A 113,937-nucleotide genomic window follows, 5' to 3' on the forward strand; every position below is an offset into this window, starting at 1 on the left:
GTACCCGGCGAGGGGGTCGCCGAGGGCGACGATCCGGGGCGGGGACAGCGCGTCGTCCTCCTCGTCCTCCTCGGCCAGCCATTCGCCGCGCCACCGCTCGGCGTCCCGGGCGATCCGGCCGGCGCGGGCGGCCCGGGTGGCGTCGTGGTACGGGCCGAGGAGGGCGGGGGCGTCGGCCGGGTCGACCAGCCGCAGGGGGCGCGGGTCGGGCTCCACGCGGAGGGCGAGGGGGCGCCCGGAGTCGATCTCGACGGAGAGGATCTCCATCGCGGGGCCGAAGCCGAAGCGGCCGTAGATGGCGTCCTCGGAGGCCCAGAGCGCGGCGAGCGGCCGGCCCTGCCGCGCGCCGCGGCGGAACAGCTCGGCGATCATCGCGGTGAGCACGCCGCGCCGGCGGTGGGTGGGCGCGACGGAGACGAACGTCAGCCCGGGGCAGGGCAGGTCGCCGCCGGGGACGGAGAGGGTGAAGCGGTGGGCGGCGAGGAACCCGACCAGGGTGTCGCCGTCGTACGCCCCGATGCGCTCGCACTGGAGCACCAGCTCCCGGTGGTGCTTGCGCCGCTCCTCCTCCGGCTTGTCGTGGAAGACCAGGTACACGAGTTCCATGGCCCGGTCCACATGGGCCTCGGGCACATCGCGGATGTCCATCCCTGGACTCTAGGGCGTGATAACGAACAGGTCACGGGGGTTTTCCGCCGCTTTGCCCCGGGGCCTTCCCCCGGCTGGGCGATCCGCGGGCCGGCGGGCGCTGCCGGCGGCCCGGGCCGGCGGCAGCGCTCGCCGGTGTGGTTCAGGCGACCGAGCCGATGCGGCCGGCCGGGGCGGCGTCGGGACCGTCGTGGTGGATCGGGGTGTGGGCGCCCGTCAGGGACGCCCCGCTGCCCCCGCGCCGGGCCGCGACGATCTCGGCGCCGATGGACAGCGCGGTCTCCTCGGGCGTACGGGCCCCGAGGTCGAGGCCGATCGGGGAGCGCAGCCGGGCCAGTTCCAGCTCGGTCACCCCGACGTCGCGGAGGCGCTTGTTGCGGTCCTGGTGGGTGCGGCGGGAGCCCATCGCGCCGATGTAGGCGACGGGAAGCTTGAGGGCCAGTTCGAGCAGGGGGACGTCGAACTTGGCGTCGTGGGTGAGGACGCACAGCACGGTGCGGCCGTCGACCTCGGTGCCCGCCAGGTACTCGTGCGGCCAGGCGACGACCACCTCGTCCGCCTCGGGGAAGCGGGCGGGCGTGGCGAACACCGGGCGGGCGTCGCAGACGGTGACGTGGTGACCGAGGAACTTCCCCACCCGGACGAGCGCGGCCGCGAAGTCGATCGCCCCGAAGACGATCATGCGCGGGGCGGGGACGCTGGACTCGACGAGCAGGGTGAGCGGCTGCCCGCAGCGGGAGCCGTCCTCGCCGATGGTGACGGTGCCGGTGCGCCCGGCGTCCAGCATGGCGCGGGCCTCGCCGGCGGCCGTCCGGTCGAGTTCGGGGTGGCCGCCGAGGCCGCCCTCGTACGTGCCGTCGGGGCGGACCAGGAGGGCGCGGCCCATGAGCCCGGACGGGCCGTCGGTGATCCGGGCCAGAGCCGCCGCCTCCCCTCCGGCGGCGGCTCGGAGCACGGCGGGGTAGACCCCGCCGCGGACCGGGGTGACGAGGATGTCGATGACGCCGCCGCAGGTCAGTCCGACCGCGAAGGCGTCCTCGTCGCTGTAGCCGAAGCGCTCGAGGACGGTTTCGCCGTCCTGGAGCGCCTGCCGGCAGAGTTCGTAGACCGCGCCCTCCACACATCCGCCGGAGACCGACCCGATCGCGTTGCCCTCGCCGTCGACGGCGAGCGCGGCGCCCGGTTGCCGGGGCGCGCTGCCGCCGACCGCCACCACGGTGGCGACGGCGACGTCACGTCCCTGCTCGACCCACCGGTGGAGCTCCTCGGCGATGTCCAGCATGTCGGCCTCCTTGGGAAGGTTCAGGTGTGTGGAGGGCCCGGCCCCGCGTCAGTGACCGGTACCCGTGGCGAAGTAGAAGATGAACACCGCCGAGAGGACCCACATCAGGATGCTCGGCTCGCGCCACTTGCCCTGGGCGGCCTTGATGGCGCAGTACGCGATGACACCCGCGCCGACACCGGTGGTGATGGTGTACGTGAACGGCATCAGCACGACCGTGAGGAACACCGGGACGGCGATGGACCAGTCGGTCCAGTCCACGTGCCGGGCGTTCTGGAGCATCATCGCGCCGATGACGACCAGGGCGGCGGAGGCCACCTGGCCCGGCACGAGCTGCGTCAGCGGCGTGAAGAACAGGCACGCGGCGAAGAACAGGCCGGTGACGGTGGCCGACAGGCCCGTACGGGCACCTTCGCCGACACCCGTGGCGGACTCGATGAAGACGGTCTGGCCGGAGGCTCCGGAGACACCGCCGATCGCACCGCCGGCGCCGTCGATGAACAGCGCCTTGCTCAGGCCCGGCATGCGGCCCTGGGCATCGGCCAGCTTGGCCTCCTGGCCGACGGCGATGATGGTCGCCATGGCGTCGAAGAAGCCGGCCAGCACCAGGGTGAAGACGATCATGCTGACGGTGGCGTAGCCGAGCTTCTCCCAGCCGCCGAACTCGACCATGCCCAAGAGCGAGAAGTCCGGCATCGAGACGACGCTGCCGTGCAGGACGGGGGCCTTGCCGCCCCACTCCGCCTCGCCGATGAGGCCGGTGGCGGTGCCGACGACGGAGATGATCGTGCCGGCGACGATGCCGAGGAGGATCGCCCCGGGCACCTTGCGGGCCTGGAGCATGAAGATCAGCAGCAGGGTGAAGGAGAACAGCACGACCGGCCAGCCGGTGAGCGATCCTCCGACGCCGAGGGTGACCGGGCCGCCGCCCTCGCCCTTGCCGACGAACCCGGCGTTGACGAAGCCGATCAGCGCGATGAAGAGGCCGATGCCCATCGTGATGCCGTGCTTCAGCGCCAGCGGTATGGCGTTCATGATGACTTCACGGACACCGGTGACCACCAGCAGGCAGATCACGGCGCCGTAGATGACACACATGCCCATGGCCTGCGGCCAGGTCATGTCCGGGGCGACCTGCGTGGAGATGACGCCCGCGACACTCAGTCCGGCCGCGAGGGCGAGCGGGACCTTGCCGATGAAACCCATCGCCAGAGTGGTGACCGCTGCTGCCAGGGCGGTCGCGGTGATCAGCGCGGGCTGGCTCAGCTTGTCGCCGAGCGAGTCCTCACCGCCGAGCAGCAAGGGGTTGAGCAGGAGGATGTAGGCCATCGCCATGAAGGTGGTGATGCCGCCGCGCACCTCTCGCGCGACCGTGGATCCTCTGTGGGTGATGTGAAAGTACCGGTCGAGCCAAGACCGTCCGGCGGGGACGCGGGAACCGGGTCCCGCGTCGTCGGCGACGGTCTTCGGCTCCACTGACGACTGGGTCATGGTGCCTACTCCCAAGGTTCAAAGGGGCACCCGCATGCCCGGGGGCAAAGACTGCGGGATTTGGGATGCTGCGTGGGCTGCACGACCCGGGGGACGGCCCGAGACGAACGGGGATGAGCGGTGCTGCGGGGATGTGGTGCGCGGGGGGTTGGTGCGTGGGGGTGAGCGGGGATCGGGGACGGGCGGGGACGGTGGGGGGATGCTCCGGGCGGTGCGGGCGGTGGAAGTGTGACGTTCCCGGGAGGCCGGCACCGCCCGGAGGGTCTACAGGGTGCCGGTGAGGTGCTCGGGGCGTACCGGCGTCTTGTTGAGCTCCAGACCCGTCGCGTTCCGGATCGCCGCGAGGACGGCCGGGGTGGACGAGAGGGTCGGGGCCTCGCCGATGCCGCGCAGGCCGTAGGGCGCGTGGTCGTCGGCGAGTTCGAGCACGTCGACCGGGATGGTCGGGGTGTCGAGGATGGTGGGGATCAGGTAGTCCGTGAAGGAGGGGTTGCGCACCTTCGCGGTCTTGGGGTCGACGATGATCTCCTCCATGACCGCCACGCCCAGGCCCTGGGTGGTGCCACCCTGGATCTGGCCGACGACGGACAGCGGGTTGAGCGCCTTGCCGACGTCCTGGGCGCAGGCCAGCTCGATGACCTTGACCAGGCCGAGCTCGGTGTCCACCTCGACGACCGCGCGGTGCGCGGCGAAGGAGTACTGGACGTGGCCGTTGCCCTGGCCGGTGCGGAGGTCGAAGGCCTCGGTGGGGCGGTGGCGCCACTCGGCCTCGATCTCGACGGCCTCGTCCTCCAGGACGTCCACCAGGTCGGCGAGGACCTCGCCGCCGTCGGTGACGACCTTGCCGCCTTCGAGCAGCAGCTCGGCGGTGGCCCAGGCGGGGTGGTAGGTGCCGAGCTTGCGGCGGCCGATCTCCAGGACCTTCTCGCGGACGAGCTCGCAGGAGTTCTTCACCGCGCCGCCGGTGACGTACGTCTGCCGGGAGGCGGAGGTGGAGCCGGCGGAGCCGACCTGGGTGTCGGCCGGGTTGATGGTCACCTGGGTGACGCCCAGCTCGGTGCGGGCGATCTGCGCGTGGACGGTGATGCCGCCCTGGCCGACCTCCGCCATCGCGGTGTGGACGGTGGCGACCGCCTCACCGTTGATGACCTCCATGCGCACCTTGGCGGTGGAGTAGTCGTCGAAGCCCTCGGAGAAGCCCACGTTCTTGATGCCGACCGCGTAGCCGACGCCCCGGACGACGCCCTCGCCGTGCGTGGTGTTGGACAGGCCGCCGGGCAGCGCGCGCACGTCGGCGCCCTCGGTGGACTCCCACTGGCGCTCCGGCGGCAGCGGGCGGGCCTTGACGCGGCGCAGCAACTCGGCGACCGGGGCGGGCGAGTCGACCGGCTGGCCGGTCGGCATCAGGGTGCCCTGCTCCATGGCGTTGAGCTGCCGGAATTCCACCGGGTCCATGCCCAGCTCCTTGGCGAGCTTGTCCATCTGGGCCTCGTACGCGAAGCACGCCTGGACCGCGCCGAAGCCGCGCATGGCGCCGCAGGGCGGGTTGTTGGTGTAGAGCGCGACGGCCTCGATGTCGACGTCGTCGATGACGTACGGGCCGACGGCGAGCGAGGAGGCGTTGCCGACGACGGCCGGGGAGGCCGAGGCGTAGGCGCCGCCGTCCAGCACGATCCGGCACTTCATGTGCGTGATCTTGCCGTCCTTGGTGGCGCCGTGCTCGTACCAGAGCTTCGCCGGGTGGCGGTGGACGTGGCCGAAGAAGGACTCGAACCGGTTGTAGACGATCTTGACCGGCTTGCCGGTGCGCAGCGCCAGCAGGCAGGCGTGGATCTGCATCGACAGGTCCTCGCGGCCGCCGAAGGCACCGCCGACGCCGGAGAGCGTCATCCGGACCTTGTCCTCGGGCAGGCCGAGGACCGGGGCGATCTGGCGGAGGTCGGAGTGCAGCCACTGGGTGGCGACGTACAGGTCGACGCCACCGTCCTCGGCCGGCACGGCCAGGCCGGACTCGGGGCCGAGGAAGGCCTGGTCCTGCATGCCGAAGACGTACTCGCCGGAGACGATCACGTCGGCCCTCTTGGCGGCCTCGTCGGCGTCGCCGCGGACGATCGGCTGGCGGTGCACGATGTTCGGGTGCGGTACGTGGCCGGCGTGGTGGTCGTCGCGGCCCGGGTGCAGCAGCGGCGCGCCGGGGGCGGTCGCGGAGGCCTCGTCGGTGACGACGGGCAGCTCCTTGTACTCGACCTTGATCTTGGCGGCCGCGCGGCGGGCGGTCTCCGGGTGGTCGGCGGCGACCAGGGCGACCGGCTCGCCGTGGTGGCGGACCCGGCCGTTGGCGAGGACCGGGGTGTCCTGGATCTCCAGGCCGTAGTTCTTGACCTCGGTGGGCAGGTCCTCGTAGGTGAGGACGGCGTAGACGCCGGCCTGGGCGAGGGCCTCGGAGGTGTCGATGGAGACGATCTCGGCGTGCGCGACCGTGGAGCGGAGGATCTGGCCCCACAGCATGTCCTCGTGCCACATGTCCGAGGAGTAGGCGAACTCGCCGGTGACCTTGAGGGTGCCGTCGGGGCGGAGCGTGGATTCGCCGATGCCGCCCTTCGTCCGGGAGCCCTGCGTGACCTTGGTGGGAGTGCCGGCGGGGGCGGCGGCGACTCGGGTGTGCTGCGACATGGTCAGACCGCGCCTTCCTGAAGCCCTTGACGCTCCTGGCGGGCGGCCGCGAGGCGGACGGCGTCCAGGATCTTCTCGTAACCGGTGCAGCGGCAGAGGTTGCCGGAGAGCGCCTCGCGGATGTCCTCGTCGGACGGGGAGGGGTTGCGCTCCAGCATCTCGTCGGCCGCGACGAGCAGGCCCGGGGTGCAGAAACCGCACTGCACGGCGCCCGCGTCGATGAAGGCCTGCTGGATCGGGGAGAGCTCGGTGCCCTCACCGGTCTGGGAGTCGGTTCCCTTGGCGGACCACTGCTGGGCGGCCTGGAGGGAGGTGCCGTCGCCGCACGCGCCGGTGCCGCACGCGCCGCTGTGCTCGGCACGCTGCTTGGCGAAGTCGGCGAGGCCCTCGACGGTGACGACCTCGCGGCCCTCGACCTGGCCGGCGGCCACGAGGCAGGAACAGACCGGGACGCCGTCCAGGCGGACCGTGCAGGAGCCGCACTCGCCCTGCTCGCAGGCGTTCTTGGAACCGGGCAGGCCCAGACGCTCACGAAGGACGTAGAGGAGGGACTCGCCCTCCCAGACGTCGTCGGCCTCCTGGGGGCGTCCGTTGACCGTGAAATTGACGCGCATCGTTATGCAGCTCCTTCAAGGGTGCGGCCGGTGCCGCGGTACTGCTCCCAGGTCCAGCCGAGCGTGCGGCGGGCCATGATGCCGACGGCGTGACGGCGGTACTTGGCCGTGCCCCGTACGTCGTCGATCGGGTTGCAGGCCCCGGAGGCGAGCTCCGCGAACTGCTTGGCGATCGAGGGAGTGATGATCTTGCCGCTCTCCCAGAAGCCCCCCTCCTCGAGCGCGGCGTTCAGGAATTCCTCGGCCTCCTTCGCCCGGACGGGTGTCGGGGCGGCCGAGCCGATGCCGGTCCGCACGGTCCGGCTCTCGGGGTGCAGGGCCAGACCGAACGCACACACCGCGATCACCATCGCGTTGCGGGTACCCACCTTGGAGTACTGCTGCGGCCCGTCGGCCTTTTTGATGTGGACGGTCTTGATGAGCTCGTCCGGCTGGAGCGCGTTGCGCTTCACGCCCGTGTAGAACGCGTCGATCGGGATGAAGCGGGAGCCGCGCACGGACTCCACCTCCACCTCGGCACCGGCCGCCAGCAGGGCGGGGTGCGCGTCGCCGGCCGGGGACGCCGTACCCAGGTTGCCGCCGACACCGCCGCGGTTGCGGATCTGCGGCGAGGCCACGGTGTGCGAGGCGAGCGCCAGGCCGGGCAGCTCGGCCCGCAGGTGCTCCATGATCTGGGTGTACGGAACGGAGGCGCCCAGCCGGACGTTCTCCTCGCCGACCTCCCACTCGCGGAGCAGCTCGATGCGGTTCAGGTCCAGCAGGTACTCGGGCCGCCGGTGGTCGAAGTTGATCTCGACCATGACATCGGTGCCACCCGCGATGGGTACAGCCGTGGGGTGCTCGGCCTTCGCGGCGAGCGCCTCCTCCCAGCTGGCGGGGCGAAGGAAGTCCATGAGTGGCTCTCTTCTACGTGATCCGGTGATCAGGGTCCGGCGGTCGTGATCCTGGCGATCGACGTGTCCGGTTCCGCGTGATCAAGTGGTTCGCTGGGACTCGGGGACGGCCGGCCCATGTCGTCGTCTGGTGTTCATGTGCTGTTGACGCGTTGTGGCTTCAGTACACCCAGCGGTGCTCCGCCCGGTGCAGTCACCGAAACCATGAAGGAGTTGGCTGGCCGCCCCGTTCGTCTTGTAGATTCGAACGAAAGGCGAGGAGCAGTAGCCTCTCCGTTTCCCCCTGGAAACGGTGGCCACGGGTCACCGGCAACAACGAGACACCCACGAGACAGATCGGCGGCGATCACATGCGGCTGCGCGCACTGCTGGAAACCGATGCGCTGGGGCTGCGGCTGCTCGGCGGCGAGGACGAGCTCGACCGCACGGTCCGCGGCGTGATGACGACGGACCTGCGGGACCCCAGCCGGTACCTCTCCGGCGGCGAACTGGTGCTCACCGGCCTGGCCTGGCGGCGGGACGCGGACGACTCCGAGCCCTTCGTCCGGATCCTCTCCGGCGCCGGTGTCGCGGGCCTGGCGGCCGGCGAGGCGGAACTGGGGGCGATTCCGGACGATCTGGTCCAGGCGTGTTTGCGCCACCGGCTCCCCCTGTTCGCGGTGAACGAATCCGTTGCGTTCGCAACCATTACCGAGCATGTTGTTCGACAGGTGTCGGGCGAGCGGGCCGGGGACCTCGCCGCTGTCGTCGATCGCCACAGAAGGTTGATGACGTCCGGGCCGGCGGGCGGCGGACCGGAGGTGGTCCTGGACCTGCTCGGCTCCGACCTGGACCTTCACGCCTGGGTGCTGTCGCCGACCGGGCGGCAGATCGCCGGCGCCGGAGCCCCGCTGCCGCCGGGGATCGGTGCCGCCCTGGCCGGTGAGCACCTGTCCGCCACGCGCACCGGGCGGCGCGGCCCGCACCGGGCGGTCGCGCGGGGAACGACGTACTCGCTCTTCCCGATCCGGAACACCGGGCGCGGTGCCGCCCCGGCGTCACGGGACGTGCGCGAGACCGTGCTCTCCGACTGGCTGTTGGCCGTCGAGGCGGACGCCGGCGACTGGCCGGCCGCCCGGCTGGACCTGTTGCAGGGCGTCACCCAGCTCATCGCCGTGGAGCGGGACCGGCGGGACGCGGCGCGTACGGTACGGCGCCGGCTGGCCCAGGAGGTCCTGGAGCTGGTGCAGACGGGCGCCGCCCCCGCCGAGATCGCCGCCCGGCTGCGGGTGGCCGCGCCGGTGCTGCTGCCGGGGCTCGGGGCCGCCCCGCACTGGCAGGTCGTGGTGGCCCGGGTCGAGTGGGGCGAGGAGGGCGCGGGGGCGCCGGGCATCGAGGGCGGACCGGTGGCCCAGTCGCTGCTGGAGGAGATCCTGGTGGACCCGGGGACGGCCGGCCCCGACTCGGCCGACCGCATCGCGGTGGCCCACACCGGGGACGAGGCCATCGCCCTGGTGCCGCTGCCGGCGGTGCCGGAGCCCGAGCCGGAGGCGGACGGCGATACCGCGCCGGAGGAGGAGGGGGCGGCCCCCGCCGACGGCACCGGCGGTGGACTGCACGCCGACGCCCTGCTCGCCGCGGTACGGGGCCCCCTCTCGGCGGGCCTGGCCGACGACGGGCGCCTCACCCTGGGCGTGAGCGCCGCCGTGCACTCGGCCGAGGGGCTGCGCGGCGCCCTGGAGGAGGCGCGGCACGCCCGGCGCGTGGCGGCGGCGCGGCCGGGGCGGGTGTGCGCGGCCGGGCACCACGAGCTGGCGTCGCACGTGCTGCTGCTGCCGTTCGTGCCGGACGACGTGCGGCGGGCTTTCACGGCCCGGCTGCTGGACCCGCTGCGCGACTACGACCGGCGCCACCGCGCGGAATTGATCCCCACGCTGGAGGCGTTCCTGGACTGCGACGGGTCGTGGACCCGCTGCGCCGGCCGGCTCCACCTGCACGTCAACACCCTCCGGTACCGGGTGGGCAGGATCGAGCAGCTCACGGGACGCGACCTGTCGCGGCTGGAGGACAAGCTGGACTTCTTCCTGGCGCTGCGCATGTCCTGACACCGCGCCACCATCCTTGCCCCCTTCCCCTCCCCCACCTCCTACGGAAAGCGGAACATCACGTGATGTCCGGACGATCGGACACCCGGGCGGACGCCGGCGCGGACACCCTGCGCGGCGACTGCGCCAACTGCTTCGGCCTGTGCTGCGTCGCCCTGCCCTTCGCGGCCTCGGCGGACTTCGCCGTCGACAAGCCCGCCGGCACGCCCTGCGCCAACCTGGCCGCCGACTTCCGGTGCGGCATCCACGAGCGGCTGCGCGACCGCGGGTTCACCGGCTGCACCGTGTACGACTGCTTCGGCGCGGGCCAGAAGGTCTCCATGATCACCTTCGGCGGCCGGGACTGGCGGCAGGACCCGGACACGGCCCGGCGGATGTTCGCCGCCTTCCCCGTCGTACGGCACCTGCACGAACTGCTGACGTACCTCACCGAGGCACTGACGGTGGAGCCCGCCCGGTCCCTGCACGGCGAGCTGCGCCGCGTGCTGGAGGAGACCGAGCGGCTGACGCTCCTGACCCCCGAGGAGCTCACCGCCCTCGACCTGGACGCACACCGCCGGATCGTCGGGGACCTGCTGCTGCGGGTGGGCGAGCTGGTGCGCGCGGGCGTCCCGGGCGCGAAGGGGAGGAAGAAAAACCGCCGGGGCGCCGACCTCATGGGCGCCCGCCTCACGGGGGCCGACCTGCGGGGCGCGAGCCTGCGCGGCGCCTACCTGATCGGGGCCGACCTCAGCGGCGCCGACCTGCGCCAGGCCGACCTCCTGGGCGCCGACCTGCGCGACGCGAAGCTGGCGGGCGCCGACCTCACCGGTGCGCTCTTCCTCACCCAGCCGCAGCTCAACGCGGCGCGCGGCGACGCCCGCACGGTGCTCCCGGCACGGCTCACCCGCCCCTCCCACTGGACTCCGGAGTCGTAGGCGCCGGGCGCGCGGGGCCCACCGCGAGCAGGCGGGCGAAGTAGCCGTCGGGCATCGGCTCCCCCACGGGCCGGCCGTCCGCCTCGACCCAGGCGTGGGCGTTGAAGGGCGGCACCACGCTCACCCCGGTGCACCACGTCGGCCAGCTCCCGGTGAGGCGGCACAGCAGCGCGGTGCCCAGCGAGCGGGGCAGGCACCCCTGCGGCCCGGCGCACCGCAGGCTCACCGCGCACACGGCGTCGCGGGCGGCCCGGGTCCGGGCGGCGGAGGCGGGCCGCGCCCCGCGCCGCACCACTTCCAGCACCGCGCGGATGCGGCGCGGCGGCAGCAGGGACAGCAGCACCGCGGGGACCAGCACCAGCCGGGCGGCCAGCCGTCGGGCGAAGGGCACCCCGACGGGGACCTCCAGGGCGCTCGGTGTGGTCATGCGACCAGCCCCGAGGCGCGCAGTTCGGCCACCAGCGCGGCGACGTCCTCGCGGGCCCCGGCCGGGTCGATGTCGTACGCCTCGGCCAGCGCGGCGGCGGCGGCCGCCTCGTCGCCGCCGTCCATCAGCACACGGACGATCAGCGTCCCGGTGGGGTTCAACTCCCAGTAGTGTCCGCTGCGTTGGTCCAGGAGGACGGTGCCGTACCCGGTTTCGGTGGTGGAGACGTCGGCTCCGAAGCGCAGTGCCATGGTGACTTCCCTTCCGTGGAGGGCCCCGTCCGGCGCGCCAGGGCGCGCAGCCAGACCTCGCAGGCGATCGTCGAGTAGAGGATGGCGTCGCGCAGCCCCGGCGCCGAGGGCCGCTCGGCGAGCCGGCGCAACGCCCCGCCGTCCACCAGGCCGAGGCGTTCGAGGTACGGGTCCTCCCACAGGGCCATCAGTTCGGCGCGGTGTTCGCGCAGGCCGTCGGCGGCGTCCATGGAGGCGGCCGCCTTGGTGGCGCGCCGCAGGCAGACCTCCGGCACGATGCCGCGCATGGCGGTGGTGAGGAGCGGCTTGTACGCCCAGGGAGTGACGCGTTCCTCGGGGCGGACCGTGAGGCACGCCTCGATCACCCGGTCGTCGAGGAACGGCGAGGCCATCGGCACCCCGGTCCCGGCCGCCATGCCGTCCCACTGCCGGATGACGCGGGTGCAGGAGCGGATCTGTGCCAGGTCGGCGTGCAGGCCCCGGTCCGGGTGCAGCGGGGTCGCTGTGCGGGCGGCCTCGTGCAGGGCCCGCCGCGCCGTGCGCACCGCGTCGGGGGTCACCCAGTCGAAGAGGCGTGGGGGCACGCCCCAGCCGAGGCCGGTGGTCACCGAGTCGGGCAGCGGGTCGTGCAGGTGGCCGGCCGTGTCGGCGAGCCAGGCGCGGTAGGGCCGGGAGTCGGCGAGGGCCCGCAGGGTGCCGCCGAGCGGCCACCGCCACAGCGCCTTGAACCCGCGCAGTTGCCGGAGGGCCAGCAGCGGGCGCCGGCGGGCGAGCCGGTGGTAGTAGGCCTCGGAGCACCAGGCCACGTGGTCCCCGCCGATGCCGGTCAGGTGCACCCGGCTGCCCCGCGCCGCCATGGCGGGCAGGTGGTGGAGCACCCGTGCGCGGTCCATGACGCCGATGGTGGGCTCGTCCAGTACGTCGTCGATGTCGAGCAGCCCGCTGTAGACGAGCGGGGAGTCCTCGGCGTCCCAGACGACGTGCTCGGCGCCGGGGAGGAACCGGGCGGCCCGTTCGGCCCACTGGAGGTCGGTGTCGGCGGGGTCGCGGCCGGGCCAGGTACTGGCCACCAGCCGGGCGGGCGAGCGGTCGGCGAGGAAGCAGACGGTGGTGGAGTCCAGTCCGCCGGAGAGGTCGCAGCTCACCACGCCGCCGCGGCGGGTGCGGGCGTCGACGGCCTCGGTGAGGGCTTCGCGGACCCGCGGCGCGCCGGCGGCGAGCGGCCGGACCGGCTCGGGCGGCCGCCACCAGCGCGAGTGGCGCACGGTGCGCCCGTCGGCGGCGACGACGAGGGCGTGCCCGGGCGGTACGGCGGTGACGCCGCGCCACATCGACGCCTCGCCGAGCGGGTGCGGGACGGGCCACAGCAGGCGGGCGGCGAGCTGCTCCTCGTCCGGGGCGAGGCCGAGCGCGGCGGCGAGCACGTCGGCCCGGGTGGCGGCCACGGGCACGCCGTCGATCCGGGCGTGGAAGAGCAGCCGGAGGCCGGACGCGGTGCCCTGGGCGCGGAGGCGTCCGTCCAGCGTGGCCAGCAGGTGGAAGCTGCCGGGAAGCGTACGGGCCGGTGCGTCGAGCTGGGTGAGGTCGCGCAGCCGGGTCGCGTGGCGGTGGAGTTCCTCCGGTCCGGCAGGGCAGCAGCCGATGAGGGCGACGGCGGCGGAGCCCGCCCGGGCGGTCACCATCTGCTCGTCGTGCCAGTGGCCGACGATCCAGGGGCGTCCCGAGGGGTGCGGCAGGCTGCGCGTGCCGGGGCGGGTGAAGAGCCGGGCCACGGCGGCCGCGGCGTCGTGGTCGGGAAAGACCACGACATGCGCGTCGCCGGGGCCCGGGCCCGCACTTTCGTGCGCTTCGGTCATGAGGCCGGTCGATCGCCGTCGGCCGTCAGTTCTTGCTCAGGATGAGCCGGTCGTTGCCCGAATGCCCCAGCAGTCCGGTCTTCCGTCGGAACGTTCCCAGCCGGACGAGCGTCGGCGCCTCGTAGGCCTTCTTCATGACGTCTCCTTCTGCTCGGTTCCCCACCCGCCCCGCAATGGCGGGTGGCCGTGCTTCGGAAGGTAGACGGGGGTCACGGGGACACCGCAACCGTTGATCGGTTGCTCATATCGTATGTTTTTACAGGCGTGTTGAGCCGATACGGAGCACCGCACTCCGCGGCTGGAATCCGCCTGTCGCCGCCCCGTCGGCCCGCCCGCTCCCAGGAGAATCGTTTCCATCTGCACGCTTCTTGGCGCGAGCGGCGGCCGTATCCCGTGGCAGCGCACGTCGGCGCCCGGCGCGGGAACCGGTGCCCGCGCGCCGTTCCCGTACCTCACCCTTCCACGGCGAGCGCCCTCCCCGACACCCCGTCACACCCGGCCGAAAGTGCACCGGTCGGCGGCCGCGGAGCCGTCCGGCCGTGTGCCGGACCACCGCGATGAGGTCGCCATTCACTCGTTCGGGTGGAGCGGCGGGCCCTTCCGGGAGGTGTCCGGAAGTACCTCCCGGGCGCCGTGCGACTGGCCGGCGCGGCGCCCGGGGATTGTGAATGAATTCACCTGACCCTCTTGGCCGGACGTCGGTTCCATGCTGAGATTCTCCGGACCCAACAGCTCAATGGCGCGCTCGGGGAGGGCAATGTGGCGCATACCGCCATGTCTGGTTCCGGAACGACCGCAAGCGACGATCCCCTCCAGACCGCGGTATGGCGGCTGCGCTCGCGCGGCTGTTGGACCGACGCGGCCGCCCTCCTCGCGCCCGGCGCGGACGACCCCGCCGTCGCCCTCCAGCGCGCCGCCCTGCTGATCGAGCGGTGCCTCTACACCGAGCAGGGATGGGCCGAGGCGGAGGACGCCCTGCGTGTCGCGGAGGCCATCGCACAGGACGACGAGGAGCGAGGCGCGGCCGCCTGCGAACGCGGCCATCTGGCCTACGCGTCGACCCTGCTGGGCGTACGGGACCGGGCCGACGAGGCACGGGCGGCGCTCGGCCGGGCGGCCGCGCTCATCGCCCCCTCCGCGCCCGGCCGCCCCCTGCTGGACTTCCGGCGCGGCCTGGTCGCCCAGAACCTCGGGGACTCGCCGCAGGCCGCCCGCGCCGCGTACCGGCGCGCCCACGCGGGCGCCACCACCCAGGGCGACGCCCTGCTGCTGTCCGCCACCTGGCGGCACCTGGCCGGACTGGCGCTGCGCGAGGGCGAGTTGGCGGAGGCCCGGCACGGGTTCGCCGAGTCGCTGCGGCTGCGCGAGGAGCTGGGTTACCTGGTCGGTACGGCGCCCGCGCTGGTGGCCCTGGCGGACGCCGAACCCGAACCCGAGGCGGCCCGGCTGCGCGCGGAGGCCCGGCGGCTGTTCCAGTTGCTCGGCGGCGTCCCGACCTGGCTGGCGGCGCGGCTGGCGCCGACCGCGGCCGCCTGACGACCGCGGCGCGCGGCACACCGGCACGCGGCACGCCGGCACGGCAGCCGGCGAACCGCCGCCGCCGAGGCGCCGGTCGGCGTGGGGCGTACGCCACGAACACCGGTCAGCGGTCAGCGGTCAGCGGTCAGCGTCGGGGCGCGAGGCACAGCAGCGCCTCGTCCATGCCGACGACCAGCGCGCAGTCCTCGCCGTCCGCGCCGTCCGCCGTGAGCGCCACCGCGCGGACAGGCGGCCCGGGTCGGAATTCCGCGCGCCGGCCATCCGGCCCGTACAGCTCCACCAGTCCGTCGCCCCAGGCGACCGCGAGCGCCGGTCCGCCGGGGGTGTCCGCCGCGTGCAGGGCGACGACCGGGCAGGGGCGTTCGGCGAGCGGCGCGGGCCGCGGGCCGGCGCCCGGGGTCCAGGACCGCACGGTGCCGTCCGCGCCGCCGCTGTACACCCGCGGTCCGGGCGACGCGACGGCGGCCACGGCCGTGACCCGGCCGCTGTGCGCCGCCGCCTGGTGGACGCCGGTCAGGCCGAACGCGTGGAGGGAGCCGACCCGGTCCCCGACGACCACCGTGCCGCCCGCCGCGGCGAGCGCGGTGCCCGGGTGGGCCGCCAGGGTCGCCGCGACGGCGTCGGCGAGCGGGTCCGGGCGCGGGACGTGCAGCCGCCCCCGCTCGTCCAGCAGCAGGAGGGTTCCGCCCGGGAGGCACGCGAGCGCCGTCGCTGGGCGCCCCCCGGGATGCGCCGGGGTCCCGGCGGGCGACCCGTCGGCGGTGTGCAGCGCCCGTACGGTGCCGGGGCGGACGGCGACCAGGAGTCGCCCGGGCTCCGGGGCGGCGCAGATCGCCAGGGCGGTGACCGGACCGGGCCACGGCGGGCTCACGTCGCCCCGGGCGCGGGTCCAGCGCACGCGCCAGGGCTCGGGGGCGGCGAGCCGTTCCAGGGCGGGCCGCAGCCGGGGGTCGGCGGCGTCGTCGAGGGCGGCCAGCAGGACGAGGGCGCGCCGGGACGGCGCCTGCTCGCGGCACAGCGACTGGCCGGCGCGCAGCCACGCGGGGCGCAGCCCGCCGTGATGGTCCCCGCCCGCGTCCCCGGCGCCGTAGCGCGCGGTGACCCGCCAGGGGTCGGCCGCGCAGACGGCACCCGGGTCGTCGGGGTCGAAGCCCCCGGCCACCCCTCCCCCTTCCGACGGGCGCCGGGCGCCGGGGGGCGGGGACGGGGACGGGGGCCGCTCGGGCCAGGAGGCCGGCGCCGCGTCCGGGCGGGCGCACAGCCGCACGTGGGCGGGCGAACCGTCGCCGACGCCGACCACCAGGTGGACGCCGTCCAGGTCGGCCAGCCACTCGATCAGGTCGGCCACCCGTTCCGGCTCGTGCGCGGCGTCCAGGTCCGGGAGGACGAGCACCACGCGCCGGATGCCGGCCGTCAGCACCTGGACCAGCTCGCCCGGGGTACGGGCCACCACGCCGAGCCGGTCGGCGATCGCCCACGCCGCACCGAGCGCGCTCCGCCCCGCCAGCGGCACCCGCACGCACCCGTCCGGCAGGGGCGTGGCCGGGCCGCCGCCGGTCACCAGCACCAACCGCGGCAGCCCCGGACCACCCGGCCCCACCGGTCCGCGCAGTTCCACGAGACCGCCGGGTCCCACGAAACCACCCGGGTCGCCCGGCCCCACCGGTCCGCCCGGACCCACCCGGCCACCCGGCCCCGCCGACCCGCCGGACCCCACGGAACCGCTCGGCCCCACCGGCCCGCCGGGGCCTTCGGGTCGCGCGGTTGCGGCGCCGGAGGGCCGACTGCCGGGTCGCGGCGTGCGGCCCGGGGAGGCGTCCGTCACCCGCGGGCGCCCGTGAAGTGCTCGCGCACCAGCGACTGGACGACGGCGAGGTCCTGGGCGACCAGGGCGTCCAGGAGCGCCGAGTGCTCGGCCGCGTCGGCGACCAGGTCGGCCCGCCGGGTCGCCGGGCCGGACACGAGGGGCCACTGGGAGCGGCGGTGCAGGTCCTCCGCGAGGGCGACGAGCTGCTGGTTCCCGGCCAGGGAGAGGACGGCGCGGTGGAAGGCGCGGTCGGACTCGGCGTAGTGGGCGCGGTCGCCGCGGGCCGCCGCGGCCGAGGTGGCCTCGGCGAGGGGCCGCAGCTCGCGCCAGCGCGCGGCCGGCACGGTGCGGGCCAGCCGCAGCATGACGGGCACCTCCAGCAGGGCGCGCACCTCGGCGAGTTCGGCCAGTTCGCGCGGGGAGCGCTCGGAGACGCGGAAGCCCCGGTTGGGCACGACCTCGACGGCGCCCTCGACGGCGAGCTGCTGCATGGCCTCGCGCACGGGGGTGGCCGAGACGCCGAGACGGGCCCCGAGGGCGGGGGCCGAGTACACCTCGCCGGGGACCAGCTCGCCGCCCACGAGGGCGGTCCGCAGGGCGTCGAGCACCTGCCCGCGCACGGAGTGGCGCTGGACGGGACGGGGGGCGGGGGGCTCGGCGTGGGTGTGTTCGCCACGGGTCTGCTCGGGTACCCGGACTGCGGCGTGCGGCTCCGGGCCCCGCGCCTGCTCCGGGGCCCGGTCCCGCGCCTGATCCGGCGCCGGGTGCGACGGCGCGGTGTCGCGCGTTCTGCCCTGCTCCACTCGGGTCCTCCTGGCGATGCGTACCGAAGCCCCGGCTCGCGGTGGACGGGGCCCCCGTGCACGATAGGCGCACCGGCTCACCGTTCACACATCGATCACATCGGGTAAGGTAAGGCTAACCTGCTAACGATCGCGATTCGGTGGTCCCCCGCATGTCCGCTCCCGCGCTTCTCTCCGCTCCTCCCGCCGCTCCGGCGTCGCCCGTCACGGCCGCGTACACCCGCCTGACGGAGGTCTTCCCCGGGCTGCGCGTGCACGAGCTGGCGGACGGCGAGGCGGTCCCCCGGGGCGGCGGCTGGGTGGGCGCGGACGAGCTGGCGGCCGGCGGCGCGGCCCTGGAGGCGTTCCTCGCCTGGGACAACGCGCAGGTGCTGCGGGACTACGGCCAGCAGGCCCGACCCGACGTCGTCGCCAGCTTCGGTCTCCACCGGTACGCCTGGCCGGCCTGCCTGCTCGTCACCGTGCCGTGGTTCCTGCACCGCCGGGTGCCCCGGCTGCCGGTCGGGGACGTGGCCTTCCAGCGGGCGCTCGGCCGGATGACGGTACGGGTGCGGGAGTTCGCCTGCCTGCCGGACGACCCGGCGGCCGCGCTGCCCGGGGCCCGGGTCGTACCGGACGAGGAGGCGCTGCGCGGCGAGGTGCGGGCCGCCGTCGCCGAGCACCTGGGGCCGGTGCTGGACGGATTCGGTCCGAGGATGCGGCGGGGCAAGCGCGCCCTGTGGGGCATGGCGACCGACGAGATCGTCGAGGGCCTGTGGTACATCGGGCACCTGCTGGGCGAGGAGTCCCGGGCCATGGCGGAACTGGGGCTGCTGCTGCCGGGGCCGGGCGGAGCCAAGCCGTACGTGGGGACCGCCGGCTTCCGGGAGCTGACGGGTCCGGACGGTACGCCGCTGCCGACCCGCGACCGGGCGAGCTGCTGCCTCTTCTACACCCTCCGCCCCGAGGACACCTGTGTCACCTGTCCGCGTACGTGTGACGCCGACCGTGTCGCCAGGTTGAGCGCATCCGCGTGACCTCCGGGCGGGTCCACGCCACCCGCCCGGGTGGCAATAATCGAACACAACTCCCTTCTCGCATAAGGCCGTTCGAGTAGATCGCACCTATTCGTATGCCCTGCGGCCCCAATGGCGTTCTCTTGCCCCGAAACCCCGTGTGGCTCCTCGGGCTTCGGCCACTATGGCGCCGAAACGCCCTACCGCGAGCGATGCAAGGGACACCGCATGAGACTGACCGACATATCGCAGGACTGGCTGCTTCCGGGCGGCGTGATGCTGGTGGGAGTCCTCGTGGCGGTGGCGGTGCTCACGCGCGGCAAGCGCGTCGGCGGCAAGGCCGTGGCCGAGGACTCCTGGGAGCGCAGCGAGGAGCGCCGCCGGCGCAAGGAAGCGGTCTACGGCACCGCCTCCTACCTGTTGCTCTTCTGCTGTGCGGCGGTCGCCGCCGCGCTCTCCTTCCACGGACTGGTCGGCTTCGGCCGGCAGAACCTCAACCTGTCGGGGGGCTGGGAGTACCTGGTCCCGTTCGGCCTCGACGGTGCCGCCATGTTCTGCTCGGTCCTCGCGGTGCGCGAGGCCAGCCACGGTGACGCGGCGCTCGGCTCCCGTCTGCTGGTGTGGACGTTCGCGGGCGCGGCGGCCTGGTTCAACTGGGTGCACGCGCCGCGCGGGCTGGGCCACGCGGGCGCCCCGCACTTCTTCGCGGGCATGTCGCTCTCGGCGGCCGTGCTCTTCGACCGGGCGCTGAAGCAGACCCGCCGCTCCGCGCTGCGGGAGCAGGGCCTGGTGCCCCGGCCGCTTCCGCAGATCCGCATCGTCCGGTGGCTGAGGGCACCCCGCGAGACGTTCGGCGCCTGGTCGCTGATGCTCCTGGAGGGCGTGCGTACCCTGGACGAGGCGGTCGACGAGGTGCGCGAGGACCGGCGCCAGAAGGAGCAGGCCCGGGAACGGCGGCGCGAGCAGCAGAAGTTGGAGCGCGCCCGCCTCAAGGCGTTCAACCGCCAGCACCGGGCCTGGGGAGCCGGGCGCGGCGGCCGCCAGGTCGACGCCCGGACGATGAGCGCCGCACAGGTCGACGTACCGGCCGTGAGCTCCGGGGGCGGCATGGGGGGCTCGGCCCCGGCCGCCGTGGGGGCGTCCGTCGCGGAGCCCGCCATATCCGACCGGGGACACCAGCCTCTTCGGTCCCGGCCCTCCCTCCAGGCCGTGAAGGGCGCTGATCCGCCCCGCACGGTCGACCTCACCGCGGAGGACGACACCCAGGCGCTGCCCCGGCTGGACTCGCTGGAGCGGAAGCTCAAGGACCTGGAGCAGCAGTTCGGCTGACGGCGGTGGCCGGACCGGTCGGCGCATCACGGGGCCCGCGTCTGACGCGGGCCCCTTCCGCTACGCCACGGCGGAGGCGGCGGGGCCGCCGGACAGCTCGAACCAGACGACCTTCCCCACGCCGTGGGTGAGCACCCCCCAGGCGTCGGCGAGCGCCTGCACCAGGACGAGGCCGCGGCCGTGTGTACCGTCGTCGCACGCGGTCGCGTACGGGGTGGGGAGGACGGCGGTGAAGTCCCGCACCTCCACCCGCAGCGTCCTCGGGGTCATGGTGGCCGTGACCACCGCGCCGTGCTCGGTGTGTATCAGCGCGTTGGTCACCAGCTCGCTGGTGAGCAGCTCCGCGACGTCCGACGCCCCCGATTCGCCCCAGTGCCGCAGCAGCCCGCGCAAGGCGCTCCGCACCTCGGGCACCGCCGCCAGGTCCGCACCCCCCACATGCCGGCGCCACCGCACGAGCTGTCCGTGCCGCTCGACCCCGGGAACCCGCCCGTCCGTTACGGGTCCGGCTCCTCCCTGACGTCCCATCATCTCCCCCACCCGCACGTCGTCGGCCCTTTCCCCTCGAACAGGTTCACGGGATGCATGCCCCCGCCTACACGCCGTCACGCCTGGGATTCGTTTGTGCGGGGGGCGCCAGGGGGGCGCATCGGGGTAAGTCCGCGGCGGGCCGTCCGGAGCGGGGACCGTCCGGCGTGCGGGCGGAGGCCGCCCGGCGGCGCGCGGCGACCGTCACCTGCCGGAAGGGCGCTTCGAACGACCCGTGCGCCAGTCCGTGCGCCCCGCGCGGCTCCGGCACCGGCCCGACCGCCCGCGCGGCACGGACCGCCCGCGCGGCACCGGCACCGGCACCGGCACCGGAACTCCGTCGGCCCGTCAGGGCCTGGGAACGTTGCGGAGGTTGGAGCGGGCCATCTGGAGCATCCGGCCCACTCCCCCGTCCAGGACGATCTTGCTCGCGGACAGGGCGAACCCGGTCACCATCTCCGCCTTGATCTTCGGCGGGATGGACAGCGCGTTGGGGTCGGTGACCACGTCGACGAGCGCCGGACCCTTGTGCCGGAAGGCGTCCTTCAGCGCGCCCGCCAGGTCCTTGGGCTTCTCCACCCGCACGCCGTACGCGCCGGCCGCGCGGGCGATCGCCGCGAAGTCGGGGTTGTGGTTGGCGGTGCCGTACGAGGGCAGGCCCGCCACCAGCATCTCCAGCTCGACCATGCCCAGGGAGGAGTTGTTGAACAGCACCACCTTCACCGGGAGGTCGTGCTGGACGAGGCTGAGGAAGTCCCCCATCAGCATGGAGAAGCCGCCGTCGCCGGACATGGAGACGACCTGCCGCCCCCGGTCGGTGAACTGCGCGCCGATCGCCTGCGGCAGGGCGTTGGCCATCGAGCCGTGGCTGAACGAACCGATGATCCGCCGGCGCCCGTTGGGGGTGAGGTACCGGGCGGCCCACACGTTGCACATGCCGGTGTCGACGGTGAACACGGCGTCGTCGTCGGCGATCTCGTCGAGGACGGACGCCACGTACTCGGGGTGGATCGGGGTGTGCTTCTCCACCTTGCGGGTGTACGCCTTGACGACCCCCTCCAGGGCGTCGGCGTGCTTCTTGAGCATCCTGTCGAGGAACCGGCGGTCCGTCTTGGCGCGCACGCGCGGGATCAGGCAGCGCAGCGTCTCGCGCACGTCGCCCCAGACGGCCAGGTCGAGCTTGGAGCGGCGGCCGAGGTGCTCGGGCCGCACGTCCACCTGGACGATCTTCACGTCGTCGGGCAGGAAGGCGCGGTAGGGGAAGTCGGTGCCGAGGAGGATCAGCAGGTCGCACTCGTGGGTGGCCTCGTAGGCGGCGCCGTACCCGAGGAGGCCGCTCATGCCGACGTCGTAGGGGTTGTCGAACTGGATCCATTCCTTGCCGCGCAGCGCGTGCCCCACCGGCGACTTGATCCGCTCGGCGAACTGCATGACCTCCGCATGCGCGCCCTTGGTGCCGCTGCCGCAGAAGAGCGTGACCCGGTCGGCCTCGTCGACGAGCCGCACCAGGGCGTCGATCTCCGCGTCGCCGGGGCGGACGGTGGGCCGCGAAGTGACGAGCGCCTGCTCCGCCGTCCTCTCCGGGGCCTGCTCGGAGGCGATGTCGCCGGGCAGGGACACCACGCTCACCCCGCCGCGGCCGACCGCGTGCTGGATGGCCGTCTGGAGGAGGCGGGGCATCTGCTTGGGGCTGGAGATCAGTTCGCTGTAGTGGCTGCACTCCTGGAACAGCCGGTCGGGGTGGGTCTCCTGGAAGTAGCCGAGCCCGATCTCGCTCGACGGGATGTGGGAGGCCAGGGCGAGGACCGGGGCCATCGAACGGTGGGCGTCGTAGAGACCGTTGATGAGGTGGAGGTTGCCCGGTCCGCAAGAACCGGCGCAGGCCGCCAGACTGCCGGTGATCTGCGCCTCGGCACCGGCCGCGAACGCGGCGGTCTCCTCGTGCCGGACCTGGATCCAGTCGATCCCGGGCGTACGGCGGATGGCGTCGACGACGGGGTTCAGGCTGTCCCCGACGACCCCGTAGAGCCGCCGCACACCGGCACGGACGAGGGTGTCGACGAACTGTTCTGCCACATTCTGTTTGGCCATGCCTCCATCCATTCACGGGGCGGACGGTTACGCCTCCCAGATGGCCACACTCGTACGGTCATCGGCGTACCCCTTCACCCGGAGCTGGGTGTCCGCCAGGAACTGTGCCAGCCCGGGCGGTTCGCCGGCCGCCCAGCGGGCGGCCAGCTCCCGTGCCAGGGCGGGCTCGTCGCGCAGCGGCTCGGCCAGTCCAGGACCGGCGAGCAGCAGGGTGTCGCCGGGCCGGGCCACCGAGGCGCGGAAGCGGAACGGCTCGGGCGGCGGGGCGGGGGGCTCGACGAGCGGGGACGGCGGGGTGGTGATCTGGAGGTCCATGGTCAGCCGGTCGCCCTCGGCCGTCTCGGCGGGCGGCGATCCGTAGCCGATGACGGGCTCGCCGGTGAGGGTGCCCGGTTCGGGCACGGCCGGTTCGATGTCCTGCCAGACGCCGTCGCGGAGGCGGAACAGCCCGCCGTCGCCGACGCCGAAGAACACCCGGGTGCGGCAGCCAGGGTCGGCGGTCAGGAGCAGGCAGCGCAGCCCGGCCGTGTACGCGCCGGGCGGCACGCCCAGGTCGGCGGCGCGGGCCCGGAGCCTGCCGTGGGACCGGTCGGTGAGGCGGTGCAGCCCGGACTTGAGGTCGCCGCGCCGGCCGGCCCGGATGTCCTGGGCGAGCCGGGCGTGGCTGCGCCCGACGGCCTCGCCGATCCAGCGGCAGGCGTCGGCGGCGGCGAGGTGCGCGGCGTCGGTGCCGCGGGCGCCGGTGGCGAGGGCGACCAGGACCAGTGCGGCCTCCCCGGTGCCGAAGCGGGCGGTGAGCAGCGCGTCGCGGCGCGGTTCGCCCCGGTAGCGCGCCGAGTCGCCGCGTACGGAGGCGGCGCGGAGGGTGTACGTCCCGTACCGGGCGCCGTCCAGCACGGTGTCGGCGACGAGCTCGCCCAGTCGGTCGGCGTGGGCCTCCGGCAGTGCGGTCGGCTCGGGTTCGTAGGTGGGCGGCCCGTCGCCGAGGTGCTCCACGCGGGGGCGCGGCAGCCGGGACGGGGGCGGGGTGTGGGCGAAGGTGCGGGGCGGGGTGCGGGGCGGGGTGAGGGGCCCGTCCGCCGGGTCCTGGGGCTCCCAGGGGGCGCGGTCCCGGCCCGGCGGTCCGGCGGTGGCGGGTCCGGTCGCGGTTCCGGGGCGGGTGTCCGTCCTCCCGCGCGGCCCCGCCGGTGCCGTGTCCGCCGCCGTGCCGTCGTACAGCTTGTCCCACCAGTCGTCCTCGCCGGTGGTGGGAGTCTCCCCCTGTGGGCTCATGCCCTTCATTGTCGACCGCGCGGGGCGTACGGAAACGGTCATCGGGAAAAGTGGTCCGCCGGGCGACCCCACCCCCCACGGGAAGGACGCCCGGCGGACCCGCGTGATCGACGCGCGGGATACGCGCGGACCACGGTCTGGGGTGGGGGCAGGTGTCGAGCGTAAATCGCTTTCGTCGAATCGTGAACGGTATGTCCACCTGGTGAGAGCGGCCGGTCCGTATCCCAGGTGGGAGCGGTCGGGGATGATGGGCGCGGCGGGCGACGAGGGGGTACCAGGGGTGCTGGCGGCGATAGGGCTGGACGAGCGGCAGGAGGCGGTGTACCGGGCGCTGGTGGCGCGGGGCGCGGCCGAGGCGGCGGACCTGGGGCACCGGCTGGGCCTGGCGGAGCCGGAGACTGAGCGGGCGCTGCGGCGGCTGGAGGCGTACGGACTGGCCGCCCGGTCGTCGGCGGGCACCGGGCGGTGGGTGGCGGCGCCGCCGGCGGTGGCGCTCGGGGCGCTGCTGACGCGGCAGCGGCAGGAGCTGGAGCGGGCCGAGCGGGCGGCGGAGCGGCTCGCGGAGGAGTACCGCGCGGAGGCGGCGGAGCCCGCGGGCGCGGACCTGGTGGAGGTGGTGACCGGGGCGAGCGCGGTACGGCACCGGCTGGAGCAGCTACGGACGGGCGCGGGCGGCGGGGTGTGTGCGCTGGTCACGGCCGGCCCGGGGGCGGCCCGGGAGGTGTCGGAGCTGGTCACGGGCGGTCCGGTTGCGGGGCACGGGCCCGGGTCGGGGTGTCGGGTGGTGGTGGAACGGGAGGTGCTGGCGCTGCCGGACGCGGTGGCCGGGCTGTCGGCACTGCCCGGCCCCGGCGTGCTGGTGCGGGTGGCCGACCGGGTGCCGGCGCGGCTGGTGGTCGCCGGCCGGTCGTCCGCGCTGGTTCCGCTGACGGGCCGGGGCCGGGAGCCGGGCCCGGAGCCGGTGGCGCTGGTGGTGCGGCCGAGCGGGCTGCTGGACTCGCTGGCCGCGCTGTTCGAGTCCGTGTGGCGTGACGCGCTGCCCCTGCGCCTGGGCGGCGGGGCCGGGGAGCCGGAGCCGGCGGGCCCGGACGCGACGGACCTGGAGATCCTGTCGCTGCTGCTGGCGGGCCTGACGGACGCGAGCGTCGCCAAGCAGCTTGACCTGGGGCACCGGACGGTGCAGCGCCGGGTGCGGGGCCTGATGGAACGCGCGGGCGTCACGACCCGGCTCCAGCTCGGCTGGCACGCCCATGAGCGGGGCTGGGTGACGCGCTCCTGAGTCGCTCCCGCCCCGGCCGCCGGCTCCCGGCCCGGGCCCCGCGGGCCCCCGTACCGCCGGGCTTCCCTGGCGCCGGGTCCCCTGACCTGCGGGGGCGGCGCGGGTCCGGCAGGCTGATCACATGGGTGCGTGGCAGCTCCTCCTGGCCGGGCTGGTGATGCTGCTCGGGCTGTTCGGCGTGCTCGTACCCGGCGTACCGGGCGCCTGGCTGGTGTGGGCGTCGGTGATGTGGTGGTCGCTGCACGTGCGGACCGGTGCCGCGTGGTGGCTGCTGGTGGCCTCCACCGCGCTGCTGCTGGTGACCCAGGTCGTCGTCTGGCAGCTCCCGGCCCGGCGGCTGCGGGGGGTGGGTGTGACCCGGCGGATGGTGGCGTACGCGGGTGTCGGCGCGCTGCTCGGGTTCATCCTGGTGCCGGTCGTGGGGGCGGTGCCGGGGTACGTCGGCGGGATCTACCTGTCCGAGCGGCTCCGGCTGGGCGGACACGGGCAGGCCATGACGTCCACCCGGACCGTCATGCGGGCGATCGGCACGAGCGTGCTGGTGGAGCTGTTCGGGTGCCTGCTGATCGTCGGCGCGTGGGTGGGGGCCGTGCTGGCCGGGTGACCGTGCGGTCAGGCGAGAAGGCGGGTGGCGTACGAGCGCCAGGGCCGCCACTCCTCCCGGTCCGCCTCGGCGCCGGGTGCCACGTCCGGGTCGCCGAGCGCCCGCATCCGGATGAGCGCGGCGGTCCGGGCGCCCACCCCCGGCACGGCGCGCAGCGCCCGCTCGGACTCGCCCCGGTCGGCGCCCGGGTCGAGCCGTACCCGGCCGGTCGCGAGGGCCTCGGCGAGCGGGCCGGCGACCGGGTGGTCCACCAGCTCCGCGGGCTCGGGGAACAGATGGGTGAGCCCGCCGCAGGGGGCGTCCAGCGGCGTGCCGTACTCCTCGACCAGCCGCGCCGCCTCCGCCGGACCCACCAGCGCCCTGACCGCGCATTCCTCGGGCTCGGCGGCGCCGGGCGAGCGCACCCCGGGCCGGGCGGCCACCAGCGGCCCGAGCACCGGGTCGGCGCCGAACCGTTCGGCCACCGCGTACGGGTCGGCGTCCAGGTCGAACAGGCGGCGCAGCCGCTGGACGGCCGTGCCGAGGTCCCGCAGGTCGGCCAGGTGGAGGCGGGCCTCCAGCCACCGGCCGGCGGACCGTTCGTCGACGGCGACGATCCCGGGGCCGTAGGGCAGCCGCAGCGTGCGGCGGTAGGTCCGGGCGCCGGACGCCCCGGTGACCTCCTCGATCCCGGCGACGGCCTCGCCCGCGAGGTGGTCGAAGACCTCGCGCCCCGCGTAGGGCCCCCGGTGGGCGAGCCGCAGCGGGATGCCCCCGGTGCCCGCGCCCGCGGGTCCCCGGGCCTCGGCGCGGAGGTCGCTGGGCGTGCGGGCGTAGACGTCCCGGACGGTGTCGTTGAACTGGCGTACGCTCGCGAACCCGGCCGCGAACGCGATCTCCGTCACGGGCAGCCGGGTGGTCTGCAACAGCACCCGGGCGGTGTGGGCGCGCCGGGCGCGGGCCAGGGCGACGGGCCCGGCGCCGAGTTCGGCGTTGAGCTGCCGCCGCACCTGCCGGGCGCTGTAGCCGAGCCGCCCCGCGAGCCCGGGGACGCCCTCGCGGTCCACCACCCCGTCGCCGATCATGCGCATGGCCCGGCCCACGACGTCGGCGCGCACGTTCCAGGCGGCGGAGCCGGGCACGGCGTCGGGCCGGCACCGCCGGCATGCCCGGAACCCGTGCCGCTGCGCGGCGGCCGCGGTCGGGAAGAACCTGACGTTGCGCCGCTTGGGCGTGACGGCCGGGCAACTGGGCCGGCAGTAGATGCCGGTGGTCGCCACGGCGAAGAAGAACTCGCCGTCGAACCGCGCGTCACGGCTGCTGACCGCCTGGTACCTGGTGTCCTCGTCCATCACGGGTCCAGTGTCGGACGGGGCGGTGGGCGCCGCTGGCGGTTTTCGGACACCGTGTCCGCCCCACACCCGCCACCGCGTCCGTCCCCACGCCCGACACCGCCCCGCCCGGCCGGGGGCGCCCCCGTCGGGGCGCCCCGGGGCCGCCGTCAGCGTCCGTCGCGGCCGCGCTTGGCGTACAGCGCCGCCCGTCCCGCCGCCGACTTGCGCTTCCAGTCCTTGAGGATCTCGGTGCGCAGCCGGGCGTCGGTCTTGGCGACGATCCGCTGGTTCTCACGCAGCAGCTTGCGGTAGCTCTCCAGGCGCCGCTCGGGCAGCGAGCCGTCCTCGATGGCGGCGAGCACCGCGCAGCCGGGCTCCGCCTGGTGGGCGCAGTCGTGGAAGCGGCAGCCCCCGGCCAGGTCCTCGATCTCGGAGAAGACCTGGCCGACCCCCGCCTCGGCGTCCCACAGCCCGACGCCCCGCAGCCCGGGGGTGTCGATCAGGACGCCCCCGCCCGGCAGGGCGAGGAGGTTGCGGGTGGTGGTGGTGTGCCGGCCCTTGCCGTCGACGTCACGGATGGCCTGGACGGCCATGACGTCGTCGCCCAGCAGGGCGTTGGCGAGGGTCGACTTGCCGGCTCCGGAGATGCCGAGCAGCACGCTGGTGCCGCTGCCGACGACGGCGGCGAGCACGTCGACGCCCTCCCCCGTCGCGGCGCTGACGGGCAGCACCTGCACGCCCGGCGCGACCGTTTCGACGTCCTCCACGAGGTAGGACAGGCCGACCGGGTCGGGCACCAGGTCCGCCTTGGTGAGGACGACGAGCGGCTGGGCGCCCGATTCCCAGGCGAGGGCCAGGAACCGTTCGATCCGGCCGAGGTCCAGCTCGACGGAGAGCGGGACGGCGATGATCGCGTGGTCGACGTTCGCGGCGAGGATCTGGCCCTCGGACCGCTGGGAGGAGGTGGAGCGCACGAACGCGGTGCGGCGCGGCAAGTACGTCCGTACGTAACGGGGGTGGCCGTCGGCCTCGACGGCGGCCCAGTCACCGGTGCAGATGACGCGCAGGGGGTCGTGCGGGGTCACGAAGGCGGTGTCGGCGCGGACGAGGCCGTCCGCGGTGACGATGTCGCACTGGCCGCGGTCGACCCGTACGACCCGCCCGGGGATCAGCCCCTGGTCGGCGTAGCGGATGAACTCGGCCTCCCAGCCGGCGTCCCAGCCGTACGGGGAGAGGGCGTGCGAGGAGGAGGAAGCGGAAGCGAGGGACAAGGGGGGAACCCTTCGAAGGGTGGCCCCGGGCGGCGCCCGCTGCGGGCGATGTGTCAGCCGGTGACCACGGAGGTGGAGTGGGGATGGGTCGTGATGTGGGCAGCGCCCGTCGCAATGACAGCCATCGGTCACACCTCCAGGTCGTGTTGGGCCCGCGGTCCCGCGGAACGCCCTCACTTTATCCGGGCCGCCGAGGAACGCGCCAAGTGTTTTTCCGGCCCGTACGGACGGGGTCCGCGCGGGCCCGGCCGGGGTGCTGCGCCGGAGGACCGGACGTGCGGGACGTGCCCGGCGGACGCGGCGGACGCGGCGGTTCCCCCGGCGGGCCCGGTGCCGCGGCCCGGCGGGCCGTCGCCGTGTCCGATCCGTTCAAGACCCGGTCGCGCCTGCCCGCCTAGCGTCGGGGCATGACCCACGCACCCCGTCTCGACGCCATCGGCCTGGTCGTCTCCGACATGGCCGCCTCGCTCGCCTTCTACCGCCTCCTCGGTCTGGACGTTCCGGCCGGGGCCGATTCCGCCCCGCACGTCGAGGTGACCCTGCCCGGGGGCCTGCGCGTGCTGTGGGACACCGAGGAGGTGATCCGCTCCTTCGACCCGGAGTGGACCCGCCCGCGCGGCGGCGACCGGCTGGGGCTCGCGTTCCGCTGCGCGGACCCCGCCGGGGTCGACGCGACCTACGGCGCCTTGGTGGCGGCCGGTCACCGGGGGCACCTGGAGCCCTGGGACGCGGTGTGGGGCCAGCGCTACGCGGTGGTGCTGGACCCGGACGGCTGCGGGGTCTCGCTGTTCGCCGACGCCACGGGCGCGGAGGCGGAGTAGGCGCCGAGGGTGGTGCCGGCCAGGGCCCGCACCTCCCGGGCGAGGTGCGCCTGGTCGGCGCAGCCCGCTTCGGCGGCGGCCCGCGCGTACGGCACGCCCGACCGTACGAGCGCGAGGGCGCGCTGGAGGCGCAGCACCCGGGCGAGCGTCTTGGGCCCGTACCCGAAGGAGTGCAGGGACCGGCGGTGGAGCTGCCGGGGGCCGAGCCCGACGGCCTCGGCGGCCCGGGCGACCGGCCACCCGGCGTTCAGCCCGGCGACGACCGCCCGCAGCAGGGGGTCGGGGCGCGGGGCGTCGGCGGCGTGCCGCAGGGCCAGGTCCTCCAGGGCGGCGGCCGGGTCGGCGGCCTCCCCGATCCGTTCGGCCAGCCGCCGCACCCGGCCGCCCGGCCACAGGGCGGCGAGGTCCACGCGCCGGTCGCGCAGTTCGTGGGCGGGCACGCCGAGCAGCGTCGGGGCGTCCCCGGGCGCGAAGCGGACGCCGGCGTAGGCGGCGGTGGGGTCGTCGGGGACGTACGCCCGGGTGTCGGGCCCCGCGACGTACAGCCGTCCCCCGCTCCACAGCAGGTCCATGCAGCCGTCGGGCAGCACGGAGAAGGGGGCGGCCGGGCCGGCGGTCCGGGTCCAGACGACGGCGCCGTCGAGGCGTGCGGGCCGTTCCTCGTACACGCGTCCCAGGTTAGGGGTGATCGCCCCGGCCGTGCTCCCCGTCCTGGCGGGGGTGGGGCCCGCCGTTGCGGCCGGTGTCCCGGCCGCGTTCGCCGTCCCGGTCCTTGGCGCGCTCCCGCTCCCGCTCGCGCTCCTTCTCCCTGGCCGAGTGCAGACGGGACTTCACGTCGTCCGGCGGCAGGAACCTGGACCAGCGCTCGGGGAACTCCGACGGCATGTCGGGGTCGTCGTCGTCCAGGCCCTCGACGGCCGCCTTGGCCCGCGCGACGAGGGCGGCGGCCTCGGCGGTGCGGGCGCGCTCGTTCTCGGCGCGCGCGGCGGCGGTGGCGACCGACGGCCAGACGCGGTCGATGGCCGCGTTGACCGCCGCGCCGACCAGCACCGCGAAGGCGGAGATGCCGATCCACAGCAGGACGGCGATGGGCGCGGCGAGCGAGCCGTAGATCGTCGGCCCCTCGACGGTGCTGGTCAGGTAGATGCGCAGCAGGAAGCTGCCCAGTACCCACATGGCGAGGGCCACCAGGGCACCGGGGACGTCCTCGATCCACGGGGACCGCACGGGGACGGACACGTGGTAGAGGGTCGTCAGGAAGGCGATGGACAGCAGGATGACGACCGGCCAGTACAGGATGGAGACGACCTCGGTGCCCCAGGGGACGAGCTCCACCACCCGGTCGGGGCCGACGACCGCGAGCGGCAGGACGACGGCGCCGATGAGCAGGGCGACGATGTAGAGCAGGAAGGCCAGCAGCCGGGTGGCGACGATGCCGCGGTGGCCGTCCAGGCCGTACATCACGGTGATGGTGTCGATGAAGACGTTCACCGCCCGCGAGCCGGACCAGAGCGCGATGGCGAAGCCGATCGAGATGAGGTCGGGGCGGCCGCCGTGGGTGACGTCGGCCAGCAGCGGTTTCGCGATGTCGTTGACGCCCCGGTCGGACAGGACCGTGCCGACCGCGCCGAGGATGTTGCGCTCGATGGAGGCGACGGTGGTGGTGTTGGTCCAGTCGTCGATGTAGCCGAGCAGGCCGATGAGGCCGAGCATCAGCGGCGGCAGCGACAGCAGGGTGAAGAAGGCCGCCTCGGCGGCGAGACCGAGGATCCGGTACTCGATGCACGAGTTGACGGTGTCCTTCAGGAGCAGCCAGGCCATCCTCCGCTTCGACACGTTGCGGTAGAGGGCCCGGGCCCGGTGGAGTCTGCCCTGGGACCGAGGAGGCCCCGGGGGTGTTTCATTTGCTGCCTGCACCTCCTTACCGTATCCGCATGGCGACCACCACCCACACAGTGACCAACCAGCCTCCGCCCCTGGTCGGGTACGACGTCTTCACCGCCGATCATGCGCTGACCGAGGCTGTGGAACGTCACCTTCCGCTCGAACTCCTCGACGAGGCGTCTCAGGAGCTCTCCTCGCTCGGCACCACCGCCGGGTCCGCCCAGGCGCAGGAGTGGGGGTTTCTCGCCAACGAGAACCCGCCGAAGCTGCGCACCCATGACCGGTACGGCCACCGGATCGACCACGTCGACTTCCATCCGGCCTGGCACCGGCTGCTCGGGCACGCGGTGACGAACGGCCTCACCGACGCCTGGGGCCGGCCGGGCGGCCACGTCCGGCGCGCCGCCGGGTTCCTGGTGTGGACGCAGGCCGAGGCCGGGCACGGCTGCCCGCTGTCGATGACGCACGCCGCCGTGCCCGCGCTGCGCGCGGACCCGTCGCTCGCGGCCGTGTGGGAGCCCAAGCTGACCTCGCGCATCTACGAGGGCGAGGAGCTGCGCCCGGCCGCCGAGAAGACCGGTGTGCTCTTCGGGATGGGCATGACGGAGAAGCAGGGCGGCAGTGACGTACGGGCGAACACGACGACCGCGACGCCGCTGGACGCGGCGGGCGAGTACGTCCTGACCGGCCACAAGTGGTTCTGCTCGGCGCCGATGAGCGACGCCTTCCTGGTGCTCGCGCAGGCGCCGGACGGTCTGACGTGCTTCCTGGTGCCGCGCGTCCTGGAGGACGGCACCCGGAACGTGTTCCGGATCCAGCGGCTGAAGGACAAGCTGGGCAACCGGTCGAACGCGTCGAGCGAGGTGGAGTTCGACGGGACGTGGGCGCGCCGGGTGGGTGAGGAGGGGCGCGGGGTGCGCACCATCATCGAGATGGTGGCGGCGACCCGACTGGACTGCGTGGTCGGCTCGGCGGCGCTGATGCGGCAGGCGGTGGCGCAGGCGGCGCACCACGCGGCGCACCGCAGCGCGTTCGGCGGCGTCCTGATCGAGAAGCCGCTGATGCGCAACGTCCTGGCCGACCTGGCGCTGGAGTCGGAGGCGGCGACGACGCTGGCGATGCGGCTGGCCGCCGCCTACGACACGGACAGCGAGCAGGAGCGGGCGTTCCTGCGGCTGGCGGTGCCGGCGGCCAAGTACTGGGTGACGAAGCGGTGTACGCCGGTGACGGCGGAGGCGCTGGAGTGCCTGGGCGGCAACGGGTACGTGGAGGAGTCCGGGATGCCCCGGCTGCTGCGGGAGTCGCCACTGAACTCCATCTGGGAGGGTTCGGGCAACGTCCAGGCGCTGGACGTGCTGCGGGCGCTCCAGCGGGAGCCGATGGCGCTGAACGCGTTCCTGGAGGAGGTCGGCAAGGCGCGGGGCGCGGACCACCGGCTGGACGCGGCGATCAAGGACCTGCTGGCGGAGCTGGCCGACCTGGAGGGTGTCGAGGCCCGGGCGCGGCGGCTGGTGGAGCGGATGGCGCTGGTGCTCCAGGGTTCACTGCTGGTGCGGTGGGCGCCGTCGGCGGTGGCGGACGCGTTCTGCGCCTCGCGGCTGGGCGGCGACTGGGGAGCGGCCTTCGGCACGCTGCCCCACACCCTGGACCTGGCGTCGGTGGTGGAGCGGGCGCGGCCGGAGGCCCAGTGAGGTGAAGGGGCGCCGACGGTGTCGAAAGGGAGAACGCGCGGAGGCCCCGAGGAACGAGGGGTCGAGCACGATCGACCGTCGACACCGGCCGAGGCGCCCCGGAACCGAACCGGGCCCGGGAAAGGGGAGTGGGCGCGGGCCGTGTGTCCATACGGCCCGCGCCCGGAGAGCGGCTGGGTTGGTGCTGCGCCGACACGGCACCAGCCCGTCGCCGTACCACTGTCGTACGGGGGCGGGGTGGTGCGCGAGAGTTGCAAAGGGTTGCAGGGTCGTGGGCGTACGGGGTGGTCCGCCGGCGGGCAGGGGAGGACGGGGTGACACGTACCAGCCACCAGGTGGGGCGGCAGCGGGGAGGACCGGCGCGTCAGGCCACCGTGGACATGGCGCGGCTCGCGGCCATGGACACGCGCGAGGCGGCGTTGCTGCTCAGGGGGGTGCGGGAGGCGACGCTGAGGGGTGGCCGCGCGCCGCTGGCGCCGCGTGCGGACATCGGCGAGTCGTGGAAGCGGATGCTGCGCAAGGGGGTGGATCCGGACAGGGACCATCGTTCGGGGCTGCTTCCGCGGGGGGAGCTGGAGCGCCGTCGGGCGGCTTCGCCGCTGGCGGAGGTGTTGCCGGTGCTGCGGGAGGGCCTGGTGTCCCGTCCGGACGCGTCGGACGTGGTGGGGCACATCATGGTCGTGGCGGACGCGGAGGGCCGGGTGCTGTGGCGCGAGGGGAGCGCGGCGGTGCTGCGTATGGCGGACGGGCACGGTTTCGAGCCGGGTGCGGACTGGGCGGAGTCGACGGTCGGGACGAACGGGGTGGGTACGGCGCTGGTGACCCGCCGCCCGGTGCAGGTGCACTCGGCGGAGCATTTCGTGTCGACGCACCATGCGTGGACGTGTGCGGGTGCGCCGATCACCGATCCGCGGGACGGGACGCTGTTGGGCGCGGTCGATGTGAGCGGGCCGCTGGCGACGATGCACCCGGCGACGCTGATGCTGGTGAGTTCGGTGGCGCGGCTGGCGGAGGCGGAGCTGCGCAACCGGCACTTCGCGGATCTGGCGCGGTTGCGGGCCGTGGCGGCGCCGGTGCTGTGCCGGGTGGGGGGCCGCGCGCTGGCGGTGGACGGGCATGGCTGGCTGGCGGGGGTGACGGGGATGCCGCCGGTGGACCGGCTGGCGCTGCCGGCGTCGTTCCGGGCGGGACGGGTGTGGTTGCCGTCGCTGGGGTTGTGCGAGGTGGAGCCGTTGCCGGGCGGGTGGCTGCTGCGGCTGGTGGACGACGGGGTGGGGGCGGCGGCGCCGAGCCGGGTGGTGCTGGACGTGAGCCGGCCGCGCCGCTGGTCGCTGGAGGTGTCGGGGGCGGCGGGGAGCTGGACGCAGGAGCTGAGTCCGCGCCATACGGAGTTGTTGTACGTGCTGGCCCTGCACCGGGAGGGGCGTACGGCGGCGGAGCTGGCGTACGACGTGTTCGGTGACGCCACGCGGACGGTGACGGTCCGGGCGGAGATGTCGCGGGTGCGCCGGACGCTGGCGGGGGTGCTGGAGCACCGCCCGTACCGCTTCCGTGAGGAGGTGGAGGTGGAGGTGGTCCGCCCGGAGGACCCGGCGGACCTGCTCCCCCATTCGACCGCTCCGGCGGTGCGGGCCGGCGGGGGCGGGGGGACGGCGGGGTAGCCGGTCGCCGGCAACCGGGCTCGTGGTTCGCTTGGCGTATGAGCATCACCGTGACCACCTGGTCCCTCGAGCAGACCTCACCCGACGACCTGCGGCCCGCGGCCGCGCCCTCCGGTGACGTGCGGATCGTCCGCGCGGAGGTGCCGTCGCCGGAGTTCAGCCGCTTCCTCTATACGGCGGTGGGCGGTGACATCCGCTGGACGGACCGGCTGGGGCTGACGTACGCCCAGTGGCGGGAGATCGTCGAGCGGCCGGGGGCGGAGACGTGGGTGGCGTACGACCGGGGGACGCCGGCGGGGTACGTGGAGCTGGACCCGCAGGAGGACGGGGTCGTGGAGATCGTCTATTTCGGGCTGGTGCCGGCGTTCCGGGGGCGGGGCATCGGGGGGCACCTGCTGGCGTACGGCACGGCGCGCGCCTGGGACCTGGCCGACCGCTGGCCGGGGCGGGCCCCGACGAAGCGGGTGTGGCTGCACACCTGCTCGCTGGACGGGGAGCACGCGATGGGGAACTATCAGCGGCGCGGCTTCAGGCTCTTCGACACCACGGTGGCCGAGGAGCCGGAGACGGCGAACCCGGGGCCGTGGCCGGGCGCGGACGCGTACTGAGTTCCGGGGGCCACCGCCCCTCCTGACGTGACCCACACCACAGTGTCCACGATGCGGGACACCTATGTCCATATCGCGGACGAACCTGGACTGGGTCCAAAGTCCCATGGCACGCTTCCGTCATGTCTCGAGCTGGAATTGCCTTGGTGAGTCGGCGGCACGTCGACCTCGGCCGCATGTCCAGCGCCATCTGTCCGGTGAGCTGACCAGCCCAGCACCACCGCGATCCCCGAAACTTCTGAATCCCCAGCGCACCGCCGCGCCATCCCCTGCTCAGCGCGCGAGTGTGCAGGTCAGAGCCGCCCTCCTGCTGTCCCGAAGGACGTATCGTCATGGCCGCCACCCCGGAAAAGCCCGCCTCCGCCACCGCCCGTCGCAAGACCGGGCGGCACCGTGGCGAAGGCCAGTGGGCCGTGGGCCACTTCACGCCCCTCAATGGCAACGAGCAGTTCAAGAAGGACGACGACGGTCTCAACGTACGGACACGTATTGAGACGATCTACTCCAAGGCCGGCTTCGACTCGATCGACCCCAACGACCTGCGCGGCCGGATGCGCTGGTGGGGGCTCTACACCCAGCGCAAGCCCGGGATCGACGGCGGCAAGACGGCGATCCTGGAGCCGGAGGAGCTGGACGACGAGTACTTCATGCTGCGGGTCCGCATCGACGGTGGCCGGCTGACCACCGAGCAGCTGCGGGTCATCGGGGAGATCTCGCAGGAGTTCGCGCGCGGCACCGCGGACATCACGGACCGGCAGAACGTCCAGTACCACTGGATCCGGATCGAGGACGTGCCCGAGATCTGGAACCGGCTGGAAGCCGTGGGGCTGTCCACGACCGAGGCGTGCGGCGACACCCCGCGCGTCATCCTCGGCTCCCCCGTCGCCGGGATCGCCGAGGACGAGATCATCGACGGCACCCCCGCCATCGACGAGATCCAGCGCAGGATCATCGGCAACAAGGACTTCTCCAACCTGCCCCGCAAGTTCAAGTCGGCGATCTCCGGCTCCCCGCTGCTCGACGTGGCGCACGAGATCAACGACATCGCGTTCGTCGGGGTGGAGCACCCCGAGCACGGCCCCGGCTTCGACCTGTGGGTCGGCGGCGGGCTGTCCACCAACCCCAAGCTCGGTGTGCGGCTGGGCGCGTGGGTCCCGCTGGACGAGGTCCCGGAGGTGTACGAGGGCGTCATCTCCATCTTCCGCGACTACGGCTACCGCCGGCTGCGCAACCGCGCCCGTCTGAAGTTCCTGGTCGCGGACTGGGGCCCGGAGAAGTTCCGTACGGTGCTGGAGGACGAGTACCTGAAGCGCCCGCTCCTGGACGGCCCGGCCCCCGCGCAGCCCGTCCAGCAGTGGCGCGACCACGTGGGCGTGCACCGGCAGAAGGACGGCCGGTACTACATCGGCTTCGCCCCGCGTGTCGGCCGGGTCGACGGCGCCACGCTCACCAAGATCGCCGAGGTGGCGGAGGCGCACGGCTCCGGCCGGCTGCGCACCACCGCCGAGCAGAAGATGCTCGTCCTGGACGTCGAGGAGGCGCAGGTCGAGTCGCTGGTGGCGGGGCTGGAGTCGCTGGACCTCCAGGTCAAGCCGTCCCCGTTCCGGCGCGGCACCATGGCCTGCACCGGTATCGAGTTCTGCAAGCTGGCCATCGTGGAGACCAAGGCGCGCGGCGCGTCGCTGATCGACGAACTGGAGCGCCGCATCCCCGACTTCGACGAGCCGATCACCATCAACATCAACGGCTGCCCCAACGCCTGCGCCCGCATCCAGGTGGCGGACATCGGTCTCAAGGGCCAGCTCATGCTCGACGACGAGGGCAACCAGGTGGAGGGCTACCAGGTCCACCTGGGCGGCGCGCTCGGCCTGGAGGCCGGCTTCGGCCGCAAGGTGCGCGGACTGAAGGTCACCGCCGCCGAACTGCCCGACTACGTCGAGCGGGTCCTCACGCGCTTCCAGGAGCAGCGCGAGGACGGCGAGCGCTTCGCCACCTGGACGGCCCGCGCCTCCGAGGAGGCGCTCTCATGAGTGAGCGTGCGGCACCGTTCCACTGCCCCTACTGCGGTGACGAGGACCTGCGCCCCGGTGAGCAGGGGCACGGAGCCTGGGAGTGCGGGGCGTGCAACCGGGCCTTCCAGCTCAAGTTCCTCGGGCTGCTGGCCCGGGGGCTCCGGCGCAACGACGGTGGAGGGGAAGCGATATGACCGCGGTCCAGAGCACGGAAGAACTGAAGGCGCTCGCCGAGCGGGCGGGCCGGGACCTCGAAGAGGCGTCGGCGCTGGAGATCCTGACGTGGGCCGCCGACACCTTCGGCCCGCGGTTCTGCGTCACCTCCTCCATGGAGGACGCGGTCGTCGCCCACCTCGCCTCGCGGGTCATGCCCGGCGTGGACGTCGTCTTCCTCGACACCGGCTACCACTTCCCCGAGACCATCGGCACCCGTGACGCGGTGGACGCGGTGATGGACGTCAACGTCATCACGCTCACCCCGCGGCAGACGGTGGCCGAGCAGGACGCCGAGTACGGGCCGAAGCTGCACGACCGCGACCCCGACCTGTGCTGCGCGCTGCGCAAGGTCAAGCCCCTGGAGGAGGGCCTGACCCGGTACGCCGCCTGGGCGACCGGGCTGCGCCGCGACGAGTCCCCGACCCGGGCGAACACCCCGGTGGTCGGCTGGGACGAGAAGCGCCGCAAGGTGAAGGTCTCGCCGATCGCCCGCTGGACGCAGGACGACGTCGACGCGTACGTCGCCGAGCACGGCGTGCTGACCAACCCGCTGCTGATGGACGGCTACGCCTCCGTCGGCTGCGCGCCCTGCACGCGCCGGGTGCTGGAGGGCGAGGACGCGCGGGCCGGACGCTGGGCGGGCCGGACGAAGACCGAGTGCGGGCTGCACGGCTGATGACGACTGTGGGAGAAGAGAACGTGACTGGGGCCACCATCTGGCTCACCGGGCTGCCGAGCGCCGGAAAGACCACCATCGCCTACGAGCTGGCGGACCGGCTGCGCGCCGGGGGCCGCCGGGTCGAGGTGCTCGACGGCGACGAGATCCGCGAGTTCCTGTCGGCGGGCCTCGGGTTCAGCCGCGAGGACCGGCACACCAACGTGCAGCGGATCGGCTTCGTCGCCGAGCTTCTGGCGTCCAACGGCGTGCACGTCCTGGTGCCGGTCATCGCCCCGTACGCGGACAGCCGTGAGGCCGTGCGCAAGCGCCACCAGCGGGAGGGCACCCCGTACGTCGAGGTGCACGTCGCCACTCCGGTGGAGGTGTGCTCCGTACGCGACGTGAAGGGGCTGTACGCCAAGCAGGCCGCGGGCGAGATCAGCGGCCTGACCGGTGTGGACGACCCGTACGAGGAGCCGGAGGACCCGGACCTGCGGATCGAGTCCCAGAACCAGACCGTGCAGGAGTCCGCCGCGGCGGTCCACGCCTTGCTCACCCAGAAGGGACTGGCATGACGACCACCGTCACCGACATCCACGACACCGACAGCCCGTTCGCGCTGTCGCACCTGGACTCCCTGGAGTCCGAGGCGGTGCACATCTTCCGTGAGGTGGCGGGCGAGTTCGAGCGGCCGGTGATCCTGTTCTCCGGCGGCAAGGACTCGATCGTCATGCTGCACCTGGCGCTGAAGGCCTTCGCGCCCGCCGCGGTCCCCTTCTCGCTGCTGCACGTCGACACCGGGCACAACTTCCCCGAGGTCATCGAGTACCGCGACCGTACGGTCGAGAAGTACGGTCTGCGGCTGCACGTCGCCTCCGTGCAGGACTACATCGACCGCGGGGTCCTCAAGGAGCGCCCGGACGGCACCCGCAACCCGTTGCAGACCGTGCCGCTGACCGAGGCCATCCAGGAGCACCGTTTCGACGCCGTGTTCGGCGGCGGGCGGCGCGACGAGGAGAAGGCCCGGGCCAAGGAGCGGGTGTTCTCGCTGCGGGACGAGTTCTCCCAGTGGGACCCGCGGCGGCAGCGGCCCGAGCTGTGGCAGCTTTACAACGGCCGGCACGCGCCCGGCGAGCACGTGCGGGTCTTCCCGCTGTCCAACTGGACCGAGCTCGACGTGTGGCAGTACATCGAGCGCGAGGGCATCGAGCTTCCGCAGATCTACTTCGCGCACGAGCGTGAGGTGTTCTCCCGCAACGGCATGTGGCTGACGGCCGGCGAGTGGGGCGGGCCGAAGGACACCGAGCCGGTGGAGAAGCGGCTGATCCGCTACCGCACGGTCGGTGACATGTCCTGCACCGGTGCCGTCGACTCCGACGCCACCACCCTGGAGGCCGTGATCGCCGAGATCGCCGCGTCCCGGCTCACCGAGCGGGGCGCCACCCGCGCCGACGACAAGCTGTCCGAGGCCGCGATGGAAGACCGCAAGCGCGAAGGGTATTTCTAGAGATGAGCACCACGAGCGAGCAGCTCGCCGACCTCTCGGCCACCACCCTGCTGCGTTTCGCGACCGCCGGTTCCGTCGACGACGGCAAGTCCACCCTGGTGGGCCGGCTCCTGCACGACTCCAAGTCGGTGCTGGCCGACCAGTTGGAGGCCGTCGAGGCCGCGTCCCTGAGCCGCGGCCAGGACGCCCCGGACCTGGCGCTGCTGACGGACGGTCTGCGGGCCGAGCGGGAGCAGGGCATCACCATCGACGTCGCCTACCGCTACTTCGCCACGCCGCGCCGCCGGTTCATCCTGGCCGACACGCCCGGCCATGTGCAGTACACCCGCAACATGGTGACCGGCGCCTCGACCGCGGAGCTGGCCGTGGTGCTGGTCGACGCCCGCAACGGGGTCGTCGAGCAGACCCGCCGGCACGCCGCGGTGGCCGCGCTGCTGCGCGTCCCGCACGTGGTGCTCGCCGTGAACAAGATGGACCTGGTGGACTACGCGGAGCCGGTGTTCGCGTCGATCGCCGAGGAGTTCACCACGTACGCCTCCGAGCTGGGCGTCCCGGAGATCACCGCGATCCCCATCTCGGCGCTGGCCGGCGACAACGTGGTGGAGCCGTCCGCGAACATGGACTGGTACGGCGGCCCGACGGTCCTGGAGCACCTGGAGACCGTCCCGGTCAGCCATGACCTGACCGCCTGCCACGCCCGCTTCCCGGTGCAGTACGTGATCCGTCCGCAGACCGCCGAGCACCCCGACTACCGGGGGTACGCCGGCCAGATCGCGGCCGGTGCCTTCCGGGTCGGCGAGCAGGTCACGGTGCTGCCGTCCGGGCGCACCAGCACCATCACGGCGATCGACGCGCTCGGGGAGAGCGTCGACATCGCGTGGGCCCCGCAGTCGGTGACGATCCGGCTCGCCGACGACATCGACATCTCGCGCGGCGACCTGATCGCCCCGGCCGGTGACGCCCCGGCGACCACGCAGGACGTCGTGGCGACCGTGTGCCACGTGGCGGACCAGCCGCTGGCCGTCGGGCAGCGGGTGCTGCTGAAGCACACCACCCGTACGGTCAAGGCGATCGTCAAGGACATCCCGTCCAGGCTGACGCTGGACGACCTGTCCCAGCACCCGGCGCCCGGGCGGCTGGTCGCCAACGACATCGGCCGGGTCGTGGTCCGCACCGCCGAGCCGCTGGCGCTGGACGCGTACGCCGACTCCCGCCGTACCGGCTCGTTCCTCCTGATCGACCCGGCCGACGGCACCACGCTCGCGGCCGGCATGGCGGGCGACGCGTTCGCCTCCGACGCCGGGCCCGCCGCCGCCGAGCAGGACGACGAGGGCTGGGACTTCTGACGATGACCGATGTCTACGCGACCTTCGCGAAGGAGGGCGGCCGGGTCGGCAGCGGCGCCCTCGGCGCGGGGACCGGGGGTGTGGCGCGATGTGCCGGCTGACGCCCGCGCACCCGGCGTGCGCCTCCACCCGGCGGTACCCGTTCCACGCGCACCACAGACGACGATTCCGAAGACCCTGAACCGAGGGGAAACACCTCCGTGCCTGCCTCCCGTACCACCTTGCGCCGCTCCCTCGCCGCCGCCGCGGCCCTGCCGCTGCTGATCGGCGCGCTGGCCTCCTGCGGCTACGGCTCCAAGGCCACGAACGACGAGAAGAAGGTGGCGGCCGAGGGCGAGAAGCTCTCCGCCGGCCAGGTGAGGCTGGGGTACTTCCCCAATCTCACCCACGCCACCGCCCTGGTGGGCGACCAGGAAGGCATCATCCAGAAGGAACTGGGCGGCACCGAGCTGAAGGTGTCGACCTTCAACGCCGGCCCGTCCGAGATCGAGGCGCTCAACGCCGACTCGATCGACATCGGCTTCATCGGCCCCTCCCCCGCCATCAACGGCTACGTCAAGTCCAAGGGGAAGAACCTGCGGATCGTCGGCGGCTCCGCCTCCGGTGGCGTGAAGCTGGTCGTGAACCCGGACAGGATCAAGACCCTGGACGACCTCAAGGGCAAGAGGATCGCCACCCCGCAGCACGGCAACACCCAGGACGTCGCGTTCCTCAACTGGATCAAGGAGCGCGGCTGGAAGGTCGACGCCCAGAGCGGCAAGGGTGACGTCTCGGTGGTCCGCACCGAGAACAAGGTCGCCCCGGACGCCTACAAGTCCGGTTCCATCGACGGGGCATGGGCCCCCGAGCCGACCGCGTCGAAGCTGGTCAGCGAGGGCGCCAAGGTGCTCCTGGACGAGTCGACCCTGTGGCCGGACAACAAGTTCGTGATCACGAACATCATCGTGTCGCAGAAGTTCCTGAAGGAGCACCCGGACGTCGTCGAGGCGGTGCTGCGCGGTTCGGTGAAGACCAACGCCTGGATCAACGCCAACCCGGAGAAGGCGAAGGACTCGGCCAACGCCAAGCTGAAGGCGCTGACCGGAAAGGCGCTGGGTGACAAGGTCATCGACCCGGCGTGGCCGTCGATCCGGTTCACCGACGACCCGCTGGCCGCGACGCTCCAGGCGCAGGCCGACCACGCCGTGGCCGCCGGCCTCCTGGAGGAGCCGGACCTGAAGGGCATCTACGACCTGGCGCCGCTCAACAAGGTCCTCAAGGCCGAGGGCAAGCCCGCGGTCGCCGACGCCGGTCTCGGCGTCAAGTAGCCCTCCCAGCAGCCCCGTTCCGTTCCCGTTCCCAGGAGGTGACGACCATGGCCACGACCTTCGCCAAGGCCGAGGACCGCGTCGCGGTGAGCCACGCGGCCCGGATCGAGCACGTCTCGAAGTCCTACCCCGGACCGACCGGACAGCAGCTCGTGCTCGACGACATCACGCTCGATGTCGCCCCCGGCGAGTTCGTCACCCTCCTGGGGGCCTCGGGGTGCGGCAAGTCCACGCTCCTCAATCTGGTCGCGGGGCTCGACCGGCCGACCGCGGGGTCCATCGAGACCCCCGGCGGCCGGCCGTCCCTGATGTTCCAGGAGCACGCCCTGTTCCCGTGGCTGACGGCGGGCAAGAACATCGAGCTGGCGCTGCGGCTGCGCGGCGTGCCCAAGACCGAGCGGCGCGGCGAGGCGGAGCGGCTGCTGGAGCTGGTCCGGCTCGGCGGCGCGTACGGCAAGCGGGTGCACGAGCTGTCCGGCGGCATGCGCCAGCGGGTGGCCCTGGCGCGGGCGCTGGCCCAGGACAGCGACCTGCTGCTGATGGACGAGCCGTTCGCGGCGCTGGACGCGATCACCCGTGACGTGCTGCACGACGAGCTGACGCGCATCTGGCGCGAGACGCGGCTGTCGGTGCTGTTCGTCACCCACAACGTGCGTGAGGCCGTGCGGCTGGCCGAGCGCGTGGTCCTGCTGTCCTCGCGGCCGGGGCGGATCGCCCGCGAGTGGCGCATCGACATCCCTCAGCCGCGCCGCATCGAGGACGCCGCGGTGGCGGAGCTGTCCCTCGAGATCACCGAAGAACTGCGTGGGGAGATCCGCCGTCATGGCCAGCACTGATACCGCGACCGGAGTCACCAAGACGGACGACCTGGCCGGTCTGGAGGCGGGTCTCGACGCGCTCGACGCGGTGCAGGTGCGCCGCACCCCGGTGCGCGAGGTCCTGGTCCGGAAGGTCCTGCCGCCGCTGGTCGCCGTCGCCCTGGTGCTGGCGGTGTGGCAGGTGCTGGTCTGGGCGAAGGTCACCGACGAGTACAAGCTCCCGCCGCCGGCCGCCGTGTGGGACAGCCTGTCCACCATGTGGCTGGAGGGCACGCTGCTGGACGTGCTGTGGACCAGTGTGTCCCGCGCGCTGCTCGGGTTCGTGATGGCGCTGGCCATCGGCACGCCGCTGGGTCTGCTGGTGGCCCGGGTGAAGTTCGTGCGGGCGGCGATCGGCCCGATCCTCTCCGGTCTCCAGTCGCTGCCGTCGGTGGCCTGGGTGGCGCCCGCCGTGCTGTGGCTGGGTCTCAACGACTCGATGATGTACGCGGTGATCCTGCTGGGCGCCGTGCCCTCGATCGCCAACGGGCTGGTGGCCGGCGTGGACCAGGTGCCGCCGCTGTTCCTCCGGGCCGGCCGTACGCTGGGCGCGACCGGGCTGCGGGGGGCCTGGCACGTCGTGATGCCGGCCGCGCTGCCGGGGTACCTGGCGGGCCTGAAGCAGGGGTGGGCCTTCTCGTGGCGCTCCCTGATGGCCGCCGAGATCATCGCCTCGTCGCCCGACCTGGGCCTGGGGCTCGGCCAGTTGCTGGAGAACGGCCGCAACAACATCGACATGCCCGGCATCTTCCTGGCGATCCTGCTGATCCTGATCGTCGGTATCGCCGTCGACCTGCTGGTCTTCAGCCCCCTGGAGCGGGCGGTGCTGCGCCGCCGCGGTCTCCTCGTCAAGAGCTGAGCGTCCCGTCATGAACCGTTCCGCCCTCCCGTCGCCCCCCACCGCCCTGGTGAGGAAGCGCGTGGCGCCCGTCCTGCTCGTCGTCGCCCACGGCAGCCGCGACCCGCGGCACGCCGCGACCGTGCACGCCCTGGTGCGGCGCGCGGGCTGCTTGCGGCCCGGCGTCCGGGTGGAGACGGCGTTCCTGGACTTCACCGTCCCCTCGGTGACGGGCGTCCTGGAGCGGCTGGCGGCGGAGGGCGTGCGTGACGTGGTGGCCCTGCCGCTGCTGCTGACCCGTGCCTTCCACGCCAAGGCGGACATCCCGGCCGTCCTGCGGGAGGCACCTCCGTCGCTGCGGATCCGGCAGGCGCCGGTCCTCGGCCCCTCGCCGCTGCTGATCGCGGCGCTGGAGCGGCGGCTGTACGAGGCGGGTCTGACGCCCGCCGACAAGGGCTCGACCGGGGTCGTCCTGGCCTCGGCGGGCTCCACCGACCCGGAGGCGATCGCAGTGATCGCTGAAATGGCGCGGGAGCTGCGGCACACCGGTTGGTGCGCCGTGCGGCCTGCGTTCGCCTCCGCATCCCTTCCCCGCACCGAGGACGCGGTGCGCGCCCTCCGGGAGGGCGGGGCGCGCCGGGTGGCGGTCGCGCCGTACGTGATCGCTCCCGGCCGGCTGCCGGACCGCATCGCGGCCGGTGCCGCCGGCGCGGACGTCCTCGCGGACGTGCTGGGCCCGTCGCCGGAGCTGGCGCGGCTGTTGCTGGAGCGGTACGACGAGGCGGGTGTCGCCCTGTCGGCGGCGGCCTGAGGCGTCCGCCCCGCGCCCGCTCAGTCGCGGGTCAGCTCCACCAGCTTGACGACCGTGTTCCAGTTGCGGGTGGTGGTGGTGACGCCCTTGAGCAGGGCGGGCCGGGCGAGTGCCTCGGCGAGCTTGGAGCGGCCCAGCCCCTCGGGGGCGTACAGGTACAGGGCCCGGTCGCCGAGCCGGAACTCCTCGGGGAGGAACGCCGCGTGGTCCAGGCCCGCGAACCGGTCGGCGGTGACGGGGCCGGAGAAGTAGGTGACGTGGAGCTGCCTGCCCTCCAGCTCGGCGGCGGGAAAGGGGCACTCCTCGGCGACGGCGCGCAGATAGGGGCCGCCGCGGACCAGGCAGTCGACGGTGAAGCCGAAGTGCTCCTCGAGCGCCGCCCCGAGTTCGGCGGCCAGGGTGTCCTCGTCGGCGCCGGACGCGCTGGTGAAGGCCGCGTTGCCGCTCTGGAGGTAGGTGGTGACGTCGGTGTGTCCCAGTCCGGCCAGCAGGGTGCGCAGCTCGGCCATGGGGACCTTCTTGTGGCCGCTGACATTGATCCCGCGCAGCAGGGCGGCGTACCTCGTCGTCATGGTGACAGGATAGGCGGCCGCCGTGCCCCGTGGGGGAGGGCACGGCGGCCGCCGGTCGGGTTGCCGGGGGCGGTTACTCCACTATCTTGAGCAGCTTGTTCGCGGTGCCCTGGGTGGCGTTGGAGATCTTGTCGGGCGTGGCGCCGTCGGTGAGGGCCTTGGCGACCTGCTCCGGGGTGGCGTCCTTGTGGCCCGCCAGGTAGACGGCGGCGGCGCCGACCACGTGGGGCGTCGCCATGGACGTGCCGGAGATGGTCTTGGTGCCCTCGTCGCTGTCGTTCCACGCCGAGGTGATGTCGGAGCCGGGGGCGTAGATGTCGACGACCGAGCCGAAGTTGGAGAAGTCGGACTGCTGGTCGTCCTTGGTGGAGGAGGCCACGGTGATGGCCTCCGGGACGCGTGCCGGGGAGCCCTGTCCGGCGTCGGCCGACTCGTTGCCGGCGGCGACACCGAAGGTGACGCCGGAGGCGATGGCCTTGCTGACGGCCTCGTCGAGGGCCGGGTCGGCGCCGCCGCCCAGGCTCATGTTGGCGACGGACGGGCCCTGGTGGTTCTTGGTGACCCAGTCGATGCCCGCGACGACCTGCTCGGTGGTGCCGGAGCCGTTGTCGTCGAGCACGCGGACGGCGACGATCTTCGCCTTCTTGGCGATGCCGTGCGAGGCGCCGGCGATGGTGCCGGCGACGTGGGTGCCGTGGCCGTTGCCGTCGTTGGCGTCGTTGTCGTTGTCGACGGCGTCGAACCCGGAGACGGCACGGCCCTCGAAGTCCTTGTGCCCGATACGTACGCCGGTGTCGATGACGTACGCGGTCACGCCCTCACCCGCGCCGTCGGGGTAGGTGTACTTGCTGTCGCCGGCGGTGTCGGCCTGGTCGACGCGGTCGAGACCCCAGGACGGCGGGTTCTCCTGGGTGGCGTTGACGCTGAACTTCTTGTTCTGGACGACCTTGGCGACGGCCGGGTCGGCCGCGAGGCGCTTGGCCTCGGTCTGGGTGAGGCCGCTGGCCGAGAAGCCGTTGACGGCCGAGCTGTAGCTGCGCTTGAGCGTGCCGCCGTACTCCTGGGCCAGCTTCGCCTTGTCCGCCTTCTCGTCCAGCAGCACGATGTAGCTGCCGGAGACGGCGCCTTCGGCGCCGAGGCCGTAGACGGTTCCCTCGGCGGGAGCGGGGGCGGCGGTGGTGCCCGCGTGGGCCGTGCCGAAGGCGGTGAGGCCGACGACGACGGCGGTGGCGGCGGCGATCCTGACTCCACGGGCGCGCTTGAGAGTTGCCATGAAGAGCGGACTCCTCGTCATCAAATTGTGTGGGGGGTTGGCCTCCGGACGGGAAGTCTTCCGGGGGCTGTTCGAAACCCTGGTCGATTGATGAGCGCAGATCAAGGCCTTCACATAGTCATGACTTACTCAACAAACTTCCTTAATAACAAATCACCCAGGCGGGAAGGATCACGGCAACCCGGCGTGGCACGACCCAAATGGCCATGCCCCGTGACGTTCCGCGGCGCGGGGAACCGGAGGGGTGAGGGGCGCCCTACCGCCTGGTCCGGTTCCCGGCCTGGAGCTCCGCCTCGATGAGATCGGCGGCCCGCCGCGCACCGCCCTCGGCCGCCATGCCCCGCCTGATCTCCTCGGCGCGCCGGGCCACTTCGGGGTCGTCCACGAGGTCCAGGACGGCCGCCCGCAGGGCGTCGGCGGTGGCGTCGGCCATGGGGAGGTGGCGGGCGACGCCGAGGGAGGCCAGCGTGTCGGCGTTGCCGAACTGGTCGACGGCCTGCGGGACGGCGACCATCGGCGTCCCGGTGGCGAGCCCCTCCTGGCTGCCGCCGGCGCCCGCGTGCGTGAGGAACGCGTCGGCCTGCCGGAGCACCGAGAGCTGCGGCACCCAGGGGTGGACCTCGATGTTGCCGGGCAGCGCGCCCAGTTCGGCGGGGTCGACGTGCGCGCCGATCTGGAGCACGACGTGCCAGCCGGGCAGACCCCCGAACGCCTGGACGCAACGGCGGTAGAACTCGGGCTGTTTGGTGAAGGCGGAGCCCAGCGAGACGAGCAGCACCTTCCCGGCGCCGGCCGGCCGCCGCCACTCCCCCTGCTCGGCGCGGGCGCCCTGGCAGGCACCGACGAAGGTGAAGACCGACTCGTCGACGCGGTCGGCATGGGGCTGGAGGACCCTGGGGATGAGGACGAGGGCCTTGCGGGGGCGGGCGACCAGCCGGTCGGGGTGGGTGTCGACGCCGTTCGCGGTCAGCCACTCCGTGAAGCGCGCGTAGTACGCCTTGCCGCGCTCGGACGCCTTGAGGCCGGCGAACATCGGCTCGGCGACCTCCTCCTCGTACCCCTCCCAGGGAACGAGGTTGGGCCACAGGGAGACGGCGGGGACGCCCCAGCGGTGGGCGAGGACGGGCGCCGGGTAGGCCGTGATGTCGTGGAGGACGAGGTCGGGCTCGTCGCCCTCGAACGCCCCGGCGAGCTGGGGCAGTGCCTGGACGGCGTCGTCCAGGAACGGTTCGAGGTTGTCGATCAGCTCCGTCCCCCATGCCTCCGGGTCCTCGTCGGTGGGCAGCGTGGAGGTGTAGACGACGGGCTTCGCGCCGGTGGCGGCGACCTGGTCCGCGAAGGAGGCGGGGATCGCGTAGCTGACGCGGTGGCCACGGGCGACCAGTTCACGGATCACTTCGAGACTCGGGTAGACGTGCCCGTGGGCGGCTATGGAGAACATGGCGATGTGGGCACGCTCGGTGGAGGTCATACCGGCGAGGATATGCGAGACGAGACGTCTCGTCCAGTCAAAAGGGAGGATCCCTTCTCAGCGCTGGTAGCGCGCCAGCACCAGGTTGCCGTCCCCGACCAGACGCTCCTTCAGTTCGGCGGCGTCGATGGCGCCGCTGTAGTACTCCTGGTAGGCAGGGGTGGCGACCTTGTCCTTCCACTCCGGGTAGCCCCGCACCGACTGGGCCGGCGCCGGGCGAAGGGCCCCGGCCAGCGCGGTCCCGGTCGCCCAGCCGTCCTCCGCGGTGCGCAGCGACGGGTCCTTCAGCGCCTCCGTGCCGGTCGGCAGCATCCAGTCGCCCCGCGCGAGGCGCACCATGTTGGGCGGCTGGAGGAGGAAGTCGATGAACCGGGCGGCTTCCTCCTTGTGCGGGCTGTCCTGGGCGATCGACAGGGTCTGCGGGCTCACCCCCTGGGCCAGGCCGCCGTCGCCCGCGGGCGCGGGCAGCACGGTCCACTCGAACCCCTCCGGCGCCTGCCGGGCGATCTGCTGACGGTAGGAGAAGCCGAGCGGGACCATCGCGTACATGCCGCCGAAGAACCCGGGGAGCGTGTCGGAGCCGCCCATGCCGAGCGTGCTGCGCGGCGCGCTGCGGTCGGTGTTGACCTGGGCGTGGACGATGCCGGGCACGACCGAGTCGGCGCCGGTGAAACGGACTTCGGCCCTGCCGTCCCCGCCCCGGTGGAAGAGCCGTCCGCCCGCGGACAGGCCGAGGTTCAGGGAGACGGAGACCGGTTCCTTCAGCGGCCAGGCGACGGCGTACCTCCCCTCCCCCATCGTCGCCGTCAGCTCCCGCGCGACCTGGCGGAACTCGGGCCAGGTCCACGGCTTCCGGGGGGTGGGGACGCGCACCCCGGAGGACCGGAGGATCTTCGCGTTGGCCATGATGACCCGCGGTTCCTGGAGGAACGGCACCCCGTAGACGCCCTCGCCGAAGGTGGTCGTCGCCCAGCTCGCCGCCGGGATGGCGGCCTTGAGCCGCTCGGGCAGCCAGGGGCGCAGGTCGGCGAGGTAGCCCCCGTACGCGAAGTCGGCGAGGTCGTCGGAGGCATCGTGGATGACGTCGGGCGCCTCACCGCCCTCGAAGGAGGTCAGAAGCTGGTCGTGGACGCTGTCCCAGCTTCCCTGGACGTACTCCACCCGGACGTCGGGGTGGGCGGCGTTCCACTCGGCGACGAGTTCCTTGTTGGCGTCGACCGACTCCTTCTGCCAGGCCAGGGACTGGAAGCGCAGCACGGTCCGCGCCCCGCCCCGGCCGTCGCCGTCGCCGGTGGAGCAGCCGGCCAGCAGCAGGGCGAGGGCGGCGGCCACGGCGGCGTACCGCCGTGCGACGCGCGCGCGGGTGAGCGCCCCGGAGGGAAACCGAGCCCCCGACAAGGCCCGCCGGGCCATCAGGACTTCACCGCCCCGGACAGCATGCCGCCGGTGATCCGCTTCTGGATCACCGCGAACACGACGAGGGAGGGCAGCGTGGCCAGGAACGCGGCGGCGGCGAGGGGGCCGAGGTCGGCGACGCCCTCGGCGCCGAGGAAGTGGGTGAGGACGACCGGCAAGGTCTGCTTCTCCGGGGTCTTGAGGAGGACGAGCGCGAAGAAGAACTCGTTCCACGCGGTGACGAAGGCGAACAGGCCGGTGGCGACGATGCCCGGCGCGAGCAGCGGCGCGGTGACGGAGACGAGCGTGCGGACCCGGCCCGCCCCGTCGACCGCGGCGGCCTCCTCCAGCTCCGCCGGCACGGCCCGTACGTACCCGGTCAGCATCCACAGCGCGAACGGCAGCGACCACACCACGTACACCAGGACCAAGCCGCCCAGGGTGTTGATCAGGTGCAGGTTCTTCAGGACCAGGAACAGCGGGATGATCACCAGGACGAACGGGAACGCCTGGCTGACGACGACCCAGCCCGTGGCGGCGGCCGCGAGCCGGCCGCGGTTGCGGGCCATCACGTAGGCCATGGGCGTGGCGACGGCGACGGCGATCAGGGCGGCGCCGAGCGCGGCCGCCAGGCTGTTGGCACCGGCCCGGAGGAGGGGCTGTTCGCCGAACGCCTGCCGGAAGTTGGCGAGGGTGGGGTCGTCGGGGAGCCAGGTGGGGTGCAGGGAGCCGAGCTCCCGGGCCGGTTTGAAGGCGGTGGAGACCAGCCACAGGAAGGGCAGCGCCAGGAAGACCAGGTACGCGAGGAGCGCGAGGTACTGGCCGGCCCGCGCGGGGCCACGGGTGCGGAGGCCGCTCGTTCCACCCCTGTCGGTGTTCATTCCTCCCCTTTCAGCCGGCTCACCAGATGGACGGCGAGGAGTACGGAGACGACGGCGACCAGGACGCAGCCCATCGCGGCGGCGTAGCCGAACTGCCCGTAGCGGAACGCCTCCTCGTACGCGAACAGCATCGGCAGGCGGGTACGGCCGCCGGGCCCGCCGCCCGTGAGCACGTACACCAGGGCGAAGGAGTTGAGGTTCCAGATCAGGTTGAGCGCCGTGATGGCGAGGGCGACCGGCTTGAGGGCGGGCCAGGTGACCGTACGGAACCGGCGCCAGGCGCCGGCGCCGTCCAGGGCCGCGGCCTCGTGGAGCTCCCGCGGGGTGTTCTGGAGCCCGGCGAGCAGCGCCACCGTGGTCTGGGGCATGCCGGCCCAGACGCCCACCAGGACCACGGCGGGCAGCGCGGTGGCCAGGCCGCTGAGCCAGTCCCGTCCGTCGCCGAGCCCCAGGTCGCGGAGGGTCTCGTTGAGGATGCCCGCGTCCGAGTGGTAGAAGAGCCGCCACATGATGCCGACGACCACCTCGGGCATCGCCCACGGAACGATCGCGAGGGCTCGCGCCAGCCGGCGGAACCGGAGGTTCTGGTCAAGCAGCAGGGCGAGCCCGAGCGCCAGCAGGAACTGGGGCACGGTGACGCCCACCGCCCACAGCAGACCGATCCGGAACGACTCCCAGAACAGGGTGTCGTACAGCAGGTCCTGGAAGTTGAGCGTGCCGACCCACTGGGTGGCCCGGGTGCGCCCGGACTGGGCGTCGGTGAAGGCCAGGACGAGTCCGTAGAGCAGCGGGCCGACACTGAGCAGCAGGATGGGGATCAGCGCGGGCAGGACGAGGAACCAGGCCCCGTGGTCCTTCGGCCGGGGCTCGGGCCGCCGTGCCGGTCCTCCGGCTCTCCCGCCGGGCCGCTCCGTCGCCCTCACCAGTGTCACGGACAGTCCCCTCGGTGGAGTCGGGCCGGCCTGGCCGTCATCGTCCTGACGGGCCGTCGGTTCGTCAAGGCGGCCCGCGCGGATGCGAGACTTGCCGCCGGATCGGCACGGGTACGGGAGGGACGGACGTGATGGACGAGGTGCGGGCGCGGGAGGTGCTGGCCGCCGCCGGGCTGGACGGCGGGGCGGAGTTGCTGGCGCTGGGCGAGAACGCCGTGTTCGCCGTCGGTGACCTGGTGGTGAAGATCGGCCGGGACGCGGAGTTGCTGGAGCGGGCCGGACGGGAGGTGGCCGTGGCCTCCTGGCTGGCCGGGGCCGGTGTGCCGGCGGTCCGGGCGGCCGAGCCGGAGGCCCGGCTGGTGGCGGGGCACCCGGTCACCCTCTGGCACCGGCTGCCCGCCGCCGTGCGCCCGCCGGAGCCCCGCGACCTCGCCCCGCTGCTGCGCCGGGTCCACGCGCTGGGCGCGCCGCCGTTCCCGCTGCCGCCCCGTGACCTGCTGGGCGGGGTGGAGCGCTGGCTGCGGCTCGCGGGTGACGCGATCGACCCGGAGGACGCCGCGTTCCTGCGCGAGCGCCGGGACGGGTTCGCCGGGGCGGCGGCCGCGCTGACGCCGCGTCTGGCCCCGGGCCCCATCCACGGCGACGCGCTGCCGCGCAATGTGCACATCGGCCCGGACGGTCCGGTCCTGGTCGACCTGGAGACCTTCTCGGCCGATCTGCGCGAGCACGACCTGGTGGTCCTCGCGCTGGCCCGGGACCGCTACGGCCTGGACCCGGCGGCCCATGACGCGTTCACCGAGGCGTACGGCTGGGACGTGCGCGACTGGGAGGGCTGCGGGGTGCTGCGGGGCGCCCGGGAGACGGCGAGCTGCGCCTGGGTGGCCCAGCACGCCCCGTCGAACCCCGGGGCCCTGGCCGAGTTCCGCCGCCGGGTGGCGTCGCTGCGCACCGGTGACACGGAGGTCCGCTGGTACCCGTTCTGACCCGCACGGCCCGGCACGCACGGGCTGGGTCTCCACTCCGGGCCCGGGCGCTGCCCCCGGCTCCTTCGCCGGGCCGGCCCGCCCGGCGCGCCGGTCGTCCCGCCGGACCCGGCCCGGGTCAGCCGGCCGCCGGGGCGAGCTCCCGCAGCGGCCAGGCCGGGTCTATGACGGCGTCGGGGGTGCCCTTGCGACGCAGGAAGGACTGGAAGTCCTCCGCCCACCGGGCGTACCACCCCACCTGCCGCTGGTGCAGCTCCACCGGGGTGAGCGCCGCCACCGAGGCGTGCCGCTCCGCTATCGCGCGGGCCACCAGGACGGCGGCCAGCGCGTCGGCGGCCGCCTGGTGGGCGCCGTCGAGCACCACGCCGTACTCGGCGCAGACCGCCTCCAGGTTCCGCTTGCCCCGGCGGTACCGGTCGACGGCGCGGTCGATGGTGTAGGGGTCGACGACGGGGCCGACCGGCGCGCCGCCCAGCCTCTCCCCGAGGTCCGGCAGTCCGTGCCGCCGCAACTCGGCGGTCAGCAGGGTGAGGTCGAACCCGGCGTTGTACGCCACGACCGGCACGCCGCGCCTCCAGTACCCGACGAGGGTGTCGGCGAGCTCGTCGGCGACCTCGCGGACCGGCCTGCCCTCCGCCACGGCCCGCTCGTTGGTGATGCCGTGGATGGCCGAGGCCTGGGCGGGGATCCTGATGCCGGGGTCGGCCAGCCACTCGCCGCGCGCCAGCGCCTCCCCGCCCCGCACCTCGACCACCGCGGCCGTCACGATGCGCGCTTCGAGCGGCTCCGTGCCGGTCGTCTCCAGATCGAAGCCGACGAGCGTCTCCCCGTGCCAGCCCATGCTGCTCCTCCTCGCGATGCCGTGGTGCGCCCCCCTGCGGTGCACTCCCCCTCGTGGGTCCTCACCCTCCCACGCGCCACTGACAACGCCGCTCGGCTCCCGCTCTCACGACACCGGACGGGAGTCGGCCCAGACCGACTCGAACTCCTCGCGGTAGGTCGCGAAGAGCCCGTGCTCGCTCTCCGCGCCGGACGTGACGACCGCTCGTCTGGCACCGCGCAGCACCAGCACCGGTGCCTCCATGCCGCGCGCCCGGCGCAGGTAGGACTGGACGACGCCCACCCCGTCCGGCCCGTCGCCGTCGACGAGGTAGGCGGTGAAGCGCGGCGTCTCGTCGAAGACCTGGATCTGGAAGGCGCCCGGGTCGCGCAGCCTGGAGCGCACCCGCCGCATGTGGAGGATGTTCATCTCCACCGAGCGGCTGAGCTCGCCCTTCTTGATGCCCAGTTCCCTCTCGCGCCGTTTCACGGCGCTGCTCGCCGGGTTGAGGAACAGCAGGCGTATGCGGCAGCCGGACTCGGCGAGCCGCACCAGCCGCCGTCCGGAGAAGTTCTGCACGAGGAGGTTCAGGCCTATGCCGATCGCGTCGAGGCGCCGCGCCCCGCCGAACAGGTCCTCGGCGGGCAGTTGCCGCTGGAGCCGCACGCGGTCGGGGTGGACGGAGACGACGTCCGCGTACCGGTCCCCGACGAGGTCCTCCACCGCGTCGACCGGCAGCCGGTGCGCGGACGGGGCGCCGGCGCCGCCGCCGAGGATCTCCAGCAGCCGGGCGGAGGCCCGCTCGGACTGGTCGAGCACGGTGCGCGACAGGGCCCGGTTGCGGGAGACGACGTTGCGGGTGACCTCCAGCTCGTCCAGGGCCAGCTCCACCTCGCGCCGATCGTCGAAGTACGGCTCGAAGCACGGCCAGTGCTGGACCATCAGCTCACGGAGCTGGGGCAGGGTGAGGAAGCTGAGCACGTTGTCGTCGGCCGGGTCCAGGAGGTAGCCCTTGCGGCGCGAGACCTCGCGGACGGCGACGGCGCGCTGCACCCACTCCTGGCCGGCGGGTCCGGCCGCCGCCACCACCCAGTCGTCGCCGTGGACCGGCTCGTAGACGGGCCGCAGTACGGCTGCCACCACGGCACGCAGCCGCTGTTCGACCAGATTCAGCCAGATATAGGCGCGTCCGGCGCGCTGGGCGCGGGTCCGCACCTCGCTCCAGGCCTCCGCGCCCCAGTCCAGTTCCGCTCCGATCTCCATCGGCCGGGCGAGTGAGACCGCGCCGGGCGGGACATCAGCGGGGTCTGCGGAGTTCCCCTCATGACCTGAGTCACCTGGGGGCAGCTCCAGCCCTCCCGAGCTCACCCGCGCACCGCCTTCTGCTCCTGGACACCCGTCTCCAACGATCAAGGAAGGGTACTCCGCGAGCGGGAGGCGGTGCAGCCCGATGCACGGGCTCCTTCGTCAACGGCCATGATTTTCGGGCGCGTTCCCCGGCCGGGGACGTCCCGGAGTGAGCGGATTCATAATGGTCGGACCGGCGCCCCCGGCCCGGTCGCCCGGCCGTGGGGGCCCTCGCCCCCACCGGGGCGGGCCCGCCCCGGTGGGGGCGACGCCGGGGAACGCCACGTTGACCCGGGGGCCGGGTGGCGCCGGCCCGGGCCGGGTGGTGTGCTGATCGGACGAATCCGGCCCAGGGGTCGATTTCCGGCCAGGTCGCCCGTTCCCTCCCCCGGTCACCCGGTAGGACCGGCCGAAGTCCTAGGACGTCGTCCCACTTTCGGGGAGGATTCTGGCTCAAGTGACCCCCATCAGCCGGATCAGAAGTGGAAGAGTCTTATCTATGCAGGTCTGGCCGGGACAGGCGTATCCCCTCGGCGCCACGTACGACGGCGCCGGTACCAACTTCGCGGTCTTCTCGGAGGCCGCCGACCGAATCGAGCTGTGTCTGCTCCACGACGACGGCTCGGAGACCGCGGTGGAGCTGCGCGAGACCGACGCGTTCGTCCGGCACGCGTACCTGCCCGGCGTGATGCCGGGCCAGCGGTACGGGTTCCGGGTCCACGGACCGTACGCGCCGGACCAGGGACAGCGCTGCAACTCCGCGAAGCTGCTGCTCGATCCGTACGCGCGGGCGGTCGCCGGCGCCGTCGACTGGGGCGAGGCGGTGTACGGCTACCACTTCGGCAAGCCGGACTCCCGCAACGACCTCGACTCGGCGCCGCACACGATGACGTCCGTCGTCGTCAACCCGTACTTCGACTGGGGCGACGACCGCCCGCCGCGCACCGACTACCACCGGACGGTGATCTACGAGGCGCATGTCAAGGGGCTGACCATGCTCCATCCGGCCCTGCCGGAGGAGCTGCGCGGCACGTACGCGGGACTCGCCCACCCCGCGGTGATCGAGCACCTGACCGAACTGGGGGTCACGGCGCTCGAATTGATGCCGGTGCACCAGTTCGTCAACGACCACCGGCTGGTGGACGCCGGGATGGCCAACTACTGGGGCTACAACACCATCGGGTTCTTCGCCCCGCACAACGCGTACGCCTCCTGGGGCGACCGCGGCCAGCAGGTGCTGGAGTTCAAGTCCGCGGTGCGCGCGCTGCACCAGGCGGGCATCGAGGTCATCCTGGACGTGGTCTACAACCACACGGCCGAGGGCAACCACCTGGGCCCGACGCTCTCCTTCCGGGGCCTGGACAACCCCTCGTACTACCGGCTCATGGAGGACGACCCCCGGTACTACATGGACACCACCGGCACCGGCAACTCGCTGCTGATGCGCTCGCCGCACGTCCTCCAGCTCATCATGGACTCACTGCGGTACTGGGTCACGGAGATGCACGTCGACGGGTTCCGGTTCGACCTGGCCGCCACCCTGGCACGCCAGTTCCACGAGGTGGACCGGCTGTCGTCGTTCTTCGACCTGGTGCAGCAGGACCCGGTGGTCAGCCAGGTCAAGCTGATCGCCGAGCCGTGGGACGTCGGCGAGGGCGGCTACCAGGTGGGCAACTTCCCGCCACTGTGGACGGAGTGGAACGGCAAGTACCGCGACACGGTCCGCGACCTGTGGCGCGGCGAGCCGCGCACGCTCGCCGAGTTCGCGTCCCGGCTGACCGGTTCCTCGGACCTGTACCAGGACGACGGCCGGCGGCCGCTGGCCTCCGTCAACTTCGTGACCTGCCACGACGGCTTCACGCTGCGCGACCTGGTGTCGTACAACGAGAAGCACAACGAGGCGAACGGCGAGGGCAACCGGGACGGCGAGAGCCACAACCGCTCCTGGAACTGCGGCGCCGAGGGTGAGACCGACGACGAGCCGATCGGGGAGCTGCGGCTGCGCCAGATGCGCAACTTCATCGCCACCCTGATGCTGTCGCAGGGCGTGCCGATGCTGAGCCACGGCGACGAGTTCGGCCGTACGCAGGGCGGCAACAACAACGCGTACTGCCAGGACAACGAGGTCGCGTGGGTGCACTGGCCGGACGAGGACTCCGAGGCGGCCCGGTCGCTGCTGGAGTTCACCCGTTCGATGGTCTGGCTGCGGCGTGACCACGCGGTCTTCCGACGGCGGCGCTTCTTCCACGGCCGTCCGGTGGAGGGCACCCACGACGAGCTCTCGGACATCAATTGGTTCACCCCCGAGGGTGAGGAGATGACCGCCCAGGACTGGCAGGTCGCGCACGCCAAGGCCCTGTCGGTGTTCCTGAACGGCAGCGCGATCTCCGAGCCCGGACCTCGCGGGGAGCGGATCGCGGACGACTCGTTCCTGCTGATGTTCAATGCCAGCGCCGAGGAGCTGGAGTTCGTGGTGCCGGTCAACCACGGCCGCCAGTGGCAGGTGGTGGTCGACACGGCCCTGCCGCAAGGGGTCGAGCCGGGGCAGGGCGCGAAGGTCGCCGCCGGTGACCGTCTCACCCTGATCGGACGCAGTCTGACCGTGCTGCGGCGCCCCGCCTGAGAGGGTGGTTCGCGGCCCGTCGGGGACGGGCCGCGAACCGGGCGGAACGTGGCGTCGGGCGTAAATCGCATCACCGGATGACACATGAGCCGCCCGAGCGGGTACGTACGTTCGCATGACGCCCAACTCGACCTACCGGCTCCAGATCCAGCCGGACTTCCCCTTCGCCGCCGCCGGGGAAGCGGTGCCGTACCTCGCCTCGCTCGGGGTCTCGCACCTGCACCTGTCGCCGGTCCTGGAGGCGGTCCCCGGCTCGACCCACGGGTACGACGTCACCGACCACGGCCGGGTGCGCGAGGAGCTGGGCGGCGAGGCCGGTCTGCGGGCCCTCGCCCGCACCGCCCGGGCGCACGGCCTGGGCCTGGTGGTGGACCTCGTTCCCAACCACATGGCGGCCTCCCCGCGCCACAACCGGGCCCTGTGGGAGGTGCTGCGGGAGGGCCCCTCCTCCCCGTACGCCCGCTGGTTCGACATCGACTGGGCCGCCGGCGGCGGGAAGCTGCTGCTGCCGGTGCTGCCGGGCCGGATCGGTGACGAGCTGGAGCGGCTGGAGGTCGCGGACGGCCGGCTGCGCCACGGCGAGCAGGAGTTCCCGCTGCGGCCCGGCACGGAGGGGCTGGCGCTGCCGGAGCTGCTGGACGCCCAGTGGTACCGGCTGGGCTGGTGGCGGCTGGCCCGTACGGAGCTGAACTACCGGCGGTTCTTCACCATCTCCGACCTGATCGGGGTGCGGGTGGAGGACCCGGAGGTGTTCGAGGCCACCCATGCCAAGATCGTCGAGCTGGTGCGGGACGGCGTGGTCGACGGGCTGCGCATCGACCACCCGGACGGGCTCGCGGACCCCGAGGCGTACCTCCACGAGCTCCGGCGGGCGACGGGCGGGGACTGCTGGATCGTGGTCGAGAAGATCCTCACCGGCGAGGAGCACCTGCCCGGCGGCTGGCCGGTCGCCGGCACGACCGGCTACGACGCCCTGCGGCGGGTCGACGGGCTCTTCGTGGACGAGGCGGGCGCGGCGGAGCTGGCGGAGCACTACCGGCGCTTCGCGAACCCCGCCGGGGACCGGGGCGGCCACTGGGAGGCGACCGAGCGCCGGGCTGCGTACAAGGTGGTGACGCACGAGCTGGCCTCGGAGGTCGCCCACCTCACCCGGACGGCGGCGGCCGTCTGCGCGACCGCTCCGGCGCTGCGGGACCACGCCCCGTGGGCGCTGCGCGCGGCGGTGCGGGAGCTGCTGATCCGGGTGCCGGTCTACCGGCCGTACGGGACGGACGCGGTGGACGTCCTGACCGAGGAGGCGGCCCGGGAGGCCCGGGAGACGTTCACGGTCCCCGAGGAGGCGGCGGCCGTCGACGTGGTCCGGGACCTGGCGCTGGGCCGGCTCGGGGACGGGCCGGAGCAGCGGGCGTTCCGGATCCGGTTCGCGCAGACGTCGTCGGCGCTGCGCGCCAAGTCCGTCGAGGACACGGCGTTCTACCGGTACACGCCGCTGGTCTCGGCGAACGAGGTGGGCGGCGACCCGGGCAGGCCGGCGGTGGGCCCAGCGGAGTTCCACGCGTACTGCGAGCGCCTGGCCCGGGACTGGCCGGCCACCGGGACGGTGCTGTCCACGCACGACACCAAGCGCAGCGCCGACGTGCGGGCCCGGATCGCGGTGCTGTCGGAGTGCCCGCAACGGTGGGTGAAGCTGCTGGACGACGTGGCGCGGACGCCCGCGCCGGACGGTCAGGTGGCGTGGGCGGCCTGGCAGACGGCGCTCGGCTTCGGGTACCCGTACGGGGACCGGCTGGCCCCCGCGCTGCTGAAGGCGGTACGGGAGGCGGGGCTGCACACAAGCTGGACGGAGCCGGACCCGGCCTACGAGCAGGCGGTGCTGGACTTCGTGGACGCGGGCCCCGCCGGGCCGGGCCTGTACACGGTGTCGCTGCTGGCCCGCGAACTGGACCCGCACGTCCGGGCGAACGTCCTGGGCGCGGCGCTGCTGCACCTCACCATGCCGGGCGTCCCGGACCTGTACCAGGAGACGGAGCGGGTGTACCTGGCGCTGGTCGACCCGGACAACCGGCGGCCGTTCCGGGAGGGGCCGCCGGACGAGAAGACCACCGTCACGCGCGCGGCGCTGCGGCTGCGGCAGCGCCACCCGGACGTGTTCGGGCCGTCGGGGACGTACCGGCCGCTGACGGCGAGCGGCCCGGCGGCCGGGCACTGCGTGGCCTTCGCCCGGTCGGACGAGGCGGTCACGGCGGTCACCCGGCTGTCGCTGCGCCTCGCGGAGGGCGGCGGCTGGGGGGACACGTCCCTGACGCTGCCGGAGGGGCGGTGGTTCGACGCGGTGGACACGGGGAGGGAGTTCCCCGGCGGCGGGCCGGTGCCCCTGGCGGACCTGTTCGCGACCCGGCCGGTGGCCCTGCTCTCGCGCCGCCCCGTGCCGGAGGACGGCGCCCGCGAGGACACGACCTAGGTCGTGTCCTGAAAGTCGGTCGATCGTTGGTTTGTTCGTGGTGCGTCGTCATGTACTGACCGATGAGTCGTGGGCAGTGATCGAGCCGTTGCTGACTCCGCCACGGATGGGCAGACCGGTGCCGGACCGCCGCCAGGTCGTCAACGGCATCCTGGGGAAGCTGTCCACCGGGGCGGCCTGGCTGGACCCGCCGGCACGGTACGGGCCCTGGAAGAGACGGTCTACGAACGCTTCCGCCGCTGGTCGGCCGACGGCAGCTGGGAACGGCTCCTGGCCCACGTCCAGCAGCACTGCGATGCCGTCGGCGCCGTCGACTGGACGATCGCTTCCGCGGCCACTTCTCCACCAAGACCCGCGCCTACTCCACCACCCTCGGCGCGCTCCGGGCCGCCTGGCACCGCCGCCACACCCCTCCAACCTCCCCGACCACCTCGTCGCCGCCCGCTGGGCCTACGACGGCACCGGTCTCACCCCCGACCTCGAACGCCTCGCCGCACTCATCGGTGGCGGCCCGACACGCGAACAGGAGGTAGCGACTCGTGCGTGACGACGAACTCCTCACCGTTCCCGAGGCCATGGCCCTCCTCAAGATCGGCCGCTCCGCCCTCTACGACCTGATGCGCACCCGCCGCCTGGCCTCGCTGACCATCGGCCGCGTCCCCGCCCACGCCCTCGCTGACTACGTCCAGCCCCACCTGGAAGAGGCCGCCCGATGACCGCTCCCAAGCGCAAGGAGGCCCGCGCCAACGGCGAAGGCACCCACTACAGCGCAAGGACGGCCGCTGGGAAGCCGCCGGCTACGTCCTCGCCGCCAATGGCACCCGCAAACGCGTCCGGGTCTACGACACCACCCGTAGGAACGCGGCCGACTAACTCGCCGAGAAGATCGCCGACAGCAACCGCGGCCTGCCCGCCGCCACCGCAGACAGCACCGTTGGCGAGTACCTCACCCATTGGCTGGGCAGCGTCGCCGTCCACCGGCTCCGCGAGAACACCCACACCCGATACGCCGCCTGCGTCCGCCTCCACCTCATCCCGGCCTCGGCCTCGGCCTCGGCCTCGGCACCAAGAAGATCGCTTGCCTCACGGCTAAGGACGTCCGCACCTTCCTCGACCGGCTCCGCACCACCTGCCGGTGCTGCACCCAGGGCCTGGACACCGAACGGAAGAAGTGCTGCGCGGTCGGCGAGTGCTGCAAGAAGCGGCTGTCCGCCTTGACCGTTACTTACGTGCACTCGGTACTCAAGTCGGCACTGGAACACGCCGTCCGCGAAGAGGAGCTGCCCCGCAACGTCGCCCGCAATGTCAAGACCACGACGCACCAGCCCAGACGCTTCCATCCGCTCACTGCGGCAGAGGCCCGTCAGTTCCTCGACGCGGCCCTCGCCGACCGGCTCCACGCCCTGTACGAACTCGCCCTGCGCACCGGACTGCGCAAGGGCGAACTCCTCGGCCTCCCTGGGAAGACCTCGACCTCAACGCCGGAACAGCCAGCATCCGCCGCTCGCTCCAGAGCACCCGCACCGGCGGCCTCACCCACCTGCCCACCAAGCCCCGGGCATCCGAACGCCGTATCGCGCTCCCAACCGAATGCCTCCCCTCCCTTAAGAAGCACCAGGAGCGCCAGGACAAGGAGCGAGAGACAGCAGGATCGGACTGGAGCGACAGCGGGCTCGTATTCACCACGCCCACAGGACGGCCTCTCGACCCGGCCAACCTCACCCGCCGCTTCCGCAACTTCCATCAAACCGGGCCGGACTTCGACGCATCCGCTTCCACGACCTCCGCCACTCGACCGCCTCCCTGCTCCTCGAACAGGGCGTCGACCTCGTCGTCATCAAAGACCTGTTGGTCACGCCCACATCGGCGTAACCGCCGGCGTTTACGCCCACGTGAGACTCCGACTCCAACGACAAGCCATCGACACCCTCGGCAACACCCTCAGCGGCCAGGACGAAGACCTCGACGACCCACCCGTCGCAGCTGTCGTCCACTGACGTTGCCGTCAGCGTTGCCGTCAAACCGCTGAGGAGCCCCACCGAATCCCGCGCCTCGGTGGGGCTCCTCGCATGCAGCCGACCCTCAGGTCGATATCGGCCAGCGGACTACGTAGATTCGCCTTCGCTGACGTAGCGCAGGACAGATCTCAAACTGTCGATTGCAGCCTGAGCCTCTTCCCTCTCGCCAGCGTCAACCCAGCTCCTCCAGAACCAGCCGTCTGCGGGCAATGTCACTTCCAGCGCCTGAATCGCAGACGAGGCGAGGGCGGGCATAATCGGCTTCGCCAGCCATTCCGTAATACTCGGGTATTCCTCGTTCCAGGCCAATGCGCGCCCGGCCGGAATATTGGCCGCAACCACAGTGGCAGCAGCCATGACTTCCTCAGGCAGCACAGAGGAATTGGACCCACCTCCTGCCCCGATGGCAGAGCGGAAGGTTTTCTCGACGACTGCCAGCCGCTGCGATACAGACTTTTCTTCCAGCTCATCGAGGTAGTCCTCGGCCGTGTCGCTGTCGAGCGGGCCTGATCCCCAGGTTCCCATCACAAACTCCAGTCGAGACTTACGGCAGGTACCCGCCGAATGGGACTTGAATCTCTGGATCTCTCCGGTTCAAGAGAGTCCAGCCTCTCTCCTTTACCCCTTCCATCATCGACTGTTCCATGCGGCGAATCGCAACCCCGTCTGTACCGCGCGGCAGAGTGAGGTATGTGACGTTGACCACGTCGTCTGCTGTATATCCGGCCTTGCGTACCGCATGCTTCGACCGCATCGATTTATTGACGCGCTCCCTGATGCTTGTGGTGGAGCTTCCTACGTACTTCGTCCCGTCATTCAGGTGAATGGTATAGATACCCGGCTCGGTCGGCACGTCGAATTTTGTTCCGGGCAGCGTCCCGGGCGCGCAATTCGCATTATGAACCAGGACCGGAGTCTCGCCCGCCAGCACATAGTACGTGTGCAGGTCATCGACGGTGAGGTTGTAGGTACGGGCGTGCCTGGTAAAGGTCTCGTTGCCGGTGACGATGACGGTGTCGCCGTCGTCGGTAAGCAGCGTCATCCCGGCACGGAGCTCCCCAGCTTCGACCCAGGCTCGTTCGGAGGGAGACCAGAAGGGGTGCTCGTGTGTGGCGGTGAGTTCCTCGATGCCGCCCTCAGTGGCGATGGAGAGCTTGTTGAACTGCTTGTCGTCCTCGGTGCGGATGAGGCGTGTGACTTTGCGGGGGCCTTGCTTGCCGGTCTCCGGATCGGTGGCGAGTACTTCGTCACCGAGTTCCACATCTTCGATGTCTCTGGTGGTGCCGTCGGCCATGAGGACGTCGGTGCCGGCCAAGAAGCACTTGCAGCCGCCCTTGGGGGCCTTGCCGGTCACACCTGGAGCGGCACCGGGAGCGGCACCAGGGCCTTCCGATCCATTGGCCATCACAACCTTGGTGTATTCGATGGACAGGTCTCTCAAGCTGTTCATGAACTTCGTGGGACACGATTTCATGGCCCAGCAGACGTTGAGCCCGTACCAACCGAGCCGCCCTTGTGCCGCGGAGTTTTCGATGTCGGAGTAGACCGGGTGTATTTGACCTTGGCTGTACTTGGATTCGTCGTCGAGATATGCCCAGAACCGCTTGGTGAATTCGCTGCTTCCGCTCCAGGCTGTCGGCACGATGACGCTTCCGTAAACGACCGACGACGTGCCGTTCGAAGTGGCACCGTTGCCGAGAGGACCACTGTTCTCGTGGCTACCCGTGCCGCCGTCCGACTTGACGTATTCGATGTCCTCTGGTGCACCACCGGTGGTGCCACCGACCGGATAGCCGATGCCGCAGACGTCAGCGAAGCAGAGGCCGGTCGGGTCGGAAGAGGTGGCAGGCCTGTTGCCGGCGTAGGCATAGCCGTTGAGGGTCTGGGAATCTGCCAGGTCCATGAGTGGGTCGACGCTGATGAACTGGCCGATACGGGGGTCATATTCCCGGGCGCCGATGTGGGTGAGCCCAGTGATGGAGTCAGTGGGCTTGCCCAGGAAGGCCTTGTCGTCGGGCCAATTGCCAGGGGCAACGCCGCGGGGGGCACCGAAGGGGGTGGTGTACCGCTTGGTGAGGGCCAGGGTGGTGGCGTCCAGGGCAAGGCTGCTGGTGCCGTGATGGTCGGGGGCCAGGAAGCTGAGTTTGGTGCCGGTAACACCTGTGGTTGCGGTACGGACCGCGATGGTCTGGCCTGCGGCGGTGTAGTAGCGGGTGCCGCTGAGGGTCTTGGTGGTGCCCTTGGTGGTGAGGCGAACTTCGTTGCCACCAAGGTAGAGGACGGTGTCACCATCGCCGGACGCGCGTCGGATCAGGAGTTCACCGGAGGCGTCGTACAAGTAGCTGGTGTTCAGTGCGGGCTTGGTGCCCACGGCAGGTTCGGTGGTGCCGACCAGCTTGCCCTCGGTGTTCCAGGTCAACGTTTGTTGAGCCTGGGTTCCGGGGCGGCTGGTGGTGTTGCCTGCTGCGTCGTATCCGTAGGTCGCAGCCTTCGCACCCGTGGTGTTGGCAAGCGGGTGAGGCTGGCCCTTGGGGGTGCCGTAGGTGTAGGTCGTGGCTTTCGCGCCCGAGGGGGTGTTCTCGGTCTCCGTGGCGCGCTGGCCGGCGGCGTTGTAGGTGTAGCTGGTCCAGTAGGGGGCGGCGCCGTCGAGGTTGGCGGTGGTGCGGCCGGTGGCGGCGCAGTCGGTGGTCCTGGGGGTCCAGGCTTCGGTCATGCGGCGGTGGCCGTCGTAGGTGAAGCACTGGTAGTCGGGCTTTGCGGTGCCGCCCTGGGTGGTGCCGTCGAAGATGGAGGTGACGTTTCCGGCTTGGTCCTGGGTGAACTTCAGCTCCTGCGGCATGTAGCCGTGAACGTCGTCGGTGACGTAGGAGCGGGTGAGCCGGCGGGTGCCGTCCTCGTAGTCGTAGCCGAGGTAGGTCTTCTTGGCGGTTGAACTGGTGCCAAGGGTCAGTTGGCGCAGGTCGCCCAGCGGGGAGTACTGGGCGTCCTGGAGGTACTGGGTGGTGCCGTGGGCAGTGAGCTGCTGGCCGAGGTCGCCGTAGGTGTGGGCGACGGTTTCCGCGGGCAGGCCGCCGAGGGCGGGGTTGCTGGCCTGTCGGACCGTTCCGTCGAGGTTGTAGGCGGCGGTGGCCGAGAGTGTCTGCGGGACGCCGGCGGTGACGAGCGGGTCGCTGGCGGGAAGGATCAGCTGGCTGCCGGTGGGCTGGTAGAGCGGGTCGTAGCTGGTGACTTTTTGTGTGTAGGCCTTGCTCGTGGTCTGGTTGATGCCGTTCTCGTAGCGGACGGCCGTGTCCTGTTGTCCCTTGGCGAGCGTATCGAAGGTCCAGGCCGCGAGTTTGCCGGCGTCGGTCTTGGTGGTGCCCTCCCACAAGCCCGTCCTGCGGCCGAGGATGTCGTACTCAGTGGTAAGTGTCTTGTTCTGGGTGACGTCGGTGGACGCAGTGGCCTGGTCGAGTTCGTTGTAGGTAGTGGTGGACTTCCCCTTGTCCGGGTCGGTCACGCTCGTCTTGCGGCCGAAGAGGTCATATTCGTAGAGCCACTTGGCCTTGTCGGGACCCTCGATGGTGGCCTGCTCGCCTGTCGGGGTGTAGGTGAAGGCGGTGGTGGTGTAGTCCTCACCAGTGGCCTGCGGGCCACCATAGGCACGGCGCTGTGTGGTCTGCCCGAGGGCATTGGTGACTACAGCCGTGGCCTGGCCGCCCGCTGGGGCGGTGGTGGTGACGGTGTCGCCGGTGTAGGTGGTTCCGGTCGTCCAGCGCAGGACGTTCTTCACCTTGGTCTCGGCCTTGATGGCGCGGCCGGCACCGTCGTAGGTGGTGTCGATCTGCATGGGCGCCTGGCCACCGTCCGTGGCCACGAGCTGGCCGGACGGAGCGCCGGTCTCGTCCCAGATGTCCGCGAGCGATGAGGAGGCGAGGCCTCGCTCGTCGTACAGCGTCTCCGCGATGAGGCGTCCGCCGTTGGGGGACGGTGCCTGGGTCTGGCGGGGACGCAGTAGGGAGTCGTAGATCTCGTAGGTGGTGTTGTAGCCGCTGGCGTTGCCCTTGAGCACGCTGGTGGCCACCCAGGAGGGTGCGGAGGAGGTGATGTTGTAGGTATAGGTGTAGTTGGGGGCTTGGGCCAGCGAGGTCAGCCGGTTCGGCAACCAGACCTTGGTGACGCGGCCGAGGCTGTCGTACTGGCTTTCGGTGATTTTGCCGTTCGGGTCGGTCACCTTGAGCGTGGCACCCGAGGTGAAGTCCAGGAGCCTCGTGGTCTTGTGCGCTTTGGCGTTGGTGGTGCTGGCCGCGGTGAGCGGCCCGTTCGCCGTGGGGGTGTAGGTCGTGGTGGCGGTGGTGGCCCCGCTCGTGTCCTGGACCGTCAGTGGCCGGCCAAGTACGTCGTAGGTGGTGGTGGCTACCTTCTGCCACACGGGCTGGTCGTCAGTTCCGTACGCCTTCGCGCGGCCAGCCCACTGCGCTTCGCCCTTGGTGGGCTTCTGGGCGGCAGTCCAGGTCAGCGTGTCGTAAGCGATGGCTGTGTCGGAGATGACGTCGCCGGGGCGGGTGGAGTCCGCGGGCAGGTCGAGGGCGGTGTCGAGGGTGGCGCATGGTTTGGCCGTTGTCCGGGTACGGGCGACAAGGTTGTTGATGCCGACGGCGTCGTTGCGGGCGTACCAGTTACGGGTGCACGTTTCGTCACCGGGAAGGGCGTCATCCCCCTTGTCCTCGACGGTCTGGGCCATGCCATAGGCGTCGTAGGTGGTCGCGGTCGAGCGGACGCGGTCCCGGGGCGGGCTGATGGTGGTGACGTTGGTGCGGGAGTGGTTGGCCGCGGTGCGGACGTAGTACGCCTCGGTGTCGGCGTAGGACTTGTGCTGGGTGGCGGTGCGCTTGGACCACGGGTCGTTGACCGTGCCGCCGACCTCGGGGCCGGTCACGCCGTTGTAGGTGACGGATTCGCGGGTGAAGCCGGCGTACTGGTCGGCGTCCGTTATCTCCGGGGCCTTGATGCCAGTGATGGTGGTGGTTTTGCGCTGGTCTGGGTGTGGGGTCTTGCCGTCTGTCCCGAGGACGCGGTCGCCGTTCATGCCGCGCAGGTAGACGGTGACGGTCTTGGACTGGGTCTTGCCGGCGAGGCCTGTGAGGTGGGTGACCTTTTCGAAGCCGCGCCAGATCGACCAGGTGCGTTCCTTCTCCTTGACCAGCGGGTCCTCGTTGTAGTGCCAGGCGCCGCCACCGGAGTAGGTGTAGGTGTGCTCGACGGCCTCGGAGCCGCCCTTGGCGTCGATGGTGGAGACGCCCTGTACGGGGTACTTGTGGAACCAGTCGAGGATGGGTTCCTTTTCGCCGTTGGGTGACCAGTAGACCGGGTAGCAGCGGCGGGTGTTGGTGTCGACCTTGGGCATGGTCTGGCCGGCGAGACAATCGGCCTGCATGTAGCTGACGATCGTCTGCGCGCCGGCCTCCGAGACGATGGTGCGCAGGCGCGGCTTTTCCAGGGAGAGGATGTCGTCGGTCGCGCCGTCAACCCGGTTGGGGCGGAACTCGTGGGTCAGCTTGACCGGGTCAAGGCTGAGGTCGGTGCCGCGCTTGCCGGTGTGCTTGATCTCTGAGAGCCACAGGGCCTGGTCGGTGGAGTCGCCGGTGTCGCCGGGGTCGAGGTACTGCTGGGTCAGGGCCCAGGCGTCCACCGAAGCGTAAGCGGGAGTGGTGGCCGCCGCGTCCCAGGCCTGAGTGGAGATGCCGGTCATGCGCTTACGGGTGTAGAAGCTAGGGCCGGTGTTGCCAGTGCATTTCACATCCGCCTTGCACTCCGCATCGAAGGGCACGTCGGGCCAGTTGTCGCGGGTGGCGTCGGTCAGGGAGCCGCAGTCGGTGCCGATGCAACGCTCGGCGTAGCCGAAGACGACCTTGTTCGAGGCAGCGGGAGTGGCGGAGAACAGAGCGCCGGCGCGCTGGCCATAGCGGATCTCGTTGAGGTGGCCGCCGCGGGTGTAGGGGGTGCCGTTGTTGTCGTCGCCGAGTTTGTCGTAGTGGTTGGTCTCGGCCGTGTACCAGTAGGACATGGCGTTGCCGTGGGTGTCCTCGACGTAGTCGAGGTTCCACCGCCAGGCCTGCTTCTTGTCACGGGTGGAAAAGGAGGAGCCGTCCGCGTAGCCCGGTTCGCCCGCGTCATCGCCGAAGACGGGTACGGTCCACACCGAGTTGGTGCGGTCGGTGGCACCGGCACCGGCGAGTTTGTTGAGGCCGAAGACGTACCTGGTTCCGTCGCCGGTGGTGATGGTCCAATGCTCGCCGTTGTCGTCGCCGTTCTCAGCACCGGTGGTCACGGTGACGATGGAGGCGTCGTCCTTCTTCAGCCGCCACTTGCCTGTGGTGTCGTCCTTGACGAGCTCGGAGGCCTTGCCATTGAGGACGAGGGAGGCGTTGTCGTACTTCCAGCACAGGTCGAACTTGTCGGTCTGGCCGTCATCGTCACAGGAGCCGTACTTGCGTTCGACGTAGGAGGAGGTGATGTCGAAGCCCTCGCCGATGACCGTGCTCTGGTTGTTGGTCGAGGCGGTGCGGCCGTCAACATCACCTGAGTTGTAGGAGATGCCTAGACTCGGCTTCGGGCCGGCCGCAGACGGCGGGACACTGAGCGGGTAGGACCAAGTGAAGCTGCCGGATGAGCTGCCGGCCTCCCAGGTGGAGGATGCTGACAGCGGCGTGGCCTTGTAGTCGCCGCTGCCCGACTTGGTGCCCGCCGCCAGGGCCAGGACCATCGTCTGGGTGGCGGCCGGTGCGGACGAGGCACGGGCGCCGGGCGTCAGTGCGGGTGCCTGAGCCGTCCGGAACGTCACCTCGGTGTTGAGCTGTTCGGTCGCGCGGTCGTTGGTGAACTCCAACGGGGTGCGTGTTCGACACTTGCTGCTGGCGGGGTCGTTCAGCGCACAGTCCGGCAGCCGCAGAACCTGTAGACGCCCTGCCCAGTCACCGCCGTAGGCTGCGGCGAAAGCGCTGTAGTCCAGGCCCAGGGCAGCGCCCCCGCCGGTGGCGGGTGCGGACACCGTGAGTACGACGCCTTTGACGCCGAGCTTGGCTGCCTGCGTCTGATCCAGGACGTTGACCGTCACCGGGCCGGCAGCCTTGACCGCCACGCGCGCCTTGGCCCGCTTCGGCGGCGCGACAGTGATCGGCAGCGTGCCGGGGGCGGCCTTCGCCGAGCCGGTGGCAGGAACGGTGATCGTGGCGGTCCCGGCCTTGGGCCAGACGGCCTTCTTGCCCTGGTCCGCCTTGGCCCGCGCCGCGTCCGCGCGGAGGGTCTCGGCGCCCTTCTTCATTATGGCCGCGCTCTGCTTGTTCACCCGCGCGGTGAACGGTGACACGTCAACCGACTGAGGGGCGGCCAGTTTCGGCTTGCCCAGCGGATCGACTTCGGCGGCGAAGGCCACCGGGGTGAGGAGGCCCGGAATCATGGAAAATCCGAGGACTGCCGCGATCGGGAGGTGTTTTCTGCTCCGGCTGCTTCGCAGGGCAGCCGGTATGGACCGGTTCATGCTTCTTCTTCCATCTGGCTGAAGCCGCGTGCCCCGCGGCGTGATCCGGTGGTCCGCAGCTCGCTGCTGCGGGGAAGTGACAGGGGTGCCTTGGCCCGGCGGCTTGGTGGGCTTGGAGGTGGCCGCCGGGCACATGACATGGCTATTCGGCGCCTGGGGTTCCCATGACCTTGGTCATGACCTGGTCTTCTGTCATGGCGCCGGCCCAGACCCGAAGCTCGTCCAGGGCGCCGGGGAGATAGTGGCCGTTGGCGCCGCCGGAGGGGCCCCGTCCGGCTGCGATGTCGCCACGGCCCTGCTGGCTTGCGTTGAAGGCTGAGTCGTCTACCGGCATTTGCTTGGTGGGGCCGACATAAAGGTGTGTGACTCCGTTGCCGGTGAGGGTTTCCTCGGTGGCGTCGAAGACGCCAGTGACCTGTACCCAGGTGTCCGTGTCCGCCGGCATCTCGGACGGGACGGACCCGCTGGCGATCACCCTGCCGGTGGCGTCGGTGGCCGTGCGACCGAAGCGCCACAGGTAGCCACTGGCGGACGATTTCTCCACCCACAGCGCCCAGGACGATTCCTTCCCATCAGGGGTGGCCTGTCCGAAGACGTGCGCGCGTGCTCCGATGGGCAGCGTCGCGAACTTCGCTCCGTCGAGCTTGACAGCGGCGGTCACCGTGAAGGAGCCGGTCTCGTCCAGCACCGGGCCGGCGGTGGACATGTAGCCCGTGGTGCCGTCCAAGCGCAGCTCGTGTTGTTCGGGGTCAGCGGTGGCACCGGTGGCCGAGATGGTCATCGGGCCGGCCGCGTAGGAGGTGAACTCGGTGACCTTGCCGTTCGCTGCCGAGGCGGCATCCCAGTAGGCGACGAGTTCGGTAGCAGGAATGCCATCTACCTCGAGCTTGGTGTCGAGACGTACCTCATCGCCGGTCAGTGCCCGCTGCCACAGGGTCATCTCATCGATTCGGCCCATGAAGTGCTCCCCGACCTTGGAGGCGCCCACCATGATGCCCGCCGACGAGGTCCAGGGGGTGTACGCGGAATTTGCGGTGGCGAGGGTGAGGGGTGTGCCTTGGGGGCGGCCGTTGACGTAGAGCTGGATGGTGTCGTTGGCCTTGTTGGTGTCGTTCTTCGTGTCGAAGACGCCCGCCAGGTGGGTCCACACGTTCAGCGGCGGGTTCGCGGCGTCTGCGACCGAGCTGACATAGGCGGGTGTGGCCGAGTCGGAGACGGCCCGGTTGAAGACCCACTTTTTGGAGGAGGCGGAGTAGAAGAGGTTGAAGGCGGCCGACGCGGCTGTGCCCGGCGCGGAAGCGACCACCCGCGTCTTTTCTCCGTCGCTGAGCAGGACCCAGGTGGAGATGGTGAAGGAATCCTTGGTGTTGACCGGAGCACTGCTGGTGGAGGCGTAGCCGAGCTGCTTGGCCGGATCGGCCACGTCGTCGTTCAGCCGCAGCGAGTGGTCGCTCGTGCCTCGTCGGCCCAGTGTCGACCAGGTGGCGGCGGTGCCGGCCTGCTGGTGCAGGGTGAGATCGTGCCGGAGGGTGCCCTCGGTAGTAGCACTGTCGGTAGCTGTGGTCACCGTCGAGCCTGGTGTGCCGTCATTGAAGTGCCACAGACCGGTCGGCCCCTGAGCGGGTGCGACCTTGAAGTGGAACTCCGCCGGGGTTCCGACGCGGTTGCGCACATCGATCGCTTCCACGATCAGCACTTGCGTCCCGGCGGTGGTGGGCACGGGCGCGACGGTGGCCAAGGGCCCGGTCGAGCGATGGGTGTCCGCGGCTCGCTCGGTCAGCAGGCGCCAGCGATAGGCGGTGATGTCCTTGTCCAGGGCGTTGGGGGCGATGGCGAACGATCCAGCAACCCCAGGACCGCCCTTGCCCTCGCAGAGGGTGGCCGTGCACTCGGCGTAAGGGCCCTTGGAGGTGACGGTCGGTGCCTTGGGCGCTGTGGAATCGATCTTGAAGTAGCACCAGCGCTTGAAGCCCGACGAGATGGCCGTGGTCACGCCCTCGTACGTCCAGAAAGTCTGCGTCAAAGACCTCACCCGGTACAGCGATCCGTCCACGCCGCCGGTCAGACGCAGCTTGGCGAGGGTGTCGTCCACGTAATAGCCGCTGGAAGGGACATTGGTGCGCGCTGCACTCCAGGTGCCATCGGGCATCTTCCGTTCGACCCAGAAGTGGGCGCGCAGTGAACCCTGCTCCTCATCGGTGGCCGGCTTGACCAGCGTCTGAACACGCGCCTGCATCAAGGGGTCCGGACGCGTGACAGTGATCGGGTCGGCAGCGTTGACGCTGCACTGCTCCACAGTGCCGTTGCCGGGAATGACCCCATCATTGGTCACAGCGCCGGGCTTGATGACGTACACGACCTTGAGTTCGGCGTTGTCGTCAAAGCGCTTCCACGCGTCCGCATTGCCCTCGTCCGCGGCCTGAAGCATCAAGGTAAGACGGGAGAACCTGCCGTCGGCAAAGTTGCGCACCGTTTTGGTGAGGTTCTCGTCCGCTTCACTGGCCGCATCGTTGAACTCAACCCACGCATCGGGCTGGTCGGGGTCACAGTACGTACCACGGCCGGCCGAGATCGTACGGTCGCCCATGAGATCGAGCTTCGCCGGGCCGGGCCAGCGGCTGCCCTCGGAAATATTGTCCGTACGCCACAGCTGCAGCGCATGGGGGCTGCAGGAAAACGACCACGTCTCGTAGGCGCGGAACGTCGCGTCGATCACGTGCCGTCCGGACAGTTTGGCCGGTGAGAATTCGAAGTACATCCGGTTGGTATGGTCGGCATCGCAGTAATACGGGCCCACCCGGTAGCAGCGGCCGACACCGAGGTCACCGTCGAAGTTCCAGAACCGGTCCCCATCCGAAGACAGAACGGTGCGCTCCGAGACGCCCAGACCCATGGTCGGGTCGATGTAGACGGGGTAGACCGTCTCCGCGCCGCGCAGCAGCTGCAGGTCTGGCTTGATCGAAATAGACCCCTCCGCGACCTGGACGGGCAGCTCCGCGGTTGCGTCCCCTCCGTCCGGAGAAGCGGCCTCCGGTGCTTCAGCCTCACCTGCGGCGACGCCGATGGGTGCGCTGTGAAGCAGCTGGGTCTGCGTGCCGCCGTCGCCGGCGGAGTCCCACATCAGACCGGCCGGACCCTTGAAAACAGTGTTGCCGTCCTCGTCGATGGCGCGAAGCCCGCCGCCATGCCCGGGAGCTATCGTCAACCCCTGACCGGTCGCAGACAGCTCCACCTGGTTCAGAGCCGGGTTCGCCGCCGCCTCAGCGGTCTTGACCACCAGGACTTCCCGGTATCCCTCTGCCGTTGCCGTCAATTGCAGGTCGACACCGGTGAGGACTTCGGGGTAGGTAGCCGTGGCACCCTCGAGAACGGGCTTGGGAAGTTGCTGCGGCCAGCCCAGCGTGACCGATCCCTGCCCGGTTGCCAGCCGGATCATGTCCTTGCCGCTGCCGCCACCGGAGAACGCCAGGTCCACCACAGAGGACTTCGGACCGACTGAGCCGTCGGCCCGCTGCTCCAGCGTGACATCCACATCTCGCCACGAGCCGTCTTTCCCCTTGACCCTCTGCGGTGTCGTTGACTGTCGCAGGGTGAAGGTGCCATCCGGGTTCGCTACGCTCGTGGAGTACTCCGTCCGTTCCGACACCACCTCGACCGGCTCACCTGTCTGCGCAGCAAGCGCCGAGGCGTCCACTGCCGTGGTCGGACCTGATTTCGGTACCTGCGCTACCGCAGTGCCTGTTAGCGGGCCGAGTACTGAAGCGATCACTGATACGGCCGCCAGCGCGCCCGTTCTGTGGCGTGCATGACGCCACCCCCTACCCCTCACGACCCCACCCCTGAGCTACATGTTTGCTACACAGATTCGCCACATCCTCAGGTTTCGCCATGCACCAGTCAAGGGCCCACCCTGATGCCGCACAGTCAGAAAGCCGCAGGCCAGAGCTGGTTAAGCTCCACTTGGCAAGGCCACATTCGGCCACTGGAAGTAGCATGGTCCGCCGGGTCCTATCCGCACCCACCTGGACCGTTACCCGCCGACTACGCCGCCCCATCAGCCCCATCCGGCCAGGCGCAGCAGCGACCCACCCCGGTCACCCCCCGTACCGCCGGCAGAACCTCCGCGAACAGCAATAGCGATCGTTGCCATTCCGATACCCCGGGCAGGCATGCAAGCTCTTCCCGGCCTGCTTGTGCGACGGGCCGCCCCCGATGTGCAGAGGCGGGCGTCATGCTCGACCTCCACATCTGACGGGGCGTGCATGGCTCGGAGCGACGGCGTTGAGGAGAGAGATCTCTTCGGCCCAGGCATCACCCAGACGGTCGACGGTCCCCTGAGCCCAAAGCGGTTCACTCAGCGACCGCTGCAGCTCAACGAGAGAGAGGGAGGTACTCAAACCATGCCCACAAGCATGGGTGCGCACCCCGACCCCACAGGGCGGGACATCGCTCAGGTCGCGTCCCGCGCCTACCTTCACACAACCATACGAACGACGTTTAGGGGCCGGCGAGCCGGAAGCTCATGCGGCCGAAGGCCACCAGGTCACCGGCCTGGACGACGACCGGGCCGGTGACGCGCTGCCCGTTGACGGCGGTGCCGTTGGTGGAGCCGAGGTCGCGCAGCACCCACAGGCCGTCCTGGAGCCGCAGTTCGGCGTGCAGGCGGGAGACCGTCTCATGGCTGAGCCGCAACCCGTTGGCGGGGTCCCGCCCTATGCGCAGGGGGTACGGTCCGGGCTCCGGCAGCAGCAGTTTGGGCAGCCGCTCCGCCTGCCACGCCCGGCGCAGCCGCAGCGTGAAGGCGGACATCCGCTCCACCGAGCCGAACAGCCGCCTGGACCAGCGCCCTTCGGTGCGCAGGTCGGCGGTGAGCACGGCCAGCTCGTCGGGGCGCCGGGCGACCAGAGCCAGTTTCATGCGCCGCAGGAACGTGTCGTGCGACAGCTTGCCCTGCGCGGCGCCTTCCCTCAGCAGTCCCAGCGCACGGTCCCGTTCGGCGTCGGAGAGCCGAGCGGGGTACGTGTGGGACTCGAAAGCGGACGTCACGGACGTGATTGTCCGTCCGAGCGGGCCGGGGTGTCCAGACGGACCGCGTTGTCGGACCCCGTTGGTACGGTCTTGGTACGTGATCAGCGGGGGGCGGGTCCGAGCGGCGACGCGTGCGGTCCGTTCGGCCAAGTGTCGTGCTTCCCGTTCTCGATCTTGCCAGGATTGGGGCGTTACGACGACGAGGGGATCACCAGTGCTGTTCGAGGTGTGGGCACCGCAGGCAGAGGACCGGGTCGAGCTCCAACTTGAGGGTTCGGCGCACCGGTTGGAGCGCGATCCGGAGCGGGACGGCTGGTGGGTGGCCGAGGTCGAGGCCGGTGACGGCGCGCGGTACGGGTACGCGCTGGACGGCGGCCCGGTGCTGCCGGACCCGCGGTCGCGGCGCCAGCCGGACGGGCCCGACGGCCCGAGCGCGGTCGTCGACCACGCCGCGTACGCCTGGCGGCACGGGTCCCCGGCGCGCGGGCTGCGCGGGGCAGTGCTGTACGAGATGCACATCGGCACGTACACGCCCGAGGGCACCCTGGACGCGGCGGCGGCCCGGCTGGACCACCTCGTGGACCTGGGCGTCACCCATGTGGAGCTGATGCCGCTGTGCCCCTTCCCCGGGACCAACGGGTGGGGGTACGAGGGCGTGTCCCTGTGGGCCGTCCATGAGCCGTACGGCGGCCCGGAGGCGCTGAAGCGGTTCGTCGACACGGCGCACGGCCTGGGCCTGGGCGTGGTGCTGGACGTGGTGCACAACCACCTGGGCCCGTCGGGCAACTACCTGCCGGCCTTCGGCCCGTACTTCACCGACACCCACCACACCCCGTGGGGCGCCGCCGTGAACCTGGACGCGCCGGGCTCGGACGAGGTCCGGGCGTTCCTGCTGGGCAGCGCGCTGGCCTGGCTGCGCGACTACCGCGTCGACGGGCTGCGGCTGGACGCCGTGCACGCGCTGGCCGACACCCGGGCCCTGACGTTCCTGGAGGAGCTGACGGCGGCCGTGGACGAGCTGGGCGCCGAGCAGGGCAGGGAGCTGTTCCTCATCGCCGAGTCGGACCTGGCCGACCCGCGCACCACGGCCCCGCGCGAGGAGCGCGGCCTCGGCCTGCACGCCCAGTGGAACGACGACTTCCACCACGCCCTGCACACCGCGCTGACCGGCGAGTCCCAGGGCTACTACGGGGACTTCGCCCGTGCGCCGCTCGCCGCCCTGGCCAAGACGCTGAGCCACGTCTTCTTCCACGACGGGACGTACTCCACCTTCCGCGGCCGTACGCACGGCCGTCCGGTCGACCGGTCGCGGACCCCGGCGCACCGCTTCCTGGGCTACACCCAGACCCATGACCAGGTCGGCAACCGGGCCACGGGCGACCGGCTGTCGGCGTCGTGCTCCCCCGGGCTGCTGGCGTGCGCGGCGGCGCTGATGCTGACCGGGCCGTTCACGCCGATGCTCTTCATGGGCGAGGAATGGGGGGCGAGCACCCCGTGGCAGTTCTTCACCGACCACACCGACCCGGAACTGGCGGAGGCGGTGCGCAACGGACGGCGGCGGGAGTTCGCCGCGCACGGCTGGGCCGAGGAGGACGTTCCGGACCCGCAGGACCCGGCCACCCGGGACCGCTCCTGCCTGGACTGGACGGAGCGCGACCGGCAGCCGCACGCCCGGCTGCTGGCCTGGTACCGGGACCTGATCGGCCTGCGGGCCGCGCAGCCGGACCTGACCGACCCGGACCTGGCCGCGGTGCGGGTGGCGTACGACGAGGAGGCCCGCTGGCTGGCGTACCGGCGGGGGGACCTGCGGATCGCGGTCAACTTCGCCAAGGAGCCCGTCCGGATCCCGCTCGGCACGCGCGGGCGGGTCCTGGCGGCCTGGGAGCCGGTGGAGATGCCGAACGGGGACGGGATGATGACGCTGCCGGCGGAATCGTGCGTGGTGCTGGCGGACGTCTGAGCCCGCGCCCCGGGACCGGCGCCACGTCCCGGGCGGACCCCCATGCCCCGGTCCGGTGCGGGTCCGGGGCGGGTCCGGACCCGGGGCTAGTCCACGAGCGCGAGTTCGCGCGGGGTGGTGTTGAGGCGGCGGCCGCGGCCGTCCTCGGTGACCGTGACGATGTCCTCGATGCGGACGCCGAAGCGGCCCGGCAGGTAGATTCCCGGCTCGACGGAGAAGCACATGCCGGGGACGAGGGGCAGCTCCTCCCCCTCGATCATGTACGGCGGCTCGTGCGTGGTGACGCCGATGCCGTGGCCGGTGCGGTGGATGAAGTAGGCGCCGTACCCGGCCGCGTCGATCACCGAGCGGGCCGCCCGGTCGACGTCCTGGCACGTCGCACCGGGCCGGACCGCCTCGACGCCGGCCTGCTGCGCCTCGCGCACCACGTCGTGGACGCGCCGCTCCTCCGGCGTCGGCTCGCCGACGTGGACGGTGCGGCTGGTATCGGAGCCGTAACCGTGCTTGAGGCCGCCGAAGTCGAGGACGACCATGTCGCCCCGCTCGATGACGCGGTCGCCCGCCTCGTGGTGCGGGTTGGCGCCGTTGGGCCCGGACCCGACGACGGTGAAGTCCACCTGTGAGTGGCCGGTCTGCTTGAGCAGCGCGGCCAGGTCGGCGGCGACGTCCGTCTCGCGGCGCCCCGCGAACCGCACGCCGAGGATCTGGCGGTACGCCTCGTCCGCGGCGGCACCGGCCGCTTCCAGACGGGCCAGTTCGGCGGCGTCCTTGACCGCGCGGAGCATGGGCAGGGCCTGGGTGAGCGCGGCGTACGAGGTGCCCGGCAACCGCTGCTGGAGGCCCAGGAGGTGCATGGACCAGGCGTTGTCGCTGATCCCGTAGCGGCCCTCGGGGTCGAGGAGCGGGGCGGTGAGCGCGTACGGGTCGATGCCGTCGGTCCAGTCCCGGAGGGTGAGGGCGGCGGCGCCCGCGGCCCGTTCGGCGTCAGGGGCTTCCAGGGCCGGCACCACGAGCACGGGGTCCCGGCCGGGCGCGAGGACGAGCAGCGTCAGGCGCTCGGTCTCGGCGGTGGGGCGGTAGCCGGTGAGGTACACCAGGTCGGGGCCGGGTGCGACGAGGAGCCCGGCCAGCCCGGCGGAGGCGGCGGCCCCGGTGGCGCGGGCCATGCGGGCGCGGTGGTCGTCGGCGGTGAAGGGGGCGGGAGCGCTGCCGCTGCGGCTGTCCATGACGGTCATCCTCGCCGGGTGCCGGGACCGGCGCGAGCGGGTATCCGGTCGGGTGGCCGGGGCATCGGGTCAGGCGGCTGGGGCATCGGGTCAGGCGGCCGGGGCATCCGGTCCGGCGGCGGGACTCAGGTCATGGGGACGACGAGGTCGGCCCGGTCGCGTCCGGCGGCGACCAGCCGGGCGTTGCGCTCGTCGGACTCCGCGACCCAGCGCTCGGCGTGGGCGCGGTCCTTGCCGAACCTGACGTGCCGTTCGACGAGGCGCTGGACGCGGTGGTGGTCGTCCAGCTCCAGGAACCAGACCTCGTCGAGGAGCGGGCGGACCGGCGCCCAGGGGCCGTCGTCGTGGAGCAGGTAGTTGCCCTCGGTGATGACGAGCGGCACCTCCGGCCCGACCGGGACGCTGCCCGCGACCGGCTCCTCCAGGGACCGGTCGAAGGCGGGCGCGTAGACGACGGTGCCGGGTTCGGGGGTGCGGAGGCGGGCGAGCAGGGCGGCGTACCCGGCGGCGTCGAACGTATCGGGGGCGCCCTTGCGCCCGGCGCGCCCCAGGCGGCGCAGCTCGGCCTGGGCGAGGTGGAAGCCGTCCATGGGGACGAGGGCGGCGAGTGGGCCGAGGCGGTCGGCCAGCCGGGCCGCGAGGGTCGACTTGCCGGCGCCCGGCGCTCCGGCCAGGCCGAGGACGCGCCGGGTGCCGGGGACGGCGAGGCGGCGGGCGCGGGCGGTGAGCGCGGCGAGCTGCTGCGGGTCCATGGGAGCAGTGTGGCAGTCGGCCCGGCTGCTGGTCAGCCCCTTGTCATACGTATAACGTCTTCCTCATGTCGCACATCGCCCTCATCACCCTGGTCGTCCGTGACTACGACGACGCCCTCGCCTTCTACACCGGCGCCCTCGGCTTCGAGCTGGTCGAGGACACCGACCGCGGGGACGGCTCGCGCTGGGTCGTGGTCCGGCCGAGGGGGGCCGGGGCGGGTACGGGGTTGCTGCTGGCCCGGGCCGCCGGTTCGGCGCAGGAGGCGAGCGTGGGGGCGCAGACCGGCGGGCGGGTGGGGTTCTTCCTGCACACCGAGGACTTCGCCGCCGACCACGCGCGGATGCGGGATGCGGGCGTGCGCTTCCTGGAGGAGCCGCGGTACGAGCCGTACGGGACGGTCGCCGTCTTCGAGGACCTGTACGGCAACCGCTGGGACCTCCTCCAGCCGGCCTGACCGTCCGGCGGCGGCCGCCCCGGCGCCGGGGTCCGGCCGCGTACGATCGCCGGATGCCCCTGCTCCAGCGCCTCCGCGCCGACCACGCCCCGGCCCTCCTCGCGTTCGAGCGGGAGAACCGCGCCTACTTCGCCGCCTCGGTGCCCGACCGCGGCGACGACTACTTCGCGCGCTTCGACGACCGCCACCGCGAGCTTCTGGCCGAGCAGGCCCGGGGGCTGCACTTCTTCCACCTCGTGGTGGGCGACGGCAGCGAGGTGCTGGGACGCGTCAACCTGATCGACGTGGCGGACGGCTCCGCCGAGCTGGGGTACCGGGTGGCGCGGCGGGCGGCGGGACGGGGGCTGGCCACGGCCGCCGTCCGGGAGGTCTGCGAGCTGGCCGCCGGGGAGTACGGGCTGACCACCCTGCGGGCGGTCACGACGCCGGACAACGCCGGCTCGCGCGCCGTCCTGGCCCGTACGGGCTTCACCCCCACCGGGGAGGTCGACCTGGACGGCCGCCCGGGCCTCGCCTTCGTCCGCCGGTGCGCGGCGGACGGGCGGGCCGGGCGGAGTGCTCAGTCCTCGTCGGGGGTCAGCCTCAGCGAGACGGAGTTGATGCAGTAGCGCTGGTCCGTCGGCGTCGGGTAGCCCTCCCCCTCGAACACATGGCCGAGGTGGGAGCCGCACCGGGCGCAGCGCACCTCGGTGCGGACCATGCCGTGGGACCGGTCCTGGATCAGCTCGACCGCGTCGGAGTCCTTCGGGTCGTAGAAGGACGGCCAGCCGCAATGGGACGCGAACTTGGTCGTGGAGGTGAACAGCTCGGCGCCGCAGGCACGGCAGGAGTAGACGCCCCGGGTCGTGGTGTCGGTGTACTCACCGGTGAAGGCGCGCTCCGTGCCGGCCTCGCGGAGCACGTGGTACTCCTCGGGGGACAGCTCCGCGCGCCACTGCTCGTCCGGCTTCTCGACGTCGTACGCCATGTGCTCTCCTCAGTCGCGGCCCGACAGGCGGGCCAGGATCCTGGGGCCGAGGTCGGTCACGTCCCCGGCGCCCATGGTGAGAACGAGATCGCCGGGCCGGGCCATTCCCGCGACGACGTCCGGGACGGCGTCCTTGTCGGAGACGGCGGTGACCTCGGCGCCGGCGGCACGGGCCGCGTCGACGATCAGCGCGCTGGTGACGCCGGGGATCGGGTCCTCGCGCGCCGGGTAGATCTCCAGGACGGCCGAGGCGTCGGCGAGGGCCAGGGCCTGGCCCATCTCCTTGCCCAGTTCCTGGGTGCGGGAGAAGAGGTGGGGCTGGAAGACGACGAGGAGACGGGAGTCGCCCGCCGCGCCGCGCATGGCCTCCAGATCGGCCGTCATCTCGGTGGGGTGGTGCGCGTACGAGTCGATGACCTGGACGCCCGCGGCCTCGCCCTTGAGCTGGAGCCGGCGGCCCACGCCGGTGTACGCGGTGAGGGCCTGGGCCAGGGCGGCGGGGTCGATGCCGACGCGGGCGCCGGCGGCGAGGGCGGCGGCGGCGTTGTGGGCGTAGTGGCGGCCGGGCACCGAGACGGTGAAGGTGTGCTCGGTGCCGTCGAGGACGACGGTGACCTCGCTGGTCATGCCCTTGGGGGTGATCGCGAGGATCCGGGCGTCGGCGTCGTCCGCCTCGCCGACGCGGACGATCGTCAGGTCCTCGCGTCCGGCGACCCGGCGGGCCAGCTCGCGGGCGCCGGAGTGCTCGCCGACGACCAGGGTGCCGCCCGGGCGGATCTTGGCGACGAACGCCTCGAAGGACTCGTAGATCTCGTCCATCGACGCGTAGTTGGCGTGGTGGTCCAGCTCGACGTTGAGGACGATCGCGACCTCGGGGTCGTACTTCTGGAAGCTGCGGTCGCTCTCATCGGCCTCGGCGACGAAGATCGCGCCGTCGCCGTGCAGGGCGTTGGTTCCGGGACCGGCGAGGTCGCCGCCGATGGCGTACGAGGGGGCGAGGCCCAGCTCGGTGAGGGCGACGGCGAGCATCGAGGTCGTGGTGGTCTTGCCGTGCGTGCCGGCCACGGCGATCGCGCGCAGCCCGGTCATCAGGGCGGCCAGCGCGTCGGAGCGGTGGACGACGGGGATGCCCAGCTCGGTGGCGCGGGCCAGCTCGGGGTTGTCGGCGCGGATGGCGCTGGAGACGACGACGCAGGTGGTGCCGTCGGCCAGGTTGCCGGCGTCGTGCCCGATGTGGACGGTCGCCCCGAGGGCCCGCAGGGACGCGGCGGTCTCCGACTCGCGCGCGTCACTGCCGGCGACCTCGGCCCCGCGCTGGGCGAGGATCCTGGCGATGCCCGACATTCCGGCGCCGCCGATGCCGATGAAGTGCGGCCGCTCCATGGCGGCGGGAATCGTGGCGGCGGGAACGGCGGGTGCCATGGGCGTCTCTCCCCGGGGTGCGGCGTCGTTGAGAGGCCCAGCCTATGCGGTGTCCGGCTCGTCGTTGTGCGCGAAGAGCTTCAGCACCGGCACGCCGACCTTGTGGCGGGCCCGGGAGGCCCAGTCCCGGTGGAAGAACTCCTCGACGTAGTGGGGCTTGGTCAGCACGATCACCTCGTCCGCGCCGGCCTCCTCCACGACGGCCTTCAGCTTGTCCAGCGGATGGTCCTCCACGACCTCGCCGACCGCTTCGCAGCCCGCTTCCCGCAGGGCGAGCAATGAGTGCTCCAGGCCCTGCCGGGCGGGGAGTCTGGCGGCTCTGCCCTCGGGTTCCTCGCCCTCCTTGACGGCTTCTCTCAGCTCCCCGAGGGCGACGTCGTCGATGGCCCGGAGCAGGACGACGGCCTGGTCGCCACGGGGCTGCATCAGGACGATGAAGGACAGCGTCTCGTCCTCGTGGAGGGTGGTGACGAACTCCACGTCCACGGACGACAGCGGCTTCTCGATCATCAGAACGCTTGTGAACACTTCGGAGCCCTTCTGCGGAAACCATCCTTCCCCGTGTCCGCACGGGGACTGCGTGAGTAAGTCTGCCCACCGGAAGCTAACCGGAACGGAATATTCCGCTGTTTGGTCAGCTCCGGACGTAGCGCGTGAAGAGGAACCCGTCCTCCTCCAGGAGGGACGCCAGCGCGTACCGCTCCGGTACCTTCAGGGAAGGTCCGCCCGCGATCCGCTGCGCCCCGCCGGCCGTCAGCAGCGGCGACACCGTCAGACACAGTTCGTCCAGCACCCCCTCCGCCACCAGCTGCCCGAGCAGCCGTGGACCGCCCTCGGTGAGCTGGCGGGTCAGTCCCCGCCCGGCCAGCGCCCGCACCGCCCGCGCCGGCTCCACGCCCGGTCCGTCCCCGGCGACGATCACCTCGGCGCCGGCCTCCCGAGCCGCGCTTACCCGGTCCGGGGCGGCTGATGCGCCGGTGAGCACCAGCGTCGGCACGAGCGGCCCGGTGAACAGCGGAGCGGAGAAGTCCAGCTCCAGCGAGGCGCTGACCACGGCGATGGCGGGGGCCGGGCCCTGACCGGCCGCCGCCCGCCGCGCGGCGAAGGCCTCCCGCGCGCGTGCCGGGCGGTACCCCTCCTTGCGTACCGTCTCGGCGCCGACGATCACCACGTCGGCCAGCCCGCGCAGGGTGCCGAAGATCCGCATGTCGGTGTCGGACGAGATGGGCTGGGAACGCCCCTCGTGCTGGGCCGCCCCGTCCAGGGACGACACCATGTTGGCGCGCAGCCAGGGGGTGCCGGGCGGCCCCTGGTCGGGGTACGCGTAGGCCTCGGCCAGCTCGTCGAGGGACCACTCGCCCTCCGTGGGAGGGACGGTCCGGTCGGTCACGGGGAACAGGCGTCGCATGCCGTGCAGTCTGGCACGGCGATTAGAGTGAGGGATTGTGTCGACCAGTGCCAGTGCCATGACCGAAGCGGCCCCGCTGTCCTTGTGCGCCCGCGAGCCGCACGTCCCGGCAGACCGTCTGGTCGCCGAGATGGTGCCGCCGCCGCGCTTCGACGCGGTCCGCTTCGACACGTACATACCGGACCCGAAGCAGCCGAGCCAGATACAGGCGGTCGAGGTCCTCAGCTCCTTCGCGGCCGGGCTCGGCGGCGCGCACGCGACCGGCGCCGGGCGGCGCCGCTGGTTCCAGAAGAAGCCGGCCGCGCCCACCGGGCCGCGCGGGGTGTACCTCGACGGCGGGTACGGCGTCGGCAAGACCCACCTGCTGGCCTCCCTCTGGCACGCCACCCCCGCCGAACCGGCCCTCAAGGCGTTCGGCACGTTCGTCGAGCTGACCAACCTGGTCGGCGCGCTCGGCTTCCAGCAGACGGTGGCCACCCTCAGCGGGCACCGGCTGCTGTGCATCGACGAGTTCGAGCTGGACGACCCGGGCGACACCGTCCTGGTGTCCACCCTGCTGGGCAAGCTGGTCGACGCGGGTGTGGCGCTGGCCGCCACGTCCAACACGCTGCCGGGCAAGCTCGGCGAGGGCCGGTTCGCCGCCGCCGACTTCCTGCGGGAGATCCAGGGTCTGTCCGCCCACTTCCGGCCGCTGCGCATCGACGGCGAGGACTACCGCCACCGCGGGCTGCCCGAGGCCCCGGCCCCGTACGCGGACGAGCAGGTGACCAGGGCGGCGTACGCCACGCCGGGCGCGTCGCTCGACGACTTCCCGCACCTGCTGGAGCACCTGGCCCGGGTCCACCCGAGCCGGTACGGCGCGCTGACCGACGACGTCCGGGCGGTCTGCCTGACGGGCGTGACGGCCGTGCCGGACCAGTCGACGGCGCTGCGCCTGGTGGTGCTGGCCGACCGGCTGTACGACCGGGAGGTCCCGGTCCTCGCCTCGGGGCTGCCGTTCGACAAGCTGTTCAGTGACGAGATGCTGAACGGCGGATACCGCAAGAAGTACTTCCGGGCGATCTCGCGGCTCACCGCGCTGGCGCGCGACGCCAAGGGGCTGGTCGCGCAGTAGGTTTGGGTGGCATGGCCCGTCCGGGGTCTGCATCGTTCCGAAGGGAATCCGGCATGGCCACCACGCGTCACGCGCACACCGTCTGGGAAGGCAACCTCGCCGAGGGCTCGGGCACCGTGTCCCTCGACTCCTCCGGCATCGGCCAGTACCCGGTCTCCTGGCCGGCCCGCGCCGAGGAGCCGAACGGCATGACCAGCCCGGAGGAGCTGATCGCGGCCGCCCACTCAAGCTGCTTCTCGATGTTCCTGTCCGGTTCGCTCACGAAGGCGGGCAACCCGCCGGCCCGGCTCACCACCAAGGCCGACGTGACCTTCCAGCCGGGCAAGGGCATCACCGGCATCCACATCACCGTGGAGGGCGAGGTCCCGGGACTGGACGAGGCCGGTTTCGGCAAGGCCGCCGAGGAGGCCAAGGCCGGCTGCCCGGTCAGCCAGGCGCTCACCGGCACCGAGATCACCCTCACCGCCAAGCTGGTCTGACACCGGGCGACACACGAGGCGACGTGGCTCGCACTGTTCACGTGTCACCACACTGCGTGATACACACGTGCGGGTCACGTCACACCTGTCCTGCCCCGGGGCCCCGGCCCCCGGGGTGCCGTCAGCAGGGAGTTGTTGCCTCGTGTCCGAACGGCTGTCCGCAACACGACGTCAGATCCTGGCCCGCACCGGCGCGTCCGTCGCCGGCATCGCCTTCGCCGGCGCCTTCTCGGAGCTCTTCGCCGGCTCCGCCGCCGCCCACGGCCGGGCCGGCTACGGCCCCCTCGTCGCCGACCCCGCCGGTCTGCTGGACCTGCCGAAGGGCTTCCGCTACGAGGTCCTCTCCCGCTCGGGCGACCCCCTCCGTTCCGGCGAGGGCAGGGTGCCGGGCAACTGCGACGGCATGGGCGCCTTCGCCGGCCGGCGCGGCCGCGTCCACCTCGTCCGCAACCACGAGAACCGCGCCTCCGCCCCCCTCGGCGTGCCGGCGGTCCGGGGCCTGACCTACGACCCCGGCGCCAAGGGCGGCTGTACGGCGCTGGAGCTGGACGGGCGCAACAACGTCCTCGGGGAGCGCGTCGCCGTCGCGGGCACCGCCGTCAACTGCTCGGGCGGCCGGACGCCCTGGGGGACCTGGCTCACCTGCGAGGAGACCGAGGACCGGGCGGGCACCAACGGGTACGCCAAGGACCACGGATACGTCTTCGAGGTGCACCCCGGCGACCCGCTGCGCACCGGCGCCGTGCCGCTGACGGCGATGGGACGCTTCCAGCACGAGGCCGTGGCGGTCGACCCGTACAACGGGATCGTGTACGAGACCGAGGACGCCTTCACCAAGCCGTTCGGGCTCTTCTACCGCTTCCTGCCCCACCGGCCGCTCGGCGGCACCGGTTCGCTGCGTGCCGGCGGCGAGCTGGAGGCGATGCGCGTCCCGGGCGTGCCGGACCTGTCGGCCGTGCGGGAGCCGGGCACGGTGTTCGAGGGCGTCGAGTGGGTCCCCGTACCGGACAGCCAGGCGCGGGAGACGCCGATCCGGCTCCAGGACTTCGGCCCCAAGGGCATCACCCACGCCCAGAAGCTGGAGGGCTGCTACTGGGGCGGGCGCTGCGTCTACTTCGTCTCCAGCTTCGCCCGGTCCGCCGACGGGTCGGCCGCCGACCACTACGGGCAGGTGTGGAAGTACGACCCGCACCGGCGCCGGCTGACGCTGGTGGTCGTGTTCGGGCCGAGCAGTGACGTCCGGCTGCCGGGCGAGTCGCCCGACAACATCTGCCTGGCCCCCGGCGGCGGCCTGATGGTGTGCGAGGACGGCAACGGCGCCCAGCACGTGTACGGGCTGACCCGGCGGGGCGAGGTGTACGCGGTGGCGCGAGGCGCGCAGAACATCGGCACCCCGGAGCGACCGGAGTGGGGCGAGTTCGCGGGCGTCACCTTCTCCCCGGACGGCGGGACGATGTACGTCAACTGCTACACCCCGGGGACGACGTTCGCGGTGACCGGCCCCTGGAGCTGATCCGCCACGCCGGCGGGGGCGCGTTCACCGCCCCCGCCGGCGGCCGGTGCGGGGCCCGGCCGGGCGGGCCCGCCGGACTCACCAGGTGACCGGCAGGGCCTCCGGGCCGCGGATCAGCGTGCTGCGCCGCCACGGCACCTTCCCGGGCGGCACCGCCAGGCGCGGCTCCGGGAGGCGGTCGAGCAGGGTGTCGACCAGCAGCTCGGTCTGCATCCGCGCGAGCAGCCCGCCCATGCAGTAGTGCGGGCCGTGCCCGAAGGCGAGGTGCGGGTTGGGGGTGCGGTCGACGTCGATCCGCTCGGGGTCGGGGAACACCCCCGGGTCGCGGTTGGCGGCGAGGTACGAGACGTAGACCGGCTCTCCCGCGCTGATCCGGACGCCCCGGATCTCCACGTCCTCCTGGGCGATCCGGGCCAGCCCGACGGCGGCCCGGTGCGGGATGTAGCGCAGCAGTTCGTCGATGGCGCGCGGCCGGACGGCGGGCTCGGCACGGAGCCGTTCGAGGAGGGCGGGCCGGGTCAGCAGGAGGAAGAACATCTGGCCGGTGTTGGCGGTGACGGCCTCCCCGCCGATCTGGAGGGGCCCCACGAGGCCGATCGCCTCCTCCTCGGTGATGTCGCCCCGCCCGACCGCCGCGCCCAGCAGCGAGACGACGTCCTCCTCCGTGCTGCCGCCGCGCGAGCGGATCGCCTCGGCGAACCAGCCGTACATGCCGTCCTTGGCCGCGGCGCTGGCGGCGGCGCCGCCCGAGGAGGAGACGATCTGCCGGGTCCAGGCGCTCATCCGCTCCCGGTCGGCGGCGGGCACGCCCATGACCTCGCAGACCACGGCGATGGGGAAGGGTTCCAGGATCCGCGCGGTGAGGTCCGCCGGGGGGCCGTCCGCGAGCAGCACGTCCACCAGTCCGTCGAGGACCTCCTGGGCGCGGGGGCGCAGCCGCTCCACTCCGCGCTGGGTGAAGGCGGGCGCCACGGCGGCCCGCAGCCGGTTGTGGTCGGGCTGGTCGGCGAAGGCGAGCGAGCCCCGCTTGGGCTTGAAGTGGGGCGCGAGCCGGGTGACCTGGCGGTCGGCGACGGGGGCGCGGGTGAAGCGGGGGTCGTTGGTGACCGCCCTGACGTCGTCGTAGCGGGTCACCAGCCAGGCCCAGCCCTCGCCGTGGGGCAGTTGGACGCGGCTGACCGGCCCCTCCCGCATCAGCTCCGCGAGCACCGGGTCGAACTCGGTGCCGCTGATGTCCAGGGCGGGCCAGTGCCGCACGGGTGGCGGACCCAGGATGGGCCGTGTCGCGGTGTCCTCGGTCATGGGTCCGTCCGTCCCTTCGGTGGCTGCGGTTCCCCCTCACGATCACCCGGGCGGGGCGGGACATCGCGCTGGACTACTCCGGACGGAAGCGGGATGCACACCCATTCCCACGATGATCATATATTTTCCGCCTGTGATCTCTTTTGTACGCAGGGTGTCGGCCGCTGTCGTTCTGTGCCCCCTTCTCGCGGGCTGCGGCGAGGCCGCCGTCTCCCGCCCCGCCCCGCCCGGGCGACCGCCCGCCGCCGTGAGCCCCTCTCCCGCCGGGACACCGCCGAGGGCCGCGCCGGACACCGCGCCAGGCACCCCGCCGGGCTCCGCCCCCCGGGGCACCGCGCCGAGGACACCGCCCACCATGGCCCCCGGCCCCGGCGGCCTCACGCCCGTCTTCGAACGGGGCCCCGCGACGGCCGGCCGGACCGTGGCGCTCACGTTCGACGCCGACATGACCGCGGACCAGGGCCCCCGGGCGGCGAACGGCGAACGGTTCGACAATCCCCCGCTGATCGACACGCTCCGCCGCCTGGATGTCGACGCGACCGTCTTCATGACCGGGCGCTGGGCCGAGCAGTACCCCGACCAGGCCAGGGCCATCGGCAACGACCCGCGCTTCGAGATCGCCAACCACTCCTACAGCCACCACGCCTTCACGACACCCTGCTACGGGCTGCCCACGCTGGACCGGCAGGACATGGCCACCGACGTGCGCCGCGCCTTCGACGCGTTCCGCGCGGCAGGAGCGCGCAACGTCGTCCCCTACTTCCGCTTCCCCGGGGGCTGTTACGACGAGGGGGCGCTGCGCGCGCTGACCTCCGCGCGGGTGACGGCCGTGCAGTGGGACGTGGTCAGCGGCGACGCCTTCGCCACCGACGCCGACGCGGTCGCCGAGCAGGTGCTGGCCGGGGTACGGCCCGGGTCGCTGGTGGTGATGCACTGCACCCGCAGCGCCGCGCCCGTCACCGAGCGGGCGGTCCGGCGCATCGTCCCGGAGCTGCGCCGGCGCGGCTACCGCTTCGTCAAGGTCTCGGAGCTGATGGGCGCCGGGCGGGAGGGCACGGACTTGCCTTAGGGCGCACTCCAACCCCTAGCGTCGGGACCACGACTGACGAGGGGACACATCGTGCGTTACACACTCTTCGGCCGGACCGGTCTGCGCGTGAGCGAACTGGCGCTCGGCGCCATGGTCATGGGCGACGACGACACCAGCGGCCGCATCCTCGACGCGTACGCGGAGGCGGGCGGCAACTTCGTCGACACGGCCGATGTCTACGGCGGCGGCGCCTCCGAGACCGTCCTCGGCAAGCTGCTCGACGGCCGCCGGGACCGGTTCGTGCTGGCGTCCAAGTACACCTGCGCGACCCGCGAGGGCGACGTGAACTCCGGCGGCAACCACCGCAAGAATCTGGTGCGGTCCGTCGAGGAGAGCCTCGCCCGGCTGCGCACCGACCGTCTCGACGTGCTGTGGGTGCACGCGCGCGACGTGTACACGCCGGTCGAGGAGGTGATGCGGGCGCTGGACGACCTCGTACGCGCCGGGAAGGTGCTCTACCTCGGGGTGTCCGACTGGCCCGCCTGGGAGATCGCCCAGGCGAGCACCCTGGCCGAGCTGCGCGGCTGGACCTCCTTCGCCGGCTCCCAGCTCCGCTACAACCTGCTGGAACGCACCGTCGAGCGGGAGCTGCTGCCGCAGGCACGCGCCTACGACCAGACCGTCATGGCCTGGGCGCCGCTGGCGGCCGGGAAGCTCACCGGCAAGTACCGGCGCGGCGAGCCGGGGCGGCTGTCGGCGGACGGGATGCGGGAGGACGACCGGGAGGCCGGGGTGATCACCGCCGTCCTGGACATCGCGGAGCAGGGCGGCTGGACCCCGGCGCAGGTGGCGCTGGCCTGGCTGCGCGGCCGCCCCGGCAACATCGTGCCCCTGGTCGCCGCCAGCAGGCCCGGCCAGCTCGCCGACAACCTCGGTTGCCTGGACGTACGGCTGGACGCGGACGCCGTGGCACGGCTCGACCGGGTGAGCGCGGTGCCGCTGGGCTTCCCGCACGACTTCCTGGCCGAACCGGGCATCGTGCGCAACGTCTACGGCGACCGGCACGCGGACATCGACGACCGGCGCACCTGGCGCGCGTCCCGGTCGGTCCGCGGCTAGGGCGTGTGCCGAGCCGGGCGGGGCGGCCTCGTCAGCCGGAGCAGGCGGTGCGCTCCGCCTCCCGCCACTCGCACACCGGGCACAGGGTGATGCCCTTCGTCGACTCCGGGTACTCGGTCGGCTCCTGGCACAGCACGCACGCGGCGTACGGCTGCCCGTCCTGCGCCCGCTCCCGGGGCTCGGCGTCCCGGGCGGCCGGCGTCTCACCGTACGAATCGTCCATACGTCCGAGCGTACTCACTCCCGGACGGCGGTGAGCCGGCAGGCGAGCGCGACCGCGCCCGCCGCCAGCGCCGCCGCGGCCGCCAGCGGGAGCAGCGGCACCGCGACCCTGCCGGTGAGGTTGCCGGTCACCAGGCCGGTCACGGCGGTGTTGGCGGGCGAGCCGGTGGTCACCAGGGCCAGCAGGGCGGCCGCCGTGATCGCGGCGAAGGACCAGCCCGGGGCGGGCAGCAGCGGGCGGGTCAGCAGGGCGCCCACGGCCGCGCCGAGCAGCACGCAGACCGCCCCGGTGAGCAGGCCCGCGGCGGTGGCGGGCAGCAGCGGCACGGCGGTCCGCCCGTCGGCGGCCACCGGCGCGGCCGCCACCGGCACCACCAGCAGCGCGGCCGCTCCCGGCACGGCCGCGCCCAGGGTGCCGGTGAGGACCGCCGCGAGGTGGACGCGGACGCGGCCGGCCGCCGCCGCGGTGACGTTCCGGGCGGCCGGGGGCTCCTGGTTCAGGCAGATCCGTACGAGCCAGGCGGTGACCGGCAGCAGGGGGGCGGAGGCGTAGCCGAGGGCGCCGAGGAGCGGTTCCCCGACGCGTATGCCGACGGCGAGGAACGCCACGTACAGCAGGAGCGGCGGGAGCCAGCGCTGGGAGCGCAACAGCAGGGCGGTCCGGTAGCGGAGGAGCGCGGTCATGTGGTCCTGCTCGTGATCGTCCCGGGGCTCACCCGGTGGATGTGCCACGCGGGGCGGGCCGTCAGCAGCTCCCGCAGCAGCGCGTCGGACTGGGCGGCCGGCACGGTGAACGTCACGTCCCCGCCGGGGCCCGTGGTGTACACGGGCGAGCCGGGAAGCCGGTCGGCCCGCAGCTCCGCGAGACGGCCGCCCGACGCCACCACCCGCACCGGCGGCTGCGCTCCGGCGGTCGGTGAGGGACCGGGCCGGGCGGTGCGCGGACGGGTCTCGAGGCGGCCGCCGCGTACCGCGTACACCGCGTCCGCCGCGCCTTCGAGCCGCCGCGGGTCGTGGTCGACGAACACCACCGTCCCGCCCGCCGCGACCCGCTCCTCCACCGCCCGGTCCAGTTCCGCGCGGGCCGCCGCGTCCAGACCGGTCCACGCCTCGTCCAGGACCAGCAGGCCGGGTTCGGCGAGCAGCGCCTGGGCGACGGCGACCTTCTGGCTGGTGCCCTTGGACAGTTCGGCCAGCGGGGTGCGGGCGTGGGCCGCGGCCCCGAACCGCTCCAGCCACGCGGCTGCCCGCTCCGCCGCGGTACGCCGCCGGAGCCCGTGGACGCGCCCGAGGTGGACGAGGTAGCCGGTGGCGGTGAACGGCAGGGCGGCGGGGAAGCGCTCGGGGACGTACGCCGTGCGTCGGGGCCGGCCGGTGACGCGGCCCTCGGTCGGGGCGTCGATCCCGGCGATCAGCCGCAGCAGCGTCGACTTGCCGCTGCCGTTGCCGCCCTCGATCCGGACCAGGGCGCCCGCGGGCAGCCCGAGGTCGGCTCCCCGCAGCACCCATGGTCCGGTCAGGCCGTAACGGCGGCCGACGTGGTGGAGGTTCAGCTCTGCTTCGCCTTCTCGGGGGTCAGCTCGCTGGGGCGTACCACCACGAAGCCCTCGCCCTGGAGCATGAGCTGTACGGCCTCGCCGGAGCCGCCGCGCAGCATCGAGCCCAGGGACTGCGAGCGGTGCAGCGACGTGTCGAGCTGGGCGCTCCAGCCGACGACGGCGTCGGTGTCGACGTACACCGGCTGGTGGGTGGTGACCGGGATGACCACGGGGTTGCCCTCGCAGATGACGGCGAGCTTGCCGTACCCGGTGAAGACGCTGTTGAACAGGCCGCCGCCGGTCATCCCGGCGCCCTTCACGGTCTTGATGTCGTACGAGAGGGTGGCGTCGAAGCACAGGACGTTGCGGCCGTTGACCGTAAGCGCGTCGCCCTGCTCGATGTCGACGATGAAGCAGTTCTGCGCCTCGTGCGCGAACCACGCCTCGCCCTGGCCGCGGACGGCCATCAACGGCAGGCCCTCGCCGGTGACGGCCCGCTTGAGCATGCCGCCCAGGCCCTGGCCCTTGCGCTCGAACTGGAGGTTGCCGCGGTAGGCGATCATCGATCCCTGCCGGGCGTGCATCTCGCCGTTGACCACGTACTTGACCGACTTCGCGTTCTGGAGGGTCATGCCGGGCACTGCCGCCTGCTGCGCCATGTTCTCGGACGCGAAAAGATCGCTCTTCATGCGGGCATGGTGTCCCGGAACCCCTTGTTCCGCCAAGAACGGCTGTCCGGCGGGCTGGCAGACTGTGCGGGTGAGCAGTGATGACGCCCCCCAGTTCGTCCTTCCCCTCGTCGTCCGCGTCGAGCGTTCCGAGCCCCCCGCGCGCACCGACGCGCTGGAGACCGCGGCCCGCGCGGTGCTCGTGCTGCTGTCGGACGAGCGGTCGCACGGCGACGGGGAGTGGGCCGGGGCCGTGCGCGGCTGGGAGGACGCCCGCATCCGCAAGGTGGTGCGCCGGGCGCGCGGCGCGGAGTGGCGCAAGGCGGCGGAGTTGCCGGGCATCACGGTCACGGGCGGCACCGCGGAGGTACGGGTCTTCCCGCCGGTCCCGCTGGACGGCTGGCCCAAGGAGCTGGCCAAGCTCCAGGTGTCGGGCACCGAGCTGGACGACGACGGCGAGCCGGGGACGCCCGCCCCCGGGCGGGCACTGCTGTGGCTCAACCCGGACCTGCGCATGTCGACCGGCAAGGAGATGGCGCAGGTCGGCCATGGCGCGCAGCTTCTGTGGCGGGCGATGGCGGAGGAGGACCGCGCGGCCTGGCGGCAGGCCGGGTTCCCGCTCGCCGTGCGCACCGCGCACCCCGACCGGTGGGCCCGACTCAGCACGAGCGGACGGCCGTTGGTGCGGGACGCGGGCTTCACCGAGATCGCTCCCGGGTCGTGCACGGTGGTCGCCGACTTTCCTCCCCGGGGCGACTGAACGTTCCCTTCCCTGTATACGTACCTCCCAGTAATGCCATCAGGTTCGGGAGGCACCACCTTGTTGTTGCGACGCATCAACGGCTCGGCACTCATCATCGCGGCCCTCGTCGCCACGGTCGGCGCGCTGGCGTTCCCGGTCTGGTCGTACGCCGACCGCTCGGGAACCGGCCAGGCCAACCTCAACGCGTCGACCGTGGCGACCCAGTGGGGACCGCTGTCGGCGACCGACCGTGACTTCCTGGTGAAGGTCCGGCTGGCGGGGCTCTGGGAGCTGCCCGCCGGCCAGCAGGCGATCGAGCGGGCGCCGAGCCAGGCCATCAAGGACACGGGCGACCACCTCGTCGTCGGCCACACCGACCTCGACCAGCGGGCGCGCGACGTGGCGGCGAAGCTGGGCGTCGAGCTGCCGAACCAGCCGACGGAGCAGCAGCAGGGCTGGCTGCGCGAGTTGTCGGCGGCGAGCGGCGAGGAGTACGAGCGGAAGTTCGCCAACCTGCTGCGCAACGCGCACGGCAAGGTCTTCGCGCTGGTCGCCCAGGTGCGGCACACCACGCGCAACACCCTGATACGGCAGCTCGCGTCCGACGCCAACCAGACGGTGCTGGACCACATCACGATGCTGGAGGCGACCGGCAGGGTCGACTTCGACGCGATCGCCAACGAGGCGGCGGGCGGCGCGACGGCGAGCCCGTCCGGTCCGCCGGCGCCCAACGGCAACCTGCCCCCGGCGCCGTCACCGGCCGTGCCGACGGGGACGGACCAGTCCTTCACCTCCCGGCCGTCGACGCAGCCCGGTCCGCCGACCGCGATCAACACCAACCGGCCCTGACGGCCCGCCTCCGACGCCCGGTCGCAAGCCCCGGCCGTGAGCCCCGGCCGTAACCTCAAATGAAGCTCTGAACTGCGGTTCTCCCGTTTCGGGCTTCCACCGCCGGGGCCATTACCCTTCCGACCGACGCAGAAGGAGGGGGACATGAGGGAACTGGGTACCGGCATCGGCTGGCGTCCGGAGATCGCGGACGCGGTGGAGGGGCTGGCCGGCGTGGACTGGGTGGAGGTGGTGGCGGAGAACATCTGCTCCGGCCACCTCCCCGACCCCCTGCTGCGGCTGCGCGAGCGGGGCGTCACCGTCGTCCCGCACGGCGTGTCACTGGGTCTGGGCGGTGCGGACCGGCCGGACGAGGGGCGGCTCGCGGAGCTGGCGGAGAAGGCCACCGCGCTGGGGGCACCGCTGGTCACCGAGCACATCGCCTTCGTACGGGCCGGGGGGCCGCTCACCGCCTCTCCCGCGCTGGAGGCGGGGCACCTGCTGCCGGTGCCGCGCACCCGGGACGCGCTGGACGTGCTGTGCGAGAACGTGCGCATCGCCCAGGACGCGCTGCCGGTCCCGCTGGCGCTGGAGAACATAGCGGCGCTGTTCTCCTGGCCCGGCGAGGAGCTGTCGGAGGGGCGGTTCCTGGCCGAGCTGGTGGAACGCACGGGCGTCCGCCTCCTGATCGACGTGGCGAACCTGCACACCAACCACGTCAACCGGGGCGAGGACCCGGCGAAGGCCCTGGCGGAGCTGCCGGTCGAGGCCATCGCCTACGTGCACGTGGCGGGCGGGATCGAGCGGGACGGCGTCTGGCACGACACCCACGCCCACCCGGTCCCCCGGGCCGTCCTGGACGTCCTCGCGGACCTCTCCTCGCGGGCGGCCCCGCCGGGCGTCCTGCTGGAGCGGGACGACGACTTCCCGCCGGCCGAGGAGCTGGCGGCCGAACTCACCGCCATCCGCGAGACGGTCCGGGCGGCGGCCCCCGCCAAGGGGGCCGTGACCCCTGCCGCGGGCCCCGCGCGGGAGACGCTCCCCGCGAAGGTGCCGGCCCTGGTCGGCGCGGGCGAGGACACGGGCCGGGACCTCCACCGGGACCCGGCGGGCCCGGCGCTCACCACGCACCCCCCGCAGTCCCCGCACCCGGCCGGTACGGCGCTCGGGGCCGGTCCCCGGCCACGGCCCGTTCCGCCACGGCTCACGGCGACCGGGAGCGGCGGGACCGGGGCCCGGGAGCGGCTGGGGATCGCCCAGGCCGCCCTGCTGTCGGCACTGGTCGCCGGGACGCCCGCGCCCGAGGGCTTCGACCACGCGCGGCTGCGGGTGCAGAACAGGGCGCTGGCCGCCAAGCGCGCCGGTGTCGTCGCCAAGGTCGCGCCCGAGCTGCCGGAGATCCTCGGCGGCGGGTACCGCGCCGCGTTCCTGGCCTACGCCGGTTCCCGCCCCATGCGCGGCGGTTACCGGCGCGACGCGCTGGACTTCGCGGAGCACCTGCTGGTCGCCGGGCGGCCGGAGGACCCCGTCGCCCGCCGGAGGCTCACCGCCTGGTGGCAGGACCGGGCCGGGGCACGGCCACCGGGCCGGGCCGGCCGGCTGGTGCGTGCCGCCCGCGCCGCGTTCGTGGGGAGGCGGGCCGCGTGATGAACATCCTCGCACTCCTGCTGTACGTCGCCGTCGCCGTCTCCTCGGCCCTGCTCATCGGCGGGGTGGCCGCCTCCCGACGCTGGCCCGGCGGCTCCGTCCACTACCGGGTGGAGGCCGCGTTCCTCAACGGCGGGCCCGCCCGGGTCGTCGACTCTGCCCTCGCCTCGCTGGCCGCGGACGGCCGCGTGGCCGTCGGCGGGCCGGGCATCGTCCACGTCGTACGCCCCGTCGGGCAGGACCCCGTCGAGCGCGCGGTGCTGGACACCATCGCCGCCGCGCCCAGCGGCGCGCTGCACACGGTACGGCTCGCGGCCATGCGCCACCCCGCCGTCCAGGAGGTGGGCGACCGGCTCGCCGCCCGGGGGCTGATCGTGCCGCTCGGGGCGGGACGCGTCTGGCGCCGCCGGAGCGCCGCCCAGGCGGCGGGCTGCGTGCTGCTCTTCATCGCCTCCGTCGCCGGGACGATCGCCGAGTACGCCACCGCCGACGTCAGCGACCTGCCGTTCCCGTTCGTGGTGAAGGTGCTGCCCGCGCTGATCGCCGGTGTGGTGATCGGGATCATCTGCGGGGCCGTCGCCCGGCGCCGGCTCACCGGGGCGGGCCGCCGTGCGCTCGCCGCGTACCGCCGGGCGCACGCCCACCTGACCGGGCCGGGGGACCTGGTGGCGGTGCACGGGCTGCGCGCGCTGCCCGACCTCGCGCTCCGCGAGCAGTTGGTCACGGCCGCGCGGACACCCGCCCGGAGCAGCGACGGCGGCGGCACGGAGCAGGACGGTCTCTTCGCGGCCACCACGGTCACCGTGTGGTGCGCGAGCGCCGACACGGGCGGCTCCGGTTGCGGGGGCGGCTGCGGGGGCGGCGGGGGCGGCGGCTCCGCGTGCAGCGGCGGATCGGGCTGCGGCAGCGGCTCCGGCGGCGGTTCCGGCTGCGGGGGCTCCAGCGGTGGTTCGAGCTGCGGTGGCGGTGGCGGTTGCGGCGGGGGTGGCGGCGGCGACTGAACGGACCGACAACCCCCCAACGTACCAATTGCGCACGGGAGTTGACCGGATGTCCGGCAACCGCACGTACGCCCCGGGTGCCGCCCGCTAGCGTGCACAACACCATGCGACCCCACCCCGGCACCGGCCTGGTCGTCGTCGCCCTGACGGCGACCCTCGCCGCCCTCGTGTTCCCCGTCTGGTCCTACGGCGACCGCGCCGGCACCGGCGCCGCCCGCTCGGCGGCCGGTGCCGTGCCGACCCGGTGGGGCCCCTTGTCCACCGCCGACCGCGACTTCGTCGTCCGGGTCCGGCTGGCCGGGCTCTGGGCGCTGCCGGCCGCCCAGCAGGCCACCGGCCGCGCCCCCAGCCGCGTCACCGAGGCCGCCGGGCGGCACCTCGCGGACGACCACACGTACCTCGGCGTCCGCGTCCGTGACGTCGCCGCCCGGCTCCGGATGCCGCTGCCGAGCCAGCCCACCGAGGAACAGCGGGGCTGGCTGGAGCGGTTGACCGAGGCGCACGGGCCCGCCTACGAGCCGGTGTTCGCCGGCCTGCTGCGCCGGGCGCACGGCGGGCTGTTCTCGGCGGCCGCCGAGGTCCGCGCCACCACCCGCAACACCCTGGTCCGCGCGCTCGCCGACGACACGGTGCGCCTGCTCCTCGCGGACCTGACCGCCCTGGAGGCCATCGCCGCGCCCCGGCACGCCGTGTCCACATCGTGAAAACCCGGTGGCGCCGCGTTCACCCTCTCGCGTAGAACTCGGGCATGTTCTGGGTGCCCTTCCTGGTGGTGACATGGGCCGTGGCGGCCGTCAGCTGCGCGCGGCTGTGCCTGGCAGCCGTCGAGGCCGCCCAGCCGGTCCCCGCCGTCACCGCGGTGGACCGGGAGCGTGAACTGAGCCTGTACGAGGCGGCGTTCCTGGCCGGCGGGCCGCAGCGGGTCACCGATCTGACGCTGGTGTCGCTGCACCGGAGGCGGCGGCTGTGGCTCGCCCACACCGGGTGGGCCACCGTCGTGGACCCGGACCCCGAGGGCGCGGACGACCTGGAGAGGTCGGTGATCGGGGCGATAGGGCCGGAGGGCCAGTCGCGGATAGCGGCGGTCCGTGCCACGGCCTCCGCCGCCGACGCGGTGCGGGCGCTCGCCGACCGGCTGGTCGCGGCGGGGCTGGCGGTGCCCGACGGCGCCAGGTCCGCCATCGTCTCGGCGCTGCGGGCGGTGCGGCTGGCGGCCCTGCTGACGGTCGTGCTCGCGGCGGGTACCGCGCTGCTGCTCCCCGCGGGACAGGGGCCGGACGCGCGGGGGCTGACCTGGTTCGGGCTCCCGCTCGTGCTCACGCTCGGCTGTCTGGTCATCGCGCGCGTCGAGGTCCGCCCGTACACCCGCTGGGCCTCCCCCACCGGGCAGCGGCTGCTGACGAGGGTGCGCGCGGGCGATCCGCTCGCCGCCGTCGCCATCGGCGGGGTCCACGCCCTGGACGACCCGGCGCTGCGGGCGGCGCTGGCCCCGGAACCGCGGCGGGGCCGGTGAGGACGCCGCTGCGGACGCCGCTGCGGACGCCGCTGCGGACGCCGGTGCGGACGCCGCTGCGGACGCCGGTGCGGACGCCGGTGCGGACGCCGGTGCGGACGCCGGTGCGGACGCCGGTGCGGACGCCGGTGCGGACGCCGGTGCGGACGCCGGTGCGGCGCGCTGGCCGCGCGCCGCACCCGGTGCCGGACCCGGTGTCGCTGGAGCGGCGGGCGAAGTGGCCGGCCGTCTGATCTTCCGGGTCGGTGGGGTGACGTGCGGGGGCGTCCGGGACACCGTGCCCGCCCGTCACCGGGTCGGTCAGGTCGAGGCCGTCAGGCGAGACCCGCGACCAGATCGGCGACCGACTTGCGCCGGCCGGTGTAGAACGGGACCTCTTCGCGGACGTGCATCCGGGCTTCGGAGGCACGCAGGTGGCGCATCAGGTCCACGATCCGGTAGAGCTCGTCCGCCTCGAAGGCGAGGATCCACTCGTAGTCGCCCAGCGAGAACGAGGCGACCGTGTTGGCGCGGACGTCCGGGTAGCCGCGGGCCATCTTGCCGTGGTCGGCCAGCATCCGGCGGCGGTCCTCGTCCGGCAGCAGGTACCAGTCGTAGGAGCGGACGAAGGGGTACACCGAGACGTAGTCGCGGGGCGTCTCGTCGGCGAGGAACGCCGGGATGTGCGACCGGTTGAACTCGGCGGGGCGGTGCAGTGCCATGTTCGACCAGACCGGCTCCAGCGCGCGGCCGAGCTTCGTGCGGCGGAAGAGGTTGTACGCCTCCTGGAGCGCGTCCGAGGTCTCGGCGTGCCACCAGATCATCAGGTCGGCGTCGGCCCGCAGACCGGACACGTCGTACGTGCCACGGACGGTGATGTCCTTGGCGGCGAGCTGGTCGAAGAGTTCCTGGACCTCGTCGGCGAAGCCGGTCCGGTCCTCGGGCAGGACGTCGCGCAGCTTGAAGACGGACCACAGGGTGTAGCGGATGACCTCGTTGAGGTCCTTCGCCTTCTTACCGGCGTTCGGGATCTTTTCGGGCGCACTCATGGGGCTATTCTCGCTCGTCGCTCAGGGTGCCGTGCGCCAGGGTCGGCGTGGCGAGGATCTCGTCGGCCGCACGCCGGGCGCTCGCGATGGTCGCGGGGATGCCGACGCCGTCGTACACGGCTCCGCAGACGCGCAGGGCGGGCAGCCGGGCGACCGCCTCGCGGATGCGCGCGACCCGGGCGAGGTGCCCGACGGGGTACTGCGGCAGGCCGCCGATCCAGCGGGTGACCTCGGTGGCGACGGGCCGGGCGGCCAGGCCGGTGGCGTCGCCGAGGTCCTTGAGGGACACGGCCACCAGGTCGGCGTCCTCCCGGTGCAGGTGGTCCTCCTCGCCGTGGCGGCCCACGGAGGTGCGGAGCACGACCAGGTCGCGGGAGCCCTCGTCGGTCCACTTCCACTTCTGCGACGAGAAGGTGGACGCCTTGATGGTGCGGCCGTCGACGGGCGGGACGAGGAAGCCGGAGCCCGGGGGGAGGACACCCGCCACGTCCGCGCGCCGGAAGGCGAGGGTGACCAGGGCCATGGAGGCGTATTCGACGGCGGCGAGTTCCGCGGCGGCCGCCGGGGCCTGGCCGGCGAGGAGTTCGGCGGCGGACCAGGCGGGGGTGGCGACGACCACCGCGTCGGCGTGGCGGACGCGGTCGCCGGTACGGACGTCCCAGCCACCCCCGGGGGACGGGGTGAGGGCGTGGACGGGCGTGTCGGTGAGGACCTCGCCGCCCCGCGCGGTGATGGCGTCCGCGACGGCCCCGGGCAGGGTGCCGATGCCGCCCTCGATCCCCATGAAGGCGGGCCCGGTGGGCTGCCGCGCCTGCTGGAGGGACCGGACGGCTTCGGTGAGGGTGCCGTGGGTACGGGCGGCGTCGAAGAGCTTGGGCACGGCGGCGCGCATGGAGATGGCGTAGGCGTCCCCCGCGTACACCCCGCCGAGGAGGGGTTCGACGAGCCGGTCGACGACCTCGCGGCCGAGGCGGTCGGCGACGAAGCGGCCGACGGCGATGTCGTCCCCGAGGGCGGCCGGGTCGGCGGGGGGCAGGTCCGCCTCGTGCGCGATGCGGGCGAGGCCCTCGGGCGACAGGAGTCCGGCGAGGGCGGCCGCGTCGCCGGGGACGCCCATGACGTGGCCCTTGGGCATCGGCCGGAGCGCGTCCCGGGTCCACACGGCGGCGGTCGCGGTGGCCGGCGGCTGGAGGCGGTCGCCGAGGCCCACGGCGCGGGCCAGGTCGACGGCCTCGGGGCGGCGGGCGAGCATCGACTCGGCGCCCAGGTCCACCGGGGCGCCCTCGATCTCGCCGGCGTGCAGCTTGCCCCCGAGCCGGGTGGTGGCCTCCAGCAGGGTCACGCGCTGTCCGGCGGTGCTCAGCCGGTGGGCCGCGGCGAGGCCCGCGATGCCGCCGCCGATGACGACGACGTGGCCGCTGCTGGGGGTGTCACCCGTGTCCGCGTTCATGACCCCACTCTCTCAAACGCCGTTGCCGGTCCCGACGGTGACCGGTCGGGTCGGGGTCGCACGTCGTAGCGTGTCCCGCATGGGAAAGCTGGGACGAGAACGACTGGTGGTCATCGGCGGGGACGCGGCGGGCATGTCGGCCGCGTCGCAGGCCCGCCGGCTGAAGGGCCCGGACGAGCTGGAGATCGTCGCGTTCGAACGCGGCACCTTCACCTCGTACTCGGCGTGCGGCATTCCGTACTGGGTCGGTGGTGACGTCGACGGGCCGGACCGGCTCATCGCCCGTACGCCGGAGGCGCACCGCGAACGCGGCATCGACCTGCGGCTGCGCACCGAGGTGACCGCCCTCGACCCGGACGGCGGGCGGGTGCGGGTGCGGGACGCCGAGTCGGGCGCCGAGTCGTGGGAGGGCTACGACAAGCTGGTGATCGCCACCGGCGCCCGCCCGGTGCGGCCGCCGCTGCCGGGGATCGACGCGGCCGGTGTGCACGGGGTGCAGACCCTGGACGACGGCCAGGCGCTGCTGGACACGCTGGACGCCTCCGGGGGGTCGCACGCCGTCGTGGTCGGCGCCGGTTACATCGGCGTGGAGATGGCGGAGGCGCTGCTGAAGCGCGGCTACGAGGTGACCGTCCTCAACCGGGGCGAGCAGCCGATGTCGACGCTCGACCCCGACATGGGCCGGCTGGTGCACGAGGCGATGGACGGGCTCGGCATCACCACGGTCGGCGGCGCGGAGGTCACCAAGATCCTCACCGGGGACGACGGCCGGGTGCGGGCGGTGGCGACGGAGTCCGCCGAGTACCCGGCGGACGTGGTCGTCCTGGGCATGGGGGTGGCGCCCGAGACGGGGCTGGCGCGGGAGGCCGGGCTGCCGGTCGGCGTGTACGGCGGGCTGCTCACCGACCTGTCGATGCGGGTGCGCGGCCGGGAGGAGATCTGGGCGGGCGGTGACTGCGTGGAGGTGCTGGACCTGGTGTCCGGCCGGGAGCGGCACGTACCGCTGGGCACGCACGCCAACAAGCACGGCCAGGTCATCGGCTCCAACGTGGCCGGCGGGTACGGCACGTTCCCGGGGGTCGTCGGGACGGCGGTCAGCAAGGTGTGCTCGCTGGAGATCGCCCGTACGGGCCTGCGCGAGAAGGACGCGGCGGCGGTGGGGCTGCGGTTCGTGACGGTGACCGTGGAGTCGACCAGCAGGGCCGGGTACTACCCGGGGGCTGCGCCGATGACGGTCAAGATGCTGGCCGAGCGCCGTACGGGCCGGCTGCTGGGCTGTCAGATCGTGGGACGGGAAGGCGCGGCCAAGCGCGTGGACATCGCGGCGGTGGCGCTGACGGCCGGGATGACGGTCGAGCAGATCACCGCGCTGGACCTGGGCTACGCGCCGCCGTTCTCCCCGGTCTGGGACCCGGTGCAGGTCGCCGCCCGCAAGGCGGTGGCGGCGGTACGGAAGGCGGGCGCGTAACGGGGCCGGCCGCGGTGGTGGGCGGGTGCTCCGCCCACCACCGCGGCCGGCCGGCCCGCGCGTCAGCGGGCGGTGCGCGTGTGGACGTACTCGACCAGGCGGGTCAGGGCGTCCGGGTCGGTGGTCGGCAGGACCCCGTGGCCCAGGTTGAAGACGTGCCCCTCCAGCCCGGCGGCGGCGTCCAGCACCTCGCGGGTCTTGGTCTCGACGGCCTCGGGGGTGGAGAAGAGGACGGCCGGGTCGAGGTTGCCCTGGAGCGCCTTGCCGGGGCCGACGCGGCGGGCGGCCTCGTCCAGCGGGACGCGCCAGTCGACACCCACGACGTCGGCGCCCGCCTCGCCCATGAGGCCGAGGAGTTCACCGGTGCCGACACCGAAGTGGATGCGCGGTACGCCGTACTGCTCGACCGCCCGGAACACCTTCGTGGAGGCGGGCATGACCGAGCGGCGGTAGTCGGCGGGGGCGAGGGCGCCGACCCAGGAGTCGAAGAGCTGGACGGCGGAGGCGCCGGCCTCGATCTGCACCTTCAGGAAGGCGGCGGTGATGTCGGCGAGGCGGTCCAGCAGGTCGGCCCACAGCTCGGGGTCGCCGTACATGAGCGCCTTGGTGTGCTCGTGGTTGCGGGACGGGCCGCCCTCGACGAGGTAGCTCGCGAGGGTGAAGGGCGCGCCGGCGAAGCCGATCAGCGGGGTGGTGCCCAGCTCGCCGGTGAGCATCCCGATGGCCTCGGTGACGTAACGGACGTCGTCGGGGGTGAGGGAGCGCAGCCGGTCCAGGTCCTCGCGGCGGCGGATCGGCTCGGCGACGACCGGGCCGACGCCGGGCTTGATGTCGAGGTCGATGCCGATGGCCTTGAGGGGCACGACGATGTCGCTGAAGAAGATCGCGGCGTCGACCTTGTGCCGCCGTACCGGCTGGAGGGTGATCTCGGTGACCAGCTCGGGCCGCATGCACGACTCCAGCATGGGGATGCCTTCGCGGACCTTCAGGTACTCGGGCAGCGACCGTCCCGCCTGCCGCATGAACCACACGGGCGTGTGCGGCACCGGCTCACGCCTGCACGCCTTCAGGAACGCGGAGTCGTAGGTCTTCGTCTGCTGGCCCGAAGGGCTGTCAATGGCACTCACGCCCAGAATCTTCGCATGTACGGCCAAGCGGCTGGCGTGGTGAGGGTGTCCCTCCCTGCGCGAGGCCGTCCTTCCGCCTACTCTTCCCCGCATGGCTGCGGCTCAGGGACAGTTCTCCGATCACTCCGACGATGCCGAGGGAACCGACGACAAGGAGGGTACGTCCGTTCCGCCCGCTTTCCGGCAGGCGGTCGACGCGCTGCGCGGGGCGCGGCTGCGCCCGGAGATCGAGGTGGACCCGTCCCGCCCCCCGCAGCGGCTGGCCCCCTACGCGTACGCCCTGGAGGCGGCGGTCGTCGACGGTGACGAGGACCTGGCGGACGGCCGCCTGGTGCTGCTGCACGACCCGGCCGGCCACGAGGCCTGGCAGGGCACCTTCCGGCTGGTGACGCTGGTGCGGGCGGAGCTGGAGCCGGAGATGGCGGCCGACCCGCTGCTGCCGGAGGTGTCCTGGTCGTGGCTGACGGGCGCGCTGGAGGCGCGGGGCCTGTCGTACGAAGAGGCTTCGGGCACCGTCACCCGTGCGGGTTCTCATTACTTCGGCGGACTCGCCGAACGCCGCCCGGCCACGCAGATCGAGATCCGGGCGTCCTGGACGCCTCGCGAGGGGCGCGGCGGGGTGCCGGACACGGGGGCGCACCTGGCCGCGTGGTGCGACCTGCTGTGCCAGATCGGCGGCCTGCCGCCGTCCGTGCCGACGCCCCTGGACCCGGGCACGGCGGCGGTGGTGTCCCTCCCCCAGCGCCGCGGCCCGCAGCACCCGTAGGCCCTGTTCTCCTGCCGCTCCCGGGCCCGGTGGCCCGTCCGGGCGGTCCGCCGGGCGCGCCCGCGCCGGTCCGCCCGCGCCGGGGTCCGCTCCGCGGGCGGGCGCGGGCCCGCCCGCCCCCACCCACCCCGCCTCCCCCCGCCTCCCGTAGGCTGCACGCCTTCGCGCCCGGCGGAGGGGACACCGTTCCCGGCCCGAAACGGCGCACGGGGGTGTGACCCATGGGGCCGGTGAGCGCCCCGCGCGGGACGGGGCGCTCGTAGGATGATCGATCGCCCGTCCGAATTGCCCCAATTGTTACTCACTAAATCGTGATCTTCCCCTAAAGGCGGGCGCCCGGGCTGCCGAAGAGGTCTGTGACCCTTCAAACACGGTTCGCCCGGCTTCTTCCCCGAGCCGGCTGTGTCCCGCACCTTCCCAGGAGGCCTGGTGTCCGTTCTCCTCGAGCAGCCCGCAAGCCTGGTCGCCTACCGCCCGAACAAGCCGACGGCCATGGTCGTCGTGGCCGACCCGCGCGTCCGTTCCACCGTGACCCGCCACCTGTGGGCTCTCGGAGTGCGTGACGTCATCGAGGCGTCGTCCATCGCGGAGGCCCGTCCCCGCGTCGGCAGCCCGCGCGACATCTGCGTTGCCGACGTCCACCTGCCCGATGGCTCCGGGCTCACCCTGCTGTCCGAGACCCGTGCCGCCGGCTGGCCCAACGGACTCGCCCTCTCGGCGGCCGACGACATCGGCGCCGTGCGCAACGCGCTCGCCGGCGGCGTCAAGGGCTACGTCGTCACCGGTACGCGTACCAACATCGGCCACCCGACCCGGCCCGGCGCCGCCCCCATCGGCGCCGCGGCCGCTCGGCTCGGCCACCGCCGCCCCCCGGGTGCCCCGAGTCACCCGGGCGGCTACCGGGAGCTCTCCGGCCGTGAGGTCGAGGTGCTCCGGCTCGTCGCCGAGGGCCAGTCCAACAAGGCCATCGGCGTGTCCATGGGCCTGTCCGCGCTGACCGTCAAGAGCCACCTCGCCCGCATCGCCCGCAAGCTCGGTACCGGTGACCGGGCCGGAATGGTCGCCGTCGCACTCCGTACGGGAATCATCCACTGACCGGTTCACACCACCCCCGCGCCCGTCGACGGAACGTTCCGTCGGCGGGCGCCCGCCGTTCACGGATACCCTTGACAGGTGACCGACGCCCAAGAGACCGCAGCAGAGACAGCACTGCGAACCACCGGGGGCGGCCCTCCGGACGACGGCGACGCTGACGGCGTGGTCGACGGGGTGCCGATCCCCCTGCTCGAACCCCGTGAGGGCATCCCGCCCGTGGTGGCCGACGAGCACGCCCTCGCCGAGGTGATCGCCGCCTTCGCGCGCGGCACCGGCCCCGTCGCCGTCGACGCCGAGCGCGCCTCGGGTTACCGCTACGGCCAGCGGGCCTACCTGGTGCAGCTCCGCCGGGAAGGCGCGGGCAGCGCCCTGATCGACCCGGTGGGCTGCCCCGATCTGTCCGGCCTGGGCGAGGCCCTGGCCGGAGCCGAGTGGATCCTGCACGCCGCCACCCAGGACCTGCCGTGCCTGCGCGAAATAGGCATGGTGCCGACCCGGCTGTTCGACACGGAGCTGGCCGGCCGTCTCGCGGGGTTCCCCCGCGTCGGCCTGGGCGCGATGGTCGAGTCGGTGCTGGGCTTCGCCCTGGAGAAGGGCCACTCCGCCGTGGACTGGTCCACCCGTCCACTGCCCGAGCCCTGGCTCCGGTACGCCGCGCTGGACGTCGAGCTGCTCGTCGACCTGCGTGACGCGCTGGAGAAGGAGCTGGACCGGCAGGGCAAGCTGGAGTGGGCGTACCAGGAGTTCGACGCCATCGCCGCCGCACCGCCGCCCCCGCCCCGCAAGGACCCCTGGCGCCGGACCTCCGGCATGCACAAGGTCCGCCGGCGCCGCCAGATGGCGGTCGTACGGGAGCTGTGGACCGCCCGCGACCGGATCGCCCAGCGGCGGGACGTGTCGCCCGGCAAGGTGCTCAGCGACGCCGCGATCGTGGAGGCCGCGCTCGCCCTGCCGCCCAACGTCCAGGCGCTCACCGCGCTGCCCGGCTTCGGGAACCGGATGGGACGCCGCCAGCTCGAACAGTGGCAGGCGGCGGTGGACCGGGCGAAGGCCCTGCCGGAAGCCGAGCTCCCGCAGCCCGGCCAGCCCTTGCAGGGGCCGCCCCCACCGCGGGCCTGGGCGGACAAGGACCCGGTCGCGGCGGCGCGCCTGTCCGCGGCGCGAACGGCCGTCTCGGCGCTCGCCGAGTCGCTGAACCTGCCGCCGGAGAACCTGATCACGCCGGACACGGTGCGCCGGGTCTGCTGGGAGCCGCCCGCCGAGCTCACGGCCGAGACGGTCGCGGGGGCGCTCGCCGGGTACGGGGCGCGGCCGTGGCAGATCGAGCAGGTCACCCCGGTGCTGCTGGCGGCGCTGGCGGCGGCGAAGGCCTGACGCGAGGGAGCCCCCGGCCGTTCGCGGCCGGGGGCTCCGCGCTTCCCGCGGGGCCAGGGGTATCTCGCCGCTCCGGGGCGCCACACCCCGGCCGGGCCAGGCTGTGCGCACGGGCCCGCCGCGCCTCAGAAGGGCGGCCGGGGGTGTGACCTTCAACGCTCCGGGCGGGGGGACTGTGCAGTCTGGTTACCCGTAAGTAGCATGGGGCGTACAAGCGCGCGCTTAGCCGCGTGCAGCAGCAGTGCAGTGCCATCCCGCACCTGGAGGAGAGCCATCGTGCCTCGTACCGTCAGGGACGTCGTCTTCGTCGACGGCGTCCGCACCCCGTTCGGCAAGGCGGGCCCGAAGGGCATCTACCACGAGACCCGCGCCGACGATCTCGTCGTGAAGGCCATCCGGGAGCTGCTGCGCCGCAACCCGGCCCTGGACCCCAAGAAGATCGACGAGGTCGCCATCGCGGCGACCACGCAGATCGGTGACCAGGGCCTGACCCTGGGCCGCACCGCCGGCATCCTCGCGGGCCTGCCGCAGTCGGTGCCCGGTTACTCCATCGACCGGATGTGCGCGGGCGCGCTGACCGCCGTGACCTCGGTCGCCGGTTCGATCGCCTTCGGCGCGTACGACGCCGTGATCGCCGGTGGTGTCGAGCACATGGGCCGCCACCCGATGGGCGAGGGCGTCGACCCGAACCCGCGCTTCGTCAGCGAGAAGCTGGTCGACGAGTCGGCCCTGTTCATGGGCATGACGGCGGAGAACCTGCACGACCGCTACCCGCACATCACCAAGCAGCGCGCCGACGAGTACGCCGTGCGCAGCCAGGAGAAGGCCGCCAAGGCGTACGCCAACGGCAAGATCCAGCAGGACCTGGTGCCGATCTCGGTGCGCCGCACCAACGCCGAGGCCGGCGAGACCGGCTGGGGCCTGGTCACCGCCGACGAGCCGATGCGTCCGGGCACCACCCTGGAGAGCCTGGCCGGGCTGAAGACGCCGTTCCGTACGCACGGCCGCGTCACCGCCGGCAACGCGGCGGGTCTCAACGACGGCGCCACCGCCTCCATCATCGCGTCCGAGGACTTCGCCCGCGAGAACGGCCTGCCGGTCAAGATGCGCCTCGTCTCGTACGCCTTCGCCGGCGTCGAGCCGGAGGTCATGGGCTACGGCCCGATCCCGGCGACCGAGAAGGCCCTGGCCAAGGCCGGCCTGTCGATCGAGGACATCAACCTCTTCGAGATCAACGAGGCCTTCGCCGTCCAGGTGCTGGCCTTCCTCGACCACTACGGCATCGCGGACGACGACGCGCGCGTCAACCAGTACGGCGGCGCCATCGCCTTCGGCCACCCGCTCGCCTCCTCCGGCGTGCGTCTGATGACGCAGCTCGCGCGGCAGTTCGAGGAGCAGCCGGAGGTCCGTTACGGCCTCACCACCATGTGCGTCGGCTTCGGCATGGGCGCCACGGTCATCTGGGAAAACCCCCACTGGGAGGGCAAGTGAGCACCACCGCTGAGCTTCTGAAGGGTGCGGCCGAGCTGTTCCCGGACGAGGTCGTCACCACCGCCCACGTACGGCACTTCGACCTGCCGTTCGGGGCGGGCCGGTTCGCGCTGATCACGCTGGACAACGGCTTCGACCACACCAAGCCGACCACCTTCGGCCCGCAGTCGCTGGCGAACCTCAACACCGCCATCGACCAGGTCGAGAAGGAGGCCGGCGAGGGCACCATCGTCGGTGCCGGCATCACCGGCAAGCCCTTCATCTTCGCCGTCGGCGCCGACCTCAAGGGCGTCGAGCTGCTGAAGCGCCACGAGGACGCGCTGGCCATCGGCAAGGGCGGCCACGACGTCTTCAAGCGGCTGTCGTCGCTGGGCGTGCCGACCTTCGCGTACTACAACGGCGCGGCGATGGGCGGCGGTGTCGAGGTCGGTCTGCACTGCACCTACCGCACCGTGTCGGCGGCCCTCCCGGCGTTCTCGCTGCCCGAGGTCTTCCTGGGCCTGGTCCCGGGCTGGGGCGGCTGCGCGATCCTGCCGAACCTGATCGGCGCGGACCGCGCGGTCTCGGTGATCATCGAGAACTCGCTCAACCAGAACAAGCAGCTCAAGGGCCAGCAGGTCTACGAGCTCGGGATCGCCGACGCGATCTTCGAGGGCGCGGACTTCCTGGAGCAGTCGCTGCTGTGGACCGCCTCGGTCCTCAAGGGCGAGATCGTCGTCGAGCGCGCCGACGTGGACCGTGGCGAGGGCTGGGACGCCGCCGTGGCCCGCGGCCGGTTCATCGCGGACGCCAAGGTGCACGGTGCGGCCCCGGCCGCCTACCGGGCGCTGGAGATCATCGAGGCGGCCAAGGACGGCGACCTCCAGAAGGGCTTCGACGCCGAGGACACCGCGCTGGCCGACCTGATCATGGGTGGCGAGCTGCGGTCCGGCATCTACGCCTTCAACCTGGTGCAGAAGCGTGCCAAGCGCCCGGCCGGCGCGCCGGACAAGAGCCTGGCCCGCCCGGTCACCAAGGTCGGCGTCGTGGGCGCGGGCCTGATGGCCTCGCAGCTCGCGCTGCTGTTCCTGCGCCGCCTGGAGGTGCCGGTCGTCCTGACCGACATCGACCAGGAGCGCGTCGACAAGGGCGTGGGCTACGTCCACGGCGAGATCGACAAGCTGCTCGCCAAGGGCCGCGTCAACCAGGACAAGGCCAACCGCCTCAAGGGTCTGGTGTCGGGCGTCCTGGACAAGGCCGAGGGCTTCGCGGACGCGGACTTCATCATCGAGGCCGTGTTCGAGGAGATGTCGGTCAAGCAGAAGGTGTTCGCGGAGGTCGAGGCGGTCGCCCCGGCGCACGCGATTCTCGCCACCAACACCTCCTCGCTGTCGGTGTCGGAGATGGCCTCCAAGCTCCAGCACCCGGAGCGGGTCGTCGGCTTCCACTTCTTCAACCCGGTCGCGATCCTCCCGCTGCTGGAGATCGTGCGCGGCGAGAAGACGGACGACGCGTCGCTGGCCACCGCGTTCGGTGTCGCGAAGAAGCTGAAGAAGACGGCCGTCCTGACGAAGGACGCCCCGGCGTTCGTCGTGAACCGCATCCTCACCCGCTTCATGGGCGAGATCCAGAACGTCATCGACGAGGGCACGCCGGTCGAGACCGCGGAGAAGGCCATCGAGCCGCTCGGTCTGCCGATGTCCCCGCTGGTGCTGCTGGAGCTGGTCGGTCCGGCGATCGGTCTGCACGTGTCCGAGACCCTGAACCGCTCCTTCCCGGACCGCTTCACGGTGTCCCCGAACCTCGCCGCCGTCGTCAAGGCCGGCAAGCGCGGCTTCTACGTCTACGATTCGGGCAAGCCCGAGCTGGACCCCGAGGTCGCGGCGCTGCTGAAGCAGGGCGACGTCGTCCTGACCGAGCAGCAGGTGCGGGACCGTGTCCTGGACGCGGTGGCGCAGGAGATCGGCCTGATGCTGGACGAGGGCGTCGTCGCCGAGGCCCAGGACATCGACCTGTGCCTGATCACGGGCGCCGGCTGGCCCTTCCACCTGGGCGGCATCACGCCGTACCTGGACCGCGAGGGCGTCTCGGAGCGCGTGAACGGCAAGCGTTTCCTGGAGCAGGGAGTGGCGAGCGTCCCCGCCTGACGCGTCGCCGCACGAACCGGCCGGACGGGCCGCGGGGAACCTCCCCCGCGGCCCGTCCGCCGTTTCCGGCCGCTCCCCCGGCGGCCGGCCGGGGCGGGGCGGCGGGCTGGGTCAGGCGTCGGTGAGGGCGGCGAGCAGCCCTTCGCCGTACTTGGCGAGCTTGTTCTCGCCGACCCCGCTGACGGTGCCCAGCTCTTCGAGGGTCGAGGGCGGGGCGGCGGCGATCTGGCGGAGGGTGGCGTCGTGGAAGACGACGTACGCCGGGACGCCCTGCTCCTTGGCGGTGGCCGCGCGCCAGGCGCGGAGCCGTTCGAAGACGGGGAGCGCCTCCTCGGGCAGGTCGGCGACGGCGGCGCGCTTGGCGGCGGGGCCGGACCTCGCCGCCCGGGCCGGGCGTTCGGGTTCGCTGCGCAGCAGGACCTCGCGGCCGCCGCCGAGGACCTCGGCGGAGGTGTCCGTCAGGACGAGGGTGCCGTAGTCGCCCTCGACCGCCAGGAGGCCCTGGGCGAGGAGCTGGCGCACGACGCCGCGCCACTGGGACTCGTTGAGCTCGGTGCCGATGCCGAAGACGCTCAGGGCGTCGTGGTCGAATTGGATGACCTTCGCCGTCTTGCGGCCGAGGAGGATGTCGATGATCTGGCCGGCGCCGAACTTCTGGTTGCGTTCCCGCTTGAGCCGGACGACGGCCGACAGCAGCTTCTGGGCGGCGATCGTGCCGTCCCACGACTTCGGCGGCGCGAGGCAGGTGTCGCAGTTGCCGCACGGGGTCGACTCCTGACCGAAGTAGGCCAGCAGCCGCACCCGGCGGCACTCGACCGTCTCGCACAGGGCGAGCATGGCGTCGAGGTGCGCGGCGAGGCGGCGGCGGTGCTCGGCGTCGCCCTCGCTGCCGTCGATCATCTTGCGCTGCTGCACGACGTCCTGGAGGCCGTAGGCCAGCCAGGCGGTGGACGGCAGGCCGTCACGGCCGGCGCGGCCGGTCTCCTGGTAGTAACCCTCGACCGACTTGGGCAGGTCGAGGTGGGCGACGAAGCGGACGTCGGGCTTGTCGATGCCCATGCCGAACGCGATCGTCGCGACGACGACCAGGCCGTCCTCGCGCAGGAAGCGGGACTGGTTTTCGGCCCGGGTGCGGGCGTCCAGGCCCGCGTGGTACGGGACGGCGTCGATGCCGTTCTCCACCAGGAACGCCGCCGTCTTCTCGACGGACGCCCGGGACAGGCAGTACACGATGCCCGCGTCGCCGGGGTGCTCGCTGCGGATCAGCTCCAGGAGCTGCCGCTTGGGCTCGTTCTTCGGGGCGATGCGGTACTGGATGTTGGGGCGGTCGAAGCTCGCCACGAAGTGCCGGGCGCCGGTCAGGTCCAGCCGGGTGGCGATCTCCGCGTGGGTGGCACGGGTGGCCGTCGCCGTCAGGGCGATGCGCGGTACGTCGGGCCACCGCTCGTGGAGCGTGGAGAGCTGGAGGTAGTCGGGCCGGAAGTCGTGGCCCCACTGGGCGACGCAGTGCGCCTCGTCGATGGCGAACAGCGAGATGCTGCCGCGGTGCAGGAGCTGGAGCGTGGACTCGACGCGCAGCCGCTCCGGGGCCAGGTACAGCAGGTCCAGCTCACCGGCGGCGAACTCGGCCTCCACCAGCCGCCGCTCGTCGAGGTCCTGGGTGGAGTTGAGGAACCCGGCCCGGACCCCGAGCGCCCGCAGCGCGTCGACCTGGTCCTGCATGAGGGCGATCAGCGGTGAGACGACGACGCCGACGCCGGGGCGCACCAGGGCGGGGATCTGGTAGCACAGCGACTTGCCGCCGCCGGTGGGCATGAGGACCAGGGCGTCACCGCCGCCCACCACGTGGTCGATGATCTCCCGCTGCTCGCCGCGGAAGGAGTCGTAGCCGAAGACCTTGCCCAGCACCCGCAGGGCGTCGTCGGTCTCGTGGTCCGCGGGGGCGTCGCCGGGGGAAGTCATCCGCCGATTCTACGAGCGGCCGCCCCGATCGGCCCAAACGGCGGACGGGGCGGCCGGCGGTGCGGTAGTGCCGGTGGCCGGGGTTTACGGCGCGCCGGTGGCCGCCGGGCGGCGGCCGGCGCTCAGGCGGCTGTGGCCGCGCCCGTACAGGAAGTACACGACGATGCCGATGACCATCCAGACGGCGAAGCGAAACCATGTCTCGCCCGGCAGGTTGAGCATCAGCCAGACCGACGCGGCGACCGAAAGGATCGGGATGACCGGCACCCAGGGGGTGCGGAAGGCACGGTGCAGGTCGGGGCGGGTGCGGCGGAGGATGATCACGCCGAGGGCGACGACGACGAAGGCGAAGAGCGTGCCGATGTTCACCAGGGTCGCCAGTTCGTTGATGCTGGTGAAGCCGGCGATGATGGCGATGATCACGCCGAGGAGGATGGTCGGGCGGTACGGGGTGCGGAACCTCGGGTGCGTGATGGAGAAGAACCGCGGCAGCAGCCCGTCCCGGCTCATGGCGAAGAACACGCGGGTCTGTCCGAGCAGCAGGATCAGGCACACGGTGGTGAGGCCGACGGCGGCGCCGAAGCTGATGATGCCGGCGTAGAAGGGGTGGCCGGTCGCCTTGAACGCGTCGGCGAGGGGAGCGCTCACGGACAGCTTGCTGTAGTGCTGCATGCCGGTCACCACGAGCGAGACGGCCACGTACAGCACGGTGCAGATGAGCAGGGAGCCGAGGATGCCGCGCGGCATGTCGCGCTGCGGGAGCTTGGTCTCCTCGGCGGCGGTGGCCACCACGTCGAAGCCGATGAAGGCGAAGAAGACGACGGACGCGGCGGTGAAGATGCCCATGACGCCGAAGTTCGTCGGCTCGTAGCCGAAGATCGTCTGGACGAGCGGCGCGTCCCAGCCGGAGGAGGTCGGCGGGGTCACCGCGGGGGGGATGAAGGGCGAGTAGTTGTCGCCGACGATGAAGAACAGCCCCGCGATGATCACGATCATGACGACGGTGACCTTGATGGCCACGACCAGCGCCGTGATGTTGGCGGACAGCTTCATGCCGAGCACCAGGATCACGGTCAGCACCAGGACCAGCAGGAACGCCAGGATGTCGAAGGTGCCGCCGGCCACGTCCGGGCCTTGCAGCGAGGCGGGCAGGTGCCAGTCGATGTTGTCCATCAGCGAGCGGACGTAGCCGGACCAGCCGACCGCGACGACCGCGGTGCCGAGGGCGAACTCCAGGACCAGGTCCCAGCCGATGATCCAGGCCGGCAGCTCGCCCAGGGAGGCGTACGCGAAGGTGTACGCCGATCCGGCCACCGGCACGGTCGAGGCGAACTCGGCGTAGCACAGCGCGGCGAGCGCGCAGACGACGCCGGCGGTGACGAACGCCAGGGCCGTGGCCGGTCCGGCGGTCTCCTTCGCCACCTTTCCGGTGAGGACGAAGATGCCGGTGCCGATGATGACGCCGACGCCGAAGACCGTCAGGTCCCAGGCGGACAGGGACTTCTTCAGTGCGTGTTCGGGCTCCTCGGTATCCCGAATCGACTGCTCGATACTTTTCGTCCGGAACAACCCGGTGTCACGTGACTGCTGGCCCATACTCACCGGCGTACCTCCGTAGCCATCGGCCTCTACCGCCCATGATCGAGAGGGGGACGGGGCGGCGCCCGCCCTGGAGAGCCCATTCACACGAAAGGACCGGCCGGAAACCCCTCGGGGTGCTCCGACCGGCCCAATGCGCGGTGGTACGGGTGCCGTCAGTCGCGGGCGGTCTCGACGGCCGCCTCCTCGTACCGGCCGTCCAGCGTGGAGACGAGGCCGGTGACCTGGCGGGCGATGTCCGGGGCGGTCAGCCCGATCTCCGCCATGACCTCCTTGCGGGAGGCGTGGTCCAGGAAGCGCGGCGGGATGCCGAAGTCGCGCAGCGGTACGTCGACGCCCGCGTCGCGCAGCGCCTGGGCGACCGCGCAGCCGACGCCGCCGACGCGCCCGTTGTCCTCGACGGTGACCACGACGCGGTGACGGGCCGCGAGCGGCGGGAGGGCCTCGTCGACCGGCTTGACCCAGCGCGGGTCGACGACGGTGGTGGAGATGCCCTGCTGGTCGAGCAGGCCGGCGATCTCCAGGCACATCGGCGCGAGCGCGCCGACGGACACCAGCAGCACGTCCGGCGTGTCGGTGCCGGCCTCGCGCAGCACGTCCATGCCGCCGACGCGGCCCACGGCCTCGACGGCCGGGCCGACGGCGCCCTTGGAGTAGCGCACGACGGTCGGCGCGTCGTCGACCTCGACGGCCTCGCGGAGCTGGGCGCGGACCTGGTCGGCGTCGCGCGGGGCGGCGATCCGGAGGCCGGGGACGACCTGGAGGATCGACATGTCCCACATGCCGTTGTGGGAGGCGCCGTCGGTGCCGGTGATGCCGGCCCGGTCCAGGACGAAGGTCACTCCGCACTTGTGCAGGGCGACATCCATCAGGACCTGGTCGAAGGCGCGGTTGAGGAAGGTGGCGTAGACGGCGAAGACGGGGTGGAGGCCGCCGGTGGCCAGGCCGGCCGCGGAGACGGCGCCGTGCTGCTCGGCGATGCCGACGTCGTACACCCGGTCGGGGAAGGCCTTGGCGAACTTGTCGAGGCCGACCGGCTGGAGCATGGCCGCGGTGATGGCGACGATGTCCTCGCGCTCGCGGCCGAGCTCGACCATCTCGTCGGCGAACACACCGGTCCAGTCGGCGCCGGAGGAGGAGATCGGCAGGCCGGTGTCCGGGTGGATCCTGCCGACGGCGTGGAAGCGGTCGGCCTCGTCGGCGAGGGCGGGCTGGTAGCCGCGGCCCTTCTCGGTGAGGCAGTGCACGATGACCGGGCCGCCGAACCGCTTGGCGCGGGTCAGCGCCGACTCCAGGGCCTCGATGTCGTGGCCGTCGATGGGGCCGACGTACTTCAGGCCGAGGTCCTCGAACATGCCCTGCGGGGCGATGAAGTCCTTCAGGCCCTTCTTGGCGCCGTGCAGCGTCTCGTACAGCGGCTTGCCGACGACCGGGGTGCGGTCGAGGATCTCCTTGGTACGGGCGAGGAAGCGCTCGTAGCCGTCGGTGGTGCGCAGGGTGGCGAGGTGGTTGGCGAGGCCGCCGATGGTCGGGGCGTAGGAGCGCTCGTTGTCGTTGACGACGATGACGAGCGGGCGGTCCTTGGCCTCCGCGATGTTGTTGAGCGCCTCCCAGGCCATGCCGCCGGTGAGGGCGCCGTCACCGATGACGGCGACGACGTGGTCGTTCCTGCCCAGCACCTCGTTGGCCTTGGCCAGGCCGTCGGCCCAGCCGAGGACGGTGGAGGCGTGGCTGTTCTCGATGACGTCGTGCTCGGACTCCGCGCGAGCCGGGTAGCCGGACAGGCCGCCCTTCATCTTCAGCTTGGAGAAGTCCTGGCGGCCGGTGAGCAGCTTGTGGACGTAGGACTGGTGGCCGGTGTCCCAGAGGATCTTGTCCTTGGGGGACTCGAAGACGCGGTGCAGGGCGATGGTCAGCTCGACCACGCCGAGGTTCGGCCCGAGGTGGCCGCCCGTCTTGGAGACGGCGTCCACCAGGAAGGACCGGATCTCCGCGGCCAGCTGGTCCAGCTGCTCCGGGGCGAGCCGGTCGAGGTCGC

General features: G+C 72.7%; 92 protein-coding genes and 5 pseudogenes (2 of these 97 only partly in view). 49 read left to right on the forward strand and 48 right to left on the reverse strand.

The window, feature by feature from the left end; translation table 11 throughout:
- The 6 genes from ACZ7LK_RS19025 to ACZ7LK_RS19050 form a co-directional block, all read right to left on the reverse strand.
- Window positions 1–648, reverse strand: partial view of a GNAT family N-acetyltransferase gene (locus tag ACZ7LK_RS19025; RefSeq protein WP_471142021.1) — the 5' portion only. Its footprint begins 567 nt before the window's first position; the window shows 648 of its 1,215 coding nt (coding positions 1–648); its start codon is at window positions 646–648; its stop codon lies beyond the left edge, outside the window.
- Window positions 649–790: 142 nt separating this feature from the next.
- The gene (locus ACZ7LK_RS19030; protein ID WP_392274203.1) at window positions 791–1,930 is read right to left on the reverse strand and encodes an XdhC family protein; all 1,140 of its coding nucleotides are present in this window, start codon (window positions 1,928–1,930) and stop codon (window positions 791–793) included.
- A gap of 48 nt (window positions 1,931–1,978) precedes the next feature.
- A complete protein-coding gene (locus tag ACZ7LK_RS19035; protein WP_471142024.1) occupies window positions 1,979–3,421 on the reverse strand; it encodes an NCS2 family permease in 1,443 nt (480 codons plus the stop codon).
- Window positions 3,422–3,685: 264 nt separating this feature from the next.
- Complete coding sequence (gene pucD / locus ACZ7LK_RS19040) at window positions 3,686–6,094, reverse strand: xanthine dehydrogenase subunit D (protein WP_392274205.1); 2,409 nt, start codon at window positions 6,092–6,094, stop codon at window positions 3,686–3,688.
- A 2-nt stretch (window positions 6,095–6,096) separates the two neighbouring features.
- Window positions 6,097–6,708 (reverse strand): (2Fe-2S)-binding protein, encoded by a 612-nt coding sequence (locus tag ACZ7LK_RS19045; protein ID WP_392274206.1) that lies wholly within the window; start codon window positions 6,706–6,708, stop codon window positions 6,097–6,099.
- A gap of 2 nt (window positions 6,709–6,710) precedes the next feature.
- A complete protein-coding gene (locus ACZ7LK_RS19050; RefSeq protein ID WP_392274207.1) occupies window positions 6,711–7,601 on the reverse strand; it encodes an FAD binding domain-containing protein in 891 nt (296 codons plus the stop codon).
- A 350-nt stretch (window positions 7,602–7,951) separates the two neighbouring features.
- On the opposite strand from ACZ7LK_RS19050, the gene ACZ7LK_RS19055 reads away from it, so the two are divergent.
- Window positions 7,952–9,685: a PucR family transcriptional regulator ligand-binding domain-containing protein gene (locus ACZ7LK_RS19055; RefSeq protein WP_469461358.1), complete on the forward strand. Its 1,734-nt coding sequence runs from the start codon at window positions 7,952–7,954 to the stop codon at window positions 9,683–9,685.
- A 65-nt stretch (window positions 9,686–9,750) separates the two neighbouring features.
- Entirely contained in the window at window positions 9,751–10,602 is an 852-nt protein-coding gene (locus tag ACZ7LK_RS19060) for a pentapeptide repeat-containing protein (protein ID WP_469461356.1), read from the forward strand.
- On the opposite strand, the gene ACZ7LK_RS19065 is transcribed toward ACZ7LK_RS19060, so the two are convergent.
- From ACZ7LK_RS19065 to ACZ7LK_RS19080, 4 genes and pseudogenes are all read right to left on the reverse strand, one after another.
- Window positions 10,568–11,029 (reverse strand): lasso peptide biosynthesis B2 protein, encoded by a 462-nt coding sequence (locus tag ACZ7LK_RS19065; RefSeq protein ID WP_392274210.1) that lies wholly within the window; start codon window positions 11,027–11,029, stop codon window positions 10,568–10,570. The genes ACZ7LK_RS19060 and ACZ7LK_RS19065 overlap by 35 nt on opposite strands.
- Window positions 11,026–11,280, reverse strand: a complete 255-nt coding sequence (locus ACZ7LK_RS19070; protein WP_392274211.1) for a lasso peptide biosynthesis PqqD family chaperone — start codon at window positions 11,278–11,280, stop codon at window positions 11,026–11,028. The genes ACZ7LK_RS19065 and ACZ7LK_RS19070 overlap by 4 nt, the downstream gene beginning before the upstream one ends.
- A gap of 35 nt (window positions 11,281–11,315) precedes the next feature.
- A pseudogene (locus ACZ7LK_RS19075) lies at window positions 11,316–13,136 on the reverse strand (asparagine synthase-related protein); the annotation flags it as partial.
- Between the two features lie 25 nt (window positions 13,137–13,161).
- Window positions 13,162–13,272: a keywimysin-related RiPP gene (locus tag ACZ7LK_RS19080; protein WP_392274212.1), complete on the reverse strand. Its 111-nt coding sequence runs from the start codon at window positions 13,270–13,272 to the stop codon at window positions 13,162–13,164.
- A gap of 638 nt (window positions 13,273–13,910) precedes the next feature.
- Between ACZ7LK_RS19080 and ACZ7LK_RS19085 the strand changes: the two genes are divergently transcribed.
- The gene (locus tag ACZ7LK_RS19085) at window positions 13,911–14,672 is read left to right on the forward strand and encodes a hypothetical protein (RefSeq protein WP_469461350.1); all 762 of its coding nucleotides are present in this window, start codon (window positions 13,911–13,913) and stop codon (window positions 14,670–14,672) included.
- 127 nt (window positions 14,673–14,799) lie between these two features.
- On the opposite strand, the gene ACZ7LK_RS19090 is transcribed toward ACZ7LK_RS19085, so the two are convergent.
- Both ACZ7LK_RS19090 and ACZ7LK_RS19095 read right to left on the reverse strand, forming a co-directional pair.
- Window positions 14,800–16,311, reverse strand: coding sequence for a WD40 repeat domain-containing protein (locus ACZ7LK_RS19090; protein WP_471142029.1), 1,512 nt, complete (start codon window positions 16,309–16,311; stop codon window positions 14,800–14,802).
- A 185-nt stretch (window positions 16,312–16,496) separates the two neighbouring features.
- Window positions 16,497–17,285 (reverse strand): GntR family transcriptional regulator, encoded by a 789-nt coding sequence (locus ACZ7LK_RS19095; protein WP_469461346.1) that lies wholly within the window; start codon window positions 17,283–17,285, stop codon window positions 16,497–16,499.
- Between the two features lie 152 nt (window positions 17,286–17,437).
- On the opposite strand from ACZ7LK_RS19095, the gene ACZ7LK_RS19100 reads away from it, so the two are divergent.
- Window positions 17,438–18,301: a (2Fe-2S)-binding protein gene (locus ACZ7LK_RS19100; protein WP_392274216.1), complete on the forward strand. Its 864-nt coding sequence runs from the start codon at window positions 17,438–17,440 to the stop codon at window positions 18,299–18,301.
- 207 nt (window positions 18,302–18,508) lie between these two features.
- Window positions 18,509–19,609, forward strand: a complete 1,101-nt coding sequence (locus ACZ7LK_RS19105; RefSeq protein WP_392274217.1) for a DUF2637 domain-containing protein — start codon at window positions 18,509–18,511, stop codon at window positions 19,607–19,609.
- A gap of 60 nt (window positions 19,610–19,669) precedes the next feature.
- Here the strand turns inward: ACZ7LK_RS19105 and ACZ7LK_RS19110 are convergent, their stop codons facing one another.
- From ACZ7LK_RS19110 to ACZ7LK_RS19120, 3 genes are all read right to left on the reverse strand, one after another.
- Window positions 19,670–20,140 (reverse strand): ATP-binding protein, encoded by a 471-nt coding sequence (locus ACZ7LK_RS19110; protein ID WP_392274218.1) that lies wholly within the window; start codon window positions 20,138–20,140, stop codon window positions 19,670–19,672.
- Window positions 20,141–20,485: 345 nt separating this feature from the next.
- Entirely contained in the window at window positions 20,486–22,228 is a 1,743-nt protein-coding gene (locus ACZ7LK_RS19115; protein ID WP_471142033.1) for a pyruvate dehydrogenase, read from the reverse strand.
- Window positions 22,229–22,255: 27 nt separating this feature from the next.
- Window positions 22,256–23,500 (reverse strand): protein phosphatase 2C domain-containing protein, encoded by a 1,245-nt coding sequence (locus ACZ7LK_RS19120; protein ID WP_471142036.1) that lies wholly within the window; start codon window positions 23,498–23,500, stop codon window positions 22,256–22,258.
- A gap of 280 nt (window positions 23,501–23,780) precedes the next feature.
- Between ACZ7LK_RS19120 and ACZ7LK_RS19125 the strand changes: the two genes are divergently transcribed.
- Window positions 23,781–24,779, forward strand: a complete 999-nt coding sequence (locus ACZ7LK_RS19125) for a helix-turn-helix domain-containing protein (RefSeq protein ID WP_471142241.1) — start codon at window positions 23,781–23,783, stop codon at window positions 24,777–24,779.
- A 121-nt stretch (window positions 24,780–24,900) separates the two neighbouring features.
- Window positions 24,901–25,383 (forward strand): DUF456 domain-containing protein, encoded by a 483-nt coding sequence (locus ACZ7LK_RS19130; protein ID WP_392274221.1) that lies wholly within the window; start codon window positions 24,901–24,903, stop codon window positions 25,381–25,383.
- Between the two features lie 14 nt (window positions 25,384–25,397).
- Here ACZ7LK_RS19130 and ACZ7LK_RS19135 read toward each other — a convergent pair.
- Both ACZ7LK_RS19135 and rsgA read right to left on the reverse strand, forming a co-directional pair.
- Window positions 25,398–26,714: pseudogene (locus ACZ7LK_RS19135) on the reverse strand (DNA-3-methyladenine glycosylase 2 family protein); the annotation flags it as partial.
- A gap of 149 nt (window positions 26,715–26,863) precedes the next feature.
- On the reverse strand, window positions 26,864–27,967 hold the full coding sequence (rsgA, locus tag ACZ7LK_RS19140; RefSeq protein ID WP_392274222.1) for a ribosome small subunit-dependent GTPase A: 1,104 nt from the start codon (window positions 27,965–27,967) through the stop codon (window positions 26,864–26,866).
- 407 nt (window positions 27,968–28,374) lie between these two features.
- On the opposite strand from rsgA, the gene ACZ7LK_RS19145 reads away from it, so the two are divergent.
- Entirely contained in the window at window positions 28,375–28,788 is a 414-nt protein-coding gene (locus ACZ7LK_RS19145) for a VOC family protein (RefSeq protein WP_392274223.1), read from the forward strand.
- Here the strand turns inward: ACZ7LK_RS19145 and ACZ7LK_RS19150 are convergent.
- Both ACZ7LK_RS19150 and ACZ7LK_RS19155 read right to left on the reverse strand, forming a co-directional pair.
- A complete protein-coding gene (locus ACZ7LK_RS19150; protein ID WP_471142244.1) occupies window positions 28,713–29,465 on the reverse strand; it encodes a helix-turn-helix domain-containing protein in 753 nt (250 codons plus the stop codon). The two genes, ACZ7LK_RS19145 and ACZ7LK_RS19150, sit on opposite strands and share 76 nt — an antisense overlap.
- Before the next feature lies 1 nt (window position 29,466).
- Window positions 29,467–30,705, reverse strand: a complete 1,239-nt coding sequence (locus ACZ7LK_RS19155) for a YihY/virulence factor BrkB family protein (RefSeq protein ID WP_392274224.1) — start codon at window positions 30,703–30,705, stop codon at window positions 29,467–29,469.
- A gap of 17 nt (window positions 30,706–30,722) precedes the next feature.
- On the opposite strand from ACZ7LK_RS19155, the gene ACZ7LK_RS19160 reads away from it, so the two are divergent.
- The 14 genes from ACZ7LK_RS19160 (at window position 30,723) to ACZ7LK_RS19225 (ending at window position 44,184) form a co-directional block, all read left to right on the forward strand.
- The gene (locus ACZ7LK_RS19160) at window positions 30,723–32,363 is read left to right on the forward strand and encodes an acyl-CoA dehydrogenase family protein (protein WP_392274225.1); all 1,641 of its coding nucleotides are present in this window, start codon (window positions 30,723–30,725) and stop codon (window positions 32,361–32,363) included.
- 380 nt (window positions 32,364–32,743) lie between these two features.
- Window positions 32,744–34,024 carry a GAF domain-containing protein gene (locus ACZ7LK_RS19165; protein ID WP_471142246.1) on the forward strand — a complete coding sequence of 427 codons (1,281 nt, stop codon included), beginning with the start codon at window positions 32,744–32,746 and terminating at the stop codon, window positions 34,022–34,024.
- A 38-nt stretch (window positions 34,025–34,062) separates the two neighbouring features.
- The gene (locus ACZ7LK_RS19170) at window positions 34,063–34,632 is read left to right on the forward strand and encodes a GNAT family N-acetyltransferase (RefSeq protein WP_471142041.1); all 570 of its coding nucleotides are present in this window, start codon (window positions 34,063–34,065) and stop codon (window positions 34,630–34,632) included.
- A gap of 122 nt (window positions 34,633–34,754) precedes the next feature.
- Window positions 34,755–34,838, forward strand: coding sequence for a putative leader peptide (locus ACZ7LK_RS19175; RefSeq protein WP_312846103.1), 84 nt, complete (start codon window positions 34,755–34,757; stop codon window positions 34,836–34,838).
- Between the two features lie 126 nt (window positions 34,839–34,964).
- Entirely contained in the window at window positions 34,965–36,662 is a 1,698-nt protein-coding gene (locus tag ACZ7LK_RS19180; protein ID WP_392274227.1) for a nitrite/sulfite reductase, read from the forward strand.
- Complete coding sequence (locus tag ACZ7LK_RS19185) at window positions 36,659–36,838, forward strand: hypothetical protein (protein WP_079136917.1); 180 nt, start codon at window positions 36,659–36,661, stop codon at window positions 36,836–36,838. Before ACZ7LK_RS19180 ends, ACZ7LK_RS19185 begins: the two co-directional genes overlap by 4 nt.
- The gene (locus ACZ7LK_RS19190) at window positions 36,835–37,536 is read left to right on the forward strand and encodes a phosphoadenylyl-sulfate reductase (protein WP_469465077.1); all 702 of its coding nucleotides are present in this window, start codon (window positions 36,835–36,837) and stop codon (window positions 37,534–37,536) included. Before ACZ7LK_RS19185 ends, ACZ7LK_RS19190 begins: the two co-directional genes overlap by 4 nt.
- Window positions 37,536–38,093, forward strand: coding sequence for an adenylyl-sulfate kinase (gene cysC, locus ACZ7LK_RS19195; protein ID WP_392274229.1), 558 nt, complete (start codon window positions 37,536–37,538; stop codon window positions 38,091–38,093). The genes ACZ7LK_RS19190 and cysC overlap by 1 nt, the downstream gene beginning before the upstream one ends.
- Complete coding sequence (gene cysD, locus ACZ7LK_RS19200; protein WP_392274230.1) at window positions 38,090–39,025, forward strand: sulfate adenylyltransferase subunit CysD; 936 nt, start codon at window positions 38,090–38,092, stop codon at window positions 39,023–39,025. Before cysC ends, cysD begins: the two co-directional genes overlap by 4 nt.
- Before the next feature lie 2 nt (window positions 39,026–39,027).
- Window positions 39,028–40,371, forward strand: a complete 1,344-nt coding sequence (locus ACZ7LK_RS19205; RefSeq protein ID WP_392274231.1) for a sulfate adenylyltransferase subunit 1 — start codon at window positions 39,028–39,030, stop codon at window positions 40,369–40,371.
- A 200-nt stretch (window positions 40,372–40,571) separates the two neighbouring features.
- Window positions 40,572–41,678 (forward strand): aliphatic sulfonate ABC transporter substrate-binding protein, encoded by a 1,107-nt coding sequence (locus tag ACZ7LK_RS19210; protein WP_471142048.1) that lies wholly within the window; start codon window positions 40,572–40,574, stop codon window positions 41,676–41,678.
- A gap of 47 nt (window positions 41,679–41,725) precedes the next feature.
- A complete protein-coding gene (locus ACZ7LK_RS19215) occupies window positions 41,726–42,514 on the forward strand; it encodes an ABC transporter ATP-binding protein (protein ID WP_392274233.1) in 789 nt (262 codons plus the stop codon).
- Window positions 42,501–43,394 carry an ABC transporter permease gene (locus ACZ7LK_RS19220; RefSeq protein WP_392274234.1) on the forward strand — a complete coding sequence of 298 codons (894 nt, stop codon included), beginning with the start codon at window positions 42,501–42,503 and terminating at the stop codon, window positions 43,392–43,394. Before ACZ7LK_RS19215 ends, ACZ7LK_RS19220 begins: the two co-directional genes overlap by 14 nt.
- Window positions 43,395–43,404: 10 nt before the next feature.
- Window positions 43,405–44,184, forward strand: coding sequence for a sirohydrochlorin chelatase (locus ACZ7LK_RS19225; RefSeq protein WP_392274235.1), 780 nt, complete (start codon window positions 43,405–43,407; stop codon window positions 44,182–44,184).
- A gap of 20 nt (window positions 44,185–44,204) precedes the next feature.
- Here ACZ7LK_RS19225 and ACZ7LK_RS19230 read toward each other — a convergent pair whose 3' ends face one another.
- The 6 genes and pseudogenes from ACZ7LK_RS19230 to ACZ7LK_RS19255 all read right to left on the reverse strand — a co-directional run bounded on the left by ACZ7LK_RS19230 (window position 44,205) and on the right by ACZ7LK_RS19255 (window position 50,708).
- Window positions 44,205–44,756: a DUF1697 domain-containing protein gene (locus tag ACZ7LK_RS19230; RefSeq protein ID WP_392274236.1), complete on the reverse strand. Its 552-nt coding sequence runs from the start codon at window positions 44,754–44,756 to the stop codon at window positions 44,205–44,207.
- Between the two features lie 73 nt (window positions 44,757–44,829).
- A complete protein-coding gene (locus tag ACZ7LK_RS19235; RefSeq protein ID WP_392274237.1) occupies window positions 44,830–46,029 on the reverse strand; it encodes a S8 family peptidase in 1,200 nt (399 codons plus the stop codon).
- Window positions 46,030–46,285: 256 nt separating this feature from the next.
- Window positions 46,286–47,537: pseudogene (gene mgt / locus ACZ7LK_RS19240) on the reverse strand (macrolide-inactivating glycosyltransferase).
- Window positions 47,538–47,557: 20 nt separating this feature from the next.
- A complete protein-coding gene (locus ACZ7LK_RS19245; protein WP_392274238.1) occupies window positions 47,558–48,913 on the reverse strand; it encodes an ABC transporter substrate-binding protein in 1,356 nt (451 codons plus the stop codon).
- Window positions 48,913–49,776: a carbohydrate ABC transporter permease gene (locus tag ACZ7LK_RS19250; protein WP_469465080.1), complete on the reverse strand. Its 864-nt coding sequence runs from the start codon at window positions 49,774–49,776 to the stop codon at window positions 48,913–48,915. The genes ACZ7LK_RS19245 and ACZ7LK_RS19250 overlap by 1 nt, the downstream gene beginning before the upstream one ends.
- The gene (locus ACZ7LK_RS19255; RefSeq protein WP_471142055.1) at window positions 49,773–50,708 is read right to left on the reverse strand and encodes a carbohydrate ABC transporter permease; all 936 of its coding nucleotides are present in this window, start codon (window positions 50,706–50,708) and stop codon (window positions 49,773–49,775) included. Before ACZ7LK_RS19255 ends, ACZ7LK_RS19250 begins: the two co-directional genes overlap by 4 nt.
- A 131-nt stretch (window positions 50,709–50,839) precedes the next feature.
- Between ACZ7LK_RS19255 and ACZ7LK_RS19260 the strand changes: the two genes are divergently transcribed.
- A complete protein-coding gene (locus tag ACZ7LK_RS19260) occupies window positions 50,840–51,691 on the forward strand; it encodes a phosphotransferase enzyme family protein (RefSeq protein ID WP_471142057.1) in 852 nt (283 codons plus the stop codon).
- A gap of 118 nt (window positions 51,692–51,809) precedes the next feature.
- On the opposite strand, the gene ACZ7LK_RS19265 is transcribed toward ACZ7LK_RS19260, so the two are convergent.
- Together ACZ7LK_RS19265 and ACZ7LK_RS19270 are read right to left on the reverse strand one after the other, a co-directional pair.
- Window positions 51,810–52,532: an exonuclease domain-containing protein gene (locus tag ACZ7LK_RS19265; RefSeq protein ID WP_471142060.1), complete on the reverse strand. Its 723-nt coding sequence runs from the start codon at window positions 52,530–52,532 to the stop codon at window positions 51,810–51,812.
- A 105-nt stretch (window positions 52,533–52,637) separates the two neighbouring features.
- A complete protein-coding gene (locus ACZ7LK_RS19270) occupies window positions 52,638–53,879 on the reverse strand; it encodes an SAV2148 family HEPN domain-containing protein (protein ID WP_392274242.1) in 1,242 nt (413 codons plus the stop codon).
- Between the two features lie 478 nt (window positions 53,880–54,357).
- On the opposite strand from ACZ7LK_RS19270, the gene glgX reads away from it, so the two are divergent.
- The 5 genes and pseudogenes from glgX (at window position 54,358) to ACZ7LK_RS19295 (ending at window position 60,939) form a co-directional block, all read left to right on the forward strand.
- Window positions 54,358–56,481 carry a glycogen debranching protein GlgX gene (gene glgX / locus ACZ7LK_RS19275; RefSeq protein ID WP_392274243.1) on the forward strand — a complete coding sequence of 708 codons (2,124 nt, stop codon included), beginning with the start codon at window positions 54,358–54,360 and terminating at the stop codon, window positions 56,479–56,481.
- Window positions 56,482–56,596: 115 nt separating this feature from the next.
- Entirely contained in the window at window positions 56,597–58,942 is a 2,346-nt protein-coding gene (treY, locus tag ACZ7LK_RS19280) for a malto-oligosyltrehalose synthase (protein WP_471142064.1), read from the forward strand.
- Window positions 58,943–58,964: 22 nt separating this feature from the next.
- Window positions 58,965–59,293 (forward strand): annotated as a pseudogene (locus ACZ7LK_RS19285) (transposase); the annotation flags it as partial.
- A 188-nt stretch (window positions 59,294–59,481) separates the two neighbouring features.
- Entirely contained in the window at window positions 59,482–59,658 is a 177-nt protein-coding gene (locus tag ACZ7LK_RS19290; protein ID WP_392274245.1) for a helix-turn-helix domain-containing protein, read from the forward strand.
- Window positions 59,655–60,939: pseudogene (locus tag ACZ7LK_RS19295) on the forward strand (tyrosine-type recombinase/integrase). The gene ACZ7LK_RS19290 and the pseudogene ACZ7LK_RS19295 overlap by 4 nt, the downstream one beginning before the upstream one ends.
- A gap of 108 nt (window positions 60,940–61,047) precedes the next feature.
- Here the strand turns inward: ACZ7LK_RS19295 and ACZ7LK_RS19300 are convergent.
- The 4 genes from ACZ7LK_RS19300 to ACZ7LK_RS19315 form a co-directional block, all read right to left on the reverse strand.
- The gene (locus ACZ7LK_RS19300) at window positions 61,048–61,485 is read right to left on the reverse strand and encodes a DUF4259 domain-containing protein (RefSeq protein ID WP_392274246.1); all 438 of its coding nucleotides are present in this window, start codon (window positions 61,483–61,485) and stop codon (window positions 61,048–61,050) included.
- 19 nt (window positions 61,486–61,504) lie between these two features.
- Window positions 61,505–68,479, reverse strand: coding sequence for a polymorphic toxin-type HINT domain-containing protein (locus ACZ7LK_RS19305; protein ID WP_392274247.1), 6,975 nt, complete (start codon window positions 68,477–68,479; stop codon window positions 61,505–61,507).
- Window positions 68,480–68,621: 142 nt separating this feature from the next.
- Complete coding sequence (locus tag ACZ7LK_RS19310; RefSeq protein WP_471142069.1) at window positions 68,622–72,173, reverse strand: LamG domain-containing protein; 3,552 nt, start codon at window positions 72,171–72,173, stop codon at window positions 68,622–68,624.
- Window positions 72,174–72,976: 803 nt separating this feature from the next.
- Complete coding sequence (locus ACZ7LK_RS19315) at window positions 72,977–73,525, reverse strand: FHA domain-containing protein (RefSeq protein WP_471142072.1); 549 nt, start codon at window positions 73,523–73,525, stop codon at window positions 72,977–72,979.
- A 196-nt stretch (window positions 73,526–73,721) separates the two neighbouring features.
- Between ACZ7LK_RS19315 and treZ the strand changes: the two genes are divergently transcribed.
- Complete coding sequence (gene treZ, locus ACZ7LK_RS19320) at window positions 73,722–75,467, forward strand: malto-oligosyltrehalose trehalohydrolase (protein ID WP_469464977.1); 1,746 nt, start codon at window positions 73,722–73,724, stop codon at window positions 75,465–75,467.
- 86 nt (window positions 75,468–75,553) lie between these two features.
- On the opposite strand, the gene ACZ7LK_RS19325 is transcribed toward treZ, so the two are convergent.
- Both ACZ7LK_RS19325 and ACZ7LK_RS19330 read right to left on the reverse strand, forming a co-directional pair.
- Entirely contained in the window at window positions 75,554–76,693 is a 1,140-nt protein-coding gene (locus ACZ7LK_RS19325) for a M24 family metallopeptidase (protein WP_471142076.1), read from the reverse strand.
- A gap of 125 nt (window positions 76,694–76,818) precedes the next feature.
- Entirely contained in the window at window positions 76,819–77,445 is a 627-nt protein-coding gene (locus ACZ7LK_RS19330) for a nucleoside/nucleotide kinase family protein (RefSeq protein ID WP_471142079.1), read from the reverse strand.
- A gap of 65 nt (window positions 77,446–77,510) precedes the next feature.
- Between ACZ7LK_RS19330 and ACZ7LK_RS19335 the strand changes: the two genes are divergently transcribed.
- Complete coding sequence (locus ACZ7LK_RS19335; protein WP_471142081.1) at window positions 77,511–77,900, forward strand: VOC family protein; 390 nt, start codon at window positions 77,511–77,513, stop codon at window positions 77,898–77,900.
- A 53-nt stretch (window positions 77,901–77,953) separates the two neighbouring features.
- Complete coding sequence (locus tag ACZ7LK_RS19340; protein WP_471142082.1) at window positions 77,954–78,508, forward strand: GNAT family N-acetyltransferase; 555 nt, start codon at window positions 77,954–77,956, stop codon at window positions 78,506–78,508.
- On the opposite strand, the gene msrB is transcribed toward ACZ7LK_RS19340, so the two are convergent.
- From msrB to ACZ7LK_RS19360, 4 genes are all read right to left on the reverse strand, one after another.
- Window positions 78,460–78,867 (reverse strand): peptide-methionine (R)-S-oxide reductase MsrB, encoded by a 408-nt coding sequence (gene msrB / locus ACZ7LK_RS19345; RefSeq protein WP_392274255.1) that lies wholly within the window; start codon window positions 78,865–78,867, stop codon window positions 78,460–78,462. The genes ACZ7LK_RS19340 and msrB overlap by 49 nt on opposite strands.
- Window positions 78,868–78,876: 9 nt before the next feature.
- Window positions 78,877–80,289, reverse strand: coding sequence for a UDP-N-acetylmuramate--L-alanine ligase (murC, locus tag ACZ7LK_RS19350; RefSeq protein WP_392274256.1), 1,413 nt, complete (start codon window positions 80,287–80,289; stop codon window positions 78,877–78,879).
- A 42-nt stretch (window positions 80,290–80,331) separates the two neighbouring features.
- Window positions 80,332–80,817: an indole-3-glycerol phosphate synthase gene (locus tag ACZ7LK_RS19355; protein ID WP_392274257.1), complete on the reverse strand. Its 486-nt coding sequence runs from the start codon at window positions 80,815–80,817 to the stop codon at window positions 80,332–80,334.
- 106 nt (window positions 80,818–80,923) lie between these two features.
- On the reverse strand, window positions 80,924–81,697 hold the full coding sequence (locus tag ACZ7LK_RS19360) for a pyrimidine reductase family protein (protein ID WP_392274258.1): 774 nt from the start codon (window positions 81,695–81,697) through the stop codon (window positions 80,924–80,926).
- 58 nt (window positions 81,698–81,755) lie between these two features.
- Between ACZ7LK_RS19360 and zapE the strand changes: the two genes are divergently transcribed.
- From zapE to ACZ7LK_RS19375, 3 genes are all read left to right on the forward strand, one after another.
- Window positions 81,756–82,811 carry a cell division protein ZapE gene (gene zapE, locus ACZ7LK_RS19365; RefSeq protein WP_469464981.1) on the forward strand — a complete coding sequence of 352 codons (1,056 nt, stop codon included), beginning with the start codon at window positions 81,756–81,758 and terminating at the stop codon, window positions 82,809–82,811.
- A 53-nt stretch (window positions 82,812–82,864) separates the two neighbouring features.
- Window positions 82,865–83,290 (forward strand): OsmC family protein, encoded by a 426-nt coding sequence (locus ACZ7LK_RS19370; protein ID WP_392274260.1) that lies wholly within the window; start codon window positions 82,865–82,867, stop codon window positions 83,288–83,290.
- A 154-nt stretch (window positions 83,291–83,444) separates the two neighbouring features.
- Window positions 83,445–84,803: an alkaline phosphatase PhoX gene (locus ACZ7LK_RS19375; protein ID WP_469464988.1), complete on the forward strand. Its 1,359-nt coding sequence runs from the start codon at window positions 83,445–83,447 to the stop codon at window positions 84,801–84,803.
- Window positions 84,804–84,881: 78 nt separating this feature from the next.
- Here the strand turns inward: ACZ7LK_RS19375 and ACZ7LK_RS19380 are convergent, their stop codons facing one another.
- A complete protein-coding gene (locus ACZ7LK_RS19380) occupies window positions 84,882–86,105 on the reverse strand; it encodes a cytochrome P450 (RefSeq protein ID WP_392274261.1) in 1,224 nt (407 codons plus the stop codon).
- 112 nt (window positions 86,106–86,217) lie between these two features.
- Here ACZ7LK_RS19380 and ACZ7LK_RS19385 point away from each other — a divergent pair, with 112 nt between their 5' ends.
- Together ACZ7LK_RS19385 and ACZ7LK_RS19390 are read left to right on the forward strand one after the other, a co-directional pair.
- Window positions 86,218–87,174: a polysaccharide deacetylase family protein gene (locus ACZ7LK_RS19385; RefSeq protein WP_392274262.1), complete on the forward strand. Its 957-nt coding sequence runs from the start codon at window positions 86,218–86,220 to the stop codon at window positions 87,172–87,174.
- A 51-nt stretch (window positions 87,175–87,225) separates the two neighbouring features.
- Window positions 87,226–88,254: an aldo/keto reductase gene (locus ACZ7LK_RS19390; protein ID WP_392274263.1), complete on the forward strand. Its 1,029-nt coding sequence runs from the start codon at window positions 87,226–87,228 to the stop codon at window positions 88,252–88,254.
- A gap of 31 nt (window positions 88,255–88,285) precedes the next feature.
- On the opposite strand, the gene ACZ7LK_RS19395 is transcribed toward ACZ7LK_RS19390, so the two are convergent.
- The 4 genes from ACZ7LK_RS19395 to ACZ7LK_RS19410 are packed head-to-tail and all read right to left on the reverse strand — an operon-like array spanning window position 88,286 to window position 90,703.
- Window positions 88,286–88,477 (reverse strand): hypothetical protein, encoded by a 192-nt coding sequence (locus tag ACZ7LK_RS19395; protein WP_392274264.1) that lies wholly within the window; start codon window positions 88,475–88,477, stop codon window positions 88,286–88,288.
- Window positions 88,478–88,491: 14 nt separating this feature from the next.
- Window positions 88,492–89,160: an ABC transporter gene (locus ACZ7LK_RS19400; RefSeq protein ID WP_392274265.1), complete on the reverse strand. Its 669-nt coding sequence runs from the start codon at window positions 89,158–89,160 to the stop codon at window positions 88,492–88,494.
- Window positions 89,157–89,981, reverse strand: a complete 825-nt coding sequence (locus tag ACZ7LK_RS19405; RefSeq protein ID WP_392274266.1) for an ABC transporter ATP-binding protein — start codon at window positions 89,979–89,981, stop codon at window positions 89,157–89,159. The genes ACZ7LK_RS19400 and ACZ7LK_RS19405 overlap by 4 nt, the downstream gene beginning before the upstream one ends.
- A 44-nt stretch (window positions 89,982–90,025) precedes the next feature.
- Window positions 90,026–90,703 (reverse strand): AIM24 family protein, encoded by a 678-nt coding sequence (locus tag ACZ7LK_RS19410; RefSeq protein WP_392274267.1) that lies wholly within the window; start codon window positions 90,701–90,703, stop codon window positions 90,026–90,028.
- Between ACZ7LK_RS19410 and ACZ7LK_RS19415 the strand changes: the two genes are divergently transcribed.
- The 7 genes from ACZ7LK_RS19415 to ACZ7LK_RS19445 all read left to right on the forward strand — a co-directional run bounded on the left by ACZ7LK_RS19415 (window position 90,702) and on the right by ACZ7LK_RS19445 (window position 96,646).
- Window positions 90,702–91,442 carry a peptidyl-tRNA hydrolase gene (locus ACZ7LK_RS19415; RefSeq protein WP_471142093.1) on the forward strand — a complete coding sequence of 247 codons (741 nt, stop codon included), beginning with the start codon at window positions 90,702–90,704 and terminating at the stop codon, window positions 91,440–91,442. The two genes, ACZ7LK_RS19410 and ACZ7LK_RS19415, sit on opposite strands and share 2 nt — an antisense overlap.
- A gap of 66 nt (window positions 91,443–91,508) precedes the next feature.
- A complete protein-coding gene (locus ACZ7LK_RS19420; protein ID WP_392274382.1) occupies window positions 91,509–92,273 on the forward strand; it encodes a DUF4142 domain-containing protein in 765 nt (254 codons plus the stop codon).
- A 144-nt stretch (window positions 92,274–92,417) separates the two neighbouring features.
- Window positions 92,418–93,899, forward strand: coding sequence for a multinuclear nonheme iron-dependent oxidase (locus ACZ7LK_RS19425; protein ID WP_471142096.1), 1,482 nt, complete (start codon window positions 92,418–92,420; stop codon window positions 93,897–93,899).
- Window positions 93,899–94,900, forward strand: coding sequence for a TIGR04222 domain-containing membrane protein (locus tag ACZ7LK_RS19430; RefSeq protein ID WP_471142098.1), 1,002 nt, complete (start codon window positions 93,899–93,901; stop codon window positions 94,898–94,900). Before ACZ7LK_RS19425 ends, ACZ7LK_RS19430 begins: the two co-directional genes overlap by 1 nt.
- A 104-nt stretch (window positions 94,901–95,004) precedes the next feature.
- The gene (locus tag ACZ7LK_RS19435; protein ID WP_471142101.1) at window positions 95,005–95,604 is read left to right on the forward strand and encodes a DUF4142 domain-containing protein; all 600 of its coding nucleotides are present in this window, start codon (window positions 95,005–95,007) and stop codon (window positions 95,602–95,604) included.
- 44 nt (window positions 95,605–95,648) lie between these two features.
- The gene (locus tag ACZ7LK_RS19440) at window positions 95,649–96,413 is read left to right on the forward strand and encodes a TIGR04222 domain-containing membrane protein (RefSeq protein ID WP_392274272.1); all 765 of its coding nucleotides are present in this window, start codon (window positions 95,649–95,651) and stop codon (window positions 96,411–96,413) included.
- Complete coding sequence (locus tag ACZ7LK_RS19445; protein WP_471142105.1) at window positions 96,410–96,646, forward strand: hypothetical protein; 237 nt, start codon at window positions 96,410–96,412, stop codon at window positions 96,644–96,646. Before ACZ7LK_RS19440 ends, ACZ7LK_RS19445 begins: the two co-directional genes overlap by 4 nt.
- Window positions 96,647–96,727: 81 nt before the next feature.
- Here the strand turns inward: ACZ7LK_RS19445 and hemQ are convergent, their stop codons facing one another.
- A complete protein-coding gene (hemQ, locus tag ACZ7LK_RS19450; RefSeq protein ID WP_392274273.1) occupies window positions 96,728–97,441 on the reverse strand; it encodes a hydrogen peroxide-dependent heme synthase in 714 nt (237 codons plus the stop codon).
- A 4-nt stretch (window positions 97,442–97,445) separates the two neighbouring features.
- Window positions 97,446–98,891 (reverse strand): protoporphyrinogen oxidase, encoded by a 1,446-nt coding sequence (hemG, locus tag ACZ7LK_RS19455; RefSeq protein WP_469464986.1) that lies wholly within the window; start codon window positions 98,889–98,891, stop codon window positions 97,446–97,448.
- Window positions 98,892–98,970: 79 nt separating this feature from the next.
- Between hemG and ACZ7LK_RS19460 the strand changes: the two genes are divergently transcribed.
- On the forward strand, window positions 98,971–100,359 hold the full coding sequence (locus ACZ7LK_RS19460; protein ID WP_392274275.1) for an FAD-dependent oxidoreductase: 1,389 nt from the start codon (window positions 98,971–98,973) through the stop codon (window positions 100,357–100,359).
- A gap of 62 nt (window positions 100,360–100,421) precedes the next feature.
- Here the strand turns inward: ACZ7LK_RS19460 and hemE are convergent, their stop codons facing one another.
- On the reverse strand, window positions 100,422–101,486 hold the full coding sequence (gene hemE, locus ACZ7LK_RS19465; protein WP_471142110.1) for a uroporphyrinogen decarboxylase: 1,065 nt from the start codon (window positions 101,484–101,486) through the stop codon (window positions 100,422–100,424).
- 91 nt (window positions 101,487–101,577) lie between these two features.
- On the opposite strand from hemE, the gene ACZ7LK_RS19470 reads away from it, so the two are divergent.
- From ACZ7LK_RS19470 to ACZ7LK_RS19490, 5 genes are all read left to right on the forward strand, one after another.
- Window positions 101,578–102,252, forward strand: coding sequence for a DUF3000 domain-containing protein (locus tag ACZ7LK_RS19470; RefSeq protein ID WP_392274277.1), 675 nt, complete (start codon window positions 101,578–101,580; stop codon window positions 102,250–102,252).
- A 429-nt stretch (window positions 102,253–102,681) separates the two neighbouring features.
- On the forward strand, window positions 102,682–103,347 hold the full coding sequence (locus ACZ7LK_RS19475; protein WP_064068756.1) for a response regulator transcription factor: 666 nt from the start codon (window positions 102,682–102,684) through the stop codon (window positions 103,345–103,347).
- 78 nt (window positions 103,348–103,425) lie between these two features.
- Window positions 103,426–104,721 (forward strand): HRDC domain-containing protein, encoded by a 1,296-nt coding sequence (locus ACZ7LK_RS19480; protein WP_392274278.1) that lies wholly within the window; start codon window positions 103,426–103,428, stop codon window positions 104,719–104,721.
- 276 nt (window positions 104,722–104,997) lie between these two features.
- On the forward strand, window positions 104,998–106,212 hold the full coding sequence (locus tag ACZ7LK_RS19485; RefSeq protein WP_392274279.1) for a thiolase family protein: 1,215 nt from the start codon (window positions 104,998–105,000) through the stop codon (window positions 106,210–106,212).
- Window positions 106,209–108,338 carry a 3-hydroxyacyl-CoA dehydrogenase NAD-binding domain-containing protein gene (locus ACZ7LK_RS19490; RefSeq protein WP_392274280.1) on the forward strand — a complete coding sequence of 710 codons (2,130 nt, stop codon included), beginning with the start codon at window positions 106,209–106,211 and terminating at the stop codon, window positions 108,336–108,338. Before ACZ7LK_RS19485 ends, ACZ7LK_RS19490 begins: the two co-directional genes overlap by 4 nt.
- A 111-nt stretch (window positions 108,339–108,449) precedes the next feature.
- On the opposite strand, the gene recQ is transcribed toward ACZ7LK_RS19490, so the two are convergent.
- The 3 genes from recQ to dxs all read right to left on the reverse strand — a co-directional run.
- Window positions 108,450–110,300: a DNA helicase RecQ gene (gene recQ, locus ACZ7LK_RS19495; protein ID WP_392274281.1), complete on the reverse strand. Its 1,851-nt coding sequence runs from the start codon at window positions 110,298–110,300 to the stop codon at window positions 108,450–108,452.
- Window positions 110,301–110,384: 84 nt separating this feature from the next.
- Complete coding sequence (locus ACZ7LK_RS19500; protein WP_471142117.1) at window positions 110,385–111,896, reverse strand: amino acid permease; 1,512 nt, start codon at window positions 111,894–111,896, stop codon at window positions 110,385–110,387.
- Between the two features lie 158 nt (window positions 111,897–112,054).
- A protein-coding gene (dxs, locus tag ACZ7LK_RS19505; protein ID WP_392274283.1) for a 1-deoxy-D-xylulose-5-phosphate synthase crosses the window boundary here: on the reverse strand, window positions 112,055–113,937 show its 3' portion. It continues 31 nt past the right edge of the window; only the last 1,883 of its 1,914 coding nucleotides appear in the window; its start codon lies beyond the right edge, outside the window — the gene reads right to left on this strand; it ends in the stop codon at window positions 112,055–112,057.

It is taken from the genome of Streptomyces sp. NPDC039423 (assembly GCF_055598725.1).

Excerpts from the sequence above, each read along its gene's own strand:
- ACZ7LK_RS19030 (WP_392274203.1), bottom strand. The coding sequence starts at position 1,930 with ATGCTGGACATCGCCGAGGAGCTCCACCGGTGGGTCGAGCAGGGACGT.
- ACZ7LK_RS19035 (WP_471142024.1), bottom strand. The coding sequence starts at position 3,421 with ATGACCCAGTCGTCAGTGGAGCCGAAGACCGTCGCCGACGACGCGGGA.
- pucD (WP_392274205.1), bottom strand. The coding sequence starts at position 6,094 with ATGTCGCAGCACACCCGAGTCGCCGCCGCCCCCGCCGGCACTCCCACC.
- ACZ7LK_RS19045 (WP_392274206.1), bottom strand. The coding sequence starts at position 6,708 with ATGCGCGTCAATTTCACGGTCAACGGACGCCCCCAGGAGGCCGACGAC.
- ACZ7LK_RS19050 (WP_392274207.1), bottom strand. The coding sequence starts at position 7,601 with ATGGACTTCCTTCGCCCCGCCAGCTGGGAGGAGGCGCTCGCCGCGAAG.
- ACZ7LK_RS19055 (WP_469461358.1), top strand. The coding sequence starts at position 7,952 with ATGCGGCTGCGCGCACTGCTGGAAACCGATGCGCTGGGGCTGCGGCTG.
- ACZ7LK_RS19060 (WP_469461356.1), top strand. The coding sequence starts at position 9,751 with ATGTCCGGACGATCGGACACCCGGGCGGACGCCGGCGCGGACACCCTG.
- ACZ7LK_RS19065 (WP_392274210.1), bottom strand. The coding sequence starts at position 11,029 with ATGACCACACCGAGCGCCCTGGAGGTCCCCGTCGGGGTGCCCTTCGCC.
- ACZ7LK_RS19070 (WP_392274211.1), bottom strand. The coding sequence starts at position 11,280 with ATGGCACTGCGCTTCGGAGCCGACGTCTCCACCACCGAAACCGGGTAC.
- ACZ7LK_RS19080 (WP_392274212.1), bottom strand. The coding sequence starts at position 13,272 with ATGAAGAAGGCCTACGAGGCGCCGACGCTCGTCCGGCTGGGAACGTTC.
- ACZ7LK_RS19085 (WP_469461350.1), top strand. The coding sequence starts at position 13,911 with ATGTCTGGTTCCGGAACGACCGCAAGCGACGATCCCCTCCAGACCGCG.
- ACZ7LK_RS19100 (WP_392274216.1), top strand. The coding sequence starts at position 17,438 with ATGTCCGCTCCCGCGCTTCTCTCCGCTCCTCCCGCCGCTCCGGCGTCG.
- ACZ7LK_RS19105 (WP_392274217.1), top strand. The coding sequence starts at position 18,509 with ATGAGACTGACCGACATATCGCAGGACTGGCTGCTTCCGGGCGGCGTG.
- ACZ7LK_RS19110 (WP_392274218.1), bottom strand. The coding sequence starts at position 20,140 with ATGATGGGACGTCAGGGAGGAGCCGGACCCGTAACGGACGGGCGGGTT.
- ACZ7LK_RS19115 (WP_471142033.1), bottom strand. The coding sequence starts at position 22,228 with ATGGCCAAACAGAATGTGGCAGAACAGTTCGTCGACACCCTCGTCCGT.
- ACZ7LK_RS19120 (WP_471142036.1), bottom strand. The coding sequence starts at position 23,500 with ATGAGCCCACAGGGGGAGACTCCCACCACCGGCGAGGACGACTGGTGG.
- ACZ7LK_RS19130 (WP_392274221.1), top strand. The coding sequence starts at position 24,901 with ATGGGTGCGTGGCAGCTCCTCCTGGCCGGGCTGGTGATGCTGCTCGGG.
- ACZ7LK_RS19145 (WP_392274223.1), top strand. The coding sequence starts at position 28,375 with ATGACCCACGCACCCCGTCTCGACGCCATCGGCCTGGTCGTCTCCGAC.
- ACZ7LK_RS19160 (WP_392274225.1), top strand. The coding sequence starts at position 30,723 with ATGGCGACCACCACCCACACAGTGACCAACCAGCCTCCGCCCCTGGTC.
- ACZ7LK_RS19165 (WP_471142246.1), top strand. The coding sequence starts at position 32,744 with ATGGCGCGGCTCGCGGCCATGGACACGCGCGAGGCGGCGTTGCTGCTC.
- ACZ7LK_RS19170 (WP_471142041.1), top strand. The coding sequence starts at position 34,063 with ATGAGCATCACCGTGACCACCTGGTCCCTCGAGCAGACCTCACCCGAC.
- ACZ7LK_RS19175 (WP_312846103.1), top strand. The coding sequence starts at position 34,755 with ATGTCTCGAGCTGGAATTGCCTTGGTGAGTCGGCGGCACGTCGACCTC.
- ACZ7LK_RS19180 (WP_392274227.1), top strand. The coding sequence starts at position 34,965 with ATGGCCGCCACCCCGGAAAAGCCCGCCTCCGCCACCGCCCGTCGCAAG.
- ACZ7LK_RS19185 (WP_079136917.1), top strand. The coding sequence starts at position 36,659 with ATGAGTGAGCGTGCGGCACCGTTCCACTGCCCCTACTGCGGTGACGAG.
- ACZ7LK_RS19190 (WP_469465077.1), top strand. The coding sequence starts at position 36,835 with ATGACCGCGGTCCAGAGCACGGAAGAACTGAAGGCGCTCGCCGAGCGG.
- cysC (WP_392274229.1), top strand. The coding sequence starts at position 37,536 with ATGACGACTGTGGGAGAAGAGAACGTGACTGGGGCCACCATCTGGCTC.
- cysD (WP_392274230.1), top strand. The coding sequence starts at position 38,090 with ATGACGACCACCGTCACCGACATCCACGACACCGACAGCCCGTTCGCG.
- ACZ7LK_RS19205 (WP_392274231.1), top strand. The coding sequence starts at position 39,028 with ATGAGCACCACGAGCGAGCAGCTCGCCGACCTCTCGGCCACCACCCTG.
- ACZ7LK_RS19215 (WP_392274233.1), top strand. The coding sequence starts at position 41,726 with ATGGCCACGACCTTCGCCAAGGCCGAGGACCGCGTCGCGGTGAGCCAC.
- ACZ7LK_RS19220 (WP_392274234.1), top strand. The coding sequence starts at position 42,501 with ATGGCCAGCACTGATACCGCGACCGGAGTCACCAAGACGGACGACCTG.
- ACZ7LK_RS19225 (WP_392274235.1), top strand. The coding sequence starts at position 43,405 with ATGAACCGTTCCGCCCTCCCGTCGCCCCCCACCGCCCTGGTGAGGAAG.
- ACZ7LK_RS19230 (WP_392274236.1), bottom strand. The coding sequence starts at position 44,756 with ATGACGACGAGGTACGCCGCCCTGCTGCGCGGGATCAATGTCAGCGGC.
- ACZ7LK_RS19235 (WP_392274237.1), bottom strand. The coding sequence starts at position 46,029 with ATGGCAACTCTCAAGCGCGCCCGTGGAGTCAGGATCGCCGCCGCCACC.
- ACZ7LK_RS19245 (WP_392274238.1), bottom strand. The coding sequence starts at position 48,913 with ATGGCCCGGCGGGCCTTGTCGGGGGCTCGGTTTCCCTCCGGGGCGCTC.
- ACZ7LK_RS19250 (WP_469465080.1), bottom strand. The coding sequence starts at position 49,776 with ATGAACACCGACAGGGGTGGAACGAGCGGCCTCCGCACCCGTGGCCCC.
- ACZ7LK_RS19260 (WP_471142057.1), top strand. The coding sequence starts at position 50,840 with ATGGACGAGGTGCGGGCGCGGGAGGTGCTGGCCGCCGCCGGGCTGGAC.
- ACZ7LK_RS19265 (WP_471142060.1), bottom strand. The coding sequence starts at position 52,532 with ATGGGCTGGCACGGGGAGACGCTCGTCGGCTTCGATCTGGAGACGACC.
- glgX (WP_392274243.1), top strand. The coding sequence starts at position 54,358 with ATGCAGGTCTGGCCGGGACAGGCGTATCCCCTCGGCGCCACGTACGAC.
- treY (WP_471142064.1), top strand. The coding sequence starts at position 56,597 with ATGACGCCCAACTCGACCTACCGGCTCCAGATCCAGCCGGACTTCCCC.
- ACZ7LK_RS19300 (WP_392274246.1), bottom strand. The coding sequence starts at position 61,485 with ATGGGAACCTGGGGATCAGGCCCGCTCGACAGCGACACGGCCGAGGAC.
- ACZ7LK_RS19305 (WP_392274247.1), bottom strand. The coding sequence starts at position 68,479 with ATGAACCGGTCCATACCGGCTGCCCTGCGAAGCAGCCGGAGCAGAAAA.
- ACZ7LK_RS19325 (WP_471142076.1), bottom strand. The coding sequence starts at position 76,693 with ATGGACAGCCGCAGCGGCAGCGCTCCCGCCCCCTTCACCGCCGACGAC.
- ACZ7LK_RS19330 (WP_471142079.1), bottom strand. The coding sequence starts at position 77,445 with ATGGACCCGCAGCAGCTCGCCGCGCTCACCGCCCGCGCCCGCCGCCTC.
- ACZ7LK_RS19335 (WP_471142081.1), top strand. The coding sequence starts at position 77,511 with ATGTCGCACATCGCCCTCATCACCCTGGTCGTCCGTGACTACGACGAC.
- ACZ7LK_RS19340 (WP_471142082.1), top strand. The coding sequence starts at position 77,954 with ATGCCCCTGCTCCAGCGCCTCCGCGCCGACCACGCCCCGGCCCTCCTC.
- msrB (WP_392274255.1), bottom strand. The coding sequence starts at position 78,867 with ATGGCGTACGACGTCGAGAAGCCGGACGAGCAGTGGCGCGCGGAGCTG.
- murC (WP_392274256.1), bottom strand. The coding sequence starts at position 80,289 with ATGGCACCCGCCGTTCCCGCCGCCACGATTCCCGCCGCCATGGAGCGG.
- ACZ7LK_RS19360 (WP_392274258.1), bottom strand. The coding sequence starts at position 81,697 with ATGCGACGCCTGTTCCCCGTGACCGACCGGACCGTCCCTCCCACGGAG.
- zapE (WP_469464981.1), top strand. The coding sequence starts at position 81,756 with ATGACCGAAGCGGCCCCGCTGTCCTTGTGCGCCCGCGAGCCGCACGTC.
- ACZ7LK_RS19370 (WP_392274260.1), top strand. The coding sequence starts at position 82,865 with ATGGCCACCACGCGTCACGCGCACACCGTCTGGGAAGGCAACCTCGCC.
- ACZ7LK_RS19380 (WP_392274261.1), bottom strand. The coding sequence starts at position 86,105 with ATGACCGAGGACACCGCGACACGGCCCATCCTGGGTCCGCCACCCGTG.
- ACZ7LK_RS19385 (WP_392274262.1), top strand. The coding sequence starts at position 86,218 with ATGATCATATATTTTCCGCCTGTGATCTCTTTTGTACGCAGGGTGTCG.
- ACZ7LK_RS19395 (WP_392274264.1), bottom strand. The coding sequence starts at position 88,477 with ATGGACGATTCGTACGGTGAGACGCCGGCCGCCCGGGACGCCGAGCCC.
- ACZ7LK_RS19400 (WP_392274265.1), bottom strand. The coding sequence starts at position 89,160 with ATGACCGCGCTCCTCCGCTACCGGACCGCCCTGCTGTTGCGCTCCCAG.
- ACZ7LK_RS19415 (WP_471142093.1), top strand. The coding sequence starts at position 90,702 with ATGCGGGCATGGTGTCCCGGAACCCCTTGTTCCGCCAAGAACGGCTGT.
- ACZ7LK_RS19410 (WP_392274267.1), bottom strand. The coding sequence starts at position 90,703 with ATGAAGAGCGATCTTTTCGCGTCCGAGAACATGGCGCAGCAGGCGGCA.
- ACZ7LK_RS19425 (WP_471142096.1), top strand. The coding sequence starts at position 92,418 with ATGAGGGAACTGGGTACCGGCATCGGCTGGCGTCCGGAGATCGCGGAC.
- ACZ7LK_RS19430 (WP_471142098.1), top strand. The coding sequence starts at position 93,899 with ATGAACATCCTCGCACTCCTGCTGTACGTCGCCGTCGCCGTCTCCTCG.
- ACZ7LK_RS19435 (WP_471142101.1), top strand. The coding sequence starts at position 95,005 with ATGCGACCCCACCCCGGCACCGGCCTGGTCGTCGTCGCCCTGACGGCG.
- ACZ7LK_RS19440 (WP_392274272.1), top strand. The coding sequence starts at position 95,649 with ATGTTCTGGGTGCCCTTCCTGGTGGTGACATGGGCCGTGGCGGCCGTC.
- hemQ (WP_392274273.1), bottom strand. The coding sequence starts at position 97,441 with ATGAGTGCGCCCGAAAAGATCCCGAACGCCGGTAAGAAGGCGAAGGAC.
- hemG (WP_469464986.1), bottom strand. The coding sequence starts at position 98,891 with ATGAACGCGGACACGGGTGACACCCCCAGCAGCGGCCACGTCGTCGTC.
- ACZ7LK_RS19460 (WP_392274275.1), top strand. The coding sequence starts at position 98,971 with ATGGGAAAGCTGGGACGAGAACGACTGGTGGTCATCGGCGGGGACGCG.
- ACZ7LK_RS19470 (WP_392274277.1), top strand. The coding sequence starts at position 101,578 with ATGGCTGCGGCTCAGGGACAGTTCTCCGATCACTCCGACGATGCCGAG.
- recQ (WP_392274281.1), bottom strand. The coding sequence starts at position 110,300 with ATGACTTCCCCCGGCGACGCCCCCGCGGACCACGAGACCGACGACGCC.
- ACZ7LK_RS19500 (WP_471142117.1), bottom strand. The coding sequence starts at position 111,896 with ATGGGCCAGCAGTCACGTGACACCGGGTTGTTCCGGACGAAAAGTATC.